At 59.6% G+C, this 115,343-nt stretch carries 106 protein-coding genes and 1 tRNA gene; 63 read left to right on the top strand and 44 right to left on the bottom strand.

Features of this window, described 5'->3' with window-relative positions:
- Positions 1-33: 33 nt before the first annotated feature.
- Positions 34-297, bottom strand: coding sequence for a hypothetical protein (locus tag AB6B39_RS00535; protein ID WP_284371958.1), 264 nt, complete (start codon positions 295-297; stop codon positions 34-36).
- Between the two features lie 89 nt (positions 298-386).
- Here AB6B39_RS00535 and AB6B39_RS00530 point away from each other — a divergent pair, with 89 nt between their 5' ends.
- Complete coding sequence (locus AB6B39_RS00530; RefSeq protein ID WP_284371960.1) at positions 387-2,828, top strand: TonB-dependent receptor; 2,442 nt, start codon at positions 387-389, stop codon at positions 2,826-2,828.
- A 26-nt stretch (positions 2,829-2,854) separates the two neighbouring features.
- Entirely contained in the window at positions 2,855-4,267 is a 1,413-nt protein-coding gene (locus AB6B39_RS00525) for a hypothetical protein (RefSeq protein WP_284371962.1), read from the top strand.
- A 29-nt stretch (positions 4,268-4,296) separates the two neighbouring features.
- Here the strand turns inward: AB6B39_RS00525 and AB6B39_RS00520 are convergent, their stop codons facing one another.
- The 3 genes from AB6B39_RS00520 to AB6B39_RS00510 form a co-directional block, all read right to left on the bottom strand.
- Positions 4,297-4,512: a hypothetical protein gene (locus AB6B39_RS00520; protein WP_284371964.1), complete on the bottom strand. Its 216-nt coding sequence runs from the start codon at positions 4,510-4,512 to the stop codon at positions 4,297-4,299.
- Positions 4,513-5,064: 552 nt separating this feature from the next.
- Positions 5,065-6,327 carry a hypothetical protein gene (locus AB6B39_RS00515; protein WP_284371966.1) on the bottom strand — a complete coding sequence of 421 codons (1,263 nt, stop codon included), beginning with the start codon at positions 6,325-6,327 and terminating at the stop codon, positions 5,065-5,067.
- An 8-nt stretch (positions 6,328-6,335) separates the two neighbouring features.
- Complete coding sequence (locus AB6B39_RS00510; RefSeq protein WP_284371968.1) at positions 6,336-7,781, bottom strand: helix-turn-helix domain-containing protein; 1,446 nt, start codon at positions 7,779-7,781, stop codon at positions 6,336-6,338.
- 155 nt (positions 7,782-7,936) lie between these two features.
- Here AB6B39_RS00510 and aceB point away from each other — a divergent pair, with 155 nt between their 5' ends.
- The 3 genes from aceB (at position 7,937) to AB6B39_RS00495 (ending at position 11,748) form a co-directional block, all read left to right on the top strand.
- Positions 7,937-9,583, top strand: coding sequence for a malate synthase A (gene aceB, locus AB6B39_RS00505; RefSeq protein ID WP_284371970.1), 1,647 nt, complete (start codon positions 7,937-7,939; stop codon positions 9,581-9,583).
- A 1-nt stretch (position 9,584) separates the two neighbouring features.
- Complete coding sequence (locus AB6B39_RS00500) at positions 9,585-11,180, top strand: isocitrate lyase (protein WP_284371972.1); 1,596 nt, start codon at positions 9,585-9,587, stop codon at positions 11,178-11,180.
- Between the two features lie 130 nt (positions 11,181-11,310).
- A complete protein-coding gene (locus tag AB6B39_RS00495; RefSeq protein WP_284371974.1) occupies positions 11,311-11,748 on the top strand; it encodes a DUF3052 domain-containing protein in 438 nt (145 codons plus the stop codon).
- Positions 11,749-12,138: 390 nt separating this feature from the next.
- Here the strand turns inward: AB6B39_RS00495 and AB6B39_RS00490 are convergent, their stop codons facing one another.
- Complete coding sequence (locus AB6B39_RS00490; protein WP_284371976.1) at positions 12,139-12,687, bottom strand: hypothetical protein; 549 nt, start codon at positions 12,685-12,687, stop codon at positions 12,139-12,141.
- Positions 12,688-12,771: 84 nt separating this feature from the next.
- The gene (locus tag AB6B39_RS00485) at positions 12,772-13,872 is read right to left on the bottom strand and encodes an esterase-like activity of phytase family protein (RefSeq protein WP_284371978.1); all 1,101 of its coding nucleotides are present in this window, start codon (positions 13,870-13,872) and stop codon (positions 12,772-12,774) included.
- Positions 13,873-13,983: 111 nt separating this feature from the next.
- Between AB6B39_RS00485 and AB6B39_RS00480 the strand changes: the two genes are divergently transcribed.
- From AB6B39_RS00480 to AB6B39_RS00470, 3 genes are all read left to right on the top strand, one after another.
- Positions 13,984-14,058 (top strand) — tRNA-Gly (locus AB6B39_RS00480).
- Positions 14,059-14,355: 297 nt separating this feature from the next.
- Positions 14,356-16,047 carry a DUF885 domain-containing protein gene (locus AB6B39_RS00475; protein WP_284371981.1) on the top strand — a complete coding sequence of 564 codons (1,692 nt, stop codon included), beginning with the start codon at positions 14,356-14,358 and terminating at the stop codon, positions 16,045-16,047.
- Between the two features lie 107 nt (positions 16,048-16,154).
- A complete protein-coding gene (locus AB6B39_RS00470; RefSeq protein WP_284371985.1) occupies positions 16,155-18,164 on the top strand; it encodes a TIR domain-containing protein in 2,010 nt (669 codons plus the stop codon).
- Positions 18,165-18,209: 45 nt separating this feature from the next.
- On the opposite strand, the gene AB6B39_RS00465 is transcribed toward AB6B39_RS00470, so the two are convergent.
- The 3 genes from AB6B39_RS00465 to AB6B39_RS00455 all read right to left on the bottom strand — a co-directional run bounded on the left by AB6B39_RS00465 (position 18,210) and on the right by AB6B39_RS00455 (position 21,893).
- Positions 18,210-19,169, bottom strand: coding sequence for a PilZ domain-containing protein (locus tag AB6B39_RS00465; RefSeq protein WP_284371987.1), 960 nt, complete (start codon positions 19,167-19,169; stop codon positions 18,210-18,212).
- Positions 19,170-19,287: 118 nt separating this feature from the next.
- On the bottom strand, positions 19,288-20,853 hold the full coding sequence (locus AB6B39_RS00460; RefSeq protein WP_284371989.1) for a leucyl aminopeptidase family protein: 1,566 nt from the start codon (positions 20,851-20,853) through the stop codon (positions 19,288-19,290).
- 95 nt (positions 20,854-20,948) lie between these two features.
- Positions 20,949-21,893, bottom strand: a complete 945-nt coding sequence (locus tag AB6B39_RS00455; protein WP_284371995.1) for a hydrogen peroxide-inducible genes activator — start codon at positions 21,891-21,893, stop codon at positions 20,949-20,951.
- Positions 21,894-22,119: 226 nt separating this feature from the next.
- On the opposite strand from AB6B39_RS00455, the gene AB6B39_RS00450 reads away from it, so the two are divergent.
- The 5 genes from AB6B39_RS00450 to AB6B39_RS00430 all read left to right on the top strand — a co-directional run bounded on the left by AB6B39_RS00450 (position 22,120) and on the right by AB6B39_RS00430 (position 27,399).
- Complete coding sequence (locus AB6B39_RS00450; protein ID WP_284371997.1) at positions 22,120-22,248, top strand: hypothetical protein; 129 nt, start codon at positions 22,120-22,122, stop codon at positions 22,246-22,248.
- 324 nt (positions 22,249-22,572) lie between these two features.
- Positions 22,573-23,874: a Na+/H+ antiporter NhaA gene (gene nhaA / locus AB6B39_RS00445; protein WP_284371999.1), complete on the top strand. Its 1,302-nt coding sequence runs from the start codon at positions 22,573-22,575 to the stop codon at positions 23,872-23,874.
- A 33-nt stretch (positions 23,875-23,907) separates the two neighbouring features.
- Positions 23,908-26,070, top strand: a complete 2,163-nt coding sequence (locus AB6B39_RS00440) for an amino acid permease (RefSeq protein ID WP_284372001.1) — start codon at positions 23,908-23,910, stop codon at positions 26,068-26,070.
- 14 nt (positions 26,071-26,084) lie between these two features.
- A complete protein-coding gene (locus AB6B39_RS00435) occupies positions 26,085-27,062 on the top strand; it encodes a sodium-dependent bicarbonate transport family permease (protein WP_284372004.1) in 978 nt (325 codons plus the stop codon).
- 13 nt (positions 27,063-27,075) lie between these two features.
- Complete coding sequence (locus AB6B39_RS00430) at positions 27,076-27,399, top strand: DUF190 domain-containing protein (RefSeq protein WP_284372006.1); 324 nt, start codon at positions 27,076-27,078, stop codon at positions 27,397-27,399.
- Positions 27,400-27,532: 133 nt separating this feature from the next.
- Here the strand turns inward: AB6B39_RS00430 and AB6B39_RS00425 are convergent, their stop codons facing one another.
- The 4 genes from AB6B39_RS00425 to AB6B39_RS00410 form a co-directional block, all read right to left on the bottom strand.
- Positions 27,533-28,003: a ferritin-like domain-containing protein gene (locus AB6B39_RS00425; protein WP_284372008.1), complete on the bottom strand. Its 471-nt coding sequence runs from the start codon at positions 28,001-28,003 to the stop codon at positions 27,533-27,535.
- Between the two features lie 73 nt (positions 28,004-28,076).
- Positions 28,077-29,588 (bottom strand): glycerol-3-phosphate dehydrogenase, encoded by a 1,512-nt coding sequence (locus tag AB6B39_RS00420; protein ID WP_284372010.1) that lies wholly within the window; start codon positions 29,586-29,588, stop codon positions 28,077-28,079.
- A gap of 116 nt (positions 29,589-29,704) precedes the next feature.
- Positions 29,705-30,226, bottom strand: coding sequence for a response regulator (locus tag AB6B39_RS00415; protein ID WP_284372012.1), 522 nt, complete (start codon positions 30,224-30,226; stop codon positions 29,705-29,707).
- 166 nt (positions 30,227-30,392) lie between these two features.
- Positions 30,393-30,803, bottom strand: coding sequence for a response regulator (locus AB6B39_RS00410; RefSeq protein ID WP_284372014.1), 411 nt, complete (start codon positions 30,801-30,803; stop codon positions 30,393-30,395).
- A 241-nt stretch (positions 30,804-31,044) separates the two neighbouring features.
- On the opposite strand from AB6B39_RS00410, the gene AB6B39_RS00405 reads away from it, so the two are divergent.
- Positions 31,045-32,925 (top strand): hypothetical protein, encoded by a 1,881-nt coding sequence (locus AB6B39_RS00405; protein WP_284372016.1) that lies wholly within the window; start codon positions 31,045-31,047, stop codon positions 32,923-32,925.
- 8 nt (positions 32,926-32,933) lie between these two features.
- Here AB6B39_RS00405 and AB6B39_RS00400 read toward each other — a convergent pair whose 3' ends face one another.
- A complete protein-coding gene (locus AB6B39_RS00400) occupies positions 32,934-33,509 on the bottom strand; it encodes a YqgE/AlgH family protein (protein ID WP_284372018.1) in 576 nt (191 codons plus the stop codon).
- A 143-nt stretch (positions 33,510-33,652) separates the two neighbouring features.
- Here AB6B39_RS00400 and AB6B39_RS00395 point away from each other — a divergent pair, with 143 nt between their 5' ends.
- From AB6B39_RS00395 to AB6B39_RS00380, 4 genes are all read left to right on the top strand, one after another.
- On the top strand, positions 33,653-34,132 hold the full coding sequence (locus AB6B39_RS00395; protein WP_284372020.1) for a peroxiredoxin: 480 nt from the start codon (positions 33,653-33,655) through the stop codon (positions 34,130-34,132).
- A 32-nt stretch (positions 34,133-34,164) separates the two neighbouring features.
- A complete protein-coding gene (locus AB6B39_RS00390; RefSeq protein WP_284372023.1) occupies positions 34,165-35,076 on the top strand; it encodes an SPFH domain-containing protein in 912 nt (303 codons plus the stop codon).
- Positions 35,077-35,079: 3 nt separating this feature from the next.
- Positions 35,080-35,529, top strand: a complete 450-nt coding sequence (locus AB6B39_RS00385; RefSeq protein WP_284372025.1) for an NfeD family protein — start codon at positions 35,080-35,082, stop codon at positions 35,527-35,529.
- Positions 35,530-35,600: 71 nt separating this feature from the next.
- Complete coding sequence (locus AB6B39_RS00380) at positions 35,601-36,740, top strand: hypothetical protein (RefSeq protein ID WP_284372027.1); 1,140 nt, start codon at positions 35,601-35,603, stop codon at positions 36,738-36,740.
- Here AB6B39_RS00380 and AB6B39_RS00375 read toward each other — a convergent pair.
- Entirely contained in the window at positions 36,737-37,510 is a 774-nt protein-coding gene (locus tag AB6B39_RS00375) for a hypothetical protein (protein WP_284372029.1), read from the bottom strand. The genes AB6B39_RS00380 and AB6B39_RS00375 overlap by 4 nt on opposite strands.
- A gap of 118 nt (positions 37,511-37,628) precedes the next feature.
- Between AB6B39_RS00375 and lptM the strand changes: the two genes are divergently transcribed.
- Positions 37,629-37,868, top strand: coding sequence for an LPS translocon maturation chaperone LptM (gene lptM / locus AB6B39_RS00370; protein WP_284372032.1), 240 nt, complete (start codon positions 37,629-37,631; stop codon positions 37,866-37,868).
- 30 nt (positions 37,869-37,898) lie between these two features.
- The gene (lysA, locus tag AB6B39_RS00365) at positions 37,899-39,167 is read left to right on the top strand and encodes a diaminopimelate decarboxylase (RefSeq protein WP_284372034.1); all 1,269 of its coding nucleotides are present in this window, start codon (positions 37,899-37,901) and stop codon (positions 39,165-39,167) included.
- 922 nt (positions 39,168-40,089) lie between these two features.
- On the opposite strand, the gene AB6B39_RS00360 is transcribed toward lysA, so the two are convergent.
- Positions 40,090-42,381: an NADP-dependent malic enzyme gene (locus AB6B39_RS00360; RefSeq protein WP_284372036.1), complete on the bottom strand. Its 2,292-nt coding sequence runs from the start codon at positions 42,379-42,381 to the stop codon at positions 40,090-40,092.
- A gap of 15 nt (positions 42,382-42,396) precedes the next feature.
- On the opposite strand from AB6B39_RS00360, the gene AB6B39_RS00355 reads away from it, so the two are divergent.
- The 3 genes from AB6B39_RS00355 to glnA all read left to right on the top strand — a co-directional run bounded on the left by AB6B39_RS00355 (position 42,397) and on the right by glnA (position 44,735).
- Entirely contained in the window at positions 42,397-42,606 is a 210-nt protein-coding gene (locus tag AB6B39_RS00355) for a hypothetical protein (protein WP_284372038.1), read from the top strand.
- 266 nt (positions 42,607-42,872) lie between these two features.
- On the top strand, positions 42,873-43,211 hold the full coding sequence (locus AB6B39_RS00350) for a P-II family nitrogen regulator (RefSeq protein ID WP_284372710.1): 339 nt from the start codon (positions 42,873-42,875) through the stop codon (positions 43,209-43,211).
- 102 nt (positions 43,212-43,313) lie between these two features.
- The gene (gene glnA / locus AB6B39_RS00345; RefSeq protein ID WP_284372039.1) at positions 43,314-44,735 is read left to right on the top strand and encodes a type I glutamate--ammonia ligase; all 1,422 of its coding nucleotides are present in this window, start codon (positions 43,314-43,316) and stop codon (positions 44,733-44,735) included.
- A gap of 96 nt (positions 44,736-44,831) precedes the next feature.
- On the opposite strand, the gene AB6B39_RS00340 is transcribed toward glnA, so the two are convergent.
- Entirely contained in the window at positions 44,832-47,810 is a 2,979-nt protein-coding gene (locus tag AB6B39_RS00340) for a YncE family protein (protein ID WP_371398664.1), read from the bottom strand.
- A 388-nt stretch (positions 47,811-48,198) separates the two neighbouring features.
- Between AB6B39_RS00340 and AB6B39_RS00335 the strand changes: the two genes are divergently transcribed.
- Both AB6B39_RS00335 and AB6B39_RS00330 read left to right on the top strand, forming a co-directional pair.
- On the top strand, positions 48,199-48,918 hold the full coding sequence (locus tag AB6B39_RS00335; protein ID WP_284372043.1) for an ABC transporter permease: 720 nt from the start codon (positions 48,199-48,201) through the stop codon (positions 48,916-48,918).
- 17 nt (positions 48,919-48,935) lie between these two features.
- Positions 48,936-49,688 carry an ABC transporter ATP-binding protein gene (locus AB6B39_RS00330; RefSeq protein ID WP_284372045.1) on the top strand — a complete coding sequence of 251 codons (753 nt, stop codon included), beginning with the start codon at positions 48,936-48,938 and terminating at the stop codon, positions 49,686-49,688.
- Positions 49,689-49,793: 105 nt separating this feature from the next.
- Here the strand turns inward: AB6B39_RS00330 and AB6B39_RS00325 are convergent, their stop codons facing one another.
- A complete protein-coding gene (locus AB6B39_RS00325) occupies positions 49,794-50,963 on the bottom strand; it encodes a glycosyltransferase (protein ID WP_284372711.1) in 1,170 nt (389 codons plus the stop codon).
- 201 nt (positions 50,964-51,164) lie between these two features.
- On the opposite strand from AB6B39_RS00325, the gene rfbB reads away from it, so the two are divergent.
- The 10 genes from rfbB to AB6B39_RS00275 all read left to right on the top strand — a co-directional run bounded on the left by rfbB (position 51,165) and on the right by AB6B39_RS00275 (position 59,054).
- On the top strand, positions 51,165-52,217 hold the full coding sequence (rfbB, locus tag AB6B39_RS00320; RefSeq protein WP_284372047.1) for a dTDP-glucose 4,6-dehydratase: 1,053 nt from the start codon (positions 51,165-51,167) through the stop codon (positions 52,215-52,217).
- A gap of 11 nt (positions 52,218-52,228) precedes the next feature.
- Complete coding sequence (gene rfbD / locus AB6B39_RS00315; protein ID WP_284372049.1) at positions 52,229-53,152, top strand: dTDP-4-dehydrorhamnose reductase; 924 nt, start codon at positions 52,229-52,231, stop codon at positions 53,150-53,152.
- A complete protein-coding gene (gene rfbA / locus AB6B39_RS00310; RefSeq protein ID WP_348520183.1) occupies positions 53,142-54,023 on the top strand; it encodes a glucose-1-phosphate thymidylyltransferase RfbA in 882 nt (293 codons plus the stop codon). The genes rfbD and rfbA overlap by 11 nt, the downstream gene beginning before the upstream one ends.
- A 24-nt stretch (positions 54,024-54,047) precedes the next feature.
- On the top strand, positions 54,048-55,226 hold the full coding sequence (locus AB6B39_RS00305; RefSeq protein ID WP_284372054.1) for an alginate O-acetyltransferase AlgX-related protein: 1,179 nt from the start codon (positions 54,048-54,050) through the stop codon (positions 55,224-55,226).
- A gap of 78 nt (positions 55,227-55,304) precedes the next feature.
- Positions 55,305-56,087, top strand: coding sequence for a YgfZ/GcvT domain-containing protein (locus tag AB6B39_RS00300; protein WP_284372056.1), 783 nt, complete (start codon positions 55,305-55,307; stop codon positions 56,085-56,087).
- 76 nt (positions 56,088-56,163) lie between these two features.
- Entirely contained in the window at positions 56,164-56,643 is a 480-nt protein-coding gene (locus AB6B39_RS00295) for a GNAT family N-acetyltransferase (RefSeq protein ID WP_284372058.1), read from the top strand.
- Positions 56,640-56,990, top strand: a complete 351-nt coding sequence (locus tag AB6B39_RS00290; protein WP_284372060.1) for a hypothetical protein — start codon at positions 56,640-56,642, stop codon at positions 56,988-56,990. Before AB6B39_RS00295 ends, AB6B39_RS00290 begins: the two co-directional genes overlap by 4 nt.
- Positions 56,983-57,591 carry a DNA-3-methyladenine glycosylase I gene (locus AB6B39_RS00285; protein WP_284372062.1) on the top strand — a complete coding sequence of 203 codons (609 nt, stop codon included), beginning with the start codon at positions 56,983-56,985 and terminating at the stop codon, positions 57,589-57,591. Before AB6B39_RS00290 ends, AB6B39_RS00285 begins: the two co-directional genes overlap by 8 nt.
- Positions 57,588-57,848, top strand: a complete 261-nt coding sequence (locus AB6B39_RS00280; protein ID WP_284372064.1) for a hypothetical protein — start codon at positions 57,588-57,590, stop codon at positions 57,846-57,848. The genes AB6B39_RS00285 and AB6B39_RS00280 overlap by 4 nt, the downstream gene beginning before the upstream one ends.
- A 60-nt stretch (positions 57,849-57,908) precedes the next feature.
- Complete coding sequence (locus AB6B39_RS00275; RefSeq protein ID WP_284372066.1) at positions 57,909-59,054, top strand: beta-ketoacyl-ACP synthase III; 1,146 nt, start codon at positions 57,909-57,911, stop codon at positions 59,052-59,054.
- A 601-nt stretch (positions 59,055-59,655) separates the two neighbouring features.
- On the opposite strand, the gene AB6B39_RS00270 is transcribed toward AB6B39_RS00275, so the two are convergent.
- Positions 59,656-60,000, bottom strand: coding sequence for a DUF6481 family protein (locus AB6B39_RS00270; RefSeq protein ID WP_284372068.1), 345 nt, complete (start codon positions 59,998-60,000; stop codon positions 59,656-59,658).
- A gap of 392 nt (positions 60,001-60,392) precedes the next feature.
- A complete protein-coding gene (locus tag AB6B39_RS00265; protein WP_284372070.1) occupies positions 60,393-60,872 on the bottom strand; it encodes a RidA family protein in 480 nt (159 codons plus the stop codon).
- A gap of 68 nt (positions 60,873-60,940) precedes the next feature.
- Here AB6B39_RS00265 and AB6B39_RS00260 point away from each other — a divergent pair, with 68 nt between their 5' ends.
- Positions 60,941-61,558: a nitroreductase gene (locus tag AB6B39_RS00260; protein ID WP_284372072.1), complete on the top strand. Its 618-nt coding sequence runs from the start codon at positions 60,941-60,943 to the stop codon at positions 61,556-61,558.
- 235 nt (positions 61,559-61,793) lie between these two features.
- Positions 61,794-62,468 carry a CIA30 family protein gene (locus AB6B39_RS00255; protein ID WP_284372074.1) on the top strand — a complete coding sequence of 225 codons (675 nt, stop codon included), beginning with the start codon at positions 61,794-61,796 and terminating at the stop codon, positions 62,466-62,468.
- Between the two features lie 9 nt (positions 62,469-62,477).
- Here AB6B39_RS00255 and AB6B39_RS00250 read toward each other — a convergent pair whose 3' ends face one another.
- The 3 genes from AB6B39_RS00250 to AB6B39_RS00240 form a co-directional block, all read right to left on the bottom strand.
- On the bottom strand, positions 62,478-63,650 hold the full coding sequence (locus tag AB6B39_RS00250) for an isovaleryl-CoA dehydrogenase (RefSeq protein ID WP_284372076.1): 1,173 nt from the start codon (positions 63,648-63,650) through the stop codon (positions 62,478-62,480).
- A 189-nt stretch (positions 63,651-63,839) separates the two neighbouring features.
- Positions 63,840-64,268, bottom strand: a complete 429-nt coding sequence (locus AB6B39_RS00245) for a PaaI family thioesterase (RefSeq protein ID WP_284372078.1) — start codon at positions 64,266-64,268, stop codon at positions 63,840-63,842.
- Positions 64,268-65,680, bottom strand: a complete 1,413-nt coding sequence (locus tag AB6B39_RS00240; protein ID WP_284372081.1) for a TldD/PmbA family protein — start codon at positions 65,678-65,680, stop codon at positions 64,268-64,270. The genes AB6B39_RS00245 and AB6B39_RS00240 overlap by 1 nt, the downstream gene beginning before the upstream one ends.
- A gap of 242 nt (positions 65,681-65,922) precedes the next feature.
- Here AB6B39_RS00240 and coxB point away from each other — a divergent pair, with 242 nt between their 5' ends.
- The 9 genes from coxB to AB6B39_RS00195 all read left to right on the top strand — a co-directional run bounded on the left by coxB (position 65,923) and on the right by AB6B39_RS00195 (position 73,230).
- Positions 65,923-66,780 carry a cytochrome c oxidase subunit II gene (coxB, locus tag AB6B39_RS00235; RefSeq protein ID WP_284372083.1) on the top strand — a complete coding sequence of 286 codons (858 nt, stop codon included), beginning with the start codon at positions 65,923-65,925 and terminating at the stop codon, positions 66,778-66,780.
- Positions 66,781-66,810: 30 nt separating this feature from the next.
- Complete coding sequence (ctaD, locus tag AB6B39_RS00230; RefSeq protein ID WP_284372085.1) at positions 66,811-68,457, top strand: cytochrome c oxidase subunit I; 1,647 nt, start codon at positions 66,811-66,813, stop codon at positions 68,455-68,457.
- 85 nt (positions 68,458-68,542) lie between these two features.
- A complete protein-coding gene (locus AB6B39_RS00225) occupies positions 68,543-69,004 on the top strand; it encodes a hypothetical protein (protein WP_284372087.1) in 462 nt (153 codons plus the stop codon).
- Positions 69,001-69,990: a heme o synthase gene (cyoE, locus tag AB6B39_RS00220; protein ID WP_284372089.1), complete on the top strand. Its 990-nt coding sequence runs from the start codon at positions 69,001-69,003 to the stop codon at positions 69,988-69,990. Before AB6B39_RS00225 ends, cyoE begins: the two co-directional genes overlap by 4 nt.
- A gap of 3 nt (positions 69,991-69,993) precedes the next feature.
- The gene (locus tag AB6B39_RS00215) at positions 69,994-70,146 is read left to right on the top strand and encodes a hypothetical protein (RefSeq protein WP_284372091.1); all 153 of its coding nucleotides are present in this window, start codon (positions 69,994-69,996) and stop codon (positions 70,144-70,146) included.
- 13 nt (positions 70,147-70,159) lie between these two features.
- Positions 70,160-70,729, top strand: a complete 570-nt coding sequence (locus tag AB6B39_RS00210; RefSeq protein ID WP_284372093.1) for a cytochrome c oxidase assembly protein — start codon at positions 70,160-70,162, stop codon at positions 70,727-70,729.
- 161 nt (positions 70,730-70,890) lie between these two features.
- On the top strand, positions 70,891-71,832 hold the full coding sequence (locus tag AB6B39_RS00205; protein WP_284372095.1) for a cytochrome c oxidase subunit 3: 942 nt from the start codon (positions 70,891-70,893) through the stop codon (positions 71,830-71,832).
- Positions 71,833-71,953: 121 nt separating this feature from the next.
- Positions 71,954-72,649, top strand: a complete 696-nt coding sequence (locus tag AB6B39_RS00200) for an SURF1 family protein (RefSeq protein ID WP_284372097.1) — start codon at positions 71,954-71,956, stop codon at positions 72,647-72,649.
- Positions 72,649-73,230 (top strand): GNAT family N-acetyltransferase, encoded by a 582-nt coding sequence (locus AB6B39_RS00195; RefSeq protein ID WP_284372099.1) that lies wholly within the window; start codon positions 72,649-72,651, stop codon positions 73,228-73,230. Before AB6B39_RS00200 ends, AB6B39_RS00195 begins: the two co-directional genes overlap by 1 nt.
- Positions 73,231-73,249: 19 nt before the next feature.
- Here AB6B39_RS00195 and AB6B39_RS00190 read toward each other — a convergent pair whose 3' ends face one another.
- The 3 genes from AB6B39_RS00190 to AB6B39_RS00180 all read right to left on the bottom strand — a co-directional run bounded on the left by AB6B39_RS00190 (position 73,250) and on the right by AB6B39_RS00180 (position 76,891).
- Positions 73,250-73,882 (bottom strand): hypothetical protein, encoded by a 633-nt coding sequence (locus AB6B39_RS00190; protein WP_284372101.1) that lies wholly within the window; start codon positions 73,880-73,882, stop codon positions 73,250-73,252.
- Positions 73,883-73,999: 117 nt separating this feature from the next.
- Positions 74,000-76,123, bottom strand: coding sequence for a TonB-dependent receptor plug domain-containing protein (locus AB6B39_RS00185; RefSeq protein ID WP_371398661.1), 2,124 nt, complete (start codon positions 76,121-76,123; stop codon positions 74,000-74,002).
- A 147-nt stretch (positions 76,124-76,270) separates the two neighbouring features.
- Positions 76,271-76,891 carry a TIGR00730 family Rossman fold protein gene (locus tag AB6B39_RS00180; RefSeq protein ID WP_284372105.1) on the bottom strand — a complete coding sequence of 207 codons (621 nt, stop codon included), beginning with the start codon at positions 76,889-76,891 and terminating at the stop codon, positions 76,271-76,273.
- A 140-nt stretch (positions 76,892-77,031) separates the two neighbouring features.
- Here AB6B39_RS00180 and AB6B39_RS00175 point away from each other — a divergent pair, with 140 nt between their 5' ends.
- Positions 77,032-77,955, top strand: coding sequence for a hypothetical protein (locus tag AB6B39_RS00175; protein WP_284372107.1), 924 nt, complete (start codon positions 77,032-77,034; stop codon positions 77,953-77,955).
- A gap of 2 nt (positions 77,956-77,957) precedes the next feature.
- Here the strand turns inward: AB6B39_RS00175 and AB6B39_RS00170 are convergent, their stop codons facing one another.
- Entirely contained in the window at positions 77,958-81,197 is a 3,240-nt protein-coding gene (locus AB6B39_RS00170; protein WP_284372110.1) for an efflux RND transporter permease subunit, read from the bottom strand.
- Positions 81,198-81,205: 8 nt separating this feature from the next.
- On the bottom strand, positions 81,206-82,336 hold the full coding sequence (locus AB6B39_RS00165) for an efflux RND transporter periplasmic adaptor subunit (RefSeq protein WP_284372112.1): 1,131 nt from the start codon (positions 82,334-82,336) through the stop codon (positions 81,206-81,208).
- 293 nt (positions 82,337-82,629) lie between these two features.
- Between AB6B39_RS00165 and AB6B39_RS00160 the strand changes: the two genes are divergently transcribed.
- The 3 genes from AB6B39_RS00160 to AB6B39_RS00150 are packed head-to-tail and all read left to right on the top strand — an operon-like array spanning position 82,630 to position 86,937.
- On the top strand, positions 82,630-84,162 hold the full coding sequence (locus tag AB6B39_RS00160) for an acyl-CoA carboxylase subunit beta (RefSeq protein ID WP_284372114.1): 1,533 nt from the start codon (positions 82,630-82,632) through the stop codon (positions 84,160-84,162).
- Complete coding sequence (locus AB6B39_RS00155) at positions 84,132-84,887, top strand: DUF2442 domain-containing protein (RefSeq protein ID WP_371398660.1); 756 nt, start codon at positions 84,132-84,134, stop codon at positions 84,885-84,887. The genes AB6B39_RS00160 and AB6B39_RS00155 overlap by 31 nt, the downstream gene beginning before the upstream one ends.
- 16 nt (positions 84,888-84,903) lie before the next feature.
- Positions 84,904-86,937 carry an acetyl/propionyl/methylcrotonyl-CoA carboxylase subunit alpha gene (locus AB6B39_RS00150; protein WP_284372118.1) on the top strand — a complete coding sequence of 678 codons (2,034 nt, stop codon included), beginning with the start codon at positions 84,904-84,906 and terminating at the stop codon, positions 86,935-86,937.
- A 42-nt stretch (positions 86,938-86,979) separates the two neighbouring features.
- On the opposite strand, the gene AB6B39_RS00145 is transcribed toward AB6B39_RS00150, so the two are convergent.
- Positions 86,980-87,207 (bottom strand): hypothetical protein, encoded by a 228-nt coding sequence (locus AB6B39_RS00145; RefSeq protein WP_371398659.1) that lies wholly within the window; start codon positions 87,205-87,207, stop codon positions 86,980-86,982.
- A gap of 141 nt (positions 87,208-87,348) precedes the next feature.
- Here AB6B39_RS00145 and AB6B39_RS00140 point away from each other — a divergent pair, with 141 nt between their 5' ends.
- Complete coding sequence (locus AB6B39_RS00140; RefSeq protein ID WP_284372122.1) at positions 87,349-89,226, top strand: ABCB family ABC transporter ATP-binding protein/permease; 1,878 nt, start codon at positions 87,349-87,351, stop codon at positions 89,224-89,226.
- Here AB6B39_RS00140 and AB6B39_RS00135 read toward each other — a convergent pair.
- The 3 genes from AB6B39_RS00135 to AB6B39_RS00125 all read right to left on the bottom strand — a co-directional run bounded on the left by AB6B39_RS00135 (position 89,223) and on the right by AB6B39_RS00125 (position 91,269).
- On the bottom strand, positions 89,223-89,735 hold the full coding sequence (locus AB6B39_RS00135; protein ID WP_284372124.1) for a DUF6265 family protein: 513 nt from the start codon (positions 89,733-89,735) through the stop codon (positions 89,223-89,225). The genes AB6B39_RS00140 and AB6B39_RS00135 overlap by 4 nt on opposite strands.
- Before the next feature lie 67 nt (positions 89,736-89,802).
- Positions 89,803-90,246 (bottom strand): DUF4870 family protein, encoded by a 444-nt coding sequence (locus AB6B39_RS00130; protein WP_284372126.1) that lies wholly within the window; start codon positions 90,244-90,246, stop codon positions 89,803-89,805.
- An 87-nt stretch (positions 90,247-90,333) separates the two neighbouring features.
- Positions 90,334-91,269, bottom strand: coding sequence for an outer membrane beta-barrel protein (locus AB6B39_RS00125; RefSeq protein ID WP_284372128.1), 936 nt, complete (start codon positions 91,267-91,269; stop codon positions 90,334-90,336).
- 203 nt (positions 91,270-91,472) lie between these two features.
- On the opposite strand from AB6B39_RS00125, the gene AB6B39_RS00120 reads away from it, so the two are divergent.
- Complete coding sequence (locus tag AB6B39_RS00120) at positions 91,473-92,354, top strand: SDR family oxidoreductase (protein WP_284372130.1); 882 nt, start codon at positions 91,473-91,475, stop codon at positions 92,352-92,354.
- A gap of 3 nt (positions 92,355-92,357) precedes the next feature.
- Positions 92,358-92,780: a hypothetical protein gene (locus tag AB6B39_RS00115; protein WP_284372132.1), complete on the top strand. Its 423-nt coding sequence runs from the start codon at positions 92,358-92,360 to the stop codon at positions 92,778-92,780.
- A 6-nt stretch (positions 92,781-92,786) separates the two neighbouring features.
- On the opposite strand, the gene AB6B39_RS00110 is transcribed toward AB6B39_RS00115, so the two are convergent.
- Positions 92,787-93,113 carry a hypothetical protein gene (locus AB6B39_RS00110; protein ID WP_284372133.1) on the bottom strand — a complete coding sequence of 109 codons (327 nt, stop codon included), beginning with the start codon at positions 93,111-93,113 and terminating at the stop codon, positions 92,787-92,789.
- A gap of 217 nt (positions 93,114-93,330) precedes the next feature.
- Here AB6B39_RS00110 and AB6B39_RS00105 point away from each other — a divergent pair, with 217 nt between their 5' ends.
- Positions 93,331-94,836, top strand: a complete 1,506-nt coding sequence (locus AB6B39_RS00105) for a cytochrome c peroxidase (protein ID WP_284372136.1) — start codon at positions 93,331-93,333, stop codon at positions 94,834-94,836.
- The gene (locus AB6B39_RS00100; protein ID WP_284372138.1) at positions 94,818-95,258 is read left to right on the top strand and encodes a DoxX family protein; all 441 of its coding nucleotides are present in this window, start codon (positions 94,818-94,820) and stop codon (positions 95,256-95,258) included. Before AB6B39_RS00105 ends, AB6B39_RS00100 begins: the two co-directional genes overlap by 19 nt.
- On the opposite strand, the gene AB6B39_RS00095 is transcribed toward AB6B39_RS00100, so the two are convergent.
- Both AB6B39_RS00095 and AB6B39_RS00090 read right to left on the bottom strand, forming a co-directional pair.
- Positions 95,230-96,060 carry a DUF3667 domain-containing protein gene (locus AB6B39_RS00095; RefSeq protein WP_284372140.1) on the bottom strand — a complete coding sequence of 277 codons (831 nt, stop codon included), beginning with the start codon at positions 96,058-96,060 and terminating at the stop codon, positions 95,230-95,232. The two genes, AB6B39_RS00100 and AB6B39_RS00095, sit on opposite strands and share 29 nt — an antisense overlap.
- A 21-nt stretch (positions 96,061-96,081) precedes the next feature.
- Positions 96,082-96,435: a hypothetical protein gene (locus AB6B39_RS00090; protein WP_284372142.1), complete on the bottom strand. Its 354-nt coding sequence runs from the start codon at positions 96,433-96,435 to the stop codon at positions 96,082-96,084.
- A gap of 910 nt (positions 96,436-97,345) precedes the next feature.
- Between AB6B39_RS00090 and AB6B39_RS00085 the strand changes: the two genes are divergently transcribed.
- A complete protein-coding gene (locus tag AB6B39_RS00085; protein ID WP_284372144.1) occupies positions 97,346-98,137 on the top strand; it encodes a hypothetical protein in 792 nt (263 codons plus the stop codon).
- A gap of 238 nt (positions 98,138-98,375) precedes the next feature.
- On the opposite strand, the gene lepA is transcribed toward AB6B39_RS00085, so the two are convergent.
- Positions 98,376-100,202 (bottom strand): translation elongation factor 4, encoded by a 1,827-nt coding sequence (lepA, locus tag AB6B39_RS00080; protein ID WP_284372713.1) that lies wholly within the window; start codon positions 100,200-100,202, stop codon positions 98,376-98,378.
- A gap of 133 nt (positions 100,203-100,335) precedes the next feature.
- Between lepA and AB6B39_RS00075 the strand changes: the two genes are divergently transcribed.
- A complete protein-coding gene (locus tag AB6B39_RS00075; protein ID WP_284372146.1) occupies positions 100,336-100,713 on the top strand; it encodes a BlaI/MecI/CopY family transcriptional regulator in 378 nt (125 codons plus the stop codon).
- Positions 100,713-102,128: a M23/M56 family metallopeptidase gene (locus AB6B39_RS00070; protein ID WP_284372147.1), complete on the top strand. Its 1,416-nt coding sequence runs from the start codon at positions 100,713-100,715 to the stop codon at positions 102,126-102,128. The genes AB6B39_RS00075 and AB6B39_RS00070 overlap by 1 nt, the downstream gene beginning before the upstream one ends.
- Positions 102,129-102,144: 16 nt before the next feature.
- Here AB6B39_RS00070 and AB6B39_RS00065 read toward each other — a convergent pair whose 3' ends face one another.
- Complete coding sequence (locus tag AB6B39_RS00065) at positions 102,145-103,986, bottom strand: tetratricopeptide repeat protein (protein WP_284372149.1); 1,842 nt, start codon at positions 103,984-103,986, stop codon at positions 102,145-102,147.
- Positions 103,987-104,382: 396 nt separating this feature from the next.
- Here AB6B39_RS00065 and AB6B39_RS00060 point away from each other — a divergent pair, with 396 nt between their 5' ends.
- Together AB6B39_RS00060 and AB6B39_RS00055 are read left to right on the top strand one after the other, a co-directional pair.
- Entirely contained in the window at positions 104,383-106,083 is a 1,701-nt protein-coding gene (locus AB6B39_RS00060) for a YadA-like family protein (RefSeq protein ID WP_284372151.1), read from the top strand.
- A gap of 131 nt (positions 106,084-106,214) precedes the next feature.
- The gene (locus tag AB6B39_RS00055) at positions 106,215-106,691 is read left to right on the top strand and encodes a hypothetical protein (RefSeq protein ID WP_371398657.1); all 477 of its coding nucleotides are present in this window, start codon (positions 106,215-106,217) and stop codon (positions 106,689-106,691) included.
- 5 nt (positions 106,692-106,696) lie between these two features.
- On the opposite strand, the gene AB6B39_RS00050 is transcribed toward AB6B39_RS00055, so the two are convergent.
- The 6 genes from AB6B39_RS00050 to AB6B39_RS00025 all read right to left on the bottom strand — a co-directional run bounded on the left by AB6B39_RS00050 (position 106,697) and on the right by AB6B39_RS00025 (position 112,096).
- Positions 106,697-107,287, bottom strand: coding sequence for a hypothetical protein (locus tag AB6B39_RS00050; protein ID WP_284372155.1), 591 nt, complete (start codon positions 107,285-107,287; stop codon positions 106,697-106,699).
- Positions 107,288-107,346: 59 nt separating this feature from the next.
- Entirely contained in the window at positions 107,347-108,840 is a 1,494-nt protein-coding gene (locus tag AB6B39_RS00045) for an alginate export family protein (RefSeq protein WP_284372157.1), read from the bottom strand.
- Between the two features lie 74 nt (positions 108,841-108,914).
- On the bottom strand, positions 108,915-109,250 hold the full coding sequence (locus AB6B39_RS00040; RefSeq protein ID WP_284372159.1) for an ArsR/SmtB family transcription factor: 336 nt from the start codon (positions 109,248-109,250) through the stop codon (positions 108,915-108,917).
- Between the two features lie 61 nt (positions 109,251-109,311).
- Positions 109,312-110,718, bottom strand: a complete 1,407-nt coding sequence (locus tag AB6B39_RS00035; RefSeq protein ID WP_284372161.1) for a sensor histidine kinase — start codon at positions 110,716-110,718, stop codon at positions 109,312-109,314.
- Between the two features lie 277 nt (positions 110,719-110,995).
- Positions 110,996-111,796, bottom strand: a complete 801-nt coding sequence (locus tag AB6B39_RS00030) for a glutaredoxin (RefSeq protein ID WP_284372163.1) — start codon at positions 111,794-111,796, stop codon at positions 110,996-110,998.
- Between the two features lie 12 nt (positions 111,797-111,808).
- Positions 111,809-112,096: a metal-sensitive transcriptional regulator gene (locus tag AB6B39_RS00025; protein ID WP_284372165.1), complete on the bottom strand. Its 288-nt coding sequence runs from the start codon at positions 112,094-112,096 to the stop codon at positions 111,809-111,811.
- Between the two features lie 211 nt (positions 112,097-112,307).
- Here AB6B39_RS00025 and AB6B39_RS00020 point away from each other — a divergent pair, with 211 nt between their 5' ends.
- The 3 genes from AB6B39_RS00020 to AB6B39_RS00010 are packed head-to-tail and all read left to right on the top strand — an operon-like array spanning position 112,308 to position 113,643.
- Complete coding sequence (locus AB6B39_RS00020; RefSeq protein WP_284372167.1) at positions 112,308-112,790, top strand: hypothetical protein; 483 nt, start codon at positions 112,308-112,310, stop codon at positions 112,788-112,790.
- A gap of 11 nt (positions 112,791-112,801) precedes the next feature.
- A complete protein-coding gene (locus AB6B39_RS00015) occupies positions 112,802-113,248 on the top strand; it encodes a heavy-metal-associated domain-containing protein (RefSeq protein WP_284372169.1) in 447 nt (148 codons plus the stop codon).
- An 8-nt stretch (positions 113,249-113,256) separates the two neighbouring features.
- Entirely contained in the window at positions 113,257-113,643 is a 387-nt protein-coding gene (locus tag AB6B39_RS00010; RefSeq protein ID WP_284372171.1) for a hypothetical protein, read from the top strand.
- 212 nt (positions 113,644-113,855) lie between these two features.
- Here the strand turns inward: AB6B39_RS00010 and dnaA are convergent, their stop codons facing one another.
- Complete coding sequence (gene dnaA / locus AB6B39_RS00005) at positions 113,856-115,343, bottom strand: chromosomal replication initiator protein DnaA (protein ID WP_284372173.1); 1,488 nt, start codon at positions 115,341-115,343, stop codon at positions 113,856-113,858.

Here is a 115,343-nt window from a genome sequence, read left to right as displayed (position 1 = left end):
GGTGTCCGTTTTTGGCTCCGAGCAGGGTCTCAATTATCCGGTTGCTGCTCGGTTACTGACAGTCATGCATTGGATGTAGCCCGTATAGCCGACCGGATCATTGTGCAAATAGGTAACCACGCCATCCGTGATCCGCGCCAGCGTGCTTGACGGGCCGGTAACATGGTCCGTCTCAGACGCGCTCTGTCCACCGCCGCTGAGCTTGTCGACATGAACAAGTGAACCCGACAGGTCGAAGATTTCATAAATGGTCCGCCCATCCACGACCGCCTTCGGGTTGTTGATTGAAGTCAACATGCTGCAACCGTCTGTGGTCGAATGTCGCACCTCGTGCCGGGGGTCGTCATGCGGACGGGCTCGGGATGCAGGGAAAAGGGGACCTATCCATGAGACATACGACTTATCTTCGCGCGGCAACATGCGCATCGGCCTTGCTGATCGGACTGGGACTGGCAGTGGGTGCCACTACGCCGGCCTTCGCACAGAGCAATGACGACGATGTTCGGGTCAAGGACGAAATCATCGTCACGGCCCGGAAAACGGAAGAGACGCTGCTCGATGTGCCGCTCTCGATTACGGCCATCACCGAAGCGGAGATTGAACGCTCGGGCATCGACAATATTGCCGACATCGCGCTGCAGACACCGGGTTTCTCCTTCCGGCAGGGCTTCGGTCGCGCCGAAGGCGGCGCCAATAGCCGTCCGGCCATTCGCGGCATGTCCAACGTTCTGGGCGCGCCCAATGCAGGTTTCTTCGTGGACGGCATTTTCGTCTCCGACAGTATCACCTCCTATCAGCTTGATAATCTGCAGCGGGTCGAAGTCATTCGCGGGCCGCAATCGGCTCTGTTCGGGCGCAACACGTTTTCGGGCGCGGTCAATTTCGTGACGCGCGATCCGGGCGACGAAATGCGCGGACGGATCACGGCCATGGCGGCTGAACATGATGCGTTCGAATTGAACGGCTATGTCAGTGGCCCGATCAAGGAGGGAATACTCTACGGCGAGATCAATGGGCGCTTCAACACGTTTGGCGGCGATTATGAGAATGCCGATGGCGGCGATGATCTGGGCGCACAGGAAACGACCAATGTCGGTGGCAAGCTGGTCTTCACGCCGTCGGACATGTTCACTGCGCGGCTCAATCTCGGCTATTCGGAAGTCCGCGACGGGGGCTTTGCCTATGGCGCGCTCGGCAGCAATAATCTCAACTGCTTCCTGCCCAATGTGACTGGCTCCTTCTTCGGGATCGATTTGTCGTCCAACCGCTCGCGTGGTTATTTCTGCGGCGAGATCGAAGTGCCCGATACGTTGGCGTTCAACGATGCCGAGTTGGACCAGCTCGGCTATGACGGCATCGAGCGTGACAGTTTCCGCTCCAGCCTGCAGTTGGACTGGGATCTGGACAATGGGTACACGCTGACCTCGATCACGGCTTATAACAGCTCGAAGAATATCAATATCTTCGACAATGCGCTCGTATCGTCTGCCACACCGAATTTCTCCATCGGCAAGTCGTCCCGTCATGATATCTCGCAGGAATTGCGGATCCTGTCGCCGCGGGACAATCGTTTCCGCTGGCTCGCAGGGGGTTATTATTTCGAAGAGAATGACGGCGAAGGATTCGATGCGGGCGGCAACTTCAATCCGAACGGCCTGTCAAATCGACCGCGACTCTTCGATTCCGGTGACAAGGTTGAAAACGTCGCTCTGTTCGGCATGGTCGAATATGATGCCAGTGAAGATCTGACATTGTCACTCGAAGCGCGCTATCAGGAAGATACGATCACGGCGACGGACGAAGTGCTGGGGGCTGCGGATTCGACCACACGTCCGGCCTTCAACAATGTCCGTGAAGCCAAGTTCGAAAGCTTCCTGCCGCGGCTGACGGCGCGCTATGCGCTCAATGAGAACATGAATGTCTATGGCTCCATCGCCAAGGGGAACAAGCCCGGCGGCTTCAACCCGGTGCCGACCCAGGCCGAGTTTTTCGACCCGCAGGACTTCACCGAATTCACACGCGATTTCGCGACTTTCGATGAAGAGAATATCTGGTCCTATGAAGTCGGCCTGAAGGGACAGGACGGCGAAGGCCGGTTCAACTATAATGTCGCGGCCTATTATATCGACTGGGCCGATCAGCAGCTCACCCAGTCGCAGCCCTATCTGACGGCATCCTCGGGCGGCAATTCGGGTACGACTTTCCCGGCTGTTGTCAATGCAGGTGAGTCCGAGATCTATGGCTTCGAGGCTGAACTGTTCGGATCGCTCGACCGGTTTTCCTACTCGCTTGGCTATTCCTTTACCAATGCCGAGTTGACGGATTTCTATGACGAGAACGCCGAAGAACTCTTCGATACGGACGGGATTCCGTCGGGGTCTCCGGGCGATGTGGACGGATTCAACGGACAGCTGGCTGGCAATGATCTGCCGCAGACTCCGGCGCATCAGATCAATGCGTCCGGTACCTATACCGTCCCGGTCAACGACTCGACGGACTGGTTTGCGCGGGCCGACTATAATTACGAGTCCAAGCGCTTCGTGCAGGTGTTCAACCTGGCCCATACGGGCGACTCGCACATGCTCAACCTTCAGACCGGGATCGATCGCGGCGACTGGAGCATTACGGCCTTCTACAATAACGTACTGGGCGACGACACGCCGCTGGTCGTGACGCGCTTGCTTGACTTCAACCGGACGCTGCTCATCCCCGATCCGGTCCGGTCTTTCATCTTCCTGCCGAACCGGCGCTTCACCTTTTATCGTGACTTCACGATTTCCGGTCCGCGCAAATCGCAATTCGGAGTCCGGGCGTCCTACAAGTTCTAGGACGCCGCCCGGGTTAGGACATAAGTATGGCTGCCCTGATCTCGCCGGCGTGGAAGCTGCGCCTGCTGAAATGGCATCGCTGGCTGACACTGCTGCTGCTGGCGCAGCTCGGCATCTGGTTGTGCAGCGCGCTGGTCATGACAATGATCGCGCGGTCGTCCCTGACGGCTTACGCGCCCCCGCCCGCGCCAAGTTTCGACGCGGCGAGCAGTTGGCCGGATCTGGACGCGCTTAGCGGGGCAGCACCGACAGGCGCGGCTCGCGTGCAGCTGGCGTTGTCCGGGCCGACACCGCAGCTGACCGTCGACGCAGCGGATCCCATTTCGCCGGAGACATTATCCCCGCCGGTGCGGATCGAAGCGGACCGTATTGCGACCCTGGCCTCCGCCATGACGGGGGAGGCGATTACGCCGGAGCAGGTCAGTCTGAAGACCCGCAACAGTGTGGAATATCAGAAACTGCCGGTTCCGGCCTGGCGGGTGGAGGCGGAAGACGCCGTGATCTTCTTCAGTCCGACGACGGGCGATTATATCACCCAGACGACGCGCATGCGGTTTCTCGAAAACCTCGCCACCACCATTCATATCATGGACTATAGCGGCGGCGCCGTCTTCCGCCGCAACGTCGTGCTGACCTTTTTCGCACTACTCTTCTTCAGCACCGCCCTGTTCGGTGTTCTGGCTGTCCGGAAGCTTTACCTGCGCAAGCGGCCGATCCCGAAGACGATGAAAATTCATCAGATCCTGGGACTGGTTCTCAGTGTTCAGGTCGTGCTGTGGGTCAGTTCCGGACTCGGCGTCGTCTGGCTCTTGCATCCGCTGCGTGATCAGGCCGAAGCGGTGCTGCGCCACGATCCGGCTCCGATCGACTGGACGGCCGTCACTGTGCATCCGCGCGACATTATCGACCCGGCTGACGCGCGCGGAACCCCGGTCGAAATCGTGCTGCGCATGTTGGGCGACGGGCCTGTCTATGCCGCCAAATGGCCGGGTCGCAATCCGGATCAGGCCCTGTGGAGCGCCCGCGACGGACAGGCGCTGGTCCTGACCGAGACCGACCGCGACGCCATTGTCGCTAAGGCGTTGGTGCCCGAAGCGGCGGCCTCGATCGAACGCTGGGAGGTCGCTGAAGGCCCGCAGGATCTGGACTTCTATTTCTACACCGGGCCTTATCCAGTCTGGAAAGCCTATTTCACCGAACCCCTATCTGGAGCTGTCGCGATCGATCAGGTCACGGGCCATGTCCACACGCCGCGAACCGGCAACGAAATTTTCCTGGAACGCTATTATAACGTCCATGTCGTGAACTGGCGCTTCCGCGTCGTTCAATATCGCCGCGAACCCGTCCTGATCATCGTCATCCTCCTCGCCATGGCCCTGTTCGTGACCGGTGTCGTGCTGCATGTCCGGCGATGGAAGCGGACGGGGTCTGTGTTGTGAGGTTTGTGATTGTATGGAAGTTGCCTAGCCTAATCAACAAGAGCAACGATCAGACTTAAAACGAGGCATGTGACCAAGCTGAGCGCAACAAGACATGCGGTAATGCGGATTGCGCGAAGTCCTGTGGCTTCTGCTTTCATTGAAAGAAACTGAAAGCTCATTTTCTCTGACATGCCGGCTCCATCTGGTTTGGTTCCACGATAAGCATCGGCAGACGTGGACTCATATGTTTGTGTTTCCGTCATGGACCCGACCCCCTTGCAGTTTCAGGTGGTTAGTATGGTTACGTGGGCAACCATGGACATTTCCGACATTTTTTTCTGTTGCTTTGAGCCCCTTTGAGCATGACACCATGACCTCTCCAGATTCGAGTAATCGACATGGCTATACCTCTTCTTGCAATAGCAATGACTTAGGTGCCGCCAGTTTGTAATTTTGGACATTTTTGCCATTATTTCTATTAGCCATGCCAAACGATTCCGAGGAGAGACAGTTGTTGTGAAGGTTTCAAATGATGCGCGCGGGAGCGCCCACGACATAAAAGTCATTTATTATGAATGACTTAGGGGTTGCGATGAGACGTAGTCGCACGAGGTTGCCCAAGTATTGGACAAAGCTGCCACAATCCATTTTTTTCATTTTTCAATTTTTGCCAATGCAATCCACTCTGCATCTATCATTATAAAATCGAGTGATGCGTGGACCCCAATCGTGAAATTCGTTCAACTAAAGGTAGTTACATCGCTATTTGAGTTTCAAACAAGGATTGCGTCGCACTTGGACGCAGTCGTCTCACTTCATCTCGGAAAGCGTGTAGGGTAAAGATGGGCCAAATAAGAATTCATGGCCTGCTTAGGGGAGATAAGAGGCAGTTTGAGGTCTGATAAACAGCGGTCCCAAACAACAGAGACGCTAGTGATAGGTTTTCCGATATGATGTTTCGATGGGCTGGGAAAACAATAGGGGCTATCGCCGATACAATTGGAGGCACGGTCGCGGGCCTTTATAAGTGTATCAAATGTGGTTTGCGATAACCGGTATGTTGATCGCCAGCCTGTCCCGTAAATCCAGTCGATAAAGAATCGCTCGCCTTCATTTCTCTTCGGTCTAAGAAAATCAAAGCCTTTCATCTGATCCCAGCGTGCACTCATCACCTTTGAGAGGGGCGGTGTAGCTGCGAGGAAATAGAAACGAAGGCAAAGTGCCTGCTGCCACAGATCGTCGGTGTCCTCCAGATATTGGAACAAGTCTTGCCATCCTTGTTCACCATCAGTCATAAAGTCGACAGATTTGACTTTCGGAGGCCCAAGCTTAGCCATTCTGTATCGACTAAGCTTGCCATGGACTCCATGCTGTTGACAGAATTCAACTAATCTACCGAGAAAACCTCGGAGTATTTTCAGATTTGATATGGAAGGCGCTTGATCGAGTATTTGCCGAACATCTTCCAGATCGACGTTAATGATCAATTTGGCTTTCAGGTCTTCAGGGACATAGTGATCAAAGACTTTATCAAGCCTATCGATATATTGTTGGGAGATGCCTTGGGTCTTGAGATTGAGGATGACAATATCGCGGACCCTGGCGAGTGAGTAGCTCTCGATCCGTTTCCGGATAATGTCTTGCTGATAAGCCTCCTCCTCGTCCAAAGTCATGAAGGTGAAACGTTTATATTCCGCGTCCCCGATGAATTTTCGTCCCCTGACCTTGTCGATCTCATCCTGTGCCCAGCGTCTTGCATGTTCGATAAGGTCACCGAGCGTTATGGAGTCATAGGGTAGTCGCGTTCTTTCTCCGCCATCCGGAGCTTGATCGAACCAATGATCCCAATGCCGCTCGTCCCATACGTCATAATGAGCTCGATAGGTCTCGAAGGTTTTACGGGTCGGGTGACCGTTCTCACCCTTGAAGCGCAGGGCATAAGCTTTTCCAATAGTTCCATAAGATCGACGCCATATTCGTAGCCCGAAGCCTTTGATCTTGGTGTCAGCGATCCAACGCTCTGTCCCAATGGATAAATCAGCTTCATCTACAACAGACTGTGTCAGAAGGGTCTTCACACCAATACTCACCCCTCCTTCCCAATCGCAAACTGGCCCAGACCTCTCGCGCGATCATCGTGGATCGCGTCACGTCCGAGCGGGGGGTGGGCGCGTTGGGGGCAGGCGTCGCGGTCGCACAGATAGCAGTTCGGGCCGATCGGCATGGGCGCGCCGGACAGGCCCCCTGTCAGCCAGTCCGAATAGACGAGGCGGCTGGCGTGGCTCATGTCGCAGCCCAGGCCGATGACGAAGCTCTGCGCGGGTTCGCTCGACGTGCCGCCGGCGCGGGTGACACGGCGCGCGATCGTCAGATAGCGGTCGCCCTTTTCACCTTTCGGAGCGGGCATCTCCACGCATTGCACGATCGGCCGGTCGGGTGAGGCGAAGGCTTCGTGAATGGCCCAGCGCGGACAGAGCCCGCCAAAGCGCGGAAAGACGAACCGTCCCTGACTGAACCGTTTGGACAGGTTTCCGGCAATATCGAGACGCACGAAGAAGAGCGGGACGCCGCGCGCGCCGCTGCGATTGAGCGTGGTCAGACGGTGCGCGACCTGCTCGGCGCTTGTTCCGAAGCGATGGGCGAGCGCGTCCATATCGTAGCGCAGATCCTCCGCCGCCTTGAGGAAGGCCCCGTAGGGCATCAGCAGGGCGGCGGCGAAATAATTGGCCAGCGTCGTGCGCAGCAGGCGCTCGGCGTCCCGGTTGGGCAGCTTGGCATCCGCGACGATCCGGTCGATCATGTCGCCTTCTTCCAGCAGCGCCAGCCGGGCGGCGACCTGAAAGCGCCGCGACGCGTCCGGCAGCAGTTCGGACAGGTTCAGCCGCCCGCTATGGCGGTCGAAATAGCGCAGCATATTCGGCAATAGATCATAAGGCAGAACCCGGACCAGGATCTTGTGCGATCTGAGCCGGGCGCGCAGGTCCGCCATCGGTTCGCCCCGCCGCAAATTCATCCTATCGTTGAGCGCTTCGGCGGCCCGGTCCAGCGGGTCGAAATAATTGCGGGCCCGGTAGAGTACGTCCTGGATCAGATCGGTCGCAGGCACGCTGTCGCGCAACGTGCTGGCGGCTTCGTCCGCGCCTTCGTCACGCAGCATCCGGCGCGACAGTTCCGTATGACGCTGATGCAGATTGACGAGCGCGCGGGCCGTGGCGGGACTGGCCCCAACCACATCTTCGACTTCGGATTTGGGCACACGCTCCTTGCCCAGCGCCGGATCGCGGAGCGCACTGAACAACTCGCCGACCAGCTGCCGGTCCGTGCCGGATGTCAGGTCCGACAGATCGATCTCATAGGTCTCGGACAGTTTCAGCAGGACCTTGGCCGACATGGCGCGCTGATTGCGCTCCATCAGATTGAGGTAGGACCCGCTAATGCCGAGATCCTCCGCCATGCGGGTCTGGGTCAGACCCAACTGCGTTCGCAATCTTCGCAGTCGCGGACCGATCAGAAGTTTTTCAGTCTTGGCCATGGCTGTTCTCACGCGTGCTGTGATCCGGTCGATCTATTGCAATCTTTTCTATTTGACAGATTTTGACTTTACAAACTCAACAAAGCAACCTCCATTTTACAGACACGTACAAAAATCTTCGCTAGCCGACGCTCGAACCTTTCAAGGAGAGTGTCATGAACGCACCCGTCACAGCCCCGTCTCAGCCCATTCCGCGTCACCGCGTGCTGGCCAAGGTGGTCGGTCCTGCGTCAGGACAGGCGGTCCCGGAGATCGACCGCGTTCTGACGCCTGACGCGTTGCTCTTTCTCGCGGATCTCGAACGCCGCTTCGGGCCACAGCGCAAAATCCTGCTGGCTGATCGCCAGCTGCGTCAGGACCGGTTCGACGATGGCGAGCTGCCCACCGTTCCGCTGGAAACGCAGCATATCCGCAATAGTGTCTGGGAAGTCGATCCGGCCCCGGCGGCCCTGACCGACCGCCGCGTCGAGATCACCGGGCCCGTCTCCCGCAAGATGATGATCAACGCGTTCAATAGCGGCGCGACCCAGTTCATGGCGGATTTCGAAGATGCCAGCAGCCCGACCTTCGCCAATATGATCGAGGGTCAGGCGAACATGATCGATTACACGGCGGGCGATCTGACGCTGGAAACGGACAGCAAGTCCTATGCGTTGGGGGACGATCCGGCGACGCTTCTGGTCCGTCCGCGCGGCCTGCATCTGGAGGAGCGCAACGTCACGGTGGACGGTCTGCCGATGAGCGCATCCCTGTTCGATTTCGGCCTGCACATTTTCCATAACGGCAAGGCGCTTGCCGCTGACGGTCGCGGTCCGTTCTTCTATCTGCCAAAGCTGGAGAGCTATCAGGAAGCGCGCCTGTGGAACGATGTGTTCAACTTCGCTCAGGCCGCGCTGGGGCTGGAGAACGGCACGATCAAGGCGACCGTGCTGATCGAAACCCTGCCTGCCGCCTTCCAGATGGAAGAAATCCTCTATGTCATGCGGCGCCATATTACGGGGCTGAACTGCGGACGCTGGGATTATATCTTCAGCTACATCAAGACGCTGCGGAACCATAAGCAGTTCCTGCTGCCGGACCGCGCGCAGGTCGGCATGGACCGTGATTTCCTGCGGGCCTACAGCTTGCGTCTGATCGAAACTTGCCATCGCCGTGGCGCGCACGCCATGGGCGGGATGGCTGCGCAGATTCCGGTCAAGAACGACGCGGCAGCCAATGAGGCAGCCTTTGCCAAGATCAAAGCCGACAAGGACCGCGAAGTCCGCGCCGGTCATGACGGGACCTGGGTCGCGCATCCGGCCATGGTCGCCACGGCGCGGGCGGCATTCGATGCCCACATGCCCAGCAAGCACCAGATCCGGAAGCAGCGGCAGAATCCGCGTATCAGCGACGCGGCCATGCTCGAACCGCATGACGGCACCATCACGGAAGCGGGTCTGCGCACCAATATCGAAGTCGGCATTCGCTATATCGCCGCCTGGCTGTCGGGCCGGGGCGCGGTCCCGATCCACGGTTTGATGGAAGATGCGGCGACAGCCGAGATCAGCCGCACGCAGGTCTGGCAGTGGCTGCGCCACGGGGCGGATGTGCAGATGGCCGACGGCAAGACGGAACGCATGAGCAGCACGCTCTATCAGCGCATTTTCGACGCCGTGTTCGACGCGCTGCAGGCCGAACTGGGCCGTGACGCCTTCATCACCGGCCGCTTCCCCGAGGCTGCGCGCCTCTTCACCCAGACGGCCACGTCCGCGGACCTGCCCGAATTTCTGACACTTTCCGCCTACGACATCTTGGAGACATAAGATGAGCTATACGCAGACACTGAACGACATCACCGTCCGCTACCCGAACGGTGTGCCCGGCGGCATCGACATTGAAGATATCGCCCAGTTGAAAATCCAGAACACCTATGAAACCCATCTGGACATCGCCAAGGCGATGGCCACGCTGATGCGACAAGACATGGCCCGCTACGACGCGGATAGCAGCCAATTCACCCAGTCGCTCGGCTGCTGGTCCGGCTTTCATGCCATGCAGATGATGCGGGCGATTAAGCGCCAGAAGGGGACGCTCGATCGCGCCTATGTCTATCTCTCCGGCTGGATGGTGGCGGGGCTGCGCAACAGTTTCGGCCATCTGCCGGATCAGAGCATGCACGAAAAGACGGCGGTGACCGACCTGATCAACGAGATCTATACCTCGCTTCGCCAAGCGGACGAGGTCGATCTGAACGATCTCTTCGCCGAGCTGAAAGCCGCGGAAGACGAGGTTTCGCGACAGGCCGTCATTGCGAAGATTGACGGATTCGAGTCCTATGTCAGGCCCATCATCGCCGACATTGATGCCGGTTTTGGCAACGTCCACGCGACCTATCTGCTCGCCAAGGAACTGATCAAGGCGGGGGCCTGCTGCATCCAGATCGAGAACCAGGTGTCGGACGCCAAACAGTGCGGCCACCAGGACGGCAAGGTCACGGTCCCGCGCGAGGACTTCATAGAGAAGCTGCGCGCCGTGCGTATGGCGTTCGAAGAACTCGGTGTGCATGACGGTGTTATCGTTGCGCGGACCGACAGTCTCGGTGCCGGCCTGACGCAGAAAATCCCCGTTTCCAATGAGCCAGGCGACCATGCGGCAGAATATACCAAATGGCTCGACGCCACGCCGGTTGAAAGCCTGAGCGATCTGGAAGAGGGCGACGTCGCGATCCGTCTCGGTGATGCGCTGGTCAAGCCGACGCGGCTGCCTAATGGCCTCTACAAGTTCAAGCCCGATACGGGTGAGGATCGCGTGGTCGAGGACTGTATCGCAGCGCTCAACGATGGCGGGGCGGACCTGCTCTGGATCGAAACGGCCACGCCCAATGTCGCGCAGATCGCCGGCATGGTGAACCGCGTTCGCGAAGCCGCGCCGCACGCCAAGCTGACCTACAACAACTCGCCCAGCTTCAACTGGACGCTGAACCTGCGCAAGCAGGTGCGCGAAGACTGGATCGCGGACGGCAAAATCCACGAAAGCAGCTATCCGGAAGCGGAATTGATGAGCGCGCGTTTCGACGAAGACCCGCTGGGTATCGAAGCCGATGCCCGTCTGCAGGCCTTCCAGACCGACATTGCCCGTGAAGCCGGGGTTTTCCACAATCTCATCACTCTGCCAACCTTCCATATGGACGCGCTCGGCATGGATCGGCTGTCTGAGGGCTATTATGGCGACGAGAAGATGCTGGCTTACGTGAAAAACGTGCAGCGCGCGGAAATCCGCGGCGGCGTCAGCGCGGTCAAGCACCAGCACGAAGTCGGCTCCGACCTGGGCGATACATTCAAGGAAATGACCGGCGGCGACCGCGCGCTGAAAGCTGGCGGGGCCCACAACACCATGAACCAGTTCGCCAACGTCGCCTGAGCGACATCAGGTTGAGGGGTCGCATCCTCGCGACCGATGACCTTCTATCCCCGGCCAGTGGCCGGGGATTTCCTTTTGCTGACTCATCGCCTCTTCACGGCTAAGCTGCCCCCGACGAAAGGGGAGGTCGATGACGGATAAAATGTGCAGCCGGAATGACGGGCGGAGCCAGAGCTATTCCGGCACGCCACTCTTCAGGAAACTCGGTCTGAAGCCGGGCCTGACCTGCCTGTCGATCGGTGCGCCTCCGCATTACCGTGATCTCGTCGAGGGCGCGGAAGATGTCGCCTTCCGGGTCCGCGCCAGACAGGCCGATATCGTCCATCTCTTCTGTCCGGACCGCAAAACGCTGAACCGGAAAATTCACGCCGCTCTGGACAAGGTCGGGCCCGGTGGATCGCTCTGGGTTTCTTGGCCAAAAAAATCCTCCCCTTTGCACAAGGACCTGACCGAAGGCGATCTTCGTACGGTGATCCTGCCGACAGGCTGGGTCGACGTCAAAGTCTGCGCCGTTGACGCCGACTGGTCAGCATTGAAATTCATGCGCCGGAAAGTTCCTGAAAGCTGACGTGAGTTAGCGGGGCGGCGATGACAGATGAGCGCGAACAGAATTGCGGTCCCTTCATGCCTTCATCCTCCGACTTGATCGGTGGGGCCATCTCCTGACTTTGCGTCTGGCCGAGAGGGGCGGCGGGAGCGGGTTGTGGCAACCGGGTGGGGGCACTGGATAGGCGGCATTCAATCCCCGCTCCGCACAAACCCAATCCCCGCCTAAAACCATGCCTCGTGTCGCCTTTGACATGTAGGGATCAGATCAAGTCTGATGCCGGAGACCGCCTCAGGTTGGAGAATGGCACCTGCCTGCAGACCAGTCCGTTAAAGCCACCGTCCCGGCCATCAATGCCTGGGAGAGATGAGAAAGTCGGGGGAAGCGGGTCGGCGCGCGAGGATCGCTGACTTATTCGGCTTGGCGCTTATAGATGCCAGTAAACCAGGGCATCCATTGATCGGCTGTCGCTGAATATTGTTCGAAACTCTGTTCGACCGTGCCGTCATCGCGCAGCGTCCATCGACCGCGAAAGGGGCCGTTATTGTCGGGATTGGCAGCATAGGCGATACGGCCTTCCAGAACCATGGCCCCACTCTCATCAAGCCCGCCGGAATAGTCGATGGTGAAGGCAGCCGAGACCCAGACCTGACGCCACTGGCCGCTATCGCGGTCGACGAAATTATAGCTCTGTCCCGTGCCGCCGCCTGCGCCCGTCCAGCGTTCCACCAGCAGGCAGCCGCCTTCTTCGGCGGTGATCCGGTTGACGCCCGCCACCTGACCATTGGGTCCGGTCACGTCCCAGTTGCCGATCCAGAAGTCGAAATCGCGGAACGGAGCGTCGGTGCAGGCGGGGTGAAAGGCGGGTTCCGTGGCCGTATCGTCGGCCCGGGCCGCGGGCGCCACAAAAAGAGCCAGGGTCATGAGGGCCGGCAGGCCAATCTGTCTGAGCAAGGTCATGGTCACCATCCTATCAGGATCAGCAGGACTTTGCGAGGTCCCTGTCGCGCCGATACGGCCCGGCATGAAAGACAGGTCGAAGGATTAGCGGTCCGGATGATCGCTGGCCGGATCGCGGTCAATCTCCAGCGCATAGAGCAGCGTCTGTTGCCGGTCGGAGAAATTATCGTCAGCGATGATATAGGCGCGCAGCCCGGTCTGCGTCTCCGTCAGGACGACGCCTTCGAAATTATCGACCGTGAGCGGCGGGAAGAGGCGGAGGCTCGGCAGGGACAGATCACCGCCAAACTGCAGGATGGACCGGTTGCCGCGCTCCCGCTCATAGGCCCGCAGCAGGCGGACGGAGACCTGATGGCCGGTTGTGAGCTGCAGATGATCCATGCCGACCAGACGAAAGCCCGGCTCCAGAGCGGGCGCGTCTACCGGACCGGACAGGGCGACCGTGCCGTCGTGCAGCACCTGTCCCGTGACCATGCGCCCGTCACGAGGCTGTTCATAGCCGACCTGCAGATGCCCTGCCGGGTCGAGCGTGATGGCTTCCGGTCCGGCATTGGCGCGGACGCGCACGCGATCGAAGCGCTTTGGCGGCTTCGCAATCAGGACGCCGCGTGCCTGCGCACCGCAACGGTCCAGCGCAAAGGCCAGAATGCGGAAATTGCGTTCGAAACTGACAAGCGCCAGTCCGTCGCGAACGTCCAGCCCTTCGGCGTCCGCTGTCAGCTTGCCTGGACGGATCAGCGGGTTGGCAAACCGCATGGGCGCGATCCCGGCAGAGCCGTTGGGCATGCCGTCCGTCATCCCGATGTGCACGAACCGGCCCGTATCGGACACGGCAAGCAGGTCGCCATCATTGAGGACGCTCAGGCCCGACAGTCCGCCAAAGACGTTCTCGCTGGAAGTCAGTGCCCACGTGCCCGCGATGCGAACGTCGTCCGGCAGGGTCGCGCCATGCGTCGACACGTCTCGAATATGGAGTGGCAAGGGCGTGAACGCCGTGTCGGCTGATGGGGGTATTGACGCCGCTTCTGACGTCGCCTGGCATGAGCGGTCGCGCAGATCATCGGCATGGCGATCGAAACGCCAGGCATCAGGATTATCTGGGGCAGCCTGAGCGGACGCTGCCATGGCAAGCAGGGGAATGGCGAGGAAACGGCGAAATTTCAGGAGGGTTTTTGGTGGGAACATACGACAATCCCTAGACCAGAATGATGGCGCCGTCATGACAGCGAACGGCACACAGATCCGGCCGCCATATCGCTTGCTCCGGTGCGGTGTCTCCCATAAGCAAGCCGCGCGGCGGGCGTAGCTCAGGGGTAGAGCGTCAGCTTCCCAAGCTGAATGTCGTGGGTTCGAATCCCATCGCCCGCTCCAATTTTCTATTCCTCAAGGCTGCGCGCTCCTTTGTCATGGGCGCAAGCCTCGGCCTTCTTCCGGACCTGTCTAGGGTCCCGATTATCAGTCCAGTCTGACCTTGAAACTTATCGCTTACATCGGGGTCGATTGATTTGTTACTGTAGGCAAAACAGAGGACCCATGATGATGCCGTATCGTTTGACATTAAAATCTGTGATCAGTGTTGGGGCCGCCGCTCTAGTCATGGCGTGTAGCGCACCAACGGACACCTCCCAGAGCGCACAGCAGACACCGCCACACGATTCCTCAGCCATCATGAGCGATGCAGATGCGCGTTTCGAAGGGCTGCTGGAAGCGCACTGGGATTGGACGCTGTCCACTGCGCCGACATTTGCGACCTCCCTTGGCGTTCGGGATTATGACGACAGGCTGAGCGACCCCTCCCTTGAAGCCTATGACGTGCAGGTTGAGCGGCAAAAGGAGTTTCTGGCCCAGTTTGAAGCGATCGACCCCGCAGGGCTGAGCCCCGACAATCAGCTGAACCTGCAGCTTATCCAACTCGAGCTCGAAAGCGCGATCGAAGCCGCCTCATATGGCGGGCGCTATATGGCCATGACCAATCGTGCCGGACCGCATACGGTGATTACTGGCATGGTCAGCCGCCTGCCGTTTCGCACGCCCGCCGATTATGACAGCTACCTTGCGCGGCTCGCCGCCGCACCCGACTATCTGGCGAAAGCCACGGGCCGGTTGCGGTCCGGCATCGAGGCCGGGTGGGTCCAACCCTGCGCGCCCATGGCCGGCTATGAGGCTTCCATTCGCGCGCATATCGTCGATGATATCAATGAGAGCGTGATGATGGATGCGTTCGACACGCGCCCGACGGGCGTGAATCCGGAGGCCTTCGCCGCCTATCGACAACGCGCTGAAACGCTGATCACCGACGCTGTGATTCCGGGTCTGGAAGCGTTCGAGCGGTTCTATCTGGACGAGTACGCGCCGAACTGTCGCACCGATGTGGGCCTGTCGTCGATCGAGGGTGGGGCCGACTATTATGACTATCTGGCCAAGATGTTCACCACGACCGAACTCACACCGGACGCGATTCATCAGATCGGCCTTTCCGAAGTGGCGCGTATTCGCGCGGAGATGGACGCGGTCCAGCAAGAGGCGGGTTTCGACGGCACGTTCAAAGCATTTCAGGATTTCCTGCGGACCAGCCCGGAATTCTATCCCAAGACCGCACAGGAGCGTATGGATGCGGCGGCGGTCATACTGAAGAAAATGGATGGGAAACTGCCGGAACTGTTCACCAAGTTTCCGCGCATGCCTTACGGCATCAAGGAAATCCCGCTGGACGTAGCCGAAAAGACGACGACCGCCTATTATAGTCGTCCGGCAGGCGACGGGTCGCGGGCAGGTTTCTATTATATCAACACGACCAATCTAGACAAACGACCGCTCTACGAAATGGAAGCGCTGTCGCTGCATGAGGCCGTGCCTGGCCATCACTTCCAGATTGCCTTGTCGCAGGAATTGACGCTGCCCAACTTCCGTAAATATGGCGGGTTCACGGCCTTCATCGAAGGGTGGGGCCTTTATTCCGAACGTCTCGGTCTGGACGTTGGGTTCTATGAGACGCCCTACACCAATTTCGGGCGGCTCTCTTACGAGATGTGGCGAGCCTGTCGTCTGGTCGTCGACACGGGCATGCATTCGATGGGGTGGACGCGGGAGGAAGCGGTCAACTACATGATCGACAATACGGGCCTCTCGGTCAAAAACATCAACAATGAAGTCGATCGCTACATCACCCGCCCGGGCCAGGCCCTGGCCTACAAGATTGGTGAGTTGAAAATACGTGAGCTGCGCGCCTTGGCCGAAGCCGAGTTGGGCGACGGCTTCGACATCCGCCTCTTCCACGACACTGTGCTGGAAAACGGTGCCGTGCCGTTGTCCGTGCTCGAAGAGAAAGTCAAAGCCTGGGTCGAAACGCAAAAGCCCTAAGGCGGCGCTGAAGCAGTCGGGCTGTCGCCGATGGCAGTACATCAGATTCAGACTGGTCAGGCCTGTCGTCTCGATCTAGTCTGAAGGCCGGGTCGCGCGGATAATCTATGGCTGATGAAACGGACAGGGACGGGGAGGACGAAATTGTCCGGCCCAGAATATTCCTGAGCTATACGCGTGCAGAGCAGGATATCGCTCGGACCATCGTGTCGCTTCTCGAGGGGGCAGGGTTCGACGTCTGGTGGGACGATTTGCTCGAAGGCGGCGACACCTATCTGCCAACGACAGAGGCGGCCCTCGAAGCCGCGGACTGTGTGGTCGTTCTCTGGTCCGAACTGTCCGTGAATTCGAATTGGGTCCGGGACGAAGCGCAATTCGGCCGGGAGCAGAACCGTCTGGTCCCGCTGTCACTTGACGGGACCATGGCCCCGCTGGGCTTTCGTCAAATCCAGATGATCGATATTCAGGGCTGGACGGGCGATGCGCAGAGCCGTGAAGGCGAGCGGATTATCGCTGCAGTCAGAGCCCAGGCACAGGCTGGGGATGACGAAGACGCCATGCAGCGTAACGCCGTCTCGGGTGTGGCTGCCGCTACGGCGCGCATGCCCCGGCCCGGTCCGACGCACCGGCCTGCCCTATCGCGACGGGCGCTTCTGGCTGGCGGTGTTGTCGCAGGCAGTGGGGCCCTTGCTTTCGGCGCGTGGCAATTGAAGCTGTTCGGGTCCCCGACCGAGGATACGGTCTCGATGGCGGTGCTTCGCTTTGCCAATCTGACGGGTGATGCGGATCAGGCCTGGTTCTCGGATGGACTGTCGGGTGAATTGCGTCGTGCGCTGGCCCGCAATCCGCTGCTGCGCGTTTCCGCGCCGACATCCTCGACCGCGATGGCGGATGCGGACGAGTTCGAGATCGGCCGCCTTCTGGGCGTCAAGAATATATTGCGTGGCAGCGTACAGCGGTCCGGGACAGTGATGCGTATTTCGACGGAGCTGGTACAGGTTGCTGACGGGCTGATCCGGTGGGCAGAAAGCTATGACCGTACACTGGACGATGTGCTCGCCGTTCAGTCCGAAATTGCCGACTCCGTTGCGACGGCGCTTATCGCGCAAATCGTCAGCGAGGATGAAGTGCGCAAAACGCTGGATCAGCAAAAGGAGGTCGGCGGCACTGGAAATGTCGCCGCTTACGAAGCTTATCTGCGTGGACTGGCATTCTACGATCTGTCGTCCGGTGAAGAGAGTGATCGGGCCGCGTTGGCCCAGTTCGATGCGGCGATTGCGGCCGATCCCGCCTTTGCGTCGGCCTGGGCCATGCGGGCGATCATGCTGTCCGGCATCGCCAACTGGACAAGCGGCGCCGAAGCCGTCGCTGATCTGTTCAAGCAGTCCATGGCGTCAGCCCAACGCTCGATCGAGCTCGAACCAAACCTTGTCCGGGGCCATCTCGCGCTGGCATTTGCATTCAACAGTGGCCGGCTTGATCGTTCTGCCGCCTATCCGCACTATGCAAAAGCGCAGGCCCTCGCGCCGGGCGACGCAGACACGCTGCGCTCTGTAGCAATTTTCTATGCTTACGGTGATCAAGCCGATCAGGCCGTGTCCATCATCGACAAGGTGCTGGAGCTTGATCCGCTTAATGCCCGCGCTTTCCGCTCAGCCGCGTTCATCGCATTGCTTGCCCGTGATTACGATCTGACCATCAGGAGGGTCGAGCAAGCCTTGGCTCTCAACCCGACGCTGGCCAGCGCCTACTATGCCATGGCGTGCGCCTATCATGCGAAAGGCGACTGGGCTGAGGCGCATGCCGCATTTGAGAAGGAACCTGTGCCTCTGTTCAGTCGGGTCGGCCAGGCGATTACATTGGACAAACGCGCGGGACGAACTGCCGCGCAGCCCGTCTATGATGCGATCGTCTCGGAATATGGCGACTCAAGCCTGTATCAGCAGGCGCAGATCCTGGCCCAGTGGGGCGAGAGCGACGCGGCCATCACCGTGCTGCAGCGCGCCTTCGCCGAATCTGACCCGGGCGTGTTGCTGGCCACAAACGACGTAATGCTCGATCCCATTCGCAATCGCCCGGAATTCGGTCCCCTGATCGCAACGCTGGCGGGGCAATAGGCCGGTCACGCCACTCATCGGGAACCCGCCATGCTGCCCTGACAGTCAGGCGTTTTGACCGGCTCCCATAACGGCACTCAACGTGTCGGGATCGATCGGTCGGTCGAACTGGATTCCGGCATAGCTGGCATTCTGCCAGCGTATATGGCCGAGGATCCAGCGACCTGCGAGTTGGACGTTCAGCCGTTTATGGGAGTTGATCGCGCCGCCATGGTCGAGCTTCATGCCATTCATCGAAATGTCGACGATGATCATGTCGCGTCGCGTCTGATCAAGAAGGACGCTGGCCGGGCTCTGCAGGACGCGCCGGGCTTCGCGGGTCTGATAGTTGGCCGCCCAGCGCCGCCAATAGATGAAGGCCGGCAGCGCCAGCAGAGCGAGGATCATGCCGAAAAACACGGCGAGGTCGCCCTTGAACAGAACGCCTGGGCGGAATCGCGGTCCCTGATAGCCATCCACGGAAGGCAGTGTGCGCTGCTGGTCTGCCAGCGCCTCGCCCGATCCGGCCAGCGAGCCGGGCGTCAGCTTGATCTCGCGAATATTGTCATCCCCCGCCATCGGCGTGGCCGCCATGAACTGATCGGCCTGAAAGGTGGAGTCGAATTCGACTTGGCTGCAGTCGCCGTCCTCATCCAGCGTTGCCAGACTGCGGGCGAAGGCGGGGCTGAGGCTGTTGCCGAACAGGGTCGATGCCATGTCGCGGCGCCCGCTTCTGGCAGCGGCCAGTGCCGCTTCGAGCGTGACGGCATATTCGCCGATCTTAGCCTGATCTTCCGGCGCGGCGCCGCCTAGCGGATTATTGGGTTGGCTCATTTCGGCAATCAGCATTTCCAGGCGCAGCAGGTTACGCTGATAGATGACGTCGTCGGTACTGGTCTGCAGCTGTCGCACGATCGCCGCCGAATTCCAGACCGCATCGATACTGTCGCAATCGATCCTGGCCTGCGCGGTTCCAGCGCTGCCAGCCGCGATCAGGGCGGCAAGAATGGTGCATCGGGCGAACATGGTGCAGGGACCATGAAGGCGGTCGGTTAAAATAACCCTTAGGGCGGCCCGCGCCGCGCCTGTTCAAAGGGTCAACCGGCCGGAACCGATTGACTTTATCCATGTCGTGACGGGGCGCCTACTTGCCGGCCTCATGGTCCCGGATCACCTGGTCCATGAAGCGCACGCCCCAGCCGGCATGGCCCTTGGGCGTTGTCGGCGTCCCGCTATCCAGCCAGTCGACACCGGCAATATCCAGATGGACCCAGGGCTGATCGTCATCGACAAATGTGCCGACAACGGCGGCCCCGATCGATGCACCGGGGTTGCCGGCTGTCGACTTGATGTCGGCAATATCGGAATGGATCTGCTTGAAATGGTTCGGATGCAGCGGCAGCGGCCAGACATCCTCGCCCGCGCGCGCGCCCACATCCATCATGGTCTCTGCCAGATCCCAGTCGCGCGTGATCATGGCACCATATTCATCGCCCATGGCACGAGCGGCAGAGCCCGTCAGCGTTGCGATATTGATCAGTAGTTCGGGATCATATTTGTCCTGCGCATAGGCCACGGCGTCGGCCAGCAGGAGGCGGCCTTCCGCATCCGTGCTCATCACCTCGATGGTCGTGCCATTATAGGTGGTTAGCACATCCCCCGGACGAATGGCACGACTGCCCGGCATATTCTCGGCCAGCGGCATCACGCCGACGACATTCACATCGGCCCCGCGCTTGGCCGTGGCCAACACGGTCCCTGCGACGGCTGCCGCGCCCGACAGATCCGACTTCATCAGCCACTGGCCCGTATTAGGTTTCAGGCTGATACCGCCCGTGTCAAACGTGATGCCCTTGCCGACAAGCGCGATCGGGGCGTCGCCTGCATCGCCGCCGCGATAGTCCAGGATCATCAGACGCGGATCATGGACCGAGCCTTGGCCGACGCCCAGAATGCCGCCCATGCCTTCACGTTGCAAATCGCGCAATTCCAGGACCGTGACGCGCAGATTGGATATGCCCCGCGCTTCGGCGCGCACACGGCTGACGAAGGATTCCGGATAGATCGCCATGCCGGGCTCCGTGCCCATGTCGCGGGTCAGGGTCACGCCCGCCACGAGCGCATCATAGTCGCGCTCCATCATGGCCCTGTCGGCGTCGGCATCCGTACCGACGATCATGACCTTGCGGTCGTCATTGGGCGGGGAGACCTCGCCTTTCACGCCTGTCATCCCTGTTTTGTAGGTCCGGAACGAATAGTCACCGAGGCCGTAGCCGAGCGCGATTTCCGCGCCGGGGCGCGTGGCAGTCGTATCAAGCTCGCCCAGAATGACTGCCAATGTCTCATCACCCGGAACGTTCGAAGTATGGCCGCCCAGATCATGCAGCTGACGGCGGGATAGCGGCTCGTCACCGGTCCCGATCACGGTGACCGCCTTGAAAGTGCCGATCCCGTAAAAGGTTTTCTGCGCGCCGAACGTACCGTCAAAACCGGACCCGGCCATGGCCCGCTTCAACGCGGCGATATCGGTGTCGTTCATCAGCGCGCCGACATCGGGCAAGGTCGTCTCAGTATCGACAAACAGCGCTACATTATCGGCATCGACCTGCGCCAGTGTCACGAACCCGACACTGTCAGCGGCCAGTGCGGCGGGAGCCGTGGTGAGCGCGAGCGCGACCGCGAAACTGGCGACGCGGAATGGATTTGTCATAATGGGTCTCCTTGCAGGGATCAGCAGATATATGGAACGCCTATAATGTTTCGCAGATTTCGACTTGCCAAGTTATAGGGCGTATAGGTTTTGCGTTAGGCGATCACGGCCGGATCATCCGGCAGGCCTGAGTCGGTCAGCAGCAGATCTTCCGCGGCGCTGGACAGGATATGGCCGATGGTCTGGAACTTGGCGGACAGGGGCGATGTCGGCCGCCAGATCAGGGAAATATCGCGCAGGGCTTCGCCGGCATCGATGCGGCGAATGACGAGTCCCGGATCATCACGCGCTTCGGAGCGCGTATAGAGACTGGGGAGGATAGCGACAGATCCACCCATGGCCGCCATCTGGCGCACGGCGTCGAGACTGGTTCCTTCATATTCCGAACTGATCTGAGCCCCGGCGATCTCGGCGATGCGTCCGACGACAACCGATAATTTGTGACCATAGCCGAGCGTCAGCAGATCGCGGCCCGACAAATCATGCAGGCTGACGGGCCCTTTATCCTGCGCCAGAGGATCATCCGGCGCGACACCGATATAGAGCTTCTCGCGGAACAGCTTCATGTGCCGCATAGCTGCGTGATCCTCCGGGGTAGAAATGACGACATCCAGACGCCCATCTTCGAGATGGGTCTGAAGATCCAGCGTGCGCTCTTCCCGCACCACGATGCGCAGATCCGGATAGAGACGGTGCAGGCGACGCACCGCGATCGGCAGCAGATAGGGCCCGATCGAGGGCAGCGTGCCGAGCCGGATCCGGCCTGCCAATGTCTGCCCGGCCTCGCGCGCCAGTGTCCGGAACGCGTCCATGTCGCGTAATATGATCCGCGCCCGTCCGGCCAGTTCGAGCCCGATCGGGGTCAGCGGCGCGCCGCCGCGGCCGCGCTCGACCAGGGTGGTTCCGAGCACGTCTTCCATATCGCGCAGCTGCGTCGACAGGCTGGGTTGCGACACATGGGCGAGCTTCGCTGCGCCGGAAAACGTGCCGGCTTCGTCGATGGCCACAAGATATTGCAATTGCCGCAAAGTGGGTTTCATAGGGTCTGACTATAAAATCTATTCGATACTTATCTTTTCCCTAACGTCATCTGATCCCTATTTCAATGAATGAGACCCAAGGAGTTGAAAATGTTCCGGCTGATGCCGTTTGTCCGATTTCAAAAATTGACTGAGGCGATCGGTTCTTTCTGTCCGGCGGGCGAAGTCATTCCAGCACGCATTCCCATTCGTGTGACGGAGCCTTCGCCCATCAACGCCCTGAACCGTGACCCGTTCGTTCATCGCACGTGGCGATAAGGAGTTCGCAATGAGCCGTATCCGTTCCGCACTCTGGAAAGGCCGCGCCGAACTGACGCTTGTCGGTCTGGTCATGCTGATCGGTGCTGCGGCCTGAGCAGAGGGCATCTGAACAGACCGTATCTGAGCGGACGGTCGCACTGAAACGAATGGTGGATGGGTCGCCCTAACGGCCTATCCGCCACCCTTATATCCCTATGGTATCCCCAGGCCGCGCCCGGTCCCCTTCCGGGCGCGGTTTCTTTTCGGGACGGATGCGGGTCAGCGCGACACATTCGATCTGGGAGACAGAGTTTTGACCCGGAGCAAGAGCCGGGTCATTTCCTCGATATTCGACAACATTCGTTAAGTTTCGTGTTTCGCCTGACGCCCGTATCGATTAGGCGGCTCATGATAACTTTTCGCCATAAGCGAGAGCAAAATGACTGAATCCGCACAAGCCAGAAAACCGGGGCCGGGGCGTTACGCACCGCGCTCCATCCGTGAACGGGCGATGGATTTCATCCATATGGAAGCGTCGGGCGGTATCGTGCTGATGTTCATGGCGCTTCTGGCGCTCATCGCGAATAATTCGCTGCTCTCATCCGGCTATACGGGCATTCTCGACACGACGGTAAAGGTCCAGTTCGGTGACTTCATCATTCAGAAGCCGTTCCTGCTCTGGATCAATGACGGGCTGATGGCGATCTTCTTCTTCCTGGTCGGGCTTGAGATTAAACGTGAAGTGCTGGACGGCGAATTGTCGTCCATGGACAAGGCCTCTCTGCCGCTCTTCGCCGCTGTCGGCGGGATCGTGGCGCCCGCGCTGGTCTACCTCGCCTTCAACTATTCCAACCCGGTGACGATCGATGGCTGGGCCATCCCGGCGGCGACGGACATCGCCTTTGCGCTCGGCATTATTGCGCTGCTGGGCCCGCGCGTTCCGGCTTCGTTGAAAATCTTTCTGCTGGCGGTTGCCATTATCGACGATCTGGCGGCGATCATCATCATTGCGCTGTTCTATACGGAAAATCTCAGTCTGATCGCCCTGTCCTGGGCGGCGATCGGCACCGTGGCCCTGTTTGCTCTGAACCGGATGCGGGTCATGCGTATCCTGCCCTATGCGCTGATCGGCGTGTTCGTCTGGGCTGCTGTTCTGAAGTCTGGCGTCCATGCGACACTGGCCGGCGTCATCACGGCTCTGGCGATCCCGCTGGCTCGCCCTGATCCCGAAACGCCGTCACCGCTCAGTCGGGCCGAACACGGGCTGCATATCTGGGTCGCTTTCCTGATCCTGCCTCTGTTTGCCTTCGCTAATGCGGGCGTCTCGCTCGGTGGCCTGTCCTTTGCGGATCTGTTGTCGCCGATTCCACTGGGCATCGCGCTGGGTCTGTTCTTCGGTAAGCAGATCGGTGTGTTCCTGCTGTCCTATCTGGCGGTGAAGCTGAAGCTCGCCAAATTGCCGGAAGGCGCGAACTGGCCGATGGTCTACGGCGTCGCCTGCCTGACCGGTGTGGGTTTCACCATGTCGCTCTTCATCGGCACGCTGGCCTTCGACGATCCGGAACTGCTCAACGGCGTCCGGCTGGGCGTTCTGATGGGATCGATCGCTTCGGGTCTGCTGGGTTTCTTCCTGCTGCGCATGTTCTGCAAGGCGGCCCCGACGGATGACGACACGATCATCGACGCTGTCGAGGATCTGAGCGAAGACGTCAAAGCATCCTCATCGCGCGGTCCCGCGTAGACATTTCGCGTAACCACCGCGTCAGGAGCCCATATGACCACTCTCGCGGAAACAGTCCAGCCCGCCGATACGTCCGGCGATGCGGGTGAGGAAAAGACTCTCGCCAAGAATCTGAAGCTGTTCGACGTCTATGCGATGTCGACTGGCGCCATGTTCAGCTCAGGGCTTTTCCTGCTGCCCGGCATTGCGGCGGCGGCGACGGGGAACTCCGTCTTTCTTGCCTATTTCTTTGCCGGTTTCCTGATCATGCCGGCCATGTACTGTATGGCGGAACTGTCGACCGCCATGCCCAAGGCGGGGGGGACCTACTATTTCCTCGACCGCGCCATGGGCCCGCTCATGGGCACAATCGGGGGGCTGGGATCCTGGATTGCGGTCGTGTTCAAATCCGCTTTCGCCCTGGTCGGGATGGGGGCCTATCTCGGTCTCTATCTGGACTTGCCCTTCTCGATCACGGCCATGGTTCTGGCTGTGGCGTTCGGGGCGGTCAATATTGCCGGAGCCAAGGAAACCACGACGTTGCAGCGCGTGCTGGTGACGACGCTGGTCGCCATTCTGGTCGGCTTCACCCTGCTGGGGCTCAAGGCCGCGCTGGAAAAGAACGGCTCGCTGATCGTGTTCGATCCGAATTACGGTGATTTCTTCCGCAACGGCTTTGTCGGTTTCGTCTCCACCATCGGTCTGGTCTTCGTCTCCTATGCAGGCCTGACCAAGGTCGCCTCCGTCGCCGAAGAAGTGCAAAACCCCGATCGCAACATTCCACTGGGCATGACGCTCAGCCTTGCCACGGCCACCATCCTCTACACGCTCGGCACCGTCGTGCTGATCAAGATCCTGCCCGGTGAAGCCCTGTTCGGGAGCTTGACGCCGATCGCCGATGCGGGCCGCGTCTTCATGGGCGACTGGCCGTTCGATCTGGGCGTCATATTGATTGTCGTCGCTGCGATCGCGGCCTTCGCCTCGACGGGCAATGCAGGGATCATGAGTGCGTCGCGCTATCCCTACGCCATGGCGAAAGACCGGCTCGTGCCTGAAAAGCTGGCGGAGCTTGGTCGCTTCAAGACCCCAACCATCTCCATCCTGATGACCGTAGCCTTCATGATCGCCGTCATCGCCATCTTCGATGTAGCATCTGTTGCCAAACTGGCTTCGGCGTTTCAGCTTCTACTATTCATGCTGGTCTGCGCAGCCGTCATGGTGATGCGCGAATCCGGGATTTCGACCTACAAGCCCGGTTTCAAGGTGCCGCTCTATCCGTGGATGCCGATTGCCGGTATTCTGATCGGCTTCTGGCTGATCATCGAAATGGGAACAATGGCGATCGCCTTTACCGGGATGATGGTGATCCTGTGTGTCGTCTGGTACAATTTCTATGCGTCCAAACGGGTCGACCGGCGCGGGGCGATCTTCCATGTTCATGAACGTCTGGGACGCAATGCCTATGAAGGGCTGGAGCATGAGCTGATGACGATCATCAATGATCGTACGCAGGCTCAGAACCTGTCCTATGAGGCCGTGATCGCACGCTCTCTGGTGACGGATTTCCGCTACGGGCGGTATGACTTCGAGCAGTTATCAACCCTGATGGCGACGGAAGGCGAAGCCCGCTACGATATCGATGCGGAAACGACCCGTGCCGTTCTGGCCAGTTTCGAGCCGCACTTCCGCCCGATCAGCGACGGCGTCCGGCTGACGCGCTATGTCGATAGCCGCGTGAAGGAGCCGGAACTGTTCATTTTCCGCTTCGGTCCCAAGGCCCGTCTGGAGATGGCGCTCGACGATCAGGACGATGTGCATACGCTGATGGTGCTGCTGTCGCCAGACAAGCCCGCCGGGCTGGATATGCGGATTGCCGGACACTTGGCTGAAATCGTGCAAGGCGAAGGGTTCGAGCGGCGCTGGCTGTCGGCCCAGTCGGAAGCCGAGCTCAACGATGTTCTTGTCCGCGATGATCACTTCCTGCATGTTCCCGTGGCCCAGCTGCCGCGCCTGAAGGCGCAGTTGGGCAAGACGGTCGGCGAACTGACGGGGATGGGAGATGTCGTTGTCGCGCTGATCGAACGGGGGGACAAGACCATGATCGCTACCGCCGACAATGAACTGATGGACGGTGATGTCGTGGCGCTGGTCGGCGAACCCGACGATCTGATGCGGCTGCGGCGCGCCCCGGCCCATCCGAGCCCAGAAGAAGAATAGGGCCGCCCGCAGCCATGAACGCGCTTGATACGCTGTTCTCGCCCGTGGTGATGTTTTTCGCCCTGGGCCTGTTTGCGGCCTTGCTGCGATCCCCCATGTCCGTGCCGCAGAGTTTCGCCAAGGGTCTGGCCATCTATCTGATGATGGCGATCGGCCTCAAGGGCGGGGTGGAGATGAGCAAGACCGCCTTGGACGGGCAGGTCTTCGCCGTGTTCGGCGCCGCTACCGTGCTCTCCTTCGGTCTTCCCTTCATCGCCTATGCCGCGCTGCGTGTGACCAGCGGTCTGTCCAAGACGGACGCTGCCGCGACCGCCGGTCATTACGGATCGATCTCAATCGTAACTTTCGTAGCCGCGATCGACGCCTTGCGGATCGCGGGCATCCCGTCTTCCGGCTATCTGGTGGCTGTCGCGGCGATCATGGAAACGCCAGCTATCATCACGGCGCTCTGGCTTGCCATGCGTGGCGCCCGTAACGATGCTGCGGACGATGTCGCGCGTGATAAGGGCGAGTTGGCGCGCGAAGTGCTGCTGAACGCCTCCATCGTGGTGCTGATCGGCGCGCTGATCATCGGGGCCGTGGCCGGCGAAGAGGGCTATGAACGCCTGTCCGCCTTCTTTACCGCCCCGTTCCAAGGCATCCTCTGCCTGTTCATGCTTGATATGGGGCTGAATGCCGGGCGTGGCTTGCGACGGGGCTGGCGGAAGCTCGGACTCGCGCCGATCGCCTTCGGTCTCTACATGCCCCTCATCGGTGCCGTGATCGCCGCCCTGATTGGAACGCTGATCGGCCTGCCACCGGGGGACAAGGCTCTGCTGATGGTCCTGTCGGCGTCAGCGTCCTATATTGCGGTTCCGGCGGCAATGCGGCTTGCGCTGCCGGAATCCGACCCGTCCGTCTATCTGACCCTCTCGCTCGGCGTGACTTTCCCTTTCAACATCGCGATCGGTATCCCGCTCTACATCGCCGTCGCCTCCATGCTCAGCGGATAGGGAGCCTGCCATCATGCCGTTCAGTCACGACGATAATAAGAAGCTGCGCCTCGAGCTGATTATCGAGAGCCCGGCGCTGCGCCGCGCCGAAGACCTGCTGCGAGATGCCGGCGCGACGGGCTGGACCGTCGTTCCCGCCATGAGCGGTTTTGGCGGGCAGACGCGCTGGTCGCGCGGCACGGACCTTTCCGAAGCGACCGATATGGTGGTGCTGATCTGCATCGGCGATGAAGATGTGCTGAAGCCAGCCTTGCAGACCATGCTGAAGCTGCTCGATCGCCGGATCGGTATCGTCAATATTTCCGACGTTCGCGTGCTCAGACCCGGCCTGTTTTAGGGTCCAGCCTGTTAGGGCGCCAACAGCCAGTGTCGCTGAACGCGCATTCAGCCCTGTCCCGCATGAAAAAGCCCGCCCCGCGATGAGCGGAACGGGCTTGATCATTAACGGCCGGACGGGGCCGTTGACGGACTTAGCCGTCGATACGGTCGTAATAGTTGGCCGCAGCGCAGACATCGGCATGAGCCGTCTGCAGTAGCTGCTGACCCGTCGCGTCCAGTTGACCGTCCTGCAGACAGTCTTCGATACGGTTGGCCAGGAAGCTCTCGCCGTTTTCGACGGATTCGATGGCACCTTTTTCGTCATCGCGGAACATGTTGGCGAAGTTCATCCAGCCACGGTGGACGGCACCACGCGCCGTACCATGCGTTGATGGCTCGCCGCCCAGTTCGCGGACATAGTTTTGAATCGATGCAATATGACGCGAGCGCGCTTCGGCGCGTTGGTCGAATTCGTTCTTCAGCGCCCAATTATCGTCAGCTTCGTCAGCGGCTTCGCGGTAGCCTTTGAAGCTGTCGATCATAAGGCGCGTCACATCGTTCAGCTCCTCGATCGTGTCTTCTTTGGTAAGAACGCCGGGTGTCGGTGTATTTGTGATATCCATTTGAAAATCCTTTCTTTTCTGTCAGTTGCCCCAAACTAACGGAAAGATCGCAAGGATGTTCCGAGATTGTATGTTACAGCTCTGCAAGCTGGTTAAACCAGTTTATAAAGACCTGTTTTTCAGGCGCGCTCAGGTGCAATCCCTGCTTGGTCCGTCGATAGAGAATGTCTTCGGCACGGCGCGCCCATTCATGATTGCAAAGATAGCGAGCCTCGGCTTCCGTCAGCTGGGCGCCGAAATGCAGACCCAGATCCGTCTTGGGCCCCTGTCCCAATATCAGGGTGATCCGCGTGCCATAGGCCCGGCAGAGATGGCGCAGAATGTCGGCGGGAACGTCCGGGTAGCGCGCGGCCTGCGTCGTGAAGAAACCTTCAAAGTCATCCGCCGGAATGTCGCCTCCGGGCAGTTGCGCCTCCGATGTCCAGTCGCCGCTCGCCTCCGCGTAATAGGGCGAGAGCTTCTGCAGCGCATGTTCGGCGAGCTTGCGCGAGGTTGTAATCTTGCCGCCATAGATGGACAGGACAGGTCGCCCTTCATCCGTCGTTTCGACACCGTCCGGGGCTGCTGAGAACTCATCAATATCGAGCACATAGTCGCGCGTCACGGCAGAAGCATTCTCGGACTTGTCATCATAAAGCGGGCGCACACCGGCATAGCTCCACACCACATCGCTCGCGTGAATATCCTGGGCGAAATATTCCGACGCCGCCTTGCAGAGATAGTCCACTTCTTCGGGCGAAATATCCATCGGGCCGGGCGCGGCCTCCCACGGGACGTCTGTCGTGCCGATCAGCGTGTAGTCGCCTTCATAGGGAATGGCGAAGATGATGCGGTTGTCGGCATTCTGGAACATATAGGCATGGTCGCCGGGGAAGAGACGTTTCGTGACGATGTGACTGCCCTTGATCAGGCGCAGCCCGGCCTCGTTCCTGTCGCGCTTGATCTTGAACAGCACCTCATCGACCCATGGGCCCGCCGCATTCACGATGCCGCGCGCGGTAATCGTCGCGCCGTCGGACAGGGTTGCCCGGTAGCCGTCCTTATGCGGGGACAGGGCCGTGACCGCCGTACCGACGCGGATATCCGCTCCGCGATTGGCGGCATCTATGGCGTTCAGCACGACCAGCCGCGCATCCTCGACCCAGCAGTCGGAATATTCGAAACCGGTTTTCAGACGCGGCTCCAGCACCTGATCATGCGGCGCCTTGTGCAGATTGACCGTCTTGGTGCCTGGCAGAAGCTCCCGCCCGCCCAGATTGTCATAAAGAAACAGACCCAGTCGCAACATCCATTGCGGACGCTGCCCCTGATCATAAGGCAGGACGAAACGCATGGGCCGGATGATGTGCGGCGCGGACCGCAGCAGCACTTCGCGCTCGATCAGCGCTTCGCGAACCAGACGGAATTCGTAATATTCCAGATAGCGTAGTCCTCCATGAATCAGTTTGGTGGAGGCCGAGCTTGTATGCCGCGCGAGGTCGTCCTTTTCGCACAAGATCACCGACAGGCCGCGTCCCGCTGCGTCCCGCGCGATGGCCGTACCGTTGATGCCGCCACCGATGATAAGCAGATCTGTCGAAGTCATGGTGGCGCCATAGAGGATGCGACCGCGCGCGCAAACGTCTAACCGTCGTCAGTTTCAGGTCTGCGCGTAAAGTCGCCTGCGCTCACGCAAGAGGAGACCCGAATTGACGGCCGGGCTCAGAGGGCGAGCGACGTCCGGTTTTCGAACAGGGACAGGCGCGCTGCCTCTCGCCCGATCGGGACGGGATAGGCCAACCCGCCATTTTTCGGGCAGGACGGCATGCCCTCAAATTCACAGGCGTTGCAGGTAATTCCGATCAGGCTGCGCGCCGCGAAGCTACGCATGAATTTGATCAGATCGATCTTGTCGACAATATAATCGACGCCCAGACTTTCGGGGCAGATCAGATAGTGCGGGGAGGTGTCGGCAGTCAGCACGGCCAAGGGCATGGTCCCGCGGATCGTATTGATGGCCGGAACCGTTTGCAAAGCGGATAATCGCCGTGTCAGACGATTATCGAGCAGGATCAAATCGAAGCGGCGGTCTGAAAGATGCGCCATCGCGTCGGCAAAGTCGGCTGCGGCGGTGACATGGCCATCGATCGACGATGACAGTGCCAGGGCCCGTTCCACGAATTGGGTCTCATAAGGATCGTCATCGATGACCAGGACGGAAAATCGGTTCGCCTTGATAGCCATCTCACGCCCGCCCAAATCATTTAAACTGAATAAAAGTTGCGGGGGAGACGCTAATAAAGATTTAACGGTGTCGGGACATCGCGTCAGACCCTGTGGTGGTTCCGACGTGCAGGCAGGCTAACAGGCTGGTGGGTCGACTGGCCGCTACAGGACGCGGAACCCGGCCTCAGGCGGGGACGGGCTGCCCATCACCATGCAGCAGACCGCCAAGCTGTGATTTGAGGAAGGTGATCATCTCGGACTTGTCGACGATAAAATCGACTCCGAGCGTGGCCGGATCCTGCAGATAGGTCGGCGAGGTATCGCTGGAAATGATGGCCAGTGGCGCACGTCCAATGGCGGCCTTGATGATTGGCACGGAAAAGCGCGCCGAAATCCGTTCCGACAGACGATTGTCGAGCAGGACGAGGTCAAACCGGCGGTGATCGAGCAGGGCGATCGCCTCGCTGCATTTCTGAACATAGGCGATATAGAACGGGGCATCGGTCAGCGCACCGAAAATCCGGTTGACCGTCCGGGCCTCGAAAGGATCGTCGTCAATCAGCAGGACGCAGAATTTGGGGTCGGAATCACTCACTAAACTTTCATAATCCCATATTCCGGTTTGACGAGGTAAAATTTCACGCGCGTAACATTCAGTCGCACCTGGCGCTGATAGGGCGTCCAACCCTGTCTCCATGCAACCCTGTGACCGGGACGCATAATGGGTACGGTCCGATCGGCCCAGCGAATGCGTCACTTCGCTGCGTGAACCCCAATCATGAGAGGGCTGGCGCCTTTCTCCTGACATGGTAGGGTTGTTCAAACGGAGACCCTTCTTGCAGTCATTTCTCTCGGAACTGAGACGACGTCGCGTCTTGCGGGTGGCCGGCCTCTATCTGGTTGCGGGCTGGCTCGCCATGCAGGTCATTTCCGTGATGACACCGGCCCTCAACCTGCCGGATTGGCTGGACAGTTCTGCAGCCGTTCTCCTCATCGCGGGCTTCCCCGTCGCACTGGTTCTCGCATGGGCTCTCGACGTCACGCCGGACGGGATCAGACGCGCTGAGGGCGCTGGAGAGTCTGGCGACATACCCCGACCTCGCTATGGTCCTGATATCGTCATTCTGATCGGACTACTTATCATTGGCGTTCTGATGGTGAGTGGGTGGCTCCTGTCTCGTCAGTCTGTGGGCAGTATCGTCGCCACTCCGGCTGACAATGCGGAGCGCCTATCCGGTACATCGATTGCCGTTCTGCCCTTCAGCGACATGAGTGCGACGGGCGATCAGCAATATTTCTCGGATGGCATGGCGGAAGAAATACTCAACGCGCTCGCCAATATTCCGGACTTGCGCGTGATTGGCCGCACATCCTCCTTCGCTTTCCGCGGCCGGGACGACGCCATTCCCGACGTCGGTCGTGCGCTCGGCGTCGCGCATATTCTTGAGGGGTCAGTGCGTAAACAGGGCGACCGTGTCCGGATCACGGCAACCCTGCTGGATGCCGCCGACGGGGTTCAGATCTGGTCCGACTCCTATAATGGCACGCTGGAAAATGTCTTCGAATTGCAGGACACGATTTCCCGCGCCATATCGGAAGAACTGCAAGGCGTTCTGAACGTCACACCGGACACACGCATTGCCAAACAGTTGACTGACAATGTCGAGGCCTACGATCTCTTCCTGCAAGGCCGTGAGTCGCTCTATGATCTGTGGGGTGACGGATCCATCGACAGAAGCATTGCGTTTTTCGAAAGATCTGCCGCGCTTGACCCGGATTTTACCGAAGCCTGGATTCACATTGCCCGCGCCTATCTGGCCCGCACCGGCTATGTCAGCGACAGCGATTTCGACGATGATCTGGCTGCGTCACGCAGGGCCAGTTTGCGTGCGCTTGGCCATGACCCCGACAATGCGACGGCGCGTTTCTACTTACTCAGCGCGGACTGGCAGCAAGGCAATTATGCAACAGCCATCGAGGGCACCAATAGGCTCGGGGACGACTTTTTCGAAACTCTGGTCTACACGAGCAATAACGGCCTGACCGAGTTAGTGCTGGGAAAGGCTTCCGAGGCAAAAACTTCGCTACAGGATGCAGAGCGCTTGGACCCTCTGCGCGGTGACGTACTCTATAATCTGGGCTTCATACATCTGTATCAGGGCGCGTTCGATCAGGCGCGCGTCTATGCGGATCGTGCCCAGGCGCTCGATTACGGCGCGGCTGCGTTTTTACATGCGGAAATCGCCGCTGCGGAAGGTCGGTCGCAAGACGCTTTTGATATGCATATGGCCGGATATGAGGCGTTCGGACGGCAGTTCTCAAGCCTTATGACGGAAGAATTATGGGCCCTCTATGGACACGCCCGATGGCTCGGAGATGCCGATGCCCGACAAAAGGTACTGACGCTCGCTGAAGGGCTGGCACGATATGACACCTCCCGGATCGACATTATTCTGCTGGCATTATTCATCGACTTCGGAGCCCCCGACCTGTTTTTCGAATTTTACCCGCTGGCACCTGGATACGCGCTTCCCGCTTGGACCGGCATTTGGAACCCCTACAATGAAGGGGCTACACAATTAAGACGCCATCCGGACTTCCCGGCTTTTGCCGACGAACAGGAACTGGTCATGCTGTGGCAGACATTGGGCTGGCCCGATCTGTGCCAACCCGATCCGGGCACGGATGGCTCTGACGGGCAGTTTTCCTGTCGCTAGCTGCGACTTCAGGCCGATCCGCCAAAGGCCGAGAGCTGTTCGGGACTGATCCCCATGCGGGCAAGCGCTTGTGCCCATTTCCCGTCGAGATCGTCAGCAAAGACGAGGGTTTCGTCGCCGCCGACGACAAGCCAGGCATTGTCCGCGATTTCCGCTTCCAGCTGTCCGGGACCCCAGCCGGCATAACCGACCGCCAGCATGGCTTTTTCAGGCGCGGATTCTGTCACCAGCGCTTCCAGAACATCCTTGGTCGAGGTCAGGCTGAGCGTATCGGACACTTTCATCGAGCTGTCTTCGCGGAACCAGTCCGCCGAATGCAGCACGAACCCCCGGTCGATATCGACGGGGCCGCCATCGAGCACGGGCGCGTCGGCGACGCGGACATCGCCGCTAACCCCGACATGGTCGAGCAGGTCGGAAATGACGAGATCCTGTTTGCCGCGATTGATGATCAGACCCATCGCGCCAGAGGCATCATGGGCGCAGAGAAAGATCACGGTCTGGCGAAAGCGTGGATCGCCCATGGCCGGGGTCGCGATCAGATAGTGACCGCTATAGCTCGTATAATCGCTGTCTTTGCCCATCCCGGAGCATATGGGGCGTTTTCCCGGAATTTCAAGAATTGCGCCGGGCGATCTGGCGTGGCAGACTTATCGAACAACGATAATTAACCGCAGGCATGATCATAAGCGGCCTGGCGGTGAGACTGCGAAAGATGAGTATGACCATGACAATCGAAACCGGACAATCCGTACCCGATGCGACCTTCATGACGATGGGCGAGGACGGTCCCGCGCCGATGCCGAGCGCCGATCTGTTCAGCGGTAAACGCGTCGTCCTGTTCGCTGTGCCGGGTGCCTATACGCCGACCTGTTCGGCCAAGCATCTGCCCGGCTTCAAGGAACATGGGGCCGCGATCAAGGCCAAGGGCGTGGACACCATTGCCTGCACATCGGTCAATGACGTCTTCGTCATGGATGCCTGGGGCAAGGAACAGGACGCTGGCGACGTCGTCATGCTGGCGGACGGCAATGGCGAATTTGCCAAATCCGTCGGGCTGGAGCTCGATGCGTCCGGTTTCGGCATGGGCACGCGCTCGCAGCGCTATGCCATGATCGTCAATGACGGCAAAGTCGAACAGCTTTTCGTCGAAGGCCCCGGCGAATTTCAGGTCAGCTCAGCCGAGCATGTACTCGACAATCTCTAGGCAAAACCCTCAAACATGATGAAAGGTCTATAATGGAAATTGGTCAGATACTTGTTCTGCTGCTGGTCGGCTTGATCCTCTTCTTCGTGCTGCGCGCCGTCACTGTCGTGCGGCAGGGCTGGGAATATACGGTCGAGAGTTTCGGGCGTTATACCCGCACACTGAAACCTGGCCTGACCTTCCTGATCCCTTTCTATCAGCGCATCGGTCACAAGGTGAATATGCGCGAGCGCGTAATCGATGTGCCGAGTCAGGACGTGATCACCAAGGATAATGCCATGGTGACGGCGGACGCGGTGGTGTTCATCCAGGTGCTGGATCCGCGCAAGGCCGCCTATGAGGTCAATGATCTCGACCATGCGATCCAGAATCTCTGCCTCACCAATGTACGGACCGTGGTCGGCTCCATGGATCTGGACGAGGTGCTGTCGCGCCGCGACGAGATCAATGCCAAGCTGCTGACCGTGATCGATCAGGCGACCGATACATGGGGCACGAAAGTGACCCGCATCGAGATCAAGGACCTGTCGCCACCGCACGACATCACGCAGGCGATGAACAAGCAGATGAAAGCCGAACGCGAAAAGCGCGCTGAAATCCTCGAAGCCGAAGGCCGCAAGCAGAGCCAGATTCTGCGCGCCGAGGGCGAAAAGGAGTCTGCCGTGCGCGAGGCCGAAGGTCGTCGCGAATCGGCCTTCCTCGACGCCGAAGCGCGCGAGCGTGAAGCCGAAGCCGAAGCCAAGGCGACGACCATGGTCAGCCAGGCTATCGCCGAAGGCGACGTCAATGCGATCAACTACTTTGTCGCTCAGGACTATGTAAAGGCGTTCGAAAAGCTGGCCACCAGCCCGAACCAGAAGACGCTGATCGTCCCGGCGGAGCTGGGTGCGCTGGCCGGCACCATGGCGGGTCTTCAAAAGCTGATTGATAGCGGGAAGGAGTAGGCGGTGGTCGAACTTCTCTCTCAACTGACGGCGTGGCACTGGCTGATACTGGGTGTTGTCCTGCTCGGTATCGAGCTGCTGACCGGCTCGACCTATCTGCTCTGGCCCGCCGCGTCGGCTCTATTCGTCGGTATCCTGCTCTTCATCGCGCCAGGTCTGGGCTGGGAAATGCAGATGCTGCTCTTCTTCCTGCTCTCGATCACGACGCTGGTGCTGGGGCGGACCCATCTGCAAAGGCTGGTCAAGGGCGGCGAGCCCTCGGATTTGAACGATCCGGGCTTGGCCATGATCGGACGACAGGTCCGGGCCGTGGCGGACTTCACCGGCATTGAAGGCCGGGTGCAGGTCGGCGACACGCAGTGGTCGGCTCGCCTGTCGGGCGGCACGGCGGAGGCGGGCGATCTGCTGCGCGTCGAAGCCGTCGAAGGCGCAACCCTGATTGTCGGGCGATAAAAATAGGACAAAGACTACATTTGTAGTCTTTGTTGTTGACTACATGTGTAGTCGAAATCTATGCGGTGGACATGATCGTCTCTTTACCGCTTCGCGCTCTTCTTTCCGCCGTCTCCCTGAGCGCCCTTTTATCGGCCTGTGCGTCTGGCGCCGTGGGCGTGAACTGCCCGCATCCATCATTGCCATGCGCCGCGGTGCAGAACTTCGCCACGCTATCAACAGAGACCGGTGAGGCGGAAACGCTGACACGACAGGCGCGGCGGGCGGCGGACAATTACACGGCGCGCTTTGGCGTTTACCCGCCAGCGACCATCATTGTGCCGGGCGGGGTGATCAGCCCGGAGCTGCAAGCTCAGCTAGCGGCGAATGGTTATGTCACACTGATGCCGTGGATCACCGCCCGTCAACGCGCGGCGCTGCGTGAGGCCACCATCCGGTCGCAGATCGAGGCGCAGCTTATGGGCCAACCTGACGCAGTGCGACAGGCGGCCCTGTCAGCGGCACTTGCACAGGTCGGCCAGTCTGGCACTGATGCGCGCAACACCAGCGTGCTGGCTCATGAACTCGGGCATAAATGGTTCATCCATCAATTCCACCAAACCGATGTTGACCTTGTCCAGCATGCCTATGGCGGCTGGGCTCCGGACTGGCTCGACGAAGCGGTTGCCGTGTCGCTGGAGGGGGTGGAGCTCAAATCACGCCGCCGCGAATTTTTCCGAGGAGCCATGCCTGACGCTGCCATTGCCTTGTCCGAGTTCCTCACGATGGAGCATCCCAGTGCAGCCGTTGCGCGCGCCTTGGCCGATCAGTCACGGATAGTGCAGGCAGAGGCCGATGGCCCCAAAACACATGCAGTAAACGCGCCCGGGGAATCGACAGGCAAAAAAGGATCGACAGGGGAAAAAGAATCGACAGGCAAAACATCACGCAAGACCAGCCGTGTAATCACATTGAGCGGGAAGGACGCCGAACAGTTCGTCGCGGCGTCGGGGGGTGACCGAGTGCTGGTCTTTTACGCGCAGGCCCTGATCTTCGGCGATTATCTGGAAGACCGCAGCGGTCGGCCGTCAATCCTGGCGGATATTGCATCCGCGCTGTTTACAGGCATGGATTTCAAGCTCTGGCTCGCGACCAACCCGTATGATCTACCCCAGAACCTGGAGGCGCTGCAGGCGGATTGGGACGAATTCGCTGATTTGAAGCAGCCCTAGTCGCCACCTGCAAAGCGGGCGACAGTCTTGGCGTCCGGGCTCGGGCTCATCCGGTAATAATCGCCTTCGATCCGCAGGCCGTCCGCGCCCATATCTTCCAGCGTGTCGATATGGATCATACGGGCCCCGTCATAAAGTTCGAAGGCCGGCTCGCCCAGATCGGCCCCGTCGGCTGTGGCCCAGACACGGGGCGGATTGGCATCATCCCGTCCCGATATGGCGACATGATCGAATTTCGGTACCATGAAGCCCATGGCCCCGACCATTTTCTTGTAGTGCGAGCGGCCATCCTTCAGCCCGTCTTCAATTTCGGCCATCATATGCGTGCCGTTCGTGCGTTTGAATCGCACGCCCATGCCGACATTGAAGGCGTAGCCGCGCTCTGTCGGCAGGCGTCCGGCCCGGTCGGGATCGACCACACAAAGCTCCGCCGCCAAGGAGGCATCGCGCAGCTGATCGGTCAGATTGTGCGTGCGATGATAGTCGTCGAAAGTAACCGGCATGACGCCAGCCTCGTCGCGAATTTCGATTCGCTCCGGCGGGTTCTCACCCTCTTCCATCTCCAGAGAAATAGCGATTTCGGGCCCGACCGTGTCCCGTTTTTTGTCTTTCAGACTGTCGAACTTGGCCAGTGTTTCCTGAATGCCTGCGGCGGGGAAGCAATATTCCGGTCCCATGGCTTTCGGCGCGTCTGTCTCTGCCTCGTCGGCGAAGGCATTTGCAGAGCTGAGACAGAGTGCGGCAATGAGGGTGAGACGGATCGGTTTCATGCGCCGTCTGTGACCGAGGCTCGGTCGCAATAAAAATGAAATAATCCTCATCCGCACCTTTATGACCTTCACGGCTTTGCGACTCGACGGCTGCGTACGGAGGCCTTATGGCAGACGGATGACCCGCCTCCTTGCCGTCCTGCTTCTGATTGCGTCCAGCCTGATATTATCGGGCTGCGGCATACGCGGCAATCTGCAGACGCCGCCGCCGCTGTGGGGCGGCGACGCGGCGAGCGAAACGACGGATGCGGACGCGGCAACCGTCGCCGAGGCGGCAAACGAAGAGGCCGCCGCGCAACGCGCGCCGCTGGAAAAGGATAATCCCGGTTACGGCACGCAGGTCGCCGACCAGCCCTGATCGCACCTCACTGATCCGCTCGATCGAACCATGCGCCATTTCGACTATCAGTCCGGCGACCTTCACGCCGAACAGGTTCCGCTGTCACGCATCGCAGCCGAGGTCGGAACGCCTGTCTATGTCTATTCCTCGGCCACGCTGGAACGTCATTACCGCGTCTTCGCCGACAGTTTCGAAGGGCTCGACACGCTGGTCGCCTATTCGGTCAAGGCCAACAGCAACATCGCCGTGCTGCAGACGCTGGCTCAGCTGGGGGCCGGGGCGGATGTCGTCTCGGGCGGGGAACTGGCCCGGGCCCTGATCGCGGGCATTCCAGGCGAACGGATCGTCTTTTCCGGGGTCGGCAAGACCCGGGCGGAAATGTCGGCGGCGCTGGATGCGAACATTCATGTCTTCAACGTCGAAAGCCTGCCCGAACTGCACGCGCTCAATGCCGTGGCCCTGTCCAAGGGCGTCCAGGCACCGGTCGCCTTCCGGGTCAATCCGGACGTCTCGGCCGGCGGGCATGAGAAGATCAGCACGGGCAAGAAGGAAAACAAGTTCGGAATCGGCTGGAGCCGGGCCGAAGCAGCCTATGCCGAAGCGGCGGCGCTGCCCGGAATCGAAATCGTCGGTGTCGATGTGCATATCGGCAGTCAGATCGACGCGCTGGCGCCGTTCGAGGCCGCGATCCGCAAAGTGGTCGGCCTGATCGGGCGGCTTCGCGATCAGGGCCACAGGATCCACCTGTTCGACATTGGCGGGGGGCTGGGCATTCCTTATGGCGGCAATAGCCGGACGCCGCCCCTGCCGGCAGACTATGGCGCGCTTGTGCGACGCCTGACCCGAGACCTTGATGTGCAAATGGTGTTCGAACCCGGACGGATGATCGCCGGAAATTCGGGGGTGCTGCTGTCCGAAGTCCTCTACGTCAAGGAAGGCGAGGATCGCCATTTCCTGATCATCGATGCGGCCATGAACGATCTGTTGCGCCCGGCTCTCTATGATGCGTGGCACGATGTCGAACCTGTTCACGCTCCGTCACCGGATGCCGCGTCGCAGGCTTATGACATCGTCGGCCCGATCTGCGAAAGCGGCGATACCTTCGCCAAGGCGCGCGACCTGCCGCCGCTTTCTGCGGGCGATCTGATCGTCTTTCATTCAGCCGGGGCATATGGGGCCGCGCAGAGCAGCCAGTATAATACCCGCCCGCTCGTGCCCGAAGTCATGGTCCGGGGCGATGCCTACCGCGTCATCCGCGAACGCCCTACCATCGCCGACATGCTCAAGACGGAACGCCTGCCCGACTGGCCGGATTGATCGGTCGATCAGTGGTCGTCGCCATCTTCAAGGTTCAGCGACACCACGCCTCCGGCCTGACCGACAGGTTCGGGAGATGGATCACCGGATCAAGTCCGGTGATGTGGGGGAGTAAAGTGCTGGTCCCCGTTCATAGCATGCAGAAGGGGGCGCTCTCAATTAATCCCCGCCTATGCCGTTAAGTACGGCTTCCGTTTCAGTCACCTACCCTCAATCCCACAAACCTAATCCACTCCCTCCTAGTTCCATGCTTTCTTACCTTTGTCCGTCACGGACACGGGGTGGGGCATAACCCTCGGTGTGGCGGATCGGTGTGAGGGCCGGACCTCTCGTGCGGGAGGACGTGCCTGCTTCAAGCTTTGCCCCGTGAAGGCAAGGCGCGCGGGGTCTGGCGGGACCGTGCCGGGATCTATGCAGCCCGGTGCGCCCTTTATGTCTCATCCGTGTTTGACGCTGGGCCTGTATCGGCTGCGCGTGAGCCAAGCATCTCGTTCGGGCACGTTCACCCGGTCGGGTTAGGCCGCGGTACGATATGGGGTGGGCGACAAGTGCGGATGACGGTGTGAGCCAATCACCGCGCGCGGGCTCTGTCTTGCGACGAAACGGTACACTTAAATCTTCCCCGGTCACGGGGCACAGCCCGCGCCTCGTGTCATTCCTGACGATGAGGGTTCACGTTAAGCGTGATGCTGATGACCCGCTCTCAGCCGCAGGATGGCGGCTGCCTTCTTCTCATATGCCATCCCGGCCAAGGCGCGTATGCGCCGTAAAGCCGGGACCTAACGGGATGGAGACCAGTCTCCTGTCGGGCTGCTGTGTCAGGACCCGGTCTAGGCGCGGCTGACGCCGCTGGGCTGGAATGACAAGTGGGAGACGGGGCCATTGGCGGCCCCATACAACCGAGCTGTACTGCGAGCCGACGTCAGGACTCTTCAAATCCCGGGGCAAAGGCCGCGAGTGTTGCCATTTGCAGGATTTCGGAGGCGGCGGCGCCGAGCGAGCAGATCTGTACCGGCTTTTCCAGACCTGTCAGGAACGGGCCGAGCACGGTCGCTCCGCCGACGGCGTCCAGCAATTTGGTCGAGATCGATGCCGAATGGATGGCCGGCATGACCAGTACATTGGCGGCGTCGGTCAGGCGCGAGAAGGGATAGGTCAGCGTATGCAGCGGGTCGAGCGCGACATCGGCCGCCAGATCGCCTTCATACTCGAAGTCGACCTGTCGCTGATCGAGAATGGAGACCGCTTCGCGAACCTTCATCATGCGTTCGCCGACAGGGTTACCGAAAGTGGAATAGGACAACATGGCGACGCGCGGTTCGAACCCGAAGGTCTGGGCGAAGTTCGCGGTCGTTTCCGCAATATCGGCAAGGTCGGCGGCAGTCGGCAGCTCGGTAATGTTGGTGTCGGCGATGAAGAGCGTCCGGTTGCGGTTGACCACGACGGACACGCCCATCGTGCGTTCGCGCTTGCGGTGGCTCAGCACCAGCCGCACGTCGCGCAGCACCACATCATAGGACCGGGTCACGCCGGACACCATGCCGTCCGCCAGACCGTGATGCATCAGCAGAGCGGAAAAGACATTCCGGTCATTATTGACCAGACGCTGTGCGTCACGCCGCAGGAAGCCCCGGCGCTGCAGGCGGGAATAGAGATATTCGGTGAACTCCGCATTGCGGTCGAACAGGCGCGCATTGAGAACGGAAAGACTCTCCGGCTTCTCGATGCCGAGCAGCTTCATATTGTCGTAGATCGGCTTTTCCCGGCCGATCAGGATCGCCTTGCCAAGACCGCGCTGCTGGAAGGCCTGCGCAGCGCGGATGACGGCGGGTTCTTCGCCTTCGGCAAAGACGATCGTTTTGGGCTCCTCGACGACGGCGGCCGTTATGCCCTGCAGGATGGCGGCGGTCGGATCCTGTCGCCGGGCGAGGGAGCGCTTATAGGCGTCCATATCCTCGATCGGCTTGCGCGCCTGTCCGGTGTCCATGGCGGCCTGCGCGACATAGGGCGGGATTTCACTGATCAGACGCGGATCGAACGGGGCCGGGATGATATAGTTGGGGCCGTATTTCGGACGATTGCCGTGATAGGCCGCGGCCACTTCCTCCGGCACGTCCTGACGCGCCAGATCGGCCAGCGCATGGGCGCAGGCCAGTTTCATCTCGTCATTGACGTTTCGCGCCCGCACGTCGAGCGCGCCGCGGAAGATATAGGGGAAGCCCAGAACGTTATTGACCTGATTGGGATAATCCGAACGGCCCGTGGCAATGATGGCATCATCGCGGACGGACTTGATCGTTTCGGGCAGGACTTCCGGATCGGGATTCGCCATGGCGAAGATGATCGGATTGGGGGCCATGCTGGCGACCATCTCCTCATCGACGATGCCGGCGACCGAAAGACCGAGAAAGACGTCCGCGCCTTCCATCGCTTCGCGCAGGGTCCGCTTGTCAGTATCGACGGCGTGCGGGGCCTTCCACTGATCCATATACTCGGTCCGGCCCTTATAGATCACGCCCTTGCTGTCGAGGACGAGGCAGTTATCGTCGCGCACGCCGAGCGACTTGATCAGGTTCAGAACCGACAGGCCGGCGGCACCCGCGCCGGACAGGACGACCGTCATGTCTTCGAACTTGCGTCCTGTCAGGTCGGCGGCATTGATGAGGCCCGCCGTGGCGATGATGGCGGTGCCGTGCTGGTCGTCATGAAACACGGGAATGTCGACCAGGTCGCGCAATTCCTGTTCAATGATGAAACATTCGGGCGAGCCGATATCTTCGAGATTGATGCCGCCAAAACTATTTCCGATCCGCTTGACGCATTCGATGAAGGGCTCGGCCTCTTCCTCTTCGACTTCAATGTCGAAACTGTCGATGTCGGCGAAGCGTTTGAAGAGAACGGACTTCCCTTCCATGACGGGTTTGGATGCGATCGCTCCCAGATTACCGAGCCCCAGAATGGCTGTCCCGTTGGAGATGACGGCGACTGTGTTGCCCTTGGACGTATAGTCGTACGCCAGATCAATATCTTCGGCGATGGCTTCGACCGGAACGGCGACGCCTGGCGAATAGGCCAGGCTGAGATCGCGCTGGGTCGCCATCGGCTTGGTCGGCAACATGGAGATCTTGCCGGGTGTCGGTTCGGCATGAAAGCGAAGCGCCTGTTCGTCGGTGATGAAGGGCTTCTTGGGCGGGCGTGGGGTCAGCTTTTTCATGAATATCTCCGCCGGATGAACTGCAGTCGCGAACAGCCGGTTTCAAGTAGTGGGCCGTCTGACCGTCTGGCGACGGGCGGCAAGGATTATGACCATGCGGTCTCGACTGTTCGTGTGGCCCGAAATCCGGTCGATGAACTGCAGTCGCGAACATCGTCCATGCGGCATCCGGGCGGTGCGAACGTCTGCGGCTTTACCGCACTGAATCGGCGGCGCAACGGATAAAATAGACGGGAGGCGGCGGCGTGGTGAGGCAAATGAGAAGAATCTGCGCATCGTCTGGGCATAATACGGGCTTGAGCGCTTGCGCATCAATATTCATCGCGGCAATGTGCAGGCGCACAAAAGTCATGCATTTCGAAGATGTGCCGCCCAGCCACGAAGACTCCCGCCGTCTGCGACTCGACTCCGGCGGCCCGTCCCGGCAGGTCAGGCGTAACGTCATGCCGGGGCTGCATGATTATCGCGACACGCTTAAGTCAGGGCACATCATGAAGAAGATCGAAGCCATCATCAAACCGTTCAAGCTGGACGAGGTGAAGGAGGCGCTACAGGCGATCGGCCTGCAAGGGATGACGGTTCTGGAAGCCAAGGGCTTCGGTCGACAGAAAGGCCATACCGAGCTTTATCGCGGCGCCGAATATGTCGTCGACTTCCTGCCCAAGCTGAAGCTGGAACTGGTCGTCGCGGACGATCAGGTCGAACCAGCGTTGGAAGCGATCCAGACGGCTGCCAAGACCGGCAAGATCGGCGATGGCAAGATTTTCGTTTCCGAAGTCTCGCAGGCGATCCGGATCCGGACCGGCGAAACCGGCGACGCGTCGCTTTAGCGACCGCACCATCTCCGGGATGCGCCGGTCGAAATCCGGCGCGCCCGATACATAGTCAACTCAACCGACCCCCTAACATTTTTCCCGACGGAGACGGCCATCATGGCGGACAAGGCAATCACGGCAGACGACATTCTGAAGACGGTGAAGGACGAGGAAATCGGCTTTGTCGATCTTCGCTTCACCGATCCGAAAGGCAAGATGCAGCATGTCACCTTCCATTCGAGTATGGTCGATGAAGACCTGTTCAAGGACGGCACCATGTTCGACGGCAGTTCGATCGGTGGCTGGAAGGATATCAACGAATCCGACATGGTCCTGATGCCTGATCCGACCACGGCCAAGATGGACCCGTTCTATCAGCAGGATACGATGGCCATCTTCTGCGACATTCTGGAGCCGGACGACGGATCGACCTATAATCGCGATCCACGCGGCACGGCCAAGGCGGCGGAAAGCTATATGCGCTCAGCCAATGTCGGTGACGAAGTCTATTTCGGGCCGGAAGCGGAATTCTTCGTTTTTGATGATGTGCGCTGGAGCACGGACCAGAACAAGACGGGTTTCGAATTCGATTCAACCGAAGGCCCTTACAATACCGGTACCATGTACACAGGCGGCAATATGGGGCACCGGCCCGGGCCCAAGGGCGGTTACTTCCCGGTCCCGCCTGTCGACAGCCAGCAGGATATGCGATCCGAAATGCTGTCCATCATGGAAGAGCTCGGTCTGAAGCCTGAAAAACATCACCACGAAGTCGCGCCGTCGCAGCATGAGCTCGGCATGAAGTTCGATACGCTGGTCAGTATGGCCGACAATATGCAGCTCTATAAGTATATCGTGCACAATGTCGCCCATGCCTATGGCAAGACGGCGACCTTCATGCCCAAACCCGTTCACAATGATAATGGGACGGGCATGCATGTGCACATGTCGATCTGGAAGGACGCGCAGCCGCTCTTCGCCGGTGACGGCTATGCAGGCCTGTCCGATGCCTGCCTTCACTATATTGGCGGCGTCATCAAGCACGCCAAGGCGATCAACGCTTTCGCCAACGCCTCGACCAATTCCTACAAGCGCCTGGTTCCGGGGTTCGAAGCCCCAGTCATGCTGGCCTACAGCTCGCGTAACCGCTCGGCCTCGATCCGCATTCCGTGGACGGCCTCGCGCAATGGCAAACGTCTGGAAGCGCGCTTCCCCGATCCGGCAGGCAACCCCTACCTGACCTATACGGCGCTGCTGATGGCCGGGCTCGACGGCATCAAGAACAAGATCCATCCGGGCGATCCGATGGACATCGATCTGTACGAGCTGTCCGCCGAAGAGGCGAAGGATATCCCGCAGGTCTGTGGCTCCCTGAAGGAAGCGCTCGGCGCACTCGATGCCGACCGCGATTTCCTGAAAGCGGGAGGCGTCTTCGACGATGATCAGATCGACGCCTATATCGAGATGAAGATGGAAGAAGTCCACCGCGTCGCCATGCACCCGCACCCGGTCGAGTTCGATCTTTACTACAAGTGCTGATCTAAGCGTTCAGAACCGCAACGAAGCCGCCTCCGTGAATGAGGCGGCTTTTTTGTGTCTGGATGAACGCGTAATTCAATCGCGCAGACCGAGCGGTCACTGGATGTCCGTGACGAAAATGGCGGATTTGTTTCCAAGAATGAATCCGCCCCGCTCCCTTGCGCTCACGGTCACGATCATTTTTGTGCCATCAGCGTTGAAGAACGCCTGTGCGGCGGAATTGACGAGGGCGATTCCAGGGCGGGCGGCTTCGGGAAAGCGTCCCCATCCTTGATCCCTGAGAAGATTGAGCTGTTCATCGGCAAAATAGATCGTCCGGCCATCCTGGTCGACCCCTTCCGGTGTAATGATGGCCCACTCGGCCCGTTGGACACTATAATCGGCCCAACTGGCAAACGTGCCGCCCAATGCCCCGCGAAAGCTGAAACCCCTCGAGGCTCCATCCGTCATACGCGCCAGGGTGGATCGACCCATTTCCATCAGGTCACCGATATAGACATTGCCGAGCGTGTCGAAAAATGCCCGCGCGCTCATTGTAACGGGCCCCAGATTGCTGGGCGGGTCCGTGAAGCGTGTGGGCGGAAATGCCGTCAGATCGAATTTGATGTCCGGTCCGCCGATATACAGCCAAGGACCGGCCGGATTGAGTTGAGGCCCTTGGACGGTCTGACCGATCGGGTCGATCGCCACAATGTTGGCACCAAAATCGACGGATATCAGGGAAATACCCTGTCCCTGAACGGAGCTATAGGGAACGAAATGGGCCCGCCTATTCGCATCGATCACGATCTCGCCCCAATCGTGCCCATGTTCCTGCCAGTCCGCAAGAGTTGCGGATGACAGGTCGATCAGGCTGGTGCTGCCTACATGCGAGGCGACGGCGAACAGGCCATCATCGGATATTTCGAACTGATAGACGTCACGTGGCAGAGCAATCTCGACCTCGCGAAAATCATCGAGATAAAGCATCTTCATCGTCTTGAAGTCCGTTGTCATCAACAGCATCGCATTCAGGGGAGCACTGTAGCGGGCTGATCCCTGGCGTCTGAAGGCCTGTTGCCGCGTGATATTCGTCTGCGGACGACTCAGTCCTGTGCTCCAGTTCTCGACGCGGCGGGCAATGGATGGACCGCCGGCCGGGTAGACGTCGACAAAGACGCGCACACTATCACTGCTGCGCACCCCGTCATCGACGACAAGATCAAATATGTAGCTCCCCTCGACATCCGGTTCGAGCCGGATTGTGTCCGTCGCCAAACCGTTGACGGGGGCCATACTGCCGGCCGGCGTCTCGAACACGGTCCACTGATAGGTGAGCCCGGGATTGGTCGGTGATAGGCTGGCCGATGCATCGATCGAGACGCTGTCCCCGACGCGTGCAGAATGATAGCGTGCGACGACGGCTTGTGGCGTGACAGCAGCGGCTTCGGTGGCGCGGCCATAGGAAATGGCGAGGACATCCGTTCTGACGATATCGCCATTGGGCTGTGTTTCGAGTTTGCGTTTCACGATATAGAGATTGTCGTTGGTCTGCCCCGAAAAGGCATAGGTCGGCGAGGAGGACACGAAGTTTCGGTCCAGCTCGAGCGGAAGACGAAGCGGGGTTGTGACATCACCCGTATCCGCGTCGATCAGGTAAACGAAATGCGCAGTCGTATCCCCGATGACAGCCCATTGCCGGGTGAACGGACTGGCGCTGGCATGAAAGATCCTGTCGGGCGTGTCCAACATCGACAGGGACGTCGCGTCGACGCCTGTCGTGACACGCAATTGTTCACCACAGCGGGTCAGGAGATGCGGTCCGGACAGACCGCTCCACAGATCGGCGCAATCATTTGTCCGCAACAATGTGCGGGGCTGCTGTGCGGTGACGCGGTTGTCGGCTGCCACATTGTAACGCTGCAGCCATTTCAGGGTCAGATCGGGACTGACTGCGAACAGCGCGTTGCCATCTTCGGATATGACAGCCCGGCTCCGCGTGGTGAACGCAGGATCGCTACTGGCAGTGACTTGACCCGTTGCGAGCTCAACCGTGTAGATATCATCCTGTGAACCCGCATCGGGAAAGATGAACGCGAAACCGTCCGCATCGACAACTATATCGTGAACCTTGACCGGTAGCGGGACAGTCCGGACAATGGAAGGGCCGCTCATCTCGACATAGCTCAGAAGGCGATCATGCCCGATTATCGCGTACAGGCCGTCCGGCGTCACCGCCACATCGGTCGCCGGTGCGCTGATCGCCATACTGTTTTCGGTTCCATCAAGATCGATCACGGAAAAGCGTGTATCGTTCGCAGCGGCAATCCGGTCATTGGCCGTGTCGTGTGCCAGGTGATTATATAAAACGGCAAGAGGTAGCACTTGCCACGCCTGAACGTCGATCGGACCCGTCCGCGTCGTCGTCGTAGCGATTCCGTCCGTCACGCTCAGTTCCAGCTCGAACTGACCGGCCTGATCAAACGTAATGATGGGGGCCGGTCCCGAATAGGTGCGACCGCTCAGTGTCGACAGGCCGGGAGTCGACACGACCGTCCAACTATAGCTCAGAGTCTGACCGTTCGGGTCCGTCGAATTGCCAGCATTCAGAGTGATATCGCGACCGACAAAGGGCGTCGGGGACGGTACACCGATAACCGCCGTCGGGGCCGTGTTGACGAGTGTCACGACCACTTCGTCATAGTCGGAATCCCGAGACGGATCTGACACAGCAATCTTGAAGATATACTCTCCGGGCGTCATTGCGCGGAATCCCGCGACCGCCTGATCGGGGTCGACAAGACCGGCATTGGCTCCGGCGGGCTGGCTCTCAAGCGTCCATCCAAATGTCAGCATGTCTCCATCGGGATCCGAACTGCCGGAAGCATCCAACGTGTATGTTGATGACGCAATGTCATATGTGGCGTCGGGCCCCGCATCAGCCACAGGGGCCTGATTGGCTGGCGGAGGTGTGACGACGACCGGTGGCGGCGTCGGTGTTTGGGTTTTATTTCCGCCGCATGCTGTTAGCACGGCGAACAGCCCTAACAAGAGTGTCCATTTGATCGGAAAATACAGATCCGATGATCGTAGCATATTCTAAACTCATGATATTTTGCGAGTTCTTGGATTGTCAGTAACATCACAGAAATACTGGAGGTATACAAGCTCTGATTGTTACAAGTTCGTTGCGGATAGCCGGATTCGCGGGTTGGCTTTGCGGATCGTCGGACAACAGACGCTCTCACTCAGCGGTTTTGAAATGGACAGGGGTCTTGCGCCTGTTCTGGTCAGAGCATAGGTTCGTAGCTCTGGTCACGGACGGACTCTGATGCATGCCGCAGGGGTCCGCATCCAACTGGCAGTCACAGTAAGCCGCATTGTGTGGATTACCGAGTGGGAGTGAACCCTCATTCTCAAATCACTCTCCATCGCGGCCCGCGATATTGCGCAGGGGTTTTCGAAATTTCCGCTATGGCGCTATATGGCCTTCCGGGAATTGCGCCTGCGCTATGCGCGCTCTTTCATCGGCCCCTTCTGGATTACCATCTCCATGGGTCTCTGGGTTATCGCCCTGTCGCTGCTCTATGGCGGACTGTTCGGTGCGCCGCTGGAAGAAGTGGCGCCCTTCATCACGCTGGGTGTCGTGATCTGGACCTATCTGCAGGCGGTGCTGACGGAAGGGTCGACCAGCCTGATGCAGGCCAAGGGCATGCTTGAACAGATGGAAACGCCGATCAGTACATTCGTCTGGCTGGTCGTGCTGCGCAATGTCATCGTCGCGGGTCATCACATGACGATCTTTGTCATCCTGATTTTCCTCTATGGTTTGTGGCCGAACATGAACTGGCTGTGGCTGGGCGTCGGTCTGCCGATCCTGCTGGTAGCCGGCTTTGCCATGACCCTGTTCGTGGCGGTGCTAACGCCGCGCTTTCGGGATATAGCCCCGCTCACAACGAACTTCATGACGGTGGGATTCTTTCTCTCGCCTGTCATGTGGCGACCGAGCGATCTGCAGAAGAACCAGTTCATCGTCGACTATAATCCGTTCACTCATCTTCTGGCGGTCTTTCGCGAGCCCCTGCTGGGCCGGGCACCGGACATGACCTCGATCATCGTCTCCGCCGTGATTGCGGTCGGGCTTATGCTGATCGCCATGCTGCTTCTCGGACGCAAGAAGCACAAGATCATCTTCTGGCTCTAGGCGAACGGTCTCGGTTCATGGCATCGATCACTCTGGACAATGTGACCATTGACTACCCCGTCTACGGGCCGGCGGCCCTTTCCATGCGGGCGCAGATCCTACGCCCGGCCCTGGGGGCGGCGATCAACAGCACGGAACATAATGTTATCAAGACGCGGGCGCTCGATGGGGTTTCGCTCAACATCCGGCAGGGCGATCGGGTCGGGCTGATCGGGCCCAACGGCGCCGGAAAATCAACACTGCTCAAGGTGATGGCCAATGTCTATGCGCCGACGGAAGGAACCGTCAGCACCGTTGGTACCATCCGCACCCTGTTCGATATTGCCATGGGCATGGACGGCGAGGCGACCGGGCGGGAAAATATCATTGTTCGCGGGCTTCTGCTGGGGGCGAGTCTGTCCGACATTGAAAGCCGGATGCAGGCGGTCATCGATTTTTCCGAACTGGGCAACTTCATCGACATGCCGCTCCGGACTTATTCATCCGGTATGGCTCTGCGGCTAGCCTTTTCCGTTTCGACGGAATTCGGTGCGGACATTGTGCTCATCGACGAAATTTTCGGAGTCGGCGATCAGGCCTTCGTCATGAAGGCGCATGACCGGCTGAACAGTTTCATCGGCAATTCCGGCATCGTTATACTGGCCAATCACAGTAATGAGCTGATCCGGGATCTTTGCACGAAAGCCATCTATCTGGATCATGGCCGACTTGTCGACTTCGGCGACTGCGAGACGGTTCTGGCGCGTTATGATGCAGCCGTGACAGGATAATCACGACGCAAGGACAAGGCCCCGTTCCGGATCGGCGGACGGGCGATAGTTATGTCGAGCGAGACGGTCGGCCTCACCGCACCTGGTGATTGGCAGGCCAGGCGCTTATGGCGTCAGGTGGCCCAGAAAATCCGTCAGTGATTGCGCCGCTGCTGCGGCGTTCAGCCCAGGGGGGCAGTCCTCTGGCACACGATCTCCTTTCCTGATTGACAGCAAAGCCAGGTCGAGTGGTTGCAGTGCGTCAGGCGCATCGATGAGCGACAGCCAGTCTCCTCCGCCCTGATAGAGAATGGGCAAACGGGTCTGGCGATATTCCGCGAATTTTCCGGGTAGCGCATGGCTGTCCTCCGGCGTCAGTAGCAGCAGCGCGTCGGCACCGGCCTGCAAAGCGCGGGCCTCGGCAAGGGGCAATGCGCCATAGGCCGTCACTTTCGTTGGCGGCTCGTTTGCCTCCTCCCGCCGAGCGAGAAGGGTTTTTTCCTCCAGGCTGAGTTGTCCGGCTATGTGCAGATGAAGTGGGCATCCGGTTCGACGCGCGGACAGATGATCGAGCCTTGTCAGCAGCGTATCCAGTTTGCGCCGTCGATCGGACAGGGTGAACCCGCCCGAATGAACGATGTTGAGATCGGACTTCGGAAGGTCCTTCGGGGCTGGAGGCGGATCCGAGAAGTGATCGATAATATGTTCCGGTGTGCCATCCGGAGCGTAGGCCCGGATTTCCGACAGGACGGCTTCCGAAACGGCTGTAAGGGCATCGACCGTGCGCAGACAGCGCTGCGCCATTGTCCGTTCGATGGATCGGCGCAGTCCCGAGCGGGCCAGGACCGCCCGGTGTGGATTGACGGTCCATGTGTCGCGAAACTCCGCCAGCCAGCGACATCCCAGCGCGGCCTTGATGCGCGGCCCGACAATGTGAAGACTTTCCGGCGGGCTTGTCGTCATGAGCCAGTCAGCTCGGATCGGGTGGGACTCCAGATGTCGCGCAACGCGGCGCGCCCAGCGGATTTCGGGTTCAGGCCAGAGCAACCAGTTCCGCGCGATATTCCGCAAGGGGCTTTGCTCTGTCGGGTCGGGCTGAGGTTCCTCAGCGCTTGGCTCGCCCTTGTCCCGATCATAATCGGAACTGACCAGATGCGGAACGACGATATGATCTGGGTGCGCCTGCCGGAACGGGCTGACGATCGTGACGCGATGCCCCGCATCCCGCAGGGCCTGCGTAAACAAATAGGGCCGCCGCGCTCCGCCGGATGCTTCAGGCGGATAATGTCTTGCGATCAGACAGATATGAATAGATCGCTCCCTCGTTCAGCCACGCGCTCCCTAGGCCGATTGGGACGAAAACAAAAGACCTTCCGGCGGGTTTGACGGCGCGGAACAGAAGGATCGGACGGGTCATGACCATTGATCTGGTCTGCGGCGCTGCTATGGCCCCTGCGTTGCAATGAATTGGTTCGGGCCTGCAGGGAGTATAGATCAGTGAAACTCCTTGTGACGGGTGGGGCAGGCTTTATCGGATCCGCGTTGATCCGCCTGGCCATCACGCGCGGCCATCATATCGTCAATGTCGACAAACTGACCTATGCCGCCAATCTCGACAGCCTGCGAGATGTGGCCGGACATCCGCACTATGATTTCGTCAAGGCCGATATCTGCGACCTTGATGCGATGAAAGCCATTCTGGCCGCCCATCAGCCTGATGCCATCATCCATCTGGCGGCGGAGTCGCATGTCGATCGGTCGATCGATGGTCCCGGGGCCTTCATCCAGACCAATATTGTCGGGACGTTCACCTTGCTGCAGGCGGCGCGGGATTTCTGGGCCGGTCTGCGGGGGGCACGTCGGGACAGGTTTCGTTTTCATCACGTTTCGACGGATGAGGTGTATGGCGATCTGAGCGCGGACGATCCGCCTTTTTCCGAAACAACACCCTATGATCCCAGCTCTCCCTATTCAGCCAGCAAGGCGGCCTCGGACCATCTTGTGCGGGCTTGGGCGCGAACTTACGGCCTTCCCATATTGCTCACCAATTGTTCCAATAATTACGGGCCCTACCAGTTCCCAGAGAAGCTCATCCCGGTGGTTATTCTCAAGGCGCTGCACGGCGATACGATCCCTGTCTACGGTAAGGGCGAGAATGTTCGCGATTGGCTTTATGTCGATGATCATGCTGATGCGCTGTTGCGGGTTCTGGACAAGGGAGCGCCCGGCGAAACCTACAATATCGGCGGCAATAATGAACGGACCAATCTCGCACTTGTCGAGACGATCTGCGACCTGATGGGGCAGCATCTGCCACCTGGTGGCAAAGATTTCAGACGCTTGATCCGCTTTGTCACCGACCGCCCCGGCCATGATCATCGCTATGCGATCGACGCCGCCAAAATCGAAGACGCGCTGGGATGGTCGCCTTCCATGAGCGCTGATGAGGGGTTCGACCGGACGGTTCGCTGGTACCTGGACAATGACTGGTGGTGGCGGCCTCTAATCAGAGAGGGTGCTTTTGGTGACCGTCTCGGCCTGAAGCGCTAGACAGGCGCGTCATGCACTGTCTGGTCATCGGAAAAACGGGTCAACTGGCGCGCGCGCTTCAGGCGGAAATCGCGGCCGATCATTTTTCCGCAACGTTTCTGGACCGATCCGATTGCGATCTCGCTGCACCGGAAGCGCTCCTCCGAGAATGCCTGCAGCCCCATCTGGATAAGGGGGACATCATCATTATCGCAGCGGCCTATACGGCTGTCGATCAGGCCGAGACCGATTTCGAGACGGCCTATCGGGTCAATGCTGTCGCGCCCGGGATCATTGCCGAGCTTGCAGCGCGCGCCGACATTCCCGTTATCCATATCTCGACCGATTATGTGTTCGATGGGCAGGCTCGAAAGCCCTATGCAACCGATGCGCCGGTGGCTCCCGTCAACGCCTATGGTCGCACGAAACTGGCGGGGGAAGAGGCCGTCCGAACCGCGCAACCGAGCGCGGCGATATTGCGGACATCATGGGTCTATGACGTGTCGGGCAGGAATTTCCTGACCACCATGCTGCGCCTTGGCGCATCGCGCGATACGCTCGACGTCGTTGCTGATCAGACCGGACGCCCGACACATGCGCGCGATCTGGCCCGGGCCTGCATGGTCGTCGCGAAAGCCTTATGTGCGAACGATCCTGCCGCCTCGGCTATTTTTCACGTCAGCAATAGTGGCCAACCGACCAGTTGGGCCGGCTTCGCCCGCGCGATCTTCAGCGCTACATCTTCATGGCGAGATCATGCGGTCAGCGTTCGGGATATTGCGACGGCGGATTTCCCGACCCCCGCCCGGCGACCAGCCTATTCCGTGCTGGACCTTGAGCCCTTCGAAACGACGTTTGATTTTGCCATGCCCGACTGGCAGGTGAGCCTGCACCGGGCATTGCAGAATCACCCGATGATCGTCGCAGGAAAAACAAGGGCCGATGATGATACGTAAGGGCATCATTCTCGCAGGGGGGACAGGCTCGCGCCTCCATCCTTCGACCATATCCGTGTCGAAACAGCTGATGCCCGTCTTCGATAAGCCAATGATCTACTATCCGCTATCGACCCTCATGCAGGCTGGCTTGTCGGAAATCATGGTGATCACCACGCCGCATGATCGTGCGGCGTTCGAGCATCTACTGGGCGATGGTCGGCGCTGGGGGATGAGCATCACCTATGCGTCGCAGCCCAGTCCCGACGGGCTGGCTCAGGCCCTGATAATCGCCGAAGACTTTCTGGAAGGCGGTCCGAGCGCGCTTATTCTGGGCGATAATCTGTTCTTCGGGGCCGGGTTTAATCGCACGCTCGCCACGGCCATGCAGCGCCGTGAGGGTGCGACGATCTTCGGCTATCACGTCAAGGACCCCTCAGCTTACGGCGTTGTCGGATTTGATGAGAATAAAAAGGCTGTCAGCCTGGTCGAAAAGCCCAAGGATCCGGCCTCCAATTATGCTGTGACGGGACTTTATTTCTATGACGGCGATGCGCCCTCTCGCGCGCGACAGGTCAAGCCGTCCGCCCGGGGCGAGCTCGAGATTACGACCCTGAACGAAATGTATCTGGACGACGGGAAGTTGACAGTCGAGCTTCTGAATGAAGGATCGACCTGGCTCGATACGGGAACCCATCGCAGCCTGCTGCAGGCCGCGCAATTCGTCGCCGTCATTCAGGAACGGCAAGGCAACCGGATTTGCTGCCCCGAAGTGATCGCCTATCAGAATGGATGGATCGATAGAGACCAGCTGCGACGTCTGGCCGGACCGTTGGAAAAGAGCGGGTACGGCTCTTACTTGCGGCAGGTTTGCGAAAGCGCCGAGGATTAGTCGGACGTGACCAATGCGGACGACATGCCAGGCTCTCCTCGCCCCGAAGTGCAGCGACGATCGACACTTAGCCGTCGGGTGACGACGCTGTTTGTCGGTCTGCTCATTCTGGCTTTCTGCCTCCCGGCATTTCTGTTTCTGACGGGCCTGCAGACAAATACGGATCAGATCAGCCGCTCGGAACGACGCGTGCTGCAGGGGCTGCCCTCATTCGAAGGTGATGCCAGGGCCTATACGGCGCAAATGGACGATTATCTGGAAGACCGATTCGGGCTTCGCATGCTGCTGATCCGACTGGCGCGGAAGGTCCGCGACAATCTCGGTGAAAATCCACCCAATGTGATCTATGGACAGGATGGCTGGCTCTATCTCGGAGCGCTGAAATATCGTGACGAGTTTGAAGGGCAGGGAAGCTGGAGCAATGAGCGCGTCGAACGCTGGGTGGAGAGCCTGTCAAACGTGAATGCTGCCCTGAGCGCGCGCGATATTCCCTTCATCGCCTTCATCGCCATCGACAAGGCCCGGGCCTATCCGGAGTTTCTTCCCGAAGACTGGCAGGAGGGCACGCGCCGGTTCCGCTCATTTGTGTACCAGCATCCAGACGCTGCGCAGACCGGCCTGATCGATGCGGAACGCTATGTGATGCAGGCCAAGGCAGCAGGTAAGAAGACGTTCTATTCGCGCGATACGCACTGGACCGCTGACGGGACCTACGATCTGGCGATGGCGATAATGGACCGCTTCGACCCAGACGGCAGCCTGCCCAGATATATGCCTGCGCCCGCACAAGTCAGAGAATCGGAACGGCTGCTGGATCTCGACGCCATGGCCGGGTTCGAACGGTCCAACGAACCTCCGGCCCTGATGATCGGTTTCCCGCAAGGTGGACCCGATGGGCTGACGCGTCTGGAACCGACGGCTCCTGACTCACCTCATGTCGGGCAGTTTGCGACGGTGCGCTCAGACGGAACGCATGATGTGGGCGACAAACGATTGGTCATCGTTGGCGACAGCTTCGCTGACAGTATGCTGGGTCATTTTCTGCCGAGCTATGCGGACATCATCCGCATCCATCACGGTGCCCATTTGTTTGATGTTTCTCTGGATGAAGTGCTGGCTTATGAACCGGACGCGGTTCTCTTTGCGACGGCAGAGCGACAGGCCGCCCAGAAAGATCAGCCTTTCCAGCCGATTAGGCCTTAACCGATTGAGGTATTCGCGAGCGATGACGCACCGCAGCGGGCAGTTGCGGCGTTGGGGCAGCACGCCTATCTGCACATCATGCTGATCGCCCGCCGTCCTCGAACCATTCTGCGCCTGTCCGGCGAGGGCGTGAAAGACTGGTTCGGAGGGCTGATCACCAATTCGATCAAGCAGCCCGTGACATTTGCGGCCTTGCTGACGCCGCAAGGCAAAATCATCGCCGATTTCTTTGTGACCGACCGGGGCGATCATCTTCTGATCGATACGCCGGTCGCGATGGGTGCGGCGCTCCTGAAGCGTCTGAAAATCTATCGTTTACGGGCGCCGATTGAAATCGAGGATGTGTCCGAAGGCCTTCATCTTCACGTGCTCTGGAATAACGACGAACATGATGACCTGGGTGAGGTCGACCCTCGCCTGCCTGCGCTGGGCCGACGTCTGTTCGCCGATACGGCCAAGAAGAGCACGGGCAATTGGGACGCCTACCGGCTGTCGCTTGGCGTCCCTGACAGCGAATGGGATTTCGGCGTACAGACGACTTTTCCGGCTGACGCCTGTATGGATCAACTGAACGGAGTGGATTATCAGGGCGGCTGTTTCGTCGGGCAGGAGGTTGTCTCTCGCATGCGACGGATGACGACCGTGCGGAAGCGAATGCGCGGCGTGACCTTGAACGGTCCGGCGGAGACGGGCGACCCGATCAAGACGGGCGAGCGGACGGTCGGGAATGTTCTGCATACACATGACGGGCAAGCCATGGCGCTGATCCGCCTCGACCGCCTGCGCGAGGCGAGCGTCTCGCCGACGGTCAGGGGAAATCCCGTGACCATCAGGGACAGTGTGCTGGGGACGGATGGCTAGGTCGCGGCTTTGCCAAGACGATTTCTGCGGTCCTCCCGATATTGCGTCCGTCACTGGATTGCGGCAATCGGGTCCTATGTCCAGTTCAGTCAAAATCCGACGCAATGACCGCACGGCGCTGCCGCGCTTCGCCGCGCTTAATGCGGAATGGATCGAGCAGCTTCACGTTCTCGAAGAGTCCGACAAGGTCATGGTGGCTCGCCCGGAAATTTATCTCGAGCGCGGCGGACAGGTTTTCTCGGCGCATATTGACGATGTGGTTGCCGGGGCGTGCGCGCTCAAACCGCATGATGACGGGCCGCATGCGGGTCAGTGGGAACTGACCAAAATGGCCGTCGATACGCGCTTCCGGGGTCGTGGCATTGGTCAGTCGCTGATGGATGCCGTTCATGATTATGCACGCAACCGGCTGAAGCTTGACCGCATCTTCCTGCTGTCCAACACCAAGAACGCGGCTGCGCTTCGCCTCTATGAACGCAATGGCTGGGTCGTGAACCATCGGGGCGCGCACCCGACCTATGCGCGGTGCGATATCGGGATGGAGAAGGTGTTTTGATCGTCGATGTCGATAATCGGCGCTTCAGCCCGGTGACAAATAGCGAAGGCGGTCGCGTCAGCAGCGATGCTGTTTTCACCTTCCATCAGAACGGCCATGATTTCAGGGCGGACTATGCGGGCGCAGGTTTCACCGACGGGCATCTGATTGGGAGGATGAACGGGTCGGATATAGCTGAGCTTGTCTACCACTGCCGCGCGCCCGATGGGGCGCTTGAGGTCGGCGAAGCGACGGCCCTGTTTAAACAGATAGCTGATGCGCCCATGACTATCACGATGGCGTGGCGTTGGCTGAACGGTACGCAGGCGAGCGGAACGTCGCATTACCGGGAGATTCTCAATGACTGAATTTCCCGATCACGATCCGGACCTTCGCCGCTGCGGCTGGGTGCCGAAGGATGATGCGCTTTACTGTCACTATCACGACACGGAATGGGGACGCCCGATCCGTGATTCCAAGGCGCTTTTTTCCAAGCTGATACAGGATGGACAACAGGCGGGTCTCGCCTGGATTACGATCCTGCGCAAACGCGCGCATATGCTGAAAGTCTATGACGGGTTCGATCCGGATATCGTGGCGTTTTACACCGATCAGGACCGGGCCCGCCTGCTCGACGATCCGGGCATTATCCGCTCCAGATCCAAGATCGATGCGACGATCGGGAATGCGAAAGTCTATCTGGCGATGCGCGATGGCGGGATCCACTTTTCCGACTATCTCTGGGATTTCGTCGGCGGAAAGCCAATCGTCAATCACTGGGAGAGTTTCTCCGACGCCCCCGTCAAAAGCCCGGAGTCAGAGGCGTTGAGCAAAGACCTGAAGGCGCGCGGCTTCAAATTTGTCGGTCCGGTGATCGTCTATGCCTTCATGCAGGCGGTCGGCATGATCAATGACCATGAGCTCGGATGTTGCGCCCGGGAGGCATCGCTGAAGATGCGTTACCTGTGAGAAGATTGATTATCTCCTCTCTGGCGCTGTTGAGCCTTGGCGGATGTCAGAGCCTGCTGACGCTTCCAGTCGGCCCGACGGAGCCGGATCCTTTCGAGCGCTATGACAAAAGCGTTGATACGCAAACGGTCCGGGACTGCCTGAGCGGCGATAATGCTCGCTCGGGACAACCTGACTGCTTCTATCAGCAACGCGATCGACGCGATGCCGAAGAACGCGAACCGCCCACGCCTATCTCTGCGCCCTATGGCGAGTAACCTTTGACGCGCGCGTCCGGTTCGCTACATGGGCCGGATAGCAGCAAGGGACGTTCGTTCGTGAAAGCCGTCATTTCCTCAACCGGACTGTGGACGCCGGAAGACTCCATTTCCAACGAAGAGCTGGTCGAGGCGTTCAACGCCTATGTCGACAAATGGAACAGCGACAATGCCGATGCGATCGCGACAGGCGAACGCGACCCGCTGGCGCATAGTTCTGCTGAGTTCGTCGAAAAGGCGTCCGGCATTAAGAGCCGGTACGTCCTGTCCAAGGCCCCGATCCTCGATCCGGATATCATGGCACCGCGCATTCCAGCCCGTGCAAATGACGAACCGTCCGTTCTAGCGGAAATGGCCGTTCATGCTGCACAAGATGCGCTCTCCAATGCCAGCAGAACGGCAGCGGATATTGATGCGGTGATTGTAGCGTGTTCGAACCTGCAGCGCGGCTATCCGGCGGTTGCCGTGGAGGTGCAGGACCTGCTCGGTATTGAAGGTTTCGGCTTTGACATGAATGTCGCCTGTTCCAGTGCGACCTTCGGGTTAGAGGCTGCGCGCGGGCTGATCTATGGCGGGCAGGCGAAAAGCGTGCTGGTGCTGAATCCGGAAATCTGCACCGCACACCTGAACTTCAAAGACCGCGACAGTCACTTCATCTTTGGCGACGTGGCGACGGCGATCCTCGTCGAGCGTGAAGACGTTGCCCCGACGGAGCATTGGGAGATCATTGGCGCGAAGCTGGTGACCAAATTCTCCAACAATATCCGTAACAATTTCGGCTTCCTCAATCACACAGCGCCGGAAGATGACGGCTTCCATGGCGACCGGGGCCGCAAGGGGCTGACCGACAAGCTCTTCGTCCAGAACGGACGCAGCGTCTTCAAGGAAGTTGTGCCCATGGTTGCCAAGCTGATCAGCGCGGAGGCTGAAACGCTCGGCCTCGATCCGAACAGCCTGAAGCGCATGTGGCTGCACCAGGCGAACCTCAATATGAACGTCCTGATCGCCAAGAAGGTGCTCGGCAAGGATGTCGAAATCGAACAGGCTCCGGTCGTGCTGGATGAATATGCGAATACATCTTCCGCCGGATCAATCATCGCTTTTCATAAACATTCTGACGATTTCGCGGATGGCGATACCGGCCTGATATGCTCGTTTGGCGCGGGGTATTCGGCGGGGGCTGTGTTTGTGCGCAAGGTTGGGTGAGGGGCAGCTCCAATACCCAAACCAAGGCTCTCAAGGTCTGGGCTTTAGTCTCCAGTAACAGCTTTCAAGCCCTCTAGCTTGAGCCGTCTCATCTAATATTGCCAGATCACGGTCCGCTTGCCTTAGCGAGAAGGCTTGGGGTAACTTAATTTCTATGAAAGACCCGAAAGATTTCGAATTCCGGTTCGGTGAAGTGTTTCAGCCAATTTTCTTTTGGGGGGTTGGAGCCTTAGAACTCAGCCTCATTATATACACGCTATATATGGAGTTCGTGACGGGCGCTGGGCCCTCTTTACTAACGACGATCTTACCTTTGAGTATAATAGTTGCGATCGCTTGGGCTATTCTGGCCGTGCTGATTGCACTCGCCATGATGGGTCTCAAAAAGCTGAAAGGTCGCACGCGGCACTAGCTCCGGGGCCGAAAACCTTTTCACCTCTTCCTCTCAACCTTATTCGTGAGAGGCTTCGGGTCATTCAAACTGAAATCCTCAGCGTGTCCAAGACAAAGGCGATGATATCCAAGGGAATGGATTCAGCGGTCTTGGATTACGAAAAAGCCCGGCGCGGAGCCGGGCTTATCTAATCGATAGGGCTGTCGTTTAGCGCTTCTTGCGGGCTTTGCGCGCCGCATATTTGGCGTCGCGGGCTGCTTTTTGTTGTTTGGCCAGCTCTTCTTTGGCCTTCTTGCGGGCCGCGTCAGCCAGTTTCTTCTTGCGCTCGCGTTCGGCCTTTTCGGCTCTTTCCTGCTCGATCTTGGCGGATTTTTCGGCGGCACGCTGTTGTTCGCGTTCCTCACGGGCCGCATTGCGTGCGGCACGTTCTTTCATCAGCCGTTCTTTTTCGGCAGGATCGAGTTGCTTCTCCTTGGCGCGTTTCAGCATGGCCATTTTGGCCTCTTTTTGCGCCTGGAGGCGGTCGTTAAATGTTTGACCGGGTATGCTCATAAGATGGATAGTCTTTCGTCTTGTCTCGGGAGAAGACCGCTATATCGCGGCGACGGCCTGATAAATCAAGGCGTCGCAGGCTGAAACGGCCCTCTAAATGAGATCAATTTCGCGAATTTGTCGTCTTTTTACAGCGGCAGCGACAAGACGGGTCTGGGGCGAGCGTAACTCCCTCAGTCGGCAGCCTGTCATCCTTCTCGCGACCCAGACCCGTTTGCGCCTCCGTCCAGTGATTCTCGTCCGACAATCGCGCCATCAGCCGCACCAGATCCGATCCCGGTAATTGAACGATCATGACATCTCCATTTTGCGAGTCATTCGCAATATGGAGAGCGCTACCATTTTGAGAATAATTCTCAACTAGAAAATTGCCGCGCCCTCGTGGTTTCACGCTATTGGCTTGATGGCACCGCTATCTCCGCGATACAGTCAATCTCGACGGCGACGTCGAGGGGCAGGCTCGGCGCGGAGACTGCAAACCGTGCGTGTCGTCCGGCGTCGCCAAACAGGGCCACCATCAAATCCGAACAGCCATTGATGATTTGCGGGATGGCCGCTCCGGTCGCGTCCGGTGTGGCCTGCACGAACCCGCCCAGTTTGATGATACGCGTGACCCGGGACAGATCACCGTCACAGGCTGCCTTGAGCTGCGCGACGATATTGAGCCCGCAGAGCTGCGCGGCGCGCTGCCCGTCCTCGAGGCTCAATCCATCTCCGAGCCGCCCGCGCACGATCTCGTCGCCGATCTTGCTGATCTGCCCGGAGACGAAGACCTGCGACCCGCTGACGACATAAGGCACATAATTCGCGACCGGTGCCATTGGATCGGGGAGGGTGAGGCCCAGTTGTGTCAGTTTTGTTTCGATCTGCATTGCGATTGCCTTCCTGTAGTCCCAGATAGAACGTGCATTCCTTTAACCCGTTCACCTGACGGATTCCTATGCCCGACAGTTTCCCTCTTCCAAGTCGTAATGTGCCCGTGATCGATTTTCTGGCGACGCGGCGCAGCAACCTGGCCAAGTCCATGGCCGAGCCCGGACCGGACGCCGATACGCTCAAGGCGATCCTGACGACCGGCACACGTGTTCCTGACCATCGCAAGCTCGCCCCGTTCAGGCTGCAGGTTTTTCAGGGTGACGCCCGCGCCCGATTCGGGGATGCGCTGGCCGCAGCCTACCGGGCCGATTATCCGGATCACCCTGAAGAGCGCTGGCAATTTGAGGCGCATCGCTTTCTGCGCGCACCGACCGTCATTGCCGTGATCAGCGCTCCCAAGGATTGCGTGCGCGGCACGCCGATATGGGAACAGCAACTCTCGGCGGGGAGCGTCTGTCTGATGTTGTGTCTGGCGGCACAGGCGCACGGCTTCGGGGCGCAATGGCTGACCGAATGGTACGCCTATGATTCGCGCATTCAGGCCGAACTGGGCATGTGCGACGGCGAACAGGTCGCCGGTTTCGTCTATATCGGCACGCCGATCCAAGCCGCATCGCCGCGCGCTCGCCCGGATCCGGATGAGATCATTACCCATGTTAACGACGCTGCCGACATAGGTTAATTATGTGCATTTCTCCGGCATTTGCTGGGGAAAGCGGATGACATGACGGGCGGCTCTGATAGGTCGCGGCCTGAGGTGTGAGCTTCGCGCTCATCCTCAGCCCTCGGTCTCCATTGCGCCCCGTGAGACCGGGGGCATCTTTCCTTCCCCTCCCTTAGACCGCTATGCTTTCGAACCATTCCGGTCGTCCGCCCGTAAAGTGGGTCTTTGAACGACTTTGACGGACTGTTTCGCCATGACGCGTTTGTTTCTCTCAGGCTCCGGCTTCGCCCCGATGCTTGGCCAGATTTCGGGTTTGATCCTCCTTCTGGGTTTGCCGCTTACGGCGGCGTGCGCGCCCGGATCGAAAGTTACCGGGACCGAACCGACCGTGACCATGGCCCAGATGGAGGCCTGCACCATGAAAATCGATTTCTCCGACGCGGCCGCTGTCGCGCCCTGGCAGATCGTCAATGACGGTGTGATGGGCGGCCTGTCGCAAGGGACGCGCTATCATGAGGATGATTTCATGGTATTTCGCGGCACGATCAACACGAATGGCGGTGGTTTCTCCTCGCTGCGTCGGCGAATGCAGCCGGGCGATCTGAACGGTGCCAATGGAATGGCCATGCGGGTGCGGTCGGACGGTCGCGGATACACGCTGACCTTCCGGACATCGGAACGCTGGCGCGGACGCGCCGTCTCCTATCAGGCCGATATTCCGGCCACGATGCCGGGTGAGTGGAGCGAAGTCTTCCTCTCCTTTACAGACATGCGAACCTCCATTTTCGGACGAACCGTCCGGGCGGCTCCGTTCGATCCATCCGATGTGCGCGAGATGGGCGTCATTCTCGCCGACGGCGTGGATGGAGACTTCCGGCTGGACCTCGCCAATCTGGCCTGTCGCGGCGCGTCGCCCCAGCCCGTCTAAACGCCCTGCCTAACGAGTCTCGCCAAAGAGCTCGCGACCGATGAGCCAGCGGCGAATTTCGGACGTTCCCGCACCGATCTCCATCAGCTTGGCGTCGCGCAATAACCGCCCGGTCGGATAGTCGTTGATGTAGCCATTGCCGCCCAGAATCTGGATGGCGTCGAGCGCCATCTGCGTTGCTTTTTCCGCTGCATAGAGAATGCAGCCAGCGGAATCCTTTCGGGTCGTCTCGCCCCGGTCGCAGGCCGCGGCGACGGCGTAGGAATAGGCCCGCGCAGTGGACAGGCTGACATACATGTCCGCCATCTTGCCCTGGATCAGCTGAAACTCGCCGATCGATTTTCCGAACTGTTTGCGCTCGTGAATATAAGGCAGGACGACGTCGAGGCAGGCCTGCATGATGCCGATCGACACGGCAGACAGTACGACCCGTTCATAGTCGAGCCCACTCATCAGGATCGCCGCACCTTGCCCGATCTCGCCGACCAGGTTCTCTTCCGGCACGAAGCAATTATCGAACACCAGCTCCGCCGTGTCGGACCCGCGCATGCCGAGTTTGTCGAGCTTCTGCGCTGTCGTGAAGCCTTCATAGTCCTTTTCGATCAGAAAGGCGCTGACCGACTTGGACCCGGCGCTCGGGTCGGTCTTGGCGTAGACAAGCAGCGTATTGGCCGTCGGTGAGTTGGTGATCCACATCTTGGTGCCGTTCAGCAGATAGCCGCCTTGCGCGCTCTCCGCCTTCAGCTTCATCGACATGACGTCCGATCCGGCTCCCGCTTCGCTCATGGCAAGCGATCCGAGATGCTCGCCGGAAACGAGTTTAGGCAGATATTTGGCCTTTTGTTCCGCATTGCCCCAGCGTTCGATCTGATTGATGCAGAGATTGCTGTGCGCTCCGTAGGACAGCCCGATCGACGCGGATGCCCGGCTGACTTCCTCGATGGCGATCGTATGTTCCAGATAGCCAAGGCCCAGGCCGCCCTGATCTTCGGACACAGTAATGCCGTGCAGACCCAGCTCGCCCATTTCCGGCCAGAGGTGGCGCGGAAAGACGTTCGACGCATCCACCTCGGCGGCGATCGGCGCAATCTTATCCTGCGCAAACTGATAGACGGCTTCGCGAATGGCTTCGGTCGTTTCCGAGTGGCCAAATTGAAGGGTCGGATAGGGTGTGGTCGGCATGAATATCTCGTGGTCGGTCAGAAGCTGGCTTTCTCGCCTCTTAACGCGTTCCCGTCCGGAAAGTCTTGCCCGAAAATACAGCCAGCGCGCGCGCTCTCTCCTGCGTCATCCCGGCCAAAGCGCTTGTGCCGCAGAGCCGGGACCCGACGCAATGGAGTGTGATGCGACTCCCGGACTTGTCGGCTGGACTCAGCCGGCTTTTGCGCCGGTAGCGTAGGTGACGACGGCTTGGGCGCTGGGTTTGTCATTGTCGGAGCCACGCAAGGTGACGTTGATCACGCTGAGTGTGCGGCCGAATTTCACGACGTCGGCCCAGGCATGAAGCTGTTGTCCCTTGGCGGGGCGCAAAAAGTCGATGGATAAGGCGGTGGTGAAGGCGGGAGCGGTCATGCCGGTGTGGCTGAAGACGCCCATTAACCCGGCCGTATCAGCGATCGCCATCATGGTCGGGCCGGAAATGAAACCGCCGGGGCGCAACTCTGCCGGACCGCAGGACAGGGTCAGCGCGACCCGGCCTGTCTCCGCCTCGGTAATGAGTGGGTGGTTGGGTCCGTCGAAATTGGCTTTGAGAAAGGCCGTCATGGCGTCCGCGCTCGGACAGGCGGTGGCTGCGCCCATCAGGCCGTACCACCGACCGTCAGCGCTTCGACATAGAGTGAGGGTTGACCGACTCCGACGGGCACGCCCTGTCCAGCTTTGCCGCACACACCGATGCCGGGATCCAAGGCCATATCGTCGCCAACATGGCGGATCTGTCCCAGCACTTTCGGACCGTCCCCGATCAGAGTTACACCCTTGAGGGGTTCTTCGATCTTGCCCCCTCTGACGCGGTAGGCCTCTGTGCACTGGAACACGAATTTTCCGGATGTGATGTCGACCTGCCCGCCGCCGAAATTCGATGCGTAAATGCCGTCTTCCAGTTCGCCGATCATCTGGGCCTGTGGCACGTCGCCCCCCAGCATGAACGTATTGGTCATGCGCGGCATGGGGGCGTGGGCGAAGCTTTCGCGGCGGCCATTGCCCGTCGGTTCGACATTCATAAGGCGCGCATTGAGGCGGTCCTGCATGAAGCCGACCAGCTTGCCGTCCTCAATCAGAACAGTGCGTTCTGTCGGCGTCCCCTCATCATCGACGCTCAGCGACCCGCGGCGACCTTCCAGCGTGCCGTCATCGACGATAGTCACGCCCCGGCTTGCCACCTGATCGCCGAGCCGCCCTGCAAAGGCGGATGTGCCCTTGCGGATGAAATCGCCTTCCAGACCATGCCCCATCGCTTCGTGCAGCAGCACACCGGGCCAGCCAGGGCCGAGCACGACATCGAACTGTCCGGCGGGTGCATCGACCGATGTCAGATTGACCTGTGCCTGGCGCAGGGCCTCGCGCGCCATCGGCTGCCAGACGGACGGGTCCGTGATCTGGTCATAGGGATAACGGCCACCCGTGCCGACATAGCCGGATTCGCGGCGACCGCCCCGTTCGGCGATGACCATGATGTTCAAACGGACCAGCGGGCGGACATCGTTGATGCGCGCGCCGTCCTGTTTCAGAATGGCGATGGCGCGGCGCGATCCGGCGAGCGTGACCGTGACCTGCACAACTTCCGGGTCGAGGGCGCGGACAAAGCCGTCAATCTGCTGCAACAGTCCGACCTTGTCGGCAAAGCCGGGATCTTCGGTCGGGTCGATGTCGGGATAGAGGGCCTGGTTGGTGCGGCGCGGCAGGGCGGACATGACACCGTCATGGCCAAGCTTGACCAGTTGCACCGCGTCCGAGGCACGACGCAGCGATTCGGGCGAGAGTTCGGATGACTGCGCAAAACCGGACGCTTCGCCCGCGACGCAACGCAGTCCGAAACCGCGCGAACTGTCAAAGCTGGCTGTTTTCAGCCGGCCATCGTCAAAGGAGAGCGCTTCGGAGGTCGAGCGTTCGATGAACAGTTCGCCGTCATCGGCGCCCTTGAGCGTATCGTTGAGAATGCGTTCGGCCTGAGCGGCGTCCAGATCGCTATCATCGAAAATGAAATCGGCCATGCGGGCTCCGGGGGCAAAAATAACCCGGGTCAGTGCGAACGTGTCGCAGTTGCCCGGCTTTTCAGTCTCAAGCGGGTATCAGGGCTTCCATCCGGCAACAAGCCACGATAAAGGCTGCCGTAATTGTCATGTCACCTGCGACAATCCGTATCCGTTAGGGGGCTCGGAAGGTCGGCTTTTCATGGCTATATCAGGGATCGGGCGGGCGGAAACGGCCTGCCGCAGCACGTTAAGAGGATTTCATGCGCGCGTTGAACGCTACGCTGAGCACGATCGGGGCGGGGGCCTTGGCCCTGATGTCCGGGATCGCCGCTTTCGCCCAGGACAAACAGGTCGGCCCGACGGATGGGGGCTGGTGGCTGCCGGATGCCGCGACCCCGGTGATGGAGGAAGTTCACTTCGTCCATAATTTGGTCATGGTGATCATCACCGCCATCGTGATTTTCGTCTTCCTGCTGATGGCCTATATTCTGATCCGCTTCCGCGAGAGCAAGAATCCGGTCCCGAGCAAGACGTCGCATAATACGCTGATCGAGGTGATCTGGACCGTTGTGCCCGTGATCCTGCTGGTCATCATCGCCATTCCGTCGATGAACCTGCTCTACAAGCAGGACCGTCTGCCGGAAACGGAGATGACGGTGAAGGTCGTCGGCAATACGTGGAACTGGATCTACTCCTATCCCGACTATGAGGGTGTGGAAGAGTTCATTTCCAACCCGCTGGACGAAACGCAGTCGCGCGAGGTCGGGCAGCCCTATCTGCTGGCGACCGATGCGCCGCTGATCGTGCCGATCAACACGCGCGTCAAAGTGCTGGTGACGTCAGTCAATAATATGCACAGCTGGACCGTGCCGGCCTTCGGCATCAAGATGGACGCCGTGCCCGGCATCATCAACGAGACCTGGTTCGAAGTGTATGAAGAAGGCACCTATTTCGGACAGTGCTCCGAAATTTGCGGCATTCGCCATTACAAAATGCCAATCGAGGTCAAAGCCGTCAGCAAGGAAGAATTCGCGCAATTCATCGCCAGTGGCGGTATTCCCGAAGACAAGCTCGCGCGCCTCGATGGCGGCGCAGGCGTGACTGCGGCAAACGACTAGCCCCGGCGAACAAGGACAAGAGACAGACTAATGGTTGCTATTCCCGGCGAAGATGTTCCGGCCGCATATGGTCAGGACGATGAAAAGCCCCGCTTTTTCGAGCGGTGGTTCTATTCCACAAACCACAAGGATATCGGAACGCTCTATCTGATCTTCGGGATTATTTCCGGCCTGATCGGTGGGTTCCTGTCCTTCATGATGCGAATGGAGCTGGCGGCGCCCGGCATTCAGTATTTCACCAATGAGCACACTTACCTCGTCTTCGTGACGATGCACGGTTTGATCATGATCTTTTTCATGGTGATGCCCGCTTTGATCGGGGGGTTCGGTAACTGGTTCGTTCCGATCATGATCGGCGCGCCGGATATGGCGTTTCCGCGCATGAACAATCTGTCCTTCTGGCTCCTGCCCGTGGCGCTGATCTGTCTACTGATCAGTTTCTTCGTGCCCGGTGCGGCGGAAGGAAACGGCTTTGGCGGCTCCTGGGTGATGTATCCGCCGCTCAGTACGACCGGGTCGCCCGGACCGGCCTTCGATTTCATCATTATCGGGCTGCTGGCAGCGGGTTTCTCTTCCATTTTCGGTGCGATCAACTTCATCACGACCATTCTGAACATGCGCGCGCCTGGCATGACCATGCACAAGATGCCGCTCTTCGCCTGGTCGGTTCTGGTGACGGCATTCCTGCTTCTGCTGGCGTTGCCTGTTCTGGCGGCGGCGCTGTTCATGCTGCTGACGGACCGGATCGAAGGCGGCACCGCCTTCTTCGACCCGGCGCGTGGCGGCGATCCGCAAATGTTCCAGCATCTGTTCTGGTTCTTCGGTCACCCTGAAGTCTACATCATGATCCTGCCGGCCTTCGGCATCGTGTCGCACATCATCTCGACCTTCTCCAAGAAGCCGATCTTCGGCTATCTCGGCATGGCTTACGCCATGGTCGCAATCGGCGTCGTCGGCTTCGTCGTCTGGGCGCACCACATGTACACGGTCGGCATGGATGTGAATGTGAAGGCCTACTTCGTGCTCGCTACCCTCGTGATCGCCGTGCCGACAGGTGTGAAAGTCTTCTCCTGGCTCGCCACCATGTGGGGCGGTTCGATTCGCTTCTCTGTGCCCATGATGTGGGCGCTGGCCTTCATCTTCCTGTTCGTCGTCGGCGGCGTGACGGGCGTGGTTCTGGCGAATGCGGGCGTCGATACGGTCCTGCACGACACTTATTACGTCGTTGCGCACTTCCACTATGTCCTGTCCATGGGCGCAGTGTTCGGTATCTTTGCGGGCTGGTATTACTGGTTCGGCAAGATGTTCGGTTTCCACTATAGCGGTTTCCTGGCCCGCCTGCATTTCTGGCTCTTCTTCATCGGCGTGAACGTGATCTTCTTCCCGCAGCATTTTCTGGGCCTCAACCAGATGCCGCGCCGCTACGTCGATTATGTTCAGGAGCACGCCTTCTGGAACATGGTCAGCTCCTGGGGTGCGTGGATCACGCTGGCCTCCGTCGCCGTCTTCTTCGTCGTGCTGATCGAAGCCTTCCTGAACCGCAGTAAGCGCCGGGTTGGTAATAGCTATTGGGGCGAGGGCGCGACGACGCTGGAATGGACTATTTCCAGCCCGCCCCCCTATCACCAGTTCAGCGTCCTGCCGCGCATCGATGACGGCAAGGAAGACGCTCACTAGCTCCGGTGGCCAGCCCATCTGAAACCTACGAAGGGGCCGCGTCGGAAACGACCGCGGCCTTTTCCTCACCTGAGGGTGGGGCAGCGTGACTCTATCCGCCACAACACCTGTGAGACTTTGGGCTTTAGGAGCTGTTGCCGTCTGTGTGATTATGGGCGTGCTGAGTCTTTGGCTTTCCCGTGGTTCACCATCCCCGGCAGAAGCCTATTTTTACGACAGCTATTACGTGGTTTTCAACGGGCTTCACTTACTGCCATTTTTAATACCGGCTGCGATTTGCATGATCGTCTATCGCATTGCGACACGTTTCGCCCAGTTTCAGAACCTAGTGAAACTCATTTACATTCAATTGGGTTTGTATCTTATTGGCGTCATATTCACCCTCGTTCCGTACTTTCTTATCATCTCCCTTCTTGATGCCGACACCGGAGCTATGGCGTCAGCCACGACCATGAACATGATAGCGGCTGTCGGCGGCTGGATGGTTCTGCTTAGCCTTTTAATGTTGCCGATCATTGTCTGGATGGGAAGGCAGCGTCAGTCATGACCGGGGATATCCAGGCATCAACCCCGCAAGCTGGCGCGGGTCTCTCCCTCGCGGAGCCGGGGGATTATTTTGCGTTGATGAAGCCGCGGGTGATGAGCCTTGTGATCTTCACGGCGATTTGCGGTCTATTGCTCGCGCCGGGGTCGCTGTCCGGGTCAATCGGCTGGGGCTCGGCCTTGATCGCCATCCTTTGCATCGCCGTCGGCGCGGGCGCGTCTGGGGCGCTGAATATGTGGTATGACGCCGATATTGACGGGGCGATGGCGCGCACCTCGCAGCGCCCGATCCCCAAGGGTGTCTTGTCTCCGCGGGCTGCACTGGGCTTCGGGGCCGTCATGTCGATCGGCTCGGTCTGGTTGCTCCTAGTAGCGACGAACTGGATCGCCGCTGCGCTGCTGGCCTTCACCATCTTCTTCTATCTGGTGATCTACACCATGTGGCTGAAGCGCAGCACGCCGCAGAATATCGTTATCGGCGGTGCAGCGGGGGCATTCCCCCCCATGGTCGCCTATGCGGCGGTTACAGGAACGGTCACATTGGATAGCGTGATCCTGTTTGCCATCATCTTCTTCTGGACCCCGCCGCATTTCTGGGCGCTCGCGCTATACAAGCAGACGGATTATGGCCGCGTCGGCATTCCGATGATGCCCAATGTGAAGGGGGCCAAACGGACCCGGACCGAAATCCTCGTCTATAGCCTGCTGCTCTTCGGCCTGACCCTGTTGCCATACTGGACCGGCCTTGGCGGCGGCGCTTATCTGATCGGCGCTACGCTTCTGTCGGGCCTGTTTCTCTATTTGGCGATCCGGGTGTTCCGCTCCCGGGCCGGCGATAAAGTGTCCGATATCGATCAGACTGAAGCGACCCTCTATGCCGTCCGGTCGGGCAATCGATCGGCGCGGAACCTGTTTGCCTATTCGATCCTTTACCTGTTCGCCCTGTTTGGCGTGCTGACAGCGGATCATCTGCTTTTCGGAGTGGCCTGATAGATGCCGGAATATCGAAACGAACCCACGGACTTCGCGACGCCGAGCGTGGCGGAAGTGCGGGCGCGCACGCGCCGCAACATCGCCATTGCCTTGACATTGATCGGCTTCATGCTTCTCGTCGCCGCATCCATTGTCATGCGTTCCCCCGGTTAAAGGAGAGCCCCACGTGACCCGGAACACGAAAACCACTTTCTTGCTGACGGCGCTGGCCATCGGCATGCTCGGCCTCGGTTTCTCCTCCAAGGCGCTTTACGATGCGTTCTGCCGGGTGACGGGGTTTGGCGGCACGCCGCAGATCGCGATGAATGCGGATAATCTGTCCGTCGTGCTCGACCGCACGGTGACGGTGAAGTTCGACTCGAATATCAGCCCGGACCTGCCATGGGAATTCCGTCCGGTCGAACGTGCCATGGATGTTCAACTGGGACAGACGGGGCTGGCCTATTATACGGCGCGGAATGTCTCGGACAGGCCCGTAACCGGCGTTGCCACATTCAACGTCACGCCGGTCAAGGCGGCGCCCTATTTTGTTAAGACAGAGTGTTTCTGCTTTACCGATCAGACGTTGCAACCGGGCGAGGAAATCACCATGCCGGTTCTCTTCTTCGTCGATCCGGAGATGGATAATAGCGCCCGTCATGACGATGTCGGCGAAGTCACGCTGAGCTATACGTTTTTCGTTGCCGAGGATCAGCCAACACAGACGGCGGCAGTATCCGACAACGTCCTGAACTAGATCGGGAAATCAACACAGGCGGGATCGCCCGACCTGTGAATTTTGCACGCTGTCGAGCCGCCCGCATGGTTGCGAAGCGAAAGTCCCGTCGGTATAGGCGGTAAAACGAATAACAGGTCCACCGCGTCCGTGACGCGTGCGGACCAACCGAGGACATGTCCATGGCCGGTGCCGTCGAACACGACTATCACATTCTGCCCCCTAGCCGCTGGCCATTTTGGTCGGGTGTCGCCTGCCTGACCTGGGGTCTGGGTATGGTGGTTTTCTTCACCGGACTGGTGTCGCGCAGTGGCGATAGCCCAATGATGGAATTCTTCTTCGCCCGCGGTCTGGACACGATCCAAGGCCGCGAAGGCGCAGGCGGTGGCTGGATCATCCTGCTGATCGGCACGCTGATGGCGGCCTATGTCATGATCGGCTGGTGGAAGGACGTCGCCGCTGAATCCGCCCGCGGCGAGCATACACCCGTGATCGATCTGGGTCTGCGCTACGGCATGATCATGTTCATCATGCAGGAAGCCATGTTCTTCGTCGGATGGTTCTGGATGTTCTTCGAACTGGGTCTGTTTCACAAATTCCGCGCCGGCTGGAACCCCGACATTCTCGAAAATAACGAGGCCTATGCCTCCTGGCCGCCACCCTCGATCGAAACCGTCGATCCCTGGCATCTGCCGCTGATCAATACGCTGATCCTGCTCCTGTCTGGCACGACCGTGACCTGGGCACACCATGCGTTGATCCATGGCGACCGCAAGAGCGCCAAATGGGGTCTGGGCCTGACGGTTATACTCGGCATTCTGTTCACATCGGTTCAGGCCTATGAGTATGTTCACTTGTTCGATTACCGTCTCGAAGACGGCATCAAGGGCACCTTCTGGCTATCGACCAATGTCTATGGCTCCGCTTTCTTCATGGCGACCGGCTTCCACGGTCTGCATGTCCTGATCGGGACGATCTTCCTGTTCGCGATCTGGCTGCGACTGATGCATGGCGGCATGACTCCGGAGAAGCATTTCGGACTCGAGGCCGCCGCCTGGTACTGGCACTTTGTCGATGTCGTCTGGCTGTTCCTGTTCGCCTTCGTCTATGTCGCCTTCGTCTGACGCGCGGCGATGATACGCATATCAAGCCGGGGCCTGTCGCCCCGGCTTTTTTATGCGATCCCGACTTTCATGTGACATGCATGCTTTGCCCCTCTGCCGTCCCGCGTCATAGATTTTCTCTGTGAGACTTCGCTTCAAACCCATGCCGGGGCTGACCCTCGCGGTCCTGATCTGCCTGCCGATCCTGATCGGTCTGGGCATCTGGCAATATCAGCGCTGGCAGTGGAAACAGGGCGTTCTGGCCGAGGTCGATGCTGCTGTCACAGCGCCACCCCTGTCGTCTCTCGCCGATCTGGCAGCCGCGCAGGCCGCAGGCGCTCCGCTCGATTTTCGCCGGATACAGATCAGCGGAACAGCGGATGGTCCTGTCTGGTATCTTTATCAGCCGGTGGGGTCGATCCAGTGGCAGCCCTTCCGGCAAGTGACTCAAGGCGCGCAGAGCGTTCTCGTCGGCTTTCCCAGCATCGATGACCGTCTGAAGACGACGGCTTCTGCGCCGGAACTCACAGCTCCGCGTGCTGCCTATGTCCGGCGTATCCGGCCCCGCACTGGTCTGTCACGCTGGATTGGAACGCGCAGCAACACGGCGGAAAATCGCTGGTTCGAAGTCAATCCGGACGGAGCCTGGCTGCCGGGGGCAACCCATTATATCGCGCTGGATCCGGTCGAGACGGACGCGGCGAAGCTACCGATCCGGCGCCCCGAGATCGCCAACAACCATGTCAGCTATATGCTGACCTGGTGGTCCTTCGCGCTGATCCTGCTGATCATCTACGCGATCCTGCACCGCCGGGCGGGGCGGCTGTCCTTTCGCTGATGCGCGACGCGCTTCGTATCACGACGGCGACCCAGATCGCTGTCCCAGGAACGGCGGGGCTGATCCGCCTGCGTCATCCACAATGGTCGGATTATGAGCAATGGGCCAATATTCGCCGCTCCGACGCCGATTACCTGCGGCCATGGGAACCGGACTGGCTGGACGGGCATCTGTCGCGCTCCAGCTACCGCCTTCGCCTGTCCCGTTTCAAGAAACTGGTGGGGAGTGATCGGGCCTACCCGTTTCATATCGTCCGTGCCGATACGGACACGCTGATCGGGGCGGTCAATCTGACCCATGTTGAACGCGGCGCGGCACAATCGGCGCGTCTGGGCTATTGGGTCGCGCAGGCGCACACGAACCGGGGACATGCGCGCGGCGCAGTCCGGGCCCTGACCCGCTTTGCGTTCGAAACGCTGGCCCTGCACCGGGTCGAAGCCGCCGTTCAGGCCGACAATGCCGCCTCCGTCCGGGTATTGGAAGCTAGCCAATATCAGCGTGAAGGGCTGGCGCGGGGCCTATTGAAGATCAATGGCGACTGGGCGGATCACCTCATCTACGCCCGGCTTCGCGGCGACTGAATCGCACGCTACGGGCGCTTCAGCCCCGCCAGTTATCATCGCTCGGTTCGCATAGCTCGACGGACGTTTTCGACAGGGATACGAAATCCGTTTCCCAGCATTCGTCGAAGACCGAACAATAGCATCCGCGGAAGCGCAGGCGGGTGAACCGACTTTGGTCGATGCGACTCCAGGCCTCTGCCGTGTCCGGGTCGTAGGAAACCCTCAGAAAGATGATCGAATAGCCGGAGTCCAGCACCTTGTTGGACGGCGTGAAGGAGCCGATGCTCCGCCGCAGTGTCGGGGAGGGATCGCAATCGCAGGCCTGCTTCACGAACATGGATGCGTTCGGCATCGGTTCATTGTCGAGATAGGCGATGACGGAATGCAGCTTGGCGGGACCGGCCCCCGTATTTTCGATCGTGAAGCGGATTTCGCGCCCATTATCGTCTGAGGAGTTGCTTGTCAGAATTTGCAGATGTGGCCAGCTATTGGCCTGGACCAGCTGGTTCATAGACCCGGCATTTTTCAGCGCCAGCCAGATGGAAACGACCGATGTTATCAATGCAGCGACGCCGATTGCCGTGCCGATCCAGCTTGTCCATCCCATGGATGGGCCTGATGCGGAGGTCTCAACCGCGTCCAGGGCGACATGAGGAACTTCGTCTTGCATGGGGGCCTCGAACTGTGATGACGGGCCAATCATACATCAAATACGACGTTTGTCTAAGTAGAGGTTGACGTCGGCTAGGCCTTGCTCAGATGGTTGACGCAGAGCGCGATCAAGCCCCTAAAACACGTCCGTCAGCGTGATCGACAGGCGACGTCCGCGCTGGCGGGCAAAGCGTTCGATCCGGGTCCGGTCGCCCAGCCGCAGGTCGGGCCCGTCGAAACGCTGACGTTCCTGCTCGATGCGATTGTCGAGCAGGTTCGTGCCGGACACGGTCAGCTGCATGCCGAAAAAGTTCTTGTGAATGACCGACAGTGACGCGAACGGCTTGTCGACCACGACTTCGCGGATATCATCGAGGCGGAAGGACGGGCTTCCCTGATCATTGGATGCACGCGCGGTAAAGGCGAAGTCCGTTCCCGGCATGTCGTAGCGCGCGAAGACGCTATAGTCCCATTCCTCATTGCCATTGATTTGTCGGCTCTGTCCGGTCAGCGGGTCGTCGATCCGGCTGTCACCCAGATCGCCCGTGGCTTCGAGCCGCAGTCCGGGAACGCCGAGCGTATCGAACAACAAGGTCGCATTGGTCTGAACGCCGTAACGTGTCGCGCGATCCAGATTGCCCGGTCCTTCCGTCCCATCGGGGAAGAGGATGCGGTCGATCGGATCTTCGATGACGCGATAATAGGGGCGAATCCGACCGGAAATCAGCTTGTCATCGGTTCGTTCGAACTCCATCGAGACGTTCCAGAATTGATCGGGCTTGATCTCGGCATTGCCTGTCGTCTGTTGATTATCGACCAGATTGCGGGTCGATACGAACGTCCCGAAATTAAGCTGCCCGACACCCCGTTCCACCTGCGCGCGGATGCTGTAGCGTTCGGACAGCTGATGGCTGACAGACATAAAGCCCTTGGGTCGGAAGAAGGTCCGCGCATCGCTGCGCGGTTCTGTGACCTGCAGGCGGGAATATTCCGCTCCGAGCGAGCTTTGCAGCGACCATGTCGGGCTGATCTGCCAGCTATCGGTGATACGGGCATTATAGCGGTCTTCCTCGACGCGGACCGTGTCGAGGACCGGAGGCGTGAAATTGTTCTCGAAAGTCGTCGTGCTATCGAGCGTGTTGAGCGCATATTCGACCGAGAGCTGGACATCATGCGTGGCATTGGCCTTGAAGCCATATTCGACCCGTCCGATGGTCTCGCCTTCCTGCTGATCGCGCAGGAAGATAGACCGGATGGCATCGCCGCCCTGCGGCGCGACCACGAACACCGTATCGCGCTGATTGTCTTCGCGGCTCAGCAAGCCGATCAGTTTCAACGTTCCGTCCCGCCCGAACAGGGGTAGGTCGAACGCATAATCGCCACTGATTTCATATTCGACTTCATCATCGCCGCTATTGACGAAACTCTCCCCATTGGTGCCGCCCGGTCCGACCGCGACGAAGCTTTCGCGCACGCCGCTATTGTCATTGTCGAATTCGATCGATCCGTTGAGGTTTGCCACATGGCCGGCCATGCGCCCGGTCAGCGGAACCCAGCTGAGATTGAGATTGGCCGAGGGTTGCAGGTTTCGCAGAAAAATATCTTCAGTACGGTCCTCGATAAGCGTCCCGGTTCCGTCAAAGAACTGCTCGACCGAATCTTCGGTCAACAGGAACTGACCAGATTCGATCCCGAGCGAAAAGTCGAGATAGCCGCGTTTGCCCGTCAGAGAGACTTCGCCTTCCAGCAATTGCGGCTCCGTTCCTTCCTCAAATCGGGCAGAATAGCGCCAGCGCCCTGACAGGGCGACGGAGGTTGCAACGATATTCACGACCTGCCCCGATAGACCCGGAATATCGAGCGACGCACCGTCCAGTATTTCGAGCCGGGTCACGATCGTTGCGGGGATACGCGACAGAATATCGCCTGCGCCCTGCGACTTGGTCGATGGACGCCGCCCATTGACGAGGAAGTTCGTATTGGCCTCACCAAAGCCGCGCGCATTGCCGCCGCCGCGCAGGGTAAAGCCGGGAATACGGTTGACCATGTCGAGCGCCGTGTCCGGCTGGAACTGCGCGAAATAGTCGGGCAGATAGGTGTCGCGCTCTGCGCTGCTGTTGGATGTGTCCGCTGTCGATGTCGTCACGGCGGGTGCATCGATTAATGGCTGGGCCATGGCGGGAATAGCGAGGCCGACAAGTCCGATCGCGGTGATTGCGCAAAGCCTGACTGACACGAAAATCCCCAAAATCGCGGTCATCTTTGTGTGACCAGATGATCCGTTCCGCGCGCCCTAGCGAACGGGCTTATGCGGGTCTAGGATTGATTCCATTATAGGATGTAAAATCGGGACGAATAATCGCCTGCCGGGCGTAAAAAAGCGTTTCGACGCGCTATGCACGGGCCGCTAGATCAGGCTTTCTACGGATGCGTCGCGCAGCACCAGCGGCGGCCTTTCTACCGGATTGTCGAGTCGGTCCTGAATCAGGGAGAAGGCCTCGTCGATCGATTGCGCGCTTAGTATGTCGTCGCGCATTGAGGGGCGGGCAAAGCCCGTATCGATGATGCGCGCAAATTCAGCCAGCAGATGATCCCAATAGCCCGTGTCCGAGAGAAACAGGATCGGCTTTTCATGCAGGTTCAACTGCTGCCAGGACAGGACTTCAACAGCCTCTTCCAGCGTTCCAATGCCGCCGGGCAGAATGATGAACGCGTCCGATTCCTTATACATGCGAATCTTGCGCGTATGCATGTCGGGCACGAAGACATGCTCGATATCCGGGACGATGCCTTCCGCCTTACGCAACATATCTGGAATCACGCCGATGACTGTCGCGCCGCCCTGATGGGCTGCGCGCGCGACAGCGCCCATCAGACCCAGACCGCCCCCGCCATAGATCAGGCGTAGCTGACGCCGGGCGATTTCCGCGCCCAGCTGACGCGCCAGCAGGACGTGGTCAGGAATATTGCCCGGCGATGATCCGCAAAAGACGGCAACGGACCGCAATTCAGTTGTTGAGTTCATCATATCCATAGCGTCATCACATCCTTGTTTTCAAACCGGCTGACCGCTCTAGCGCTCTGGGATCGACTTCGCACGGTAATTCTCATCACCCTCATGTGAATGCGTCGCTAGATGAAGGGGAGCAAAGCTGGCATGGGCGGTCCATGAAAACCCGACGCATTGCAGGCATGATTGGCGGTGGATTGGCGCTCGCTCTGGCTCTGTTTGCCGGGATCAGTCTCAGTGATCGCAAGGACGGCGATGACCGCGACACTGCATCCGGCCCTGTCAGCCCCGTTGCCGCCTCGCTCACACCGGTGAGCTTCACACGTGTGTCGGAAACTCAAACCGCAGAGGGCGCCGTTCTGCGCCTTTCGGGTCTGGCCGAACCGGCATCCGTCATTGCCTTGCTGGACCGGGGAGAACGCATCCTGCAGGTCCGCGCATCTGCGCAGGGCGTATGGTCGGCGATGGTCGATGTGTCGGGGCAGGGCATGGCGATCGAAGCCATTCTCTATGATACCAGTGTTCAGACGGGTGGTGCCGTGGAAATTACCAGCGCGACGTCGATCCGCGGTGTCGAAACCATTTTCCGCATTCACCGTCCAACGGAAGAACAGCCGGATGCGCCGGCTCTGATCATGATCAGCGCACCGGGGGCGCCGACCCGCCTGATCCAGAGCCCGTTCGGCGGTATTCCGGCCTCCGGGCCGCTCGCGATCGGCGCGGTCGACTATGATGATGCGGGCGGTGTGATCTTTTCCGGTCTGTCGGAAGTCCAAGGCAGCGTCAGGTTGAGCGTTGCCAATGCCGTCATTGGCGATACGCGGGTTGGGCCGGATGGCCGCTGGGCCTATATTGCCAGTTCCGTCATGCCCTTGGGCGAATATGCGGTTCGGGCGGAGCTGATCGATGGGCCGGGCGCGGGGGCGAATGTGTCGGTTCCGTTCGAGCGCCTGCCCCCCTTGCCGGCAACGGAGAGCGATGACGGCACATTATCCGTCAGCTTCGAGCCGTTTCGCTGGCAGATCAGACGCTCGCTGATCGGTGGCGGCATGCAGAGTACCGCCATTTTCGCGCCTGAATAAGCCTATTCCGCCGCCTGGATGGTGATCTGTCTGGGCCGGTCATCGGAGCGTCCGCGCCAGCGCGCGATGCGCAATTTCCACACATGCGGGGCCGCCAGCAGAACCGGCGTCAGGAACAGGGTCAGCACGGTCGCATAGGACAGACCGCAGACCAGAGCGTAGGATAGCGGCTTCCAGATATCGGATGTTCCGGATCCGCGCGGATCGAAATGACCGCTGGTCACATCGGCATCGAAACCGATCACAAGCGGCATCAGGCCGACGACGGTCGTGACGGTCGTCAGCACGACCGGGCGAAGCCGCTGCGCGGCCGTGCGTACAGCTGCCTCGACCGGATCGGACCCGCGTTCTAGCAGGCGCTGATAAGTGTCGATCAAGACGATATTATTGTTCACGACGATACCCATAAGGGCGATCACACCCGTCATGGTCAGGACCATCGACACATAGGGGTAGAAGATCAGGCCGAGCAGCACGCCGAAAACGGAGAGCACCACGGCAGAAAGGGTCAGCAGCACGTGATAAAAGCTGTTGAACTGCAAGAGCAGAATGACGCTCATCATGAACAGAATTGCGGCCAGAGCAGCCACACCGAACGCCGCCGCTTCGGCGTTTTCTTCCTGTTGTCCCAGAAAGCGCCAATTGACGTCGCGAGGCAATCCGGCCTGATCGGTCAGCCAGTCGCGCAGCTCCTCGACCTGAACATTGGGCGCATAGCCATCCGCAGTATTGGCCTTGACCTCGAAGACGGCGAACTGGTTGCGGCGTGTAATACTGTCCTCGCGCGGGCGTGCCCGACGCTCCACGACGGCGGCTAGCGGGACCGCGCCTTGCGGCGTCTGGATACGCAGATCATCCAGAGCGCGAATATCGCGGGAATCCTCGGGCAGACGGATGCGGATATCGACTTCCTCGTCATTGTCGAGCGGACGGAAATAGCCGACCAAAGCACCCTCGGTGACGAACTGGACAGTCTGTCCGATGCGGTTCACATCCAGCCCTAGCCGACCGGCTTCGACCTGATCGACGCTCAGTTCCCATTCCACGCCGGGCAGGGGCAGGGTGGTTTCAACATCGATCACGCCCTCCATCTGCAGCAGGTAGGCTTCGGCGATGCGGGTCGCTTCGGCGACGGCCATGCGGTCGCGGCCTGTAAATTCGATACCGATATCCTTGCCGATGGGCGGTCCGTTACTCGCCGCTGTGACTTCGGGGATAACGCCCGGCATGTCGGCGACGGCGACCCGTATATCGTCGAGAATATCCAGCACGCTGCGACGGTCCGCGAAATCTTCCAGCTGGAAGAAAATCTTCACGACCGCGTCGCCGGGCTCATCCGCCAGACCGTCGATTTGCGCCCCGCCTCCGCCGGCATTGCCAGCCACGGCATAGACGCCCTCGATCCCTTCGATGCGCGCATCGGCAATACGCCTTTCGACATCCAGCGCCAGCTCCCGCTTGGCTGCGGGGGTGGAGTTGCCGCGCGCTCGGATGAAGACATAGACTTGATCGGACGGCGTCTGGGTAAAGAACTCAACCGGTTTGGGTGGCGGTCCGGCCATGGACTGGCTGAAGGCGACGACGATGATCGCGCAAAGCAGCATAACCCCGCCCAGCACGATCAACGGAAAGCGGATCAGGCGTTCGACCGTGCGCACATAGATGCCGGTCAGCCCCGTCAGTTTCGTCGGGTCGCCGCCTTCACCGGCCAGCGCCAGCGCCTGATCCGAGATCTCAGGCTTCGGCCCGCGCCGCAACCGTTCGCGCAGGCTGCCGCCCAGCGCTCCAACCGTCGGCAGGAAGATCAGCGCCATCAGCACGGAGGCGCTCAGCACATAGATCATGGTCAGCGGGAAATAGGCCATGAATTTGCCCGTGATCGTCTCCCAGAACAGCAAGGGCAGGAAGGCGGCCAGCGTCGTCGCAGTGGAGCTGATGATCGGCCAGAACATGCGCTCGCCGGCCATGATATAGGCCTCTTTCGCGGCCATGCCTTCGGCCAGTTTCCGGTCGGCATATTCGATGATAACGATGGCGCTGTCGACCAGAACGCCGACCGACAGGATCAGGCCGAACAGGATCATCATGTTGATGGTCTCGCCTTGCGTCCACATGATGAAAAGCGAGATCAGAAACGATCCCGGAATGGCAAAACCCACGAACAGGGCGGACCGCAGGCCCAGCGCGATCAGGCAGACGATGAAAACCAGCAGGATCGCATTGATGATGGAGGAGGAAAGCGAACGCACCATCTCCAGAATGTAGCGCGACTTGTCCTGGCTATATTCGATCTGGATGGTCTGCGGAAACGTGTCGCTGGTCTGATAATCTTCAACCACCTCGCGCACAGCTCCGATCGTGTCGAGAATGTTCTCGCCTTTGCGCTTGGTGATTTCCAGGCTGACGGAATTATTGCTGTTATAGCGGGCGTAGGATTGCGGATCTTTATAGGTCCGGCGCACCACGGCGATGTCGGACATGCGCACGACCGCGCCAGACGCGTCCGTCCGGACCACCAGTTCGGCTAGATCGTCCGCATTTTCGATCAGGCCGGGCAGTTTGACATTGAACTGCCCATTATTGGTTTCCAGCGATCCGGCGGTGATCAGCTGATTGTTGCGTGCCACGGCGGCTGCCAGCTCGTCAAAAGTGATGCCGGCACTTTCCAGCAGGGTCGGATCGACCACGGCTTCGAGAACGTCGGTGCGTTCGCCGCTAATATCCGCGCCCAGAATGGCCGGAATGCCTTCGATCCGCTGCTGCAGCTCCTTGGCGGTATTCTGCAGCGTGCGTTCGGGCACGTCGCCGAACAGGTTGACGACGAAGATCGGGACGGTCGAGGTGTCGATTTCCTCGACGATCGGTTCCTTGGCTTCTTCGGGAAATTCGGCGCGGGCGCGGTCGACCGCTTCCTGAACGTCCAATACGGCCTGGTCCTGATCAAAGGACGGGGTGAATTCCAGAATGATATAGGCGACATTATTAGCCGCGACCGCGTCCATTCGTTTCAGCCCGTCGATCGACTTCAGCTCCGTCTCCAACGGTCGGACCAGCAGGCGTTCCGCGTCGGCGGGCGAAACGCCCGGCAGCACGACACGCACATTGACGAAGGGCACGGGAATATCCGGCTCCGCGTCCAGCGGCAGGTTCTGGATGGCGATGAAACCGCCGACGATGATGAAGAGCAGAATGCCCAGCGTCACCCGCCAGGCATTGACCGCGAAGCTGACGATCTTTTCCATCGGGTGGCCTAGTTCAGATCGGCGCTGTTGCGGGCATTGACGGAGGCCGGGCGCGCTTGCGCATGGTCAGCTTCGCGGACCGGTGTGACGTGCGTGCCGACGGACACATAGTCCTGCCCTTCAATGATGATCCGCGTCGATGTCGGCAGGCCCGTGACCCAGATCCCATCGCGCGTTTCGTCGACCTGCGTGATCGTGGCGAACTGGACGCGGTCGGACGGGTCGAGATAGCGTACGCCCATAATCCCGTCATTATCGAGCGTCAGAATGCCTGACGGCACAAGGCTGGCCGTCGTCTGTCCGATGGTCATGGCGATCGTGGCCGAGACGCCCGCTTTCAGCGCGCCGTCGCCATTGGGCAGGCTGACTTCCATGCCGAACGTCCGAGTGGCCGGATTGGCGACCGATTCGATGAAGGCGACGCGACCCTCGACCGTTTCGCCTGTTGCAAGGCGGACAGTGACCGGCTGTCCGATCGCGATCTTGCCGACCTGCGTTTCCGTCATCTCGACATCCAGTTTCAGCGGATCAAGTTCCACGATCAGGGCGCAGGGCTGTCCGGGGGACAGATAATCGCCCACTTCGGCCATGCGTCGTTCATAGATGCCGTCAAACGGTGCGCGCAGCACGATATTGCCGCGTTCGATCTGCGCCTGTTTCAGCTGTGCCCGTGCTCCGTCGACGGCGGCCCTGTCGGCTTTCAGCGACGTGGCGGAGCGAAATCCCTTTTCGACCAGCGTGGTGGTCGCGCGGAAATCGGCTTCGACCTGATCAAGCCGCGCCTGCGCCTGATCGACGAGGGCCTGCCGCGCATCCACATCCTGACGGCAGATTACATCGCCGCGTCTGACGCGCGTGCCTTCTGCGATCGGTGTCGCGATCAGTGACGCCGCCGTCTTGGCCTTGACCTCGACCATGCGGCCCGCCTGCGTCCGGCCATAGGCGACCAGACGGATCGGGTGGACCTCTGCCGTGACGTTGCGCACGACGACCGTCGGCAGGACGGCTTCGGTCGCCTGATCGCGGGCCTCGATGTCGGCATAGAGGTTTGTGTCCTCGCCCGCCGAATTGACGGCGAACCAGGCGAGAAACGCGACGGCGACACCGGCGGCAATCAGATAGGACGTGTTGATCTTCATAATGACCTGCTTACGTTCGGCACGGTCTGTCCGGACGCTTTGAAAAAACGGTTCTCCGCTCCTCCCAGATTGTTCACTATTGCATGGAAATGACGGCGCAACGACTATTCCTGCAAGGTTGACGCTCATTATCGCATAGAATGGGAACGGAAGCGCGTCTAAACCCTTTCTTTTTGGTCAAATCGGGCTTGCGTCTCTGCGCGCGTCTCGTCAGGTTGCGACGGCGCAAACGCCCGCAGAAAAGACGGGCGTAAACAGGGTGATGACCTGATGATCAGGGCTGGGATACACGCATGAGCTCCATTCTCGATGAATTGCAGGACCGCCGCGAGACGGCCCGACAGGGTGGGGGCGAAAAACGCATCGCTGCGCAGCACGCCAAGGGGAAGCTGACCGCGCGCGAACGGCTCTCACTGCTGCTCGACCCGGGCAGTTTCGAAGAATTCGACATGTTCGTCACCCATCGCTCGACCGATTTCGGCATGGACAAGACTAAGATGCCCGGCGACGGGGTGGTCACGGGCTGGGGCACGATCAATGGCCGTAAGACCTTCGTCTTCGCGCAGGACTTCACCGTGTTTGGCGGCTCGCTGTCAGAAACCCACGCGCAGAAGATCACCAAAGTTCAGGACATGGCGATGCGCCACGGCGCGCCGATCATCGGCCTGCAGGATAGCGGCGGCGCGCGCATTCAGGAGGGCGTCGCGGCGCTGGCGGGCTACACATCAGTGTTTCAGAACAATATTCTCGCTTCCGGTGTGATCCCGCAGATCAGCGTCGTCATGGGGCCGAGCGCAGGCGGGGCGGTCTATTCCCCGGCTCTGACCGATTTCATCTTCATGGTGCGCGACAGCTCCTACATGTTCCTGACAGGACCGGACGTGCTGAAGACCGTGACCAACGAAGTCGTCACCGCTGAAGAACTGGGCGGGGCGAAGACGCACACGACCAAATCATCGGTCGCCGACGGGGCGTTCGACAATGATATGGAAGCGCTGGCGGAAATCCGCCGGCTGTTCGATTTCCTACCGCTCAATAACCGTGCTGAAGTCCCGGTCCGGCCCTTCTTCGATCGGCATGACCGGATCGACGAGAGCCTCGACACGCTGGTGCCTGACAATCCGAACCTGCCCTACGACATGCACGAACTGGTGCGCAAAGTCGCGGATGAGGGCGACTTCTTCGAAATCCAGCGCGACTTCGCCAAGAACATTCTCTGTGGCTTCATCCGGCTGGAAGGGCAGACGGTCGGCGTCGTCGCCAATCAGCCGATGGTGCTGGCGGGCTGCCTCGACAGCGATGCCTCGCGCAAGGCCGCGCGGTTCGTGCGTTTCTGCGACTGTTTCGACATCCCGATCCTGACGCTGGTGGACGTGCCCGGCTTCCTGCCCGGGACCGACCAGGAATATGGCGGCGTCATCAAGCACGGCGCGAAACTGCTCTACGCTTTCGGCGAAGCGACCGTGCCCAAGGTCACCGTCATCACCCGCAAGGCTTATGGCGGCGCTTATTGCGTCATGGCCCCCAAACACCTGCGCGGCGACATCAACTACGCCTGGCCCACCGCCCAGATCGCCGTGATGGGCGCCAAGGGCGCGGTGGAGATCCTGCACCGCAAGGATCTGGGTGACGCGGAGAAGACGGCGGAACACGTCGCGGATTATGAGGAGAAGTTCCTAAGCCCGTTCCGCGCAGCGGAGCGCGGCTATATCGACGAAGTCATTCAGCCCCGCTCGACCCGCAAGCGCGTGGCGCGCGCCTTCGCGCTGGCGAAAGACAAGCAGCTCCAGAACCCGTGGAAGAAGCATGGGAACTTGCCGTTGTGAGTGGCGAGGAAGTCTCAACGGGAGTTCCTCTAATTGTAGGATGCAACCGTTCACCTGACTTCATAGAGTTAGCTGTCAATGATGGACGAGTTTTGGGCTTGCCGATTGTTAACTTTCCAAGGCTCAAGGAGATATCGGACGAAGAATTCACTAAGGGGTTGGTTTTACCTCTAGGCGAAGGCGTTTATTGGTCAGAGCTTGATGTCCTAATAAAAGCAGAAGCAGCTTTTTCGTTTGAGCAAGACATTGAGAAACTCAAGCCACACGCACTATCTCATAGAGAGGTTCTAGACTTCGAAATATCTCAACCAAATAATCACAAACTCAGCGATACCGAGCTCCAATATTCGGACGCAGCTATCGGTGCGTTTTCGAGAGGAGAGGCTAGCACTGGTCATTACGTTGCTGCCTCATTTGCTCCTGTCGTGTTAGTGTTCGGCCTCCTTCAGAGCTTCTCAGATGATGGGGTCCAGCTTCATGACTTGGTCGGGCTCGCAGCTATCGTGCTTCTTTCGATGACCGGAATATTTTTCGGCATATGTCGTGCAATGTTAACTGCAAAACGGAACTACATAGAAGGTTACAAGCTGGGTCTGCTGTCGTCCTACAGGTTCCGCATTTTCCCGACAAAGATTTGGCGCTGGGTTAGTAACACATTCCTTCTTGCCATAATGCCGTTTGGATACGTGCTCGTTATGATAACAATTATCTTGATTTTGCTCTGAATGTTAAAGGCAATAGATGTCTAAAATCTCCAAAATCCTCATCGCCAATCGCGGCGAGATTGCGTGTCGGGTCATCAAGACCGCTCGCAAGATGAATATCGCGACCGTCGCGGTTTATTCCGATGCCGACAAAAATGCGCTCCATGTCGAGATGGCGGATGAAGCCGTTCATATCGGTCCGCCTGCGGCGGCTGACTCCTACCTCGTGCAGGACAAGATCATTGCGGCGTGCCGGGAGACGGGGGCGGATGCGGTGCATCCGGGCTATGGTTTTCTGTCGGAAAATCCGGGCTTCGCTGAACGGCTGAAAGAGGAAGGCATCATCTTCGTCGGGCCGAACCCGCATGCGGTCACGGCGATGGGCGACAAGATCACGTCGAAGAAACTCGCGCAGGAAGCGGGGGTCTCCACGGTCCCCGGTCATATGGGCCTGATCGCGGACGCGGACGAAGCGGTCAAAATTTCGAAACAGATCGGCTATCCCGTCATGATCAAGGCGTCAGCCGGCGGCGGCGGCAAAGGGATGCGCATTGCGTGGAACGACGAGGAGGCGCGCGAGGGCTTCCAGTCGTCCAAGAATGAAGCCGCCAACAGCTTCGGCGACGACCGTATTTTCATCGAGAAATTCGTCACTCAGCCGCGCCACATCGAAATTCAGGTGCTGGGCGACAAACATGGCAACTGCATCTATCTGGGCGAGCGCGAATGTTCGATCCAGCGCCGGAACCAGAAGGTTATCGAAGAGGCCCCGTCACCGTTTCTCGATGAGGAAACCCGCGCCGCCATGGGCGCGGAATCCGTCGCGCTCGCCAAGGCGGTCGATTATGATTCCGCCGGGACGGTCGAATTCATCGTCGATGGCGACCGGAACTTCTACTTCCTGGAAATGAACACCCGCCTGCAGGTGGAGCATCCGGTCACGGAGTTGATCACCGGCGTCGATCTGGTTGAACAGATGATCCGCGTCGCCCAAGGTGAAAAACTGGCCATGGCGCAGGATGATGTCACGCTCGATGGCTGGGCGATCGAGAGCCGCATCTATGCTGAAGATCCGTTTCGCAACTTCCTGCCGTCCATCGGACGCCTGACCCGCTACCGCCCGCCTGTCGAGGGTCCGCGCGAAAACGGGGCCATCGTGCGCAACGATACGGGCGTATTCGAAGGCGGCGAAATTTCCATGTTCTACGATCCGATGATCGCCAAGCTCTGTACATGGGGGCCGGATCGGGGCGTGGCGCTCGAAGCCATGCGCGAAGCGCTCGACGTGTTCGAACTGGAAGGCATCGGCCACAACATTCCCTTCCTGCAGGCCGTCTATGACCATGACCGGTTCATTCGCGGAGACATCACAACCGGCTTCATCGCGGAGGAATATCCGGACGGGTTTACCGGCGCGCCAGAGAATGCAGGCCGCATGCGCAAGCTCGCCGCCGTGGCTGCACTGATGCATGACGTGTCCGAGCACCGCGCTGCGCGTATCAGCGGCAGCCTGCCCAATCATACGCGGCACGTGCCGGATATGTGGTGCGTCGAAATCGGCGATAAACATTATCGCGCCGACATTCGCGGCTCCAAGGGTCTGCGCACCATCGTCATGGATGATCCGGAGGAGGATAAGGCCGCGATCGAGATGGAAGTGCTGATGAACTGGAAGCCGGGCGATCCGCTGGTCCGTGCGCTGGTCGACAACACCCCGCTCAACTTCCTCGTCGCCAAACGGCCCGAAGGCTATACGATCCGTCACCGCGGCTGTTCCTTCTGCGTCAAGGTGCGCACGCCGGAAGCCGCCGCCCTGGCTGCGCATATGCCGGTCAAGGTCGCGCCGGACACGTCCAACCTGCTGCTCTGTCCGATGCCGGGCGTGGTCGTGAAACTGATGGTCGAAGAAGGGGACGTCGTCGAAGACGGACAGGCCCTCGCCGTAGTCGAAGCCATGAAGATGGAAAACACACTCCGCGCGGAAAAGCGCGCCAAGGTCAGCGCGATCAAGGCGCAAGCCGGCGACAATCTCGCCGTCGATGCGGTCATCATGGAGTTCGAGGCGGTCTGAGCTTCGCGAAATGCGCTGATTATAATAACTGAATATAGTGCGTTAGTTGCGCATTATATCGGTTCCAGCCTCATAAATTTCTTTGAAGAACGCCTCATCCGTCAACATTCTCTTGGTCATCCAGCCTTTTCCGCAGAACCAAGGCATGCCGTATTTTTTTGCGATTTTGAAAGCGTTTTTATCCCACCAGTTTATCCAGCAGAGATCATTTCGATAAGCTTGTTTGAATTCTTCCCAGCTAATCGGGTGCCAGCAACCGCTCATATTCATGTCTCGAGATAGTTTGATGGACGTTGTCTGCGATATCAGAAAACTGTCAACTGAATTTCGGGCCCAACCTTTTTGAAATGAAAAGCCGAAACCCTTCGAGCACCCCTTCCATTTTCGGTTCTTGCCACCACATCATCCTCCATGTCTCCCCCCAGAAATTCCGTCGCAAGGCATCCTGACGCGACTGAAATCGAAGAACGCGGCATTCTGGAGCAGCTCTCGGCTTTGAAGGGCCTGATCCCTTATATTTTGCCGCCGGGCGACATGGGCGCGAAGGTCCGGACTGTAATTGCGCTGACACTCGTTGTGATCAGTCAGTTCATTCTGGTTGGCGCGCCCTTCTTTCTGGGCCGCGCGCAGGACGTGGTCGGCGACGCCGTCGGGCGCGGCGATACATTCGCGCAGGTCGGTCTGTTTATCGCGGCCTTCGTACTAGGCTATGGGGCTCTGCGCCTGCTCTCCACCCTGTTCTCCGAAGCGCGCGAATATGTCTTCGCCCCGGTCGCGCAGCAGGCGCAGCGGCGAATCGCGTTGGAAACCTTCGCTCATCTGCACCGGCTGTCGCTGCGCTTCCATCTGGCCAAGCGCACAGGCGGCCTGTCGCGGATCATCGAACGCGGCGTGCGCGCGATCGATTTCCTGTTCCGCTTCCTGCTGTTCAATATCGGGCCGACCCTGTTGCAGCTGGTGATCGCCGGGACTGCTTTCGCCGTTGCCTATAATGTCTGGTTTGCGCTGATCGCGGTGGCCGTGGTCATCACCTATGTCGTCTTCACCGTGGTGACGACCGAATGGCGACTGAAATTCCGGCGGGAGATGAACCGGCGCGACACCGAAAGCTGGGCTCGCGCTGTCGACAGTCTGCTCAATTATGAGACCGTCAAATATTTCGACGCGGAAGGCCGCGAAGTGGCGCGCTATGACAGCGCCATGGCGGCCTATGCGCAGGCCGCGATCCGCTCGCGCACATCGCTCGCGACCGTCAATATCGGGCAGAGCCTGCTGATGAATGTCGGGATCGTCGCCATGATGATGCTCGCCGCAGCCTATATTCTGGGCGGGGAGATGAGCACCGGCGACATGCTGACGATTACGCTGGTGATGAGCCAGCTCTACCGCCCGCTCAACATCCTCGGCTTTGCCTACCGGGAGATCAAACAGGCGCTGACAGATCTGGAGCGCATGTTCCAGCTGCTCGAAGAGCAGCCCGAAGTCGTCGATGCACCCCACGCCGAAATGGCCGCAAATGTGACGGGCCGGATCGAGTTCGATCAGGTCGATTTCCATTATGATCCGGACCGCGAAATCCTGCGCGCCATTAGCTTTACGGCGGAACCGGGACAGACGGTTGCCGTGGTCGGGCCGACGGGGGCGGGCAAGTCCACCCTTTCCCGGATCCTCTACCGCTTTTACGATATTGCCGCCGGAGCGGTGCGCATCGACGGAACCGACATCCGCGACATGACGCAGGCTTCTCTGCGCGCGGCCATCGGCATGGTCCCGCAGGATACGGTCCTGTTCAACGATACGATTGGCTACAATATCGCATATGCTCACCCGGATGCGTCACAGATGCAGATCGAACAGGCCGCCCGGGACGCGCAAATTCACGACTTCATTGCGGACCTGCCCAAAGGCTATGACACGCTGGTCGGCGAACGCGGGCTAAAGCTCTCGGGCGGGGAGAAACAGCGGGTCGCCATTGCGCGGACCCTGCTCAAGGACCCGGCCATCCTGATTCTGGACGAAGCGACCAGCGCGCTCGACAGTGCGACCGAGCTGGATATTCAGTCGGCGCTGGGCGTGGCCAGTCGGGGCCGGACGACGCTCGTCGTCGCGCACCGGCTGTCGACCATTCAGGATGCCGACCTGATCCTCGTCATGGAGGCTGGACGCATCGTTGAACGCGGAACCCATGCAGACCTGCTGGAGCGCGGCGGGCTCTACGCCGATCTCTGGTTGCGCCAGGACACGAATGATCTGGATATGGAGACGCCAGGCACTGTGGTGGCTGATTAGTCCGCCTCTTTCTCGGGCGGCGCTGCGGGTGGGTTCACTGTGGCCGTGCGGGTGAAGCTGAACGGGACCATACGTGGCTCGCCATCGCCGAAGGTCATCATCAATTCCGTTTCCAGCCGGTCATCGCCGACGAAGATCAGGCTCAATCCCTTGAAGTTGAGCCGGTCTGCTTCGGCGGACAGGAAACGGAAACGCGTATATTTGTCTTTCTCTTCCCAGCCTGTCATATCGGCATTGACGTGTTTCAGGCGCATTTCGACACCGTCATCAAAGGCATCGATGGTGATGATTTCGGCAAAGGTCGGCGCGTCTTTCTGGCGCATCAGAAACATGCCATCGGCGCGGCCATTATCGGCCACCAGCCAGCATTCGGACACGACCCCGCCCATGCCGGTTCCGTGCCAGCAGCCTTCCAGTCTCGGTGTGATGTTCCGCCAGTCGACGTCCTGCGCAAGGGCCGTACCGGCTAGGCTAGAAAGGCTCAGCCCCAGTAAGAGAAATCGCAACATGTCAGCGCTCCGGACAGTGATCGACCGGAGTAGCTTACACGGATGGGCTGGTACTGGCGAGTCCGGCCTAATCTGAGGTGAAGCTGAAGCTTTCGACATTCCGGACAGGCAGACCGCGCGATAGCAGGCTCATGGCCGTTGCAACGCGAACGATCTTCCAGATGAAGACCAGCAAGGCGAGCAGAACGCCGATGAAGACCAGCATCAGCACGACGGAAATGATATAGCCGATAACGGTAATCCAGAAGATGCGGATCTGATTGTCATAATGTGACTGCAGATCGGGTTCGGCATGATCCCGCGCCGAATAGGCCATGATCACGCCGACAATGCCCAGGAAGGGCACGGCCATATTCACCAGATAGAGAATATAGATCAGATTGGCATTATCCTGACCGCGTTGCGGCTTCAGGGTCTGCTGATCTTCCTGTTCACGCAATTCCCGCTCATAGCGCTGAACGGCCTCAACTTCGTCCCAATGTCCGCTGGGGGAGGGGTCTTCGGTCGGCATGGGTGCAATCCTGGCAATCTGTCGGGGTGCCGCAATCGGCACCCGGCGTTATTCGCCCAGCCACGTCATCAATGCAAGAGCCTGCGGCTAGAAGCGACGCAGATAGGATAAGGAGACGGAGTCCATATCATCACCCGTGCGACTGTAGCGCGTATAGTCCGCGCGGAACGCATCGACAGGAGTCAGATTGAATTCGGCACCTGCGCCGTATGCGACACCGTCATCGGTCGTATCGACATTGCGTTCGACGCCATTGACTGTTGCATCGGCATAGCTTTTCGTCTGATGGTAACCGACGCGGCCATGCAGCGAGATATTGGGTGAAACCGGCAGGCGAGCCACGCCGAAGCCGGCAATCTGATAGTCGACCCCGTCCTTGAACTGGCCGACCAGATCGGGTCCGGGCGGGTTGGGCTGATTGAATGGGCTGGTCTCGCTGATCACGCCGATCGACCCTTCGATTTCTGCGCCGAGGATGGATGCGCTCTGATAGCCGAGGCGGCCCTGCAGACCGGCATAGGCCGTGTCGACATCATACCAGGTCGCGCCGAGTGTCGCATATTTATAGGCACCGCGCAGGCCATGACCTTGGGCCGGGCCGTAATGCGGCGCGTGAGTGCCATAGGCGTGGGCGGCGGGTGTGTGGGTCTGTCCGTAGGCCGCGCCGCCATATCCGGCTGCGCCATAACCAGTCGCGCCGTAGCCCGCGTTCATTTGCGGCGCGACAGAATAGGCTCCGGCGGCACAGGGGTTCGGGGCACAGGGTGCTGGCGGCATGGGCGCAGGCGGCAACGTCGGAGGGAGTGTCCAGGTGACGGGCTGAGGCGCAGGCTGATAATGCTGCGTATAGCCGGCGAATTGCCCGGATGCAGCACAGGGATCGAGGCTGCAGCCCGAATAGCCGGCCCCTGCATAGCCCGGATTGACATAGCTATGGCCATTATGACCCGCACCGTAATTATAGCCGCCCATCGAACAGGCTGTCAGGGCGAGACTGGAAATTCCCACAAATAGAAGACGCATGGTCCTACCTTTTCGTATCAAGTTGAGCCTCCCTAGCGGCAGGACGCTTAAAGCCGCGTTCAGAGGTATGGTTAATCGGCGTTCATATCTGCAGGCCCGTCGGGCAGGATTGCGACGGCCTGTTGCGTTGCGTCGTGCGGTCGGCTGTCTTACGCAGAGATAGTATCGGGTTTGATAAGACGGCCCACCAAACTGGAGGTTTCATGTCGTTCAAGGATCGCACGCTCATCATGTCGGGGGGCTCGCGCGGGATCGGGCTGGCCATTGCCAAGAAGATCGCCGCCGATGGTGCCAATATCGCCATTTGCGCCAAGACCGCAGAACCGCACCCCAAGCTCGCCGGAACGATCTATACGGCAGCCGAAGAGATCGAAGCCGTCGGCGGCCAGTGCCTGCCGATCGTTTGCGACATCCGCGATGAAGCCATGGTTCAATCCGCTGTCGCACAGACGGCCGAACGGTTTGGCGGAATCGACATTCTAGTCAACAATGCCTCCGCCATATCCCTGACGCCAACGACTGGCACATCGATGAAGCGGTACGACCTCATGAACGGCGTCAATGCACGCGGAACCTTCCTGATGAGCCAGGCCTGCTACCCGCATCTGAAGTCCGGGACCAATGCGCATATTATGAATATCGCTCCGCCGCTGCTGATGGAACCACGCTGGTTCAAGAACCATGTGGCCTACACGATGGCGAAATATGGCATGAGCTTGTGCACGCTCGGTATGGCCGAGGAATTTCGTAGCGCGGGCGTTGCCGTTAATTCGCTCTGGCCGCTGACATCGATCGATACCGCCGCCGTCCGCAATGTTCTGGGCGGGGACAGCATGGCCAAGATGAGCCGCATTCCCGACATCATGGCGGACGCAGCTTATGAAGTTCTGTCGCGCCCCTCTGCCGAAGCGACAGGCAATTTCTACATTGACGAATATGTACTGGCCGAGTCCGGCGTGACCGATTTCGATCAGTATAATCAGCCCGGATATTCCGGCCCGCTGGCGGCTGACTTCTTCGTCTCGACCGACATGGTGAAGAATAGCGCGTCCGACATTCGCGAACATCCCGGCTATACGGAATAGGTCATGGCCACGGTCAATGCGGTCGAGCCGACCCCGGAGCAGATACAGGCGTTTCTGGACAGTCATGAAGACGGCGAACCCGTCTACATGCTCAATCTGCTGAAGTTCAAAGAGACATCAACCTATCGGGACGGCGAACAGGTGAGTGGCGAGACCGCCTATCGCCGCTATGCGAAAGCGTTCGGCGAGATGCTGCGCGAACTCGACATAGACGGCATCGAAACCGTGTTCGGCGGACGGGTCGATCGCTTCCTGATCGGCGCTGGTGCGGATGAATGGGACGCCGTCGCGATCGTGCGCTATGCAGATAAAAAGCGCATGTTCGAGGCGGTCTCGAACGAGACCTATCGATCCTTTCATTTCCACCGCAAGGCCGGACTGGCGGGTCAGCTCCTGATCGCCTGCGATGGATCAGGTATGTTCTAGTACCGTCTATTTCGGGGGTAGGCTCTCCACATAGGCTTTGGCCTGTTGCAGATGGGTCACCAACTGGTCGACATCGGTCATCATTCCATCCGGGATGCGAACATAGCCGCGCATCGTCGCGCCGTGCGATTTGAGCGGTCCGCTATCGTCATGGTCTCTGAAGAACGTAGCCATACCATTCTTGCCTAACCGGAAGCCCAACTCGCCGTCCTTGGTCAGCAGAGCGAACATATGTCCGTTGGCCGAACAGTAGGGCATGGTCTTTCCTTTGCGTTCGATCTCGGGACATTGCGCGACGACGGTATCGAAAATGGCCAGCCTGTCTGCATACATGTGACATGTCCTTTTCCTGCAGATTGGCGCGATCGTCCATGTTTGGCAAATAGCGACGTTTCCTGCATGGCCGCTACATGCTGTTCGGAGGTCGGCTAAAGGACCTGTCCGCTACATTACCGCAATATTACAGCAGGCTGTTCATGATTTAAAATTTGTCTGTCTTGTGCGCGGAACGATCTACGGCTTAGCGTGAACCCAAGCAGGGGACACGCTTATGACTGACCGGTCGCGCTTTATCGCAACGCTTTTCCTTTCTTCGGCACTTGTCGCGTGTGGGGGCGGCGGTGATAGCGGGACGACGACGCCGACCACGCCTGTGGCCAATACCAATAATGCGCCGACTGTCGCCAGCGCCATGCCGGATCAGAGCGGCGATGTCGGCTATGACCTCTCCATCGACGTGACGCAGAACGGCGCGACCTTCAGCGACGCTGACGGCGATACGCTGACCCTGAACATCAGTTTCGACCGGGATGTCGGGCTGAGCGCTGGTAATGGCACGATCAGCGGCACGCCCAATGCGGCGGGCGATGTCATCGTCACCGTCCGGGCGTCCGATCCGTCCGGTGCGTCCGTCACGGACAGCTTCACCCTCTCCGTCGGCATCAATCAGGATGCAATCCTGTCGACCTTCGGAGCCAACATCGATCTGGCCGCGCTGGCCGATTATGCCAACCAGCCCGTGCCGGATTATATCGGCCCTGCCCTGGTCAACGGCAATCCCGTGACCGACAAGGGCGCGACGCTCGGGCGGGTTCTGTTCTATGACCGCAACCTGTCGATCGACAATTCCATTGCCTGTGCCTCCTGCCATGTGCAGGCCAACGGCTTTTCCGATCTTGCGACCGTCAGTAACGGCGTCGGCAGCGGCGAGACCGGACGCCATTCCATGCGCCTGATCAATGGCGGCTTCGGTCATGACGGACCCGGAGGCGGTGCCAGTACGCAGTTCTGGGACCAGCGCGCGGCGACCCATGCCGAGCAGGAAACCATGCCGATCCAGGACGCGAACGAACACGGCTTTTCCGGCCAGAATGGCGCGCCGGATTTCGACGATCTGATCACCAAGCTGGAAGGTATCGACTATTATGAGGAGCTGTTCCGCTTCACCTTCCTTGACCCCGATATCACTGAAGCCCGGATCGGTCAGGCACTGGCGCAGTTCACCAAATCGATCCAGTCTTTCGATAGCCGCTTTGACGACGGCCTGGCGCAGACGGGCAATATCAACGCCAATTTCCCCAACTTCACGGCCCAGGAAAATCAGGGCAAGAATAATTTCCGCGGCCAGGGTACCGGGCTGAACTGTTCCGCCTGTCATCAGCCACCGGAATTCACCATCCAGACCGGCCCCAATCGCGGCCATAATGGCGTGGTCGGCGATGCGCAGGATCCGCTCGGCTTCGACTTCACCAATACGCGCTCGCCCAGCTTGCGCGATCTGGTCGATGCCAATGGCCAGCTGAACGGCCCGCTGATGCATGATGGGTCGCTCCCGACCATCCGCGCCATGCTGGATCATTACAGCAATATTCCGACCCCGGGCGGCGAACCGGCCCGCACGCAGTTCCTCAACACGCTCGATCCGCGCCTGCGCGACGGCAATCAGGCCGAGCAGTTCAATCTGACCGATGCCGAGAAAGATGCAATCGAAGCGTTTTTGCGCACATTATCCGGATCGAATGTCTATACCGATCCGAAATGGTCCGATCCTTTCTAGCACTGCCCCGTACATTGTTCGATCCGCCACAGCCCGCGGGGCTGTGGCATCATCTTGTTTGTGTCCTCCTCGCTCTGTTCTTTCTCGCTGCAGGGCTCGCCCACTTCACCCAGACCGACGCCTTTGCCGCCATCGTGCCGCCGCCCCTGCCGTTCAAGCGGGAGATCGTGCGTCTGACCGGCGCGATGGAGCTCGCCTTCGCGCTCGGTCTCATCATCCCGCGCCTGCGCCGCGCAACAGGCTGGGGGCTCGCCGCCTTTCTGCTCGCCGTGCTGCCCGCCAATATCTACATGGCAATGGAGACTATGCCACTTGGGTCCCTGGACAGTCCTGCCGCCTTGTGGGGCCGTGTCGTCCTGCAATTCCCGTTGATCATTCTCATCCTCTGGGCCACTAGAGCGACCAGAGCGTCAGCCAGCTAATGCCATAGCGGTAGGAAAATACACTCACGCCCAGGACGCCGATCAACACAACCATGTGCAGCAGGGCGCGCGGCCAGCCGATCGCCAGCACACGGCGCTGTTGCAGCGTGATCCATGCGCCTAGTAGCGACAGATGAAGCGTATTGCCCATCCACATCTCCGGCTCGACGACCAGAAACAACAGCATCATGAGCGGCAGGATGAGCATGATCAGTCCGAGGGCCATGACAAAGGCGTGCACCGCCATGACCAGATGTTTGCCCAGTTGCGGCAGTCGCCCAAAGCCGAGGGCCCAGCTGGTCACGGTCAGCGCGCTGACAATGCTGAACAGGCCCAGCTTGCTGAGCGTGCTGACCCGCCCATCATAGAGAATGGCCAGTTCCGCGCGCGACAGATCGAGCGCCGCCATCTTGGCGGCGACGAGCGGCTCGACATCGTTGAAGAACCAACGCGACGGCGCTTTGAGAATATCGAAATTATCCGGCAGCAGAAAGAAGAGCAGCGTGACGAACACGAAAATCTGGAAGGGTCCGAATGTCGCTTGTCGCCGCCCGGCGATATAATCCGCGCTCAGGCGTCCCGGTTGAAAAATCAGGCGGCGCAGCGTCGTCAGCCCGCGCGAATCCAGCGAAAAGGCCGCGCTCAGCCAGTCCCGGCTCAGGCGGATCAGACTGAAATCGGCCTCCACCACCACGCGCTGCCCGCAGGCAGCGCAATAGGGCCCGGACAGGGGCGCGCCGCAATCGACGCAGGCCGGAGGGTCCGGCGCGTCCGATCGGTCTGGCTGGGGCTCGGTCGTCATGTCCAATCCGTATAAGGCGTGTCAGGCGCGGCTGTCACCGATTTTAGAAGACTGCCCCTCACGAACGCGACTTGCTGCAGCCGCAAACGCCGCGTCGATTTCCGCCAGTCCCAGCCCGCCGCACTGCGTGCAGCGTTGATCCGGAGGCACCCACTGTTCGAGATTGTAGTTCGTGAACCGTCCGAGCTTTTCATAAAAGCGTGCCTGCGCTTCGCCCGTCAGTCGGTCGCCGGGGACATGACCAAATTCATCTTCGCCCAACGCCTTGCGGGTCGTCGCCAACGCTTTGCGCAGGCGGTCGATCTCCCATTGCAGGGCGATTTCGTTTTCGGTCGGGCCTGGCCGGCGGGAGGTATGGGATTGGGGTCGGGACATGGCAGGTTCCTGTGATGAAGGCAGCCGCGTTTCTGCGACCGCTCATCAAGGAGGCGGCGAAAGCGTCGGCGTCAGATAAGGTGACACGAGCGCGGACGTGTCCCCTGATGGGAACACAGAAGAATACCATTTTACAGCGGACGACATCCGCGCCCTGAACTGACAAGTGGGATCAGCGCCGCATCCGGCAGGGGCCGCCATGGCCTCACCCGCCGTGTCCGTCAGAGGCGCATCAGGCTTTCGGCCCCATGCGCATGACGTCCGGGTCGGAGAAGGGCGCATCCGCAACCGCCTGAAGGCTTTCGCGAACTCGTATCACGCTCCTCCGCCTGATGCGGTGCCGCCGCCACTCCGGGCCGCCCGCGCCCCGTAAAGTCGCAAGCCGCCCATGCATGGATCGCACACAGTCCAGGCCCACCAAACCGAGAGCAACGGACTCTCTCGTGTCAGGGGTGGGAATAGCGACTCTGCCACCTCTTTCGTTTGCGGGGACACAAAAGCGATTCAATTTTCAATCCGGGGGATTGAAAATAGCGTTGTTCCGAACGGCTCGGGCCGTTCGGGCTGTGAGTGCGGGGATTGACTTTGTTACGAAGCCGTCAGCCCGAGGACTGAAACCCATTTACCCGCTCTCGCCGACTTGATCGGCGAGCCCATCTCCCGGAGTTGGTATAAAGCACCTGCTTGCAAGTTGAAGAATTCTAATATCTGGTTAGATATAGCTATGTCTGAAGCTCGTACGTTCTGTCCATTATGCGGCATCCGGTTTTCCGAGCCGCCGACAGACCGTGATTATGGACATAGAGAGTACGCGAACTGTGAAAGATGCGGCCCAATTGGTTACCATAAGCATCAAAGCTTTTCAGAACTTCAAAGGATCGTCGCATTCTCATACAGGCGAGATAACCCTGTGGTTTTTGGTGACCTCAAAAATACGCCATTCATCACTAAAAATATATTAGATGAGCTAATTAATGGGTATCCTGACTATACGGCTATCGAGTTGCTTGAACAATTCCTTGTATCACTTTGCACTAAGGAAAATGTCGGATCCGAGTGGACGGTCGATAAAGCAGAGTTAGCTTATCTTGCTAAAGCGCGGACCTATTCCGCTGCTCTATGGTCTCAAAATCAAGCTTACGAATCGGGTTGGCTGTCTAATTGGCATAACCTGACAACACAGGATGGAGCGGCATTTCAGTTCAGTGTTTCAGCAAGAGGCTGGCAAAGGTTCTATGAACTTCAAAGGAACAAAGCCGACTCCAGGCAAGCTTTTATGGCCCTTCAGTTTAACAACGAAAGTTTAAGAGAAATAATTCTTCCGGTCATCAAAAGTGCATGTATAGAAGCAGGCTATGATCTGCTTACAGTCGATGAGAATAGAAAAGCAGGTTCAATTGATGATAAAATCAGGGTCGATATTAGAAATAGTAGATTCTTAGTTGTTGACTTATCGGATCAGAATGCTGGTGCCTACTTCGAGGCAGGGTTTGCTGAGGGTCTTGGTAAACCCGTATTCTACATATGTGACAAAGACGTATTCGATGCCCATCACAAAAGAGATGGTGGAAAAAAATCAATCCACTTCGATATTGAACATCATGATATTATCTCGTGGGATAGAGATGATCCTATGCAGTGTGCGGAAGAATTGAAAGCGAGCATAAGGAATACTCTTCCAGATGAAGCAATAATGGTTTAGTGATTTCATCCCCTTCACCGCTTCGCTATTTTTAGTCCTAGCCTAAACCACGCAATGGTCGCTCCGCGCCCGTCCGCGATCCGGTAGGTCACGGCGATGCCTTCAATCGGTCCCCCGGACCGATTGACCCGCGAAGCGGGACCAGGCGACTGCCCCTTCGGGCCAGTCCGCTCCCTGTCGGTCGCGGCGATGCGTTAAATTTCGTCCCCCGGACTAAATTTTTGGGGCGAAGCCCCAATCACGCATCGTCCATCTTCAACGCCGCAATAAACGCTTCCTGCGGAATCTCCACGCGGCCAAACTGGCGCATCCGCTTCTTGCCCTTTTTCTGCTTGTCGAGCAGCTTGCGTTTCCGGCTGGCGTCACCGCCATAGCATTTGGCTGTCACGTCCTTGCGCATGGCGGCGATGGTTTCGCGGGCGATGACCTTGCCGCCGATCGCGGCCTGGACAGGGATCTTGAACAGGTGACGCGGGATGAGATCTTTCAGCCGTTCGCACATTTGCCGCCCACGAGACTCAGCATTGTTGCGGTGGACCAGCATGGAGAGGGCATCGACTGGGTCGCCATTGACCAGGATCGACATTTTCACCAGATCGCCTTCGCGCAGACCGATGGCCTGATAGTCGAAGCTGGCATAGCCTTTGGATACGGATTTCAGCCGGTCGTAGAAATCGAACACGACTTCGTTGAGCGGCAATTCATATTCCACCATGGCCCGACCATTAATATAGGTGAGGGCGGTCTGCACGCCGCGACGGTCCTGACAAAGTTTGAGAATATTGCCGAGATAATCGTCCGGCGTCATGATCGTCGCCTTGATCCACGGCTCAGAGATGGTCTCGATCTTCATCACATCCGGCATGTCGGCGGGATTGTGTAGCTGCATATCCGTGCCGTCGCGCATGTTCAGCGTATAGACGACGGACGGCGCGGTCGTGATCAGGTCGAGATCGAATTCGCGTTCCAGTCGCTCCTGAATGATTTCCAGATGCAGCAGGCCGAGAAAGCCGCAGCGAAAGCCGAAACCGAGCGCCGCGGACGTTTCCATCTCGTAGCTGAAAGACGCATCGTTCAGGCGCAGACGGCCCATGGCCGCGCGCAAATCTTCGAAGTCGGCGGCGTCGACGGGGAAGATGCCGCAGAACACGACCGGCTGTGCGGGTTTGAATCCGTCCAGCGGCGTATCAGTGGGGCGCTTATCCTCGGTGATGGTATCGCCGACGGCGGCGTCGGCCACTTCCTTGATGCTGGCGGTCAGGAAGCCGACTTCGCCGGGGCCGATGGATTTCATGTCGGTCGGCTTGGGCTTGAACACGCCGACCTTGTCGACCGTATAGCTCGCGCCCGTATTCATGGTGCGGATGCGCATGCCCTTTTCGACCCGGCCTTCCAGCACCCGGAAGAGCACGATCACGCCCATATAGGTGTCATACCAGGCATCGACGAGCATCGCCTTGAGCGGCGCATCCGGATCGCCTTCGGCAGGGGCGGGCAGGCGGGTCGCGATGGCTTCGAGCACATCCTCGATGCCGAGGCCGCTCTTGGCAGAACATTCGATTGCGTCGGACGCGTCGAGGCCGATCACGTCCTCGATCTGCTGTTTGACCCGGTCGGGCTCGGCTGCGGGCAGGTCGATCTTGTTCAGGACCGGTACGATCTCGTGGTCATGCTCGATGGCCTGGTAGACATTTGCGAGCGTCTGGGCTTCGACGCCTTGGGACGCGTCCACGACCAGGATCGAGCCTTCGCAGGCCGAGAGCGAGCGCGAGACTTCATAGGCGAAATCGACATGGCCCGGCGTGTCCATCAGGTTCAGCACATAGTCCTGACCGTCCTTCGCCGTATAGTCGAGGCGCACGGTCTGCGCCTTGATGGTGATGCCGCGTTCCTTCTCGATATCCATATTGTCGAGGACCTGTTCGGACATCTCCCGGTCCGTCAGGCCGCCGCAATGGGCGATCATCCGGTCGGCCAAGGTCGACTTGCCATGATCGATATGCGCAACAATGGAGAAGTTGCGGATCCGGGACTGGTCCGTGACAGGTTTTGGCGGCGTACTCATTGGCAGGCAGGTAAGCGCGAAGGGCTGCACACGCAAGCGCTTTGGGCTGCGGCGGATGGCGCTGGGCGGGTCGAGCGCAGGCGAAATGAAGTCTTCGCTTGACATATGGTGACACGTGTCACCATTAGGCGACATGAAACCGTCTCCGACCGAGCTTGTCATCCTGAAACATCTCTGGCGCACAGGCGCGCAGAGTGTCGGCGAAATCCACGCGGCCGTGCAGGACAGGCTCGGCTGGTCGCGCTCCTCCTCGCGCAAGACGATCGAACGGATGGTGGAGAAGGGTCTGCTCGACATGCGCGATCAGCACGGGCTGAACATCTACCGCGCGCGGGCGAAGAAAATCCCTACTCTGGCCGCGCTGATCCAGAGCTTTGCCAGCGAGGTGCTGGATCTGGACGGACCGCTGCCTGTCTCCAATCTGGTCGAGACGCAGCTCCTGACGGGCGACGAGCTGGACGAGCTGGAAGAGTTCCTGTCCGAGGCGAGCGCCAATCAGGACCCGGCCTGATGGCGTTCCTTATCGATTTCCTCATCGCCATGGGTCTGACGAGCGGCGTCATCTGGATCGTCGCCGCTTTATGTCAGCGTGTGGATGCGCGCCTGGAACAATGGTCCTCGCTCTGGGCGCTGGGGCTGGTCCTGTCGGTCCTGATCCCGCTCCTGGGTGTGGCCAGCCGCTTTCTGCCGGACTGGGCGGCGCTGCCGACGGTCGATGCGCTGGCCGGGCATGGCCCGCTGCAGACCCTGTCGCCGCCCCGTACAGGCGGCACAGCCGATCCGCTGTCCCTTGCGGCCTTGCCGTGGGAGGGGCTGCTGCTGGGCGCGCTGATCATCTACTGGCTCGGCGTCGCCGTGCGCGCCGCCATCCTCATTATCGGGCGTCGGGATCTTCGCCACATTGTGCGTCGCGCCAGACCTTTCGGGCAGGTGGACGGGATCGATGTCGTCCTGTCTCCACTGACGTCGTCCGCCTTTGCCTGGACGCCGATCGGTCGCCCGCACCGGTCCCGGATCGTAATCCCGGCCCTCTATGCCCGTCAGATGAGCGAGCGGCAGATCGCAGACATCATCACGCATGAACGCGAACATATCTCCCGGCGCGACGATGAATGCGGCCTGATCCTGCGCAGTCTGCTCTGCCTGTGCTGGGTTTCGCCCTTTGCGCGCGCCCTGTTTGCGCGTTGGAGCCAGGCCGCCGAAATTCAGTGCGACATGGCCGTCACGGACGGTCGCGCGCCCCAGATGCGAAAGGCCTATGCAGAAACCCTGCTGCAGGCCCTTCACATAATGGCGGGCCGGGTACGGCAATACCCGGCCGCCGCCTTCTCAACCCCCCGCTTAAGGAACGAAAAGATGAGAATTGCCCATATTGTGAACGGAACGCGCCCGTCATTCAAGCGCGGACGTGACCGGATCATGCTGACCCTCACGGCAGCCTGCCTGACGCTGGCCGGCACGCTCGGCATCGCGGCAACGGCGACAGCCGATGCGGCGGAGGGCGCAGCGGTCAATCAGGTCAATAGCGCCATTGTCAGCGGGCGGCTGACGGCCCGGTTCGGCAAATCCTTCGATCCATTCAGGAACGGCGAAGCCCGCCTCCACAAAGGCGTTGATATCGCCGCTCCGACCGGGACGCCCATCTACGCCCCGGCCGCCGGGATCATCCAGGCTGCGACCGATCTGTATGACGGCAAGCCCGGCTACGGCACGGTCGTGGTCCTCGAAACGGACGGCGGGGTCAGCACCCTCTTCTCACATCTCGACGCCTACACCGTCCGCGCCGGACAGCGCGTCACCAAGGGTCAGCAGATCGCCACCGTCGGCAGCAGCGGCAAAAGCACCGGCCCGCACGTCCATATCGAAACGTTCAAGGCCGACGTGCGCGTGGACCCGATGACCGTGTGGGATCTGACGACGGATTAAGGGCGGATACGCTCAGTCATTTTTCAAGGCGCGCCAGCAGCGCCTTGAAATCGTCCCGCTCGCGGAGAGGGTCGAGGTCGGTATCGGTTTGCAGGTGAGCGAGGCTGGGGAGTTTGCCCGCCGCCTGACAGTGCAAAAGCGCCGCCATGGCGTCGTCTTCGCGGCCTTGCAGCGTGCGAAGGCAGGCGAAATTATAGAGGTCGTCAGGATTGAGAGATTTCGCCTTTTCTAACACTGGTCCAGCCAAGTCCAGATAATCAGAATTTTTAAACAACTCATGGGCTGTTAATAGTACGCCTCCCCAATTGTAGTAAGCCATGTGATCGTCCGGTTTGATCTCAGTGGCTTTCGCATATTTGTCGAAGCTCTCTCGGAACAGGGCCTCATCCTGGGTCTGCATGGCCAGAGCCTTAATGGCATTCCCCCAATTGTAGTACGTTTCCTGTTTGTCCGGCTTGATCCTTACGGCTTTGGCATATTTGTCGAAGCTCTCACGGAACAGGGCTTCATCCTGCGTCTGCTCGGCTAAGGCCTGTAGTGCGAGCCCCCAATTGTTGAAGGCCATGTGATCGTCTGGCTTGATATCCGTGGCTTTGGCATATTTCTCGAAGCATTCGCGGAACAGAGCTTCGTCCTGCGTCTGCTCGGCCAGGGTTTGAAGCGCCAGCCCCCAATTATAGAAAGTGGTATGATCGTTAGTGAGATAATGCGACGCCTGATCATACAGGGCGAGCATTGTCTTGCGATCATTCGACGTAAAGTCCGGTCCGATCCGCTCGTTGAGCGCATTGGCCATCCGCATCAAGGCGTAGCCGAGAATATGGCGATCTTCCTCTGTTTCTGGATCCTCTCCCAGCTTATCGATCACCCCCTGATAGTCCCCTTTCATCAGAAGGTCGCGCGCCGTGTCCTGTTCCGCGTCGGCCTCTTTTGCCCGGGCTTCCAATTCGGTTCGGGTCTCTGACAACAGGTCCGTGTCCGGGCCCGGATAGTCGATGACGGGGTCTAATTCTCTCAGCATATGGGCGTAGGGGTTGGTGAACAGCTTGGGCGGCCAGCATCCCAGTTCGGTCGCGAGGTCAACGAAGAACTGATCGGCGTCAGCCTCTCCAATATATTCTGATGACCCGACGCGTTTGGACAGAAGCGTGCTCACATGTTCGGGGCAGTCTGTGTCATGCCCCGCCCAGCAAAATCTCTGCTCCCCATCGAAGACGTCCGCGAGGACATTGAAGACGGCATCCGACTCCCCGCTATACCCGGCCACGAGCATAGGATGTCGGCTTAATGTATCGGTCAGGAGTGGGCGCAGATTTTCGGCATGCTCCTGCGTTTCCTCCGCACTATTCAGAAGCGCCAAACCGTGGCCTTGGCCGTGGAGGTGAAGAATAGCGGGGGTCACGATGAAATTGGTGCGGGTCGAAACGCCTGTGACGAAATCATAGGTCGCCGGGTAGAGACCCAGAAGCCCGCAGGCACGCGCCAGAACGGAGTCGAAATTGAAGGTCAGGACACGGCCGATATATCCGGCGCGGATCATGCAGGCGATCCCCAGATGCGCCCAGTTGACGCCCGCGTCGTCGAGATAGGGTTTCAGAACGGCGCGCACTTCGCTGGCGGATAGCGCCGCCATGCAGGCGCCATAATCATCGTCGCAATCCGTGCCGAGGACGCGTTCGATTTCGTGCCGGTAGGTCACTTTGATTTCCTCGACGAGCGCCCCCGCCAGCGGAATGCCCGCAGATTTGGAACAGCCTGCGCCAATCATCAGCGCATAGGGGCGCTCAGGATTGTCCGCCGCTTGTCGCCGCATCGCATTGGCAATGCGTTTAATGTCGGCGTTCGTGTATTTCCCCATGGCCCGACTTTAGCGGGTGGACGGCTGCGTTCAAGGCAAACGCGCTAACCTTCCCCCATCTGCGTCTCCCGCGTTTTCCGGCCGCCAATCCGGATGATCAGAATGATGAGGGTGGCCAGTGTTCTCGCCGCGATGAAGACGGTGAGGCCTTAGACGATGCTGACCCGGCGTCTCCGTCCGGATGACAGTGGACTTTGCAGGATCGGCATAAAAATTTCGATAGTCTTGCACCAAACGCGACCGGAGAAACGTAACAGCAATGCCCGAAAGATAAAATGACTTAAGAAAGGTCGGTGCCGTTTGAGCATCGAACAATTGGACAGTCCTTATCTCTGAAAGCTCGATGGATAACGGGCGGGCAGCAACTTGGGAACTCTTCTAGGAAATGGACATCTAATGACGATCAAATCACGCCTCTTTGTGACATCTGCGCTGCTGGGCGCATTAGCCTTCGCGCCCGCTGCCTATGCGGATGGGACGGCCCCGTGTAATTCATCGGCGACGGAGCCGACGGGCACGGCGCTGGAGTGCGGCCAGAACAGCACGGCCACGGGTGAGGACGCCGTTGCCGTCGGTGAAGCATCGAGTGCGACCGGACCGTCCACAACGGCCATTGGCGGAGAGAGCACGGCGACCGGTCCGGGCGCGACGGCTGTCGGCTGGCGCGCATCCGCAACGGCGGAGCGGGCGCAGGCCTTCGGTCATCTGGCCAGCGCAACAGGCGTGCGGTCGCTCGCGGTTGGCGAAGCGGCCTCTGCCGCCGGCGAGCAAAGCATCGCCATGGGTAATCTGGCCAATGCAGTCGGCGTCGATGCCGTCGCAATCGGGACGGAAAGCCGCGCCAACGGTAATTCGACAACGGCGGTTGGTGGCGAAGCCGTCGCCGACGGTCTGGCGGCAACGGCCTTTGGCTGGCGCTCCAGCGCAACGGGCGAGCGGGCGCACGCGCTCGGACATCTCGCATCCGCGACCGGAACGCGTAGCCTCGCCGTCGGCGAAGCGGCCACGGCGAATGGCGAACAGGCCAGCGCGATCGGCAATATGGCCATGGCGACGGGTGTCGATGCGACATCCTTCGGCACCATGGCCAATGCCAACGGCAATTCGACGACGGCGATCGGCGGCGAAGCGACGGCCAACGGTCTGGCGGCGACCGCCTTTGGCTGGCAGTCATCCGCGACGGCCGAACGCGCCCACGCCATCGGTCATCTGGCAAGCGCATCAGGTGTGCGTTCCCTGTCCGTTGGTGAAGCCGCCGACGCCCAAGGGCTGGAATCCATTGCCATGGGTAATATGGCCACAGCAATCGGGGCGGATGCCGTCGCGATCGGCACGATGGCGTCGGCAAACGGTCCGTCGACAACGGTTCTGGGCGGCGAAGCCCAAGCCATGGGCCCCGGCGCCACGGCCATTGGCTGGCGTGCCATGGCCATGGCTGAACGGGCGCAGGCCTTCGGTCACCTTGCCAGCGCGACCGGTGTCCGGTCGACAGCTGTGGGCGAAGCCGCATCGGCGTCCGGTGCCGGTTCGATCGCCATCGGCAATCAGTCATCGGCATCAGGCACGGATTCGATCGCCATCGGCAATGGCGCGACCGCGACCCAGAACGGTCAGGTCGCAATCGGGAGCGCTACGGCGACGACCCGCATCGCCGGTGTCACATCGGCGGCCAGCACCGCAGCCCAGGCCGGCGAGATCGGCCTGCTGACCACCGACCGCAACGGCAATATTGCCGCGGACTTCTCGCTGCAGCGGGGTCAGGCGGCGAATGCGCTGGCGATCCAGAGCAATGCGGGCTCGATCGCCGGCAATAATGCCGCGATCCTGGCCAATGTCGAAGCGATTGGCTTCAATGCCGATGCCATTGCCGAGAACCGGGGCGGTATCGCCGCGGCGATCGCACTGGATACAGCCTATGTCCCACTCGGTCAGACCTGGGCCGTGTCCGGTGGTTACGGCTTCTATGACGGTGAAAACGCGTTTGCGGGCTCCTTGTCGTATCGCATCAATGACACGTTCCAGATCAATGGCGGTCTGACGACCGGTATCGATAATGGTCAGACGGGTGGCCGTGCCGGCTTCCAGGCGAGCTGGTAGGCCTTCAGACGATAACGGGCTCCCTCCAGTCAGGAGGGAGCCTGCAAGGGGATCACATGACCATAGCTTCTCGCAGCCGCTTCATCCTCAAGGCTCTGTGCCTTGTTGCGTGCTTTAGCCTTTGTTTGAATGTGATGCCGGTTGCCGCGCAATCGAAAGCGTCGCCGCAAACCGGCACAGGCGTGAAAATCGATATGCGGAGCGGTCGCGCTCGCCTCGTCGTTCCGCCGCTGCCGTCCGAGCGGGTCTTATCCAGGCTCGTCTGGACATCCATGATCACACTCGACAATGCCAATCGCACGGGCGACTATTCGATCTTGTACAGGCTGGGCTCGCCAGGTTTTCAGCAATCGCAGAACCTGCAAAGCCTGTCGGCACTGTTTCAGCCTCTGCGGGACGCGCGTGTGGATGTCGGACGCGTCATCCATCAGACACCTGAATTCTATCTGTCACCCGGCGTGGATGAAAACGGGATCATGCGGTTGCGCGGCGGTTTCGACGACCGACCGCGACAGATCCGGTTCGATATTCTGTTCGATTACAGTACGGGCGCGTGGCGCATTCATGGCATATCGGTCGTCGACATGGAAAGCCGCGCCCCGCGCTAAGCCTCTCACCGTTCCCCCATCTGCGTCTCCCGCGCCTTCCGACCGCCGATCCGGATGATCAGGATAATGAGAGTCGCGAGGGTGCTGACCACGATGAAGACGGCGAGGAATTTGAAGATGCTGGCCCGTCGCTTCTGATCGGCATAGAGCGGAGACGTGTCAGAGCGGGTCGCATTGATGGCGCGAAGCAGGCAGCAATCACCGTCCTCGGTCAGCGTATGCGCCGTCTGCACCAGCAGGAACCCATCCGCAAATTCCAGCTCATAGGCGAGGTTGTAGGTCCCGCTTCGGACGGCCCCTTGCGTGTCGGAATAAGCCTGCTCCGTCGCGCCCATGACGCCAACTACGCGGCGTGACAGCGCCGGTCCCTCCGGAACATTGGCCACCATGCGGGCGATCTGTTCGCGAAAGGCCGGATTGACGGCATCGTCCGGAAACGCATCGATGATGAAATCCGTTTCGCCCGCAATCAGCCGGTCGATCTGGGCATTGACTTCGGCGCGAACGTCTGCGGGTACGCGCGCCTCGCTCATGGCCTGCATGGAACAGGCGGTGAGGGCCAGGGCGGCAAGGGCGAGGAGGGCGGTGCGGATCATGGGAGGCGGCATAGCGGGCGAGACAGCTTTATCCAAGACCGGGGCGTATGCCATCCAGCCTAAAAGCTGATCGTTGCCTGCGCGTAGCCGAACAGGGTCACGTCACCGTCCGGCCCATCGGGAACATCTTTCGTGAAACCTCCATAGATCAACGCAGATGCACCCAGCTCCAGACGCAGATTGTCCGGAACCAGCCAGTAGCGGGCGCGCGCATCGAGCGTGTGGCCGATAAAATCACCGGACTGACCCGATGGGTCCCGCAAACGGGCGATGACCCACTGATCTGTGTCCGATGCCAGTGACGCCGCATGATACTGGAACCAGCCATCCCAGCGGGCATTCGGCGTGACCTGTACGCGAAAGCCCAGCGCGCTGAGATTGGCAGGCGTGAGCGGGCCATAGATTGAGGTGTTGTTCAGATCGGTCCGCCGTCCGCCGAACAGGCGTTCATGCTGATCAAAGTCGAGGTCGTTCGGATCGTCATCGCCGCTTGCAAAGTAATACTCGAGCGACAGGCGCGGCTGCCAGGGGGCATCGAATACGTAACCGAGCACGGCGATGAGCATGGCAGCGTTCACATCAAGCGGCTGCGTATCACCCGGATCGCTCGTGGCCCTGCGGCGACCCTGACGCAGCGCGCCTTCCACATCCAGGTCCCAGCGTCCGGCTATTGGCTTGCGGTAGAGCCTGGCGCCGGGTGCGACATAGGAACGATTTGGCGTCGGTACGTCGGATGTGTCCCGCTCATTCAGACCATAGGCAAACAGCTCACCCCACAGGTCGGACACCATACCGGGCAGTATGTCCGGTCTGCGGTAATGCACGCCCCAGATACGCCGACCCCATTGTTCTTCGTCGCCAGAGAGACGATTGGCGTCCAGATCGGCCCGGATGTCCGGGAAGCGCCCGGTCGGCACGACATAGACCAGATGCAGCTGGTCGCCGCGTGTGGCCTCATGCGTCCAGTGCGCGCCCGTAAAGCTCTTGATGACATTGGCGTAGCTGACCCGTTCGATCTGCCGCTTGGAGCCGATGGAAACGGTTTGACGCCCGAGGACGAGTTGGCTGTCCGACCCCTGTCCCAGCAGGCCGGGTAGGGCGTCCATACGCGCATAAAGCTGCAACACATCCAGCGGGTTGGTAAAACTGCTCGATAGGGGCGTGTCCGCATCGCCGAGATAGGTGCGACTGTCCTGCAGCTCGATCCCGAACGAGACCGGGCCTGTGTCGGCTTCGACAAGAAGCAGGGAGCGAAACAGGAGCAGCTGGTCGCCACCGCTGCCGCCTGCCCGGAACTGGCCGTCCAGCGTTTCGTAACGCATGCGGGTCTCGCCACGCAGGGTGAGCCAGTCCGGGGCGTTCACTGCGGTTTCCAGACGGAATGGGGCCTGATTGTGGGTCTGATTCTGGGTCTGATCCTGGGACCGATCCGGGGCTTGAGCCCATGCCGATGATTGCATTCCCAATACGCCGATGAGACATCCGACACGAACGGCTTTTGAAACCCATGCAAACAATCCGGGTAAGCCCGCCGATGCAGACATATCACCCATACTTTCGTCCCCCGCGTTCGGACGGGAACATAGCTATGAATCAATGATATTTCAACATTCGGTCGAATAATGATCTAATGTCGAGGTGCGGCCAGATCTGATAGAGGGGCGCATACATCCGGGTGCCCGTGGCAGCAGGTCTCAACGAGTGAGGACAGCAGCTCGTTGACGGCACCGATCTGCGCCCGATAGATCAGGTGCCGTCCATCCTTTTCCACGCTGACCAGCCCCGAATTGACCAGGATTGTCAGATGGCCGGACAGTCTGTTGGGGGGAAGGGTCAGCCGTCTGGCAATGGTTCCTGCGTTCAACCCGTCCGCGCCGGCTTCCATCAGGACACGAAACGCGATGAGCCGTGTCTCTTGGGACAGAGCTGATAGACGTTTCAGGATTATGGAAAGGTCCGTCACGCGCCGCACTTAGCATAGTATGCGTCACCTGTTCCAGTTTGCCGGACGGGCTGACGTAATGTTACTGATCGCTCTTTGCAGCAAAAATCAGCGTCGTAATCGTTCCCTGATCGCCGCTTTCCAGATGCGTTTCGGCTTTGAGCTGGCCGGACAGGGAGTCGATCAGCTTCTGCCCGACGCCGGAGTCCGTTCTTGCCGACGGATCGATACCGACACCATCATCCCATATCTTCAGGACCAGATCATCCGTGTCTCGCTGCAACGACACGCCCAGTTCCCCCGTCCGGCGACCTTTGAAAGCATATTTCAGGCTATTCGTCGCCAGTTCATTGACGACCAGGCCGAGCGGCAGAGCGAGACTGGTCGACATGGGTATGGATGCAATATCCGTCGTCAGGGTGAGGTCAATCGCGCGCGCCTCGGACGAGGATTCCAGCAGATTGCGCAGCACGCCTTCCAGATAGTTTTCCGAATTGACTTCGGCGACGGCTCCGGTTCGTGACAGGGCTCTGTATAGCAGGCTCAGCGATGTGATCCGGTCACGCATGCGTTCGAAGGCCGCGCGGCATTCCGTGTCCGTCATCCGGGTGCGCTCCGCGCCGACGATGGCGCTGACCATGGACAGGTTGTTCATCACCCGGTGGTTCAGTTCCGTCAGCAGCGTGTTGGAAAGGGCGAGAGCCTGCTCGCGCGCCGCTTGGGCGGCCTTGCGTTCGGTAATGTTCTGCATGGCCAGAAGCAGGGTTTTCGTGCCGTTCCCCTTGCGGTAGATTTTGCGGGCATTGAGCAGAATGGTCATCTCCCCGATCTCCGGAAAGGCGTGCGTGACCTCATAGTCAACGACTTCGGATTGCGTCGGTATCACGCTGGTCAGCAGATGAATAAGCTCGGGGATGGCCCACTGGCCGTTTCCGAGATCCCAGAGCTTTTCGCCGATCGTGTCCCCCGGCTCGACGTTGAACGTCCGGTAGAAAGCGCGGCTCGCCTCCACGACCCGCAACTCTCCGTCGAGCACCAGCAGAGGTTCGCGCAGGGTCTGAACCATGCCGGTCATGATCCGCTGCTGACGCTCGAGTTCCTGCGCGGCGAGTGCGGCTTCCGTAATATCCTCGATCGCGACGAGAATGCGTTTCGATCCATTGCCGGGCCGGACGGTCTTCCGCGCATTCAGACACATGATCCGGCGACCAATATCCTCGAACACATGGTCGACCTTATACTGCTCGACCGAGACATTCTTTTCGATGATGGTGTTCAGAGGCTCCAGCAGGGCCGGAATGTTCCACTGACCATTGCCGAGATCCTGCAGAGGTCGTCCGATCGTCGCCTCGCGAGACACCTGGAAGGTTTCGAAAAACCTGTCGCTCGCATATTCAACGACAAGATCGACATCGAGCACGAGAAGACTTTCCCGCAAGGTTGCGACAATTTCCTCAGCGTCTATCAACTCTACGGCCCGGCTACTCATTATTCAATCTCGACGGCTTCCCTCACGACATGCGGAAAAAAGCAATCGCGTCTTCCATGCCTTACAGCATGGCACCCCGATGAAGAAAGGCAATCTTTCCCCGCTCATTACGGGTGCCTTGCGCGCCGTCAGACAGAGCCCAGCGGGACGACTCAGCCCTTCAGCGTTTCCTCGATCGCGCGGATCTGGGCGTCGAAGGTGACGTCGTCGCCGCGCAGTTGCGTGATGCGTTTGACGGCATGCATGACGGTCGTGTGGTCGCGCCCGCCGAAGCGCTTCAGGTGTATGAAATAGCCTTCACAATCATCCAGACGCCCATGCCGATCATGGCGAGGTTTTCCGACAGCGAGACGAAGCCCAGCGGTACGTTTGTGCCGCCACCGGCACAGGCGCATTTCAGATCGCGCCTGTCGATGTAGACGGCCTTGAAAACGCTCCAGGCGCCGATACTGCCGATGAACAGAGCAATCGGCGCGGCGATCAGGCCGAACAGACCCCCTGCGATCATCAGGATGGCAGCAGCCCCTTCTGCAAAAGGATAGACATAGGCGTAGCGCACGACGCGCCGGGCGAGCACGTCATAGTTCAGGAACATGTTGGCGAAGCTCTCCAAGTCGCGCAGTTTCAACATGGCGAGCATGGCCATGGAAAATGCGACGAACCATTCGACCGTGCTGACGGCGAATACGTTTCTGTCCATCGACCAGACGGCCGCTAGGGACATCAATGCAGCAAAGGCAAAGATGACCAGAACGGGCGTGTAGGTCTTGGCGTCTGCGTCTTTTATTGTGTACCCGAAATAATCGCGCAATGCGTCCAACCCGCCAATGCGGTTATCCTCTGTTTCGGAGCCGATAAAGGTTTGCGGCGTGGTCTTAACATCCCACTTGTCCTTGAATGCGTCTGTTTGCGGGCGGTCGGTGAGATAGTGGTCTTCAACCGTGAAGCCTTTGCGTTTCAACAGATCGACAGATCTCAGGCCATAGGGACAGATGTGATCATCCGTTACCATGCGGTAGATAATGGCTTTTCGGCCCTGTGCCGTGTCTTCGACACTCAGTTCTTCGACAATGCTCATGGGCGGTTCGGCTCAGCTTTTCTTCAGAAGCAGAGCAACCAGCTCGGAGACTTTCTGTTCCCGTTCGGCCTTGTCATCGCTGGCGATGGCTTCCGCAAGACAGTGGTCAGCATGGTCTTTCAGCAATTCGCCTTCGACCTTTTTGAGGGCGGCCTGTGCGGCCTTCACCTGCGTCAGCACATCAATGCAGTAGCGGTCCTCATCGATCATTTTGGAGAGGCCGCGCACTTGTCCTTCTATTCGGGCCAAGCGGCGCGCAACGCCTGCGCGCCGCGTCTTGCGGTCACAACTGTCGAACATGTCATAAACTCCGGGGTTGATATCCTGAAAAACCCATATACCCTATGGGGGTATATTAGGGAAGATCATTACTGCGGGATTATTCTGTGTCGTCGCCGGGTCTGCGACGGCTCGTCCTGTATCGTATCAAGGCGGATGGACGCTGATAACGGAAAACGACCGTCAGACCAGTTCCGCGCTAATCCACTATACGCCGGACCCAAAATTCAGTGTGGGTGTAAAAACCGCCTGGGATCGTGATCTGGATATACAGTTTACGGGCGTCCAAGGCACGTGGCTGACCAAGCGCTGGTTCGACCCGGACTTTCAGGGTAATCTCTATGTCTTTGGCGCGGTCGGCATTGCCGAGGGCGTTGAGTCAAATACTGGCAGTGCAGGCTTGGGGTCGCAATTAGGCGTGATGGCTGACTGGGAAACCCGACGGGTCTTTTTGGGTTATCGCGCGCATGCGCACGATTATGACGGGCTGGATGCGTCCGCTATGCAGGCCGTCAAAGTCGGATGGGCTCCCTATGCGGGCGATACGGGACAACTTCATACTTGGTTCATGATAGAGGTGGATCATCGTCCCGATGCCGATAACCCTGTGGATGTGACGCCGTTGCTGCGTCTGTTTAAGGGCCCGGCCTTATTTGAGATTGGTTACAGTCTCGAAGACCAGGATGCGCAAATCAATCTTCAATATCGTTTCTGACGGAGACTCTCATGAAACTTATTCTTTCACTTGCTCTGAGCGCTGCTCTTGCCGCACCTGTCTTGGCTCAAGTCGACCACTCGAAAATGGACCATGCAGGTATGGAACATGCCGATCATGACCACACCATGGATGGTGAGGCGGTTTCAACGACAATGGGTGCCCATCTGTCACTCGCGGTTCAACCGGAACTGATGGAGGCCCTCGCCGCAGGCGGGCAGCCCGTCGTCGCGACTGTATTGGGTGCGGTCTGCGACTTCTGTGCGATGGCAATGAACAAGACATTTGGTAAACGTGACGAAGTGTCGGCCGTTTACGTCGATCTGGATGAGAAGACGCTAAACCTCGTTTTGAAAGCAGATGCCACCATGGATGACGCGACGCTGACGGAGCTCGTTAAGCGTGCTGGATATAAGGTTGACCGGATCGATCGCGCGCCAATTCTGTCCGGCACCTGACGCCCATCATGACCAAACCATTGACTCGGCGCAGTCTATTTGCGCCGACCCTGTCTCTCTTTGCCAGCACATCGACGCTGCTATGCTGCGCCTTGCCGGCTTTGCTTGTCACGATCGGCGCTGGGGCGGTGATGGCCGGGATCGCGTCCAACGTGCCCGGATATATCTGGTTGACGGAACAGAAGGTTCCGCTCTTCATTATCTCGGGAATATTGCTGTCGCTGGCTGTCTTTTTCCGGTGGCGATCGCGCTATGCACCCTGTCCCATCGACCCTGATGCCGCGCGGGCCTGCAACCGCATGCGACGAGTGAGTGGCATTATTTTGTGGGTGTCTGTGGCTATTTACCTGATTGGCGGCTTCTTCGCCTTTTTTGCAGCCGATTTGCTGCTCTAATCAGACTTTCGACGCTATCTCTGAGGTCGTCGGCAAGCTCCTGTTCGGTACATCAGGCTAACCCAGCACAGCTACGGCTGCGAGTAAAACCGAGTGTGATGCTTTGAATGTAATTGGGGGTGCCATTGGCACGTATGTACCGCCACCCGCATTTATCTTATGCCTTTGAGAAACACGTCAAGTAACTCAGAATAATTTTCCCGTTTTCGTCGCTACCCCTTCAGCGTTTCCTCGATCGCGCGGATCTGGGCGTCAAAGGTGACGTCGTCGCCGCGCAGTTGCGTGATGCGTTTGACGGCGTGCATGACGGTCGTGTGGTCGCGTCCGCCGAAGCGGCGGCCAATATCGGGCAGGGAGCGTTTGGTCAGTTTCTTGGACAGGTACATGGCGACCTGCCGGGGCCGGGCCACGGCGCGGGCGCGACGTTTGGAACTCATATCCGTCAGGCTGATCGAAAAGGCTTCGCAGACGGTGCGCTGAATGCGGTCCACCGTCAGGCGCTGTCCCGTCATATAGCGGGAATCGGACAGGGTTTCCTGCACGGTTTCCAGTGTGATCGGCGTGCCGAGAAACTGGCTCTGGGCGACGATCTGGTTGAAGGCGCCTTCCAGATCGCGCGGCGTGACGTTCATGCGCGCGGCGAGGTGATCGCGGGCGGGCTGGGGAATGGCGAGCGTTTCATGCCCCTGTTCGCGGCGGCGCGCGATCAGACGGTCGAGAATGCGCAGGCGCAGATCATAATCGGCGGGCCCGATCTTGCAGACCAGACCGGAGGACAGATAGCTTTTGAGCCGGTCGGACGCCTTCTCGATCGTGTCGGGATGGCGGTCCGACGCAATCAGGATCTGACGGCCTGCGCCGACCAGGCTGATAATGGTGTGCAGCAGCTCTTCCTGGCTGGCGGATTTGTCGGCGATGAAATGGACATCGTCGATGATCAGCAGGTCGACATCGCGCAAGCTGGCCTTGAAGGCGCTCATCCCCTCGCGGCCCGATCCGCGCACGCTGGCGACGAATTGTGCGACGAAATCCTCGGCAGAGACGAAGCGCACGCGGCGATCCGGATCGCGGTCCTTCACCCCGGCTTCGATGGCGTGCAGAATATGCGTCTTGCCCATGCCGTTCACGCCGTGCAGCATGATCGGATTATATTGCGGCACCGGATTGTTAATGACCTGACGCGCGACCGCGAAGGCCAGTTCGTTGGACGGGCCGACAACGAAATTGTCGAGGGTAAAGCGTTTGCGCGCCACATCGGAAACGGGCGGCAGCAGGGACGGGGCGGTGCGGCCTGAACCGGTCTGACGACTGCCGGGCACACCGACCAGGCTGGGCCGTTCCCCGTCCAGGCGCGGCGCACGGCGTGCGGCCTGGCGCGGTCCGGATACGATGCTGACGGTGCGCGGCGGATCGACCTGATCATGCTTGGCCCAGAGACGGGCGATCGTGTCGATATAATGCTTGTTGATCTTGTTGGCGACGAAAGCCGACGGAGCGGACAAGGTGACCTGGTGGGCGTCGGCAGTCTGGATGAAAAGCTGGCCTGTCCAAGCGCGGTGCACGTTTCTGCCGAGCGCCCGTGCCAAGTCCTCATCGACGGCTTTCCACGTATTGTGCGCGCTCTGAATGGGCGGTTCCCCTGTATAGAGATCCGGCACCGTCTCGCCTGAGCCATTGACCGGATCACTCACTCTTCCCAT

The sequence above is a fragment of the Algimonas porphyrae genome (genome assembly GCF_041429795.1).
In the GTDB taxonomy this organism is placed as follows: domain Bacteria; phylum Pseudomonadota; class Alphaproteobacteria; order Caulobacterales; family Maricaulaceae; genus Litorimonas; species Litorimonas porphyrae.
The sequence above is the reverse complement of the archived record's forward strand: the minus strand, read 5'-3'. Positions and strand labels throughout refer to the sequence as shown.

Bases quoted from the DNA above. Each gene is read 5' to 3' on its own strand.
- AB6B39_RS00535 (WP_284371958.1), bottom strand. From the start codon at position 297: ATGTTGACTTCAATCAACAACCCGAAGGCGGTCGTGGATGGGCGGACC.
- AB6B39_RS00530 (WP_284371960.1), top strand. From the start codon at position 387: ATGAGACATACGACTTATCTTCGCGCGGCAACATGCGCATCGGCCTTG.
- AB6B39_RS00525 (WP_284371962.1), top strand. From the start codon at position 2,855: ATGGCTGCCCTGATCTCGCCGGCGTGGAAGCTGCGCCTGCTGAAATGG.
- AB6B39_RS00520 (WP_284371964.1), bottom strand. From the start codon at position 4,512: ATGACGGAAACACAAACATATGAGTCCACGTCTGCCGATGCTTATCGT.
- AB6B39_RS00510 (WP_284371968.1), bottom strand. From the start codon at position 7,781: ATGGCCAAGACTGAAAAACTTCTGATCGGTCCGCGACTGCGAAGATTG.
- aceB (WP_284371970.1), top strand. From the start codon at position 7,937: ATGAACGCACCCGTCACAGCCCCGTCTCAGCCCATTCCGCGTCACCGC.
- AB6B39_RS00500 (WP_284371972.1), top strand. From the start codon at position 9,585: ATGAGCTATACGCAGACACTGAACGACATCACCGTCCGCTACCCGAAC.
- AB6B39_RS00495 (WP_284371974.1), top strand. From the start codon at position 11,311: ATGACGGATAAAATGTGCAGCCGGAATGACGGGCGGAGCCAGAGCTAT.
- AB6B39_RS00490 (WP_284371976.1), bottom strand. From the start codon at position 12,687: ATGACCTTGCTCAGACAGATTGGCCTGCCGGCCCTCATGACCCTGGCT.
- AB6B39_RS00485 (WP_284371978.1), bottom strand. From the start codon at position 13,872: ATGTTCCCACCAAAAACCCTCCTGAAATTTCGCCGTTTCCTCGCCATT.
- AB6B39_RS00475 (WP_284371981.1), top strand. From the start codon at position 14,356: ATGAGCGATGCAGATGCGCGTTTCGAAGGGCTGCTGGAAGCGCACTGG.
- AB6B39_RS00470 (WP_284371985.1), top strand. From the start codon at position 16,155: ATGGCTGATGAAACGGACAGGGACGGGGAGGACGAAATTGTCCGGCCC.
- AB6B39_RS00465 (WP_284371987.1), bottom strand. From the start codon at position 19,169: ATGTTCGCCCGATGCACCATTCTTGCCGCCCTGATCGCGGCTGGCAGC.
- AB6B39_RS00460 (WP_284371989.1), bottom strand. From the start codon at position 20,853: ATGACAAATCCATTCCGCGTCGCCAGTTTCGCGGTCGCGCTCGCGCTC.
- AB6B39_RS00455 (WP_284371995.1), bottom strand. From the start codon at position 21,893: ATGAAACCCACTTTGCGGCAATTGCAATATCTTGTGGCCATCGACGAA.
- nhaA (WP_284371999.1), top strand. From the start codon at position 22,573: ATGACTGAATCCGCACAAGCCAGAAAACCGGGGCCGGGGCGTTACGCA.
- AB6B39_RS00440 (WP_284372001.1), top strand. From the start codon at position 23,908: ATGACCACTCTCGCGGAAACAGTCCAGCCCGCCGATACGTCCGGCGAT.
- AB6B39_RS00435 (WP_284372004.1), top strand. From the start codon at position 26,085: ATGAACGCGCTTGATACGCTGTTCTCGCCCGTGGTGATGTTTTTCGCC.
- AB6B39_RS00430 (WP_284372006.1), top strand. From the start codon at position 27,076: ATGCCGTTCAGTCACGACGATAATAAGAAGCTGCGCCTCGAGCTGATT.
- AB6B39_RS00425 (WP_284372008.1), bottom strand. From the start codon at position 28,003: ATGGATATCACAAATACACCGACACCCGGCGTTCTTACCAAAGAAGAC.
- AB6B39_RS00420 (WP_284372010.1), bottom strand. From the start codon at position 29,588: ATGACTTCGACAGATCTGCTTATCATCGGTGGCGGCATCAACGGTACG.
- AB6B39_RS00415 (WP_284372012.1), bottom strand. From the start codon at position 30,226: ATGGCTATCAAGGCGAACCGATTTTCCGTCCTGGTCATCGATGACGAT.
- AB6B39_RS00400 (WP_284372018.1), bottom strand. From the start codon at position 33,509: ATGGGCAAAGACAGCGATTATACGAGCTATAGCGGTCACTATCTGATC.
- AB6B39_RS00395 (WP_284372020.1), top strand. From the start codon at position 33,653: ATGACAATCGAAACCGGACAATCCGTACCCGATGCGACCTTCATGACG.
- AB6B39_RS00390 (WP_284372023.1), top strand. From the start codon at position 34,165: ATGGAAATTGGTCAGATACTTGTTCTGCTGCTGGTCGGCTTGATCCTC.
- AB6B39_RS00380 (WP_284372027.1), top strand. From the start codon at position 35,601: ATGATCGTCTCTTTACCGCTTCGCGCTCTTCTTTCCGCCGTCTCCCTG.
- AB6B39_RS00375 (WP_284372029.1), bottom strand. From the start codon at position 37,510: ATGAAACCGATCCGTCTCACCCTCATTGCCGCACTCTGTCTCAGCTCT.
- lptM (WP_284372032.1), top strand. From the start codon at position 37,629: ATGACCCGCCTCCTTGCCGTCCTGCTTCTGATTGCGTCCAGCCTGATA.
- lysA (WP_284372034.1), top strand. From the start codon at position 37,899: ATGCGCCATTTCGACTATCAGTCCGGCGACCTTCACGCCGAACAGGTT.
- AB6B39_RS00360 (WP_284372036.1), bottom strand. From the start codon at position 42,381: ATGAAAAAGCTGACCCCACGCCCGCCCAAGAAGCCCTTCATCACCGAC.
- AB6B39_RS00355 (WP_284372038.1), top strand. From the start codon at position 42,397: ATGAACTGCAGTCGCGAACAGCCGGTTTCAAGTAGTGGGCCGTCTGAC.
- AB6B39_RS00350 (WP_284372710.1), top strand. From the start codon at position 42,873: ATGAAGAAGATCGAAGCCATCATCAAACCGTTCAAGCTGGACGAGGTG.
- glnA (WP_284372039.1), top strand. From the start codon at position 43,314: ATGGCGGACAAGGCAATCACGGCAGACGACATTCTGAAGACGGTGAAG.
- AB6B39_RS00340 (WP_371398664.1), bottom strand. From the start codon at position 47,810: ATGCTACGATCATCGGATCTGTATTTTCCGATCAAATGGACACTCTTG.
- AB6B39_RS00335 (WP_284372043.1), top strand. From the start codon at position 48,199: ATGGCCTTCCGGGAATTGCGCCTGCGCTATGCGCGCTCTTTCATCGGC.
- AB6B39_RS00330 (WP_284372045.1), top strand. From the start codon at position 48,936: ATGGCATCGATCACTCTGGACAATGTGACCATTGACTACCCCGTCTAC.
- rfbD (WP_284372049.1), top strand. From the start codon at position 52,229: ATGCACTGTCTGGTCATCGGAAAAACGGGTCAACTGGCGCGCGCGCTT.
- rfbA (WP_348520183.1), top strand. From the start codon at position 53,142: ATGATACGTAAGGGCATCATTCTCGCAGGGGGGACAGGCTCGCGCCTC.
- AB6B39_RS00305 (WP_284372054.1), top strand. From the start codon at position 54,048: ATGCCAGGCTCTCCTCGCCCCGAAGTGCAGCGACGATCGACACTTAGC.
- AB6B39_RS00300 (WP_284372056.1), top strand. From the start codon at position 55,305: ATGCTGATCGCCCGCCGTCCTCGAACCATTCTGCGCCTGTCCGGCGAG.
- AB6B39_RS00295 (WP_284372058.1), top strand. From the start codon at position 56,164: ATGTCCAGTTCAGTCAAAATCCGACGCAATGACCGCACGGCGCTGCCG.
- AB6B39_RS00285 (WP_284372062.1), top strand. From the start codon at position 56,983: ATGACTGAATTTCCCGATCACGATCCGGACCTTCGCCGCTGCGGCTGG.
- AB6B39_RS00270 (WP_284372068.1), bottom strand. From the start codon at position 60,000: ATGAGCATACCCGGTCAAACATTTAACGACCGCCTCCAGGCGCAAAAA.
- AB6B39_RS00265 (WP_284372070.1), bottom strand. From the start codon at position 60,872: ATGCAGATCGAAACAAAACTGACACAACTGGGCCTCACCCTCCCCGAT.
- AB6B39_RS00260 (WP_284372072.1), top strand. From the start codon at position 60,941: ATGCCCGACAGTTTCCCTCTTCCAAGTCGTAATGTGCCCGTGATCGAT.
- AB6B39_RS00255 (WP_284372074.1), top strand. From the start codon at position 61,794: ATGACGCGTTTGTTTCTCTCAGGCTCCGGCTTCGCCCCGATGCTTGGC.
- AB6B39_RS00250 (WP_284372076.1), bottom strand. From the start codon at position 63,650: ATGCCGACCACACCCTATCCGACCCTTCAATTTGGCCACTCGGAAACG.
- AB6B39_RS00245 (WP_284372078.1), bottom strand. From the start codon at position 64,268: ATGGGCGCAGCCACCGCCTGTCCGAGCGCGGACGCCATGACGGCCTTT.
- AB6B39_RS00240 (WP_284372081.1), bottom strand. From the start codon at position 65,680: ATGGCCGATTTCATTTTCGATGATAGCGATCTGGACGCCGCTCAGGCC.
- coxB (WP_284372083.1), top strand. From the start codon at position 65,923: ATGCGCGCGTTGAACGCTACGCTGAGCACGATCGGGGCGGGGGCCTTG.
- ctaD (WP_284372085.1), top strand. From the start codon at position 66,811: ATGGTTGCTATTCCCGGCGAAGATGTTCCGGCCGCATATGGTCAGGAC.
- cyoE (WP_284372089.1), top strand. From the start codon at position 69,001: ATGACCGGGGATATCCAGGCATCAACCCCGCAAGCTGGCGCGGGTCTC.
- AB6B39_RS00215 (WP_284372091.1), top strand. From the start codon at position 69,994: ATGCCGGAATATCGAAACGAACCCACGGACTTCGCGACGCCGAGCGTG.
- AB6B39_RS00205 (WP_284372095.1), top strand. From the start codon at position 70,891: ATGGCCGGTGCCGTCGAACACGACTATCACATTCTGCCCCCTAGCCGC.
- AB6B39_RS00195 (WP_284372099.1), top strand. From the start codon at position 72,649: ATGCGCGACGCGCTTCGTATCACGACGGCGACCCAGATCGCTGTCCCA.
- AB6B39_RS00190 (WP_284372101.1), bottom strand. From the start codon at position 73,882: ATGCAAGACGAAGTTCCTCATGTCGCCCTGGACGCGGTTGAGACCTCC.
- AB6B39_RS00185 (WP_371398661.1), bottom strand. From the start codon at position 76,123: ATGACCGCGATTTTGGGGATTTTCGTGTCAGTCAGGCTTTGCGCAATC.
- AB6B39_RS00180 (WP_284372105.1), bottom strand. From the start codon at position 76,891: ATGATGAACTCAACAACTGAATTGCGGTCCGTTGCCGTCTTTTGCGGA.
- AB6B39_RS00175 (WP_284372107.1), top strand. From the start codon at position 77,032: ATGAAAACCCGACGCATTGCAGGCATGATTGGCGGTGGATTGGCGCTC.
- AB6B39_RS00170 (WP_284372110.1), bottom strand. From the start codon at position 81,197: ATGGAAAAGATCGTCAGCTTCGCGGTCAATGCCTGGCGGGTGACGCTG.
- AB6B39_RS00165 (WP_284372112.1), bottom strand. From the start codon at position 82,336: ATGAAGATCAACACGTCCTATCTGATTGCCGCCGGTGTCGCCGTCGCG.
- AB6B39_RS00160 (WP_284372114.1), top strand. From the start codon at position 82,630: ATGAGCTCCATTCTCGATGAATTGCAGGACCGCCGCGAGACGGCCCGA.
- AB6B39_RS00150 (WP_284372118.1), top strand. From the start codon at position 84,904: ATGTCTAAAATCTCCAAAATCCTCATCGCCAATCGCGGCGAGATTGCG.
- AB6B39_RS00145 (WP_371398659.1), bottom strand. From the start codon at position 87,207: ATGAATATGAGCGGTTGCTGGCACCCGATTAGCTGGGAAGAATTCAAA.
- AB6B39_RS00140 (WP_284372122.1), top strand. From the start codon at position 87,349: ATGTCTCCCCCCAGAAATTCCGTCGCAAGGCATCCTGACGCGACTGAA.
- AB6B39_RS00135 (WP_284372124.1), bottom strand. From the start codon at position 89,735: ATGTTGCGATTTCTCTTACTGGGGCTGAGCCTTTCTAGCCTAGCCGGT.
- AB6B39_RS00130 (WP_284372126.1), bottom strand. From the start codon at position 90,246: ATGCCGACCGAAGACCCCTCCCCCAGCGGACATTGGGACGAAGTTGAG.
- AB6B39_RS00125 (WP_284372128.1), bottom strand. From the start codon at position 91,269: ATGCGTCTTCTATTTGTGGGAATTTCCAGTCTCGCCCTGACAGCCTGT.
- AB6B39_RS00120 (WP_284372130.1), top strand. From the start codon at position 91,473: ATGTCGTTCAAGGATCGCACGCTCATCATGTCGGGGGGCTCGCGCGGG.
- AB6B39_RS00115 (WP_284372132.1), top strand. From the start codon at position 92,358: ATGGCCACGGTCAATGCGGTCGAGCCGACCCCGGAGCAGATACAGGCG.
- AB6B39_RS00110 (WP_284372133.1), bottom strand. From the start codon at position 93,113: ATGTATGCAGACAGGCTGGCCATTTTCGATACCGTCGTCGCGCAATGT.
- AB6B39_RS00105 (WP_284372136.1), top strand. From the start codon at position 93,331: ATGACTGACCGGTCGCGCTTTATCGCAACGCTTTTCCTTTCTTCGGCA.
- AB6B39_RS00100 (WP_284372138.1), top strand. From the start codon at position 94,818: ATGGTCCGATCCTTTCTAGCACTGCCCCGTACATTGTTCGATCCGCCA.
- AB6B39_RS00095 (WP_284372140.1), bottom strand. From the start codon at position 96,060: ATGACGACCGAGCCCCAGCCAGACCGATCGGACGCGCCGGACCCTCCG.
- AB6B39_RS00090 (WP_284372142.1), bottom strand. From the start codon at position 96,435: ATGTCCCGACCCCAATCCCATACCTCCCGCCGGCCAGGCCCGACCGAA.
- lepA (WP_284372713.1), bottom strand. From the start codon at position 100,202: ATGAGTACGCCGCCAAAACCTGTCACGGACCAGTCCCGGATCCGCAAC.
- AB6B39_RS00075 (WP_284372146.1), top strand. From the start codon at position 100,336: ATGAAACCGTCTCCGACCGAGCTTGTCATCCTGAAACATCTCTGGCGC.
- AB6B39_RS00070 (WP_284372147.1), top strand. From the start codon at position 100,713: ATGGCGTTCCTTATCGATTTCCTCATCGCCATGGGTCTGACGAGCGGC.
- AB6B39_RS00065 (WP_284372149.1), bottom strand. From the start codon at position 103,986: ATGGGGAAATACACGAACGCCGACATTAAACGCATTGCCAATGCGATG.
- AB6B39_RS00060 (WP_284372151.1), top strand. From the start codon at position 104,383: ATGACGATCAAATCACGCCTCTTTGTGACATCTGCGCTGCTGGGCGCA.
- AB6B39_RS00050 (WP_284372155.1), bottom strand. From the start codon at position 107,287: ATGATCCGCACCGCCCTCCTCGCCCTTGCCGCCCTGGCCCTCACCGCC.
- AB6B39_RS00045 (WP_284372157.1), bottom strand. From the start codon at position 108,840: ATGGGTGATATGTCTGCATCGGCGGGCTTACCCGGATTGTTTGCATGG.
- AB6B39_RS00035 (WP_284372161.1), bottom strand. From the start codon at position 110,718: ATGAGTAGCCGGGCCGTAGAGTTGATAGACGCTGAGGAAATTGTCGCA.
- AB6B39_RS00030 (WP_284372163.1), bottom strand. From the start codon at position 111,796: ATGAGCATTGTCGAAGAACTGAGTGTCGAAGACACGGCACAGGGCCGA.
- AB6B39_RS00025 (WP_284372165.1), bottom strand. From the start codon at position 112,096: ATGTTCGACAGTTGTGACCGCAAGACGCGGCGCGCAGGCGTTGCGCGC.
- AB6B39_RS00015 (WP_284372169.1), top strand. From the start codon at position 112,802: ATGAAACTTATTCTTTCACTTGCTCTGAGCGCTGCTCTTGCCGCACCT.
- AB6B39_RS00010 (WP_284372171.1), top strand. From the start codon at position 113,257: ATGACCAAACCATTGACTCGGCGCAGTCTATTTGCGCCGACCCTGTCT.
- dnaA (WP_284372173.1), bottom strand. From the start codon at position 115,343: ATGGGAAGAGTGAGTGATCCGGTCAATGGCTCAGGCGAGACGGTGCCG.